Origin of the sequence: Brevundimonas sp. (assembly GCF_046295075.1) — a bacterium.
GTDB lineage: Bacteria > Pseudomonadota > Alphaproteobacteria > Caulobacterales > Caulobacteraceae > Brevundimonas.
Genome location: NZ_JBKBOC010000007.1, coordinates 1 through 108,945 on the forward strand (window position 1 = coordinate 1; position 108,945 = coordinate 108,945).

113 protein-coding genes, 1 tRNA gene, 1 other RNA gene and 1 pseudogene (1 of these 116 only partly in view) are annotated in these 108,945 nt (G+C 67.4%); 52 read left to right on the top strand and 64 right to left on the bottom strand.

The annotated features are described in order from the left end of the window. A pseudogene (gene groEL, locus ACK4MH_RS07515) lies at nt 1-266 on the top strand (chaperonin GroEL); the annotation flags it as partial. Between the two features lie 250 nt (nt 267-516). Here groEL and ACK4MH_RS07520 read toward each other — a convergent pair. Next, nucleotides 517-1,245 (bottom strand): glycosyltransferase family 2 protein, encoded by a 729-nt coding sequence (locus ACK4MH_RS07520; RefSeq protein ID WP_409716688.1) that lies wholly within the window; start codon nt 1,243-1,245, stop codon nt 517-519. A 76-nt stretch (nt 1,246-1,321) separates the two neighbouring features. Here ACK4MH_RS07520 and ACK4MH_RS07525 point away from each other — a divergent pair, with 76 nt between their 5' ends. From ACK4MH_RS07525 to ACK4MH_RS07535, 3 genes are all read left to right on the top strand, one after another. Further along, a complete protein-coding gene (locus tag ACK4MH_RS07525; RefSeq protein WP_409716690.1) occupies nt 1,322-3,001 on the top strand; it encodes an ArnT family glycosyltransferase in 1,680 nt (559 codons plus the stop codon). After that, the gene (locus tag ACK4MH_RS07530) at nt 3,001-3,915 is read left to right on the top strand and encodes a hydroxymethylglutaryl-CoA lyase (RefSeq protein WP_409716692.1); all 915 of its coding nucleotides are present in this window, start codon (nt 3,001-3,003) and stop codon (nt 3,913-3,915) included. The genes ACK4MH_RS07525 and ACK4MH_RS07530 overlap by 1 nt, the downstream gene beginning before the upstream one ends. 84 nt (nt 3,916-3,999) lie before the next feature. Then, the gene (locus tag ACK4MH_RS07535) at nt 4,000-4,422 is read left to right on the top strand and encodes a hypothetical protein (RefSeq protein WP_135195569.1); all 423 of its coding nucleotides are present in this window, start codon (nt 4,000-4,002) and stop codon (nt 4,420-4,422) included. A gap of 322 nt (nt 4,423-4,744) precedes the next feature. On the opposite strand, the gene ACK4MH_RS07540 is transcribed toward ACK4MH_RS07535, so the two are convergent. From ACK4MH_RS07540 to trhA, 3 genes are all read right to left on the bottom strand, one after another. Continuing rightward, nucleotides 4,745-5,098: a hypothetical protein gene (locus ACK4MH_RS07540; RefSeq protein WP_409716694.1), complete on the bottom strand. Its 354-nt coding sequence runs from the start codon at nt 5,096-5,098 to the stop codon at nt 4,745-4,747. Then, nucleotides 5,095-5,721, bottom strand: a complete 627-nt coding sequence (gene phaR, locus ACK4MH_RS07545; protein WP_409716696.1) for a polyhydroxyalkanoate synthesis repressor PhaR — start codon at nt 5,719-5,721, stop codon at nt 5,095-5,097. Before phaR ends, ACK4MH_RS07540 begins: the two co-directional genes overlap by 4 nt. 111 nt (nt 5,722-5,832) lie before the next feature. Continuing rightward, a complete protein-coding gene (gene trhA / locus ACK4MH_RS07550; RefSeq protein WP_409716698.1) occupies nt 5,833-6,549 on the bottom strand; it encodes a PAQR family membrane homeostasis protein TrhA in 717 nt (238 codons plus the stop codon). Between the two features lie 160 nt (nt 6,550-6,709). On the opposite strand from trhA, the gene ACK4MH_RS07555 reads away from it, so the two are divergent. Further along, a complete protein-coding gene (locus ACK4MH_RS07555; RefSeq protein ID WP_409716700.1) occupies nt 6,710-7,885 on the top strand; it encodes an acetyl-CoA C-acetyltransferase in 1,176 nt (391 codons plus the stop codon). Nucleotides 7,886-8,059: 174 nt separating this feature from the next. On the opposite strand, the gene ACK4MH_RS07560 is transcribed toward ACK4MH_RS07555, so the two are convergent. Continuing rightward, nucleotides 8,060-9,664 (bottom strand): M20/M25/M40 family metallo-hydrolase, encoded by a 1,605-nt coding sequence (locus tag ACK4MH_RS07560; RefSeq protein ID WP_409716702.1) that lies wholly within the window; start codon nt 9,662-9,664, stop codon nt 8,060-8,062. Nucleotides 9,665-9,760: 96 nt separating this feature from the next. Further along, the gene (gene htpX, locus ACK4MH_RS07565) at nt 9,761-10,735 is read right to left on the bottom strand and encodes a zinc metalloprotease HtpX (protein ID WP_409716704.1); all 975 of its coding nucleotides are present in this window, start codon (nt 10,733-10,735) and stop codon (nt 9,761-9,763) included. 96 nt (nt 10,736-10,831) lie between these two features. Here htpX and ACK4MH_RS07570 point away from each other — a divergent pair, with 96 nt between their 5' ends. Continuing rightward, nucleotides 10,832-11,089 (top strand): DUF1674 domain-containing protein, encoded by a 258-nt coding sequence (locus ACK4MH_RS07570; RefSeq protein ID WP_409716706.1) that lies wholly within the window; start codon nt 10,832-10,834, stop codon nt 11,087-11,089. A gap of 98 nt (nt 11,090-11,187) precedes the next feature. Next, nucleotides 11,188-12,393 (top strand): hypothetical protein, encoded by a 1,206-nt coding sequence (locus ACK4MH_RS07575; protein ID WP_409716708.1) that lies wholly within the window; start codon nt 11,188-11,190, stop codon nt 12,391-12,393. A gap of 48 nt (nt 12,394-12,441) precedes the next feature. Here ACK4MH_RS07575 and pyrF read toward each other — a convergent pair whose 3' ends face one another. After that, nucleotides 12,442-13,173: an orotidine-5'-phosphate decarboxylase gene (pyrF, locus tag ACK4MH_RS07580; protein ID WP_409716710.1), complete on the bottom strand. Its 732-nt coding sequence runs from the start codon at nt 13,171-13,173 to the stop codon at nt 12,442-12,444. A gap of 83 nt (nt 13,174-13,256) precedes the next feature. Here pyrF and ACK4MH_RS07585 point away from each other — a divergent pair, with 83 nt between their 5' ends. Beyond that, complete coding sequence (locus ACK4MH_RS07585) at nt 13,257-13,952, top strand: MarC family protein (protein WP_135194479.1); 696 nt, start codon at nt 13,257-13,259, stop codon at nt 13,950-13,952. 3 nt (nt 13,953-13,955) lie between these two features. Here ACK4MH_RS07585 and ACK4MH_RS07590 read toward each other — a convergent pair whose 3' ends face one another. Beyond that, entirely contained in the window at nt 13,956-14,354 is a 399-nt protein-coding gene (locus ACK4MH_RS07590) for a metallopeptidase family protein (protein WP_409716712.1), read from the bottom strand. 130 nt (nt 14,355-14,484) lie between these two features. Between ACK4MH_RS07590 and ACK4MH_RS07595 the strand changes: the two genes are divergently transcribed. Then, nucleotides 14,485-16,806, top strand: a complete 2,322-nt coding sequence (locus tag ACK4MH_RS07595; protein WP_409716714.1) for an ATP-binding protein — start codon at nt 14,485-14,487, stop codon at nt 16,804-16,806. 1 nt (nt 16,807) lies between these two features. On the opposite strand, the gene ACK4MH_RS07600 is transcribed toward ACK4MH_RS07595, so the two are convergent. Both ACK4MH_RS07600 and ACK4MH_RS07605 read right to left on the bottom strand, forming a co-directional pair. After that, entirely contained in the window at nt 16,808-18,454 is a 1,647-nt protein-coding gene (locus ACK4MH_RS07600) for a M28 family metallopeptidase (protein ID WP_409716716.1), read from the bottom strand. Between the two features lie 37 nt (nt 18,455-18,491). Beyond that, nucleotides 18,492-19,721: an NAD(P)/FAD-dependent oxidoreductase gene (locus tag ACK4MH_RS07605; protein ID WP_409716718.1), complete on the bottom strand. Its 1,230-nt coding sequence runs from the start codon at nt 19,719-19,721 to the stop codon at nt 18,492-18,494. Between the two features lie 64 nt (nt 19,722-19,785). Here ACK4MH_RS07605 and greA point away from each other — a divergent pair, with 64 nt between their 5' ends. Beyond that, nucleotides 19,786-20,265 (top strand): transcription elongation factor GreA, encoded by a 480-nt coding sequence (gene greA / locus ACK4MH_RS07610; protein ID WP_409716720.1) that lies wholly within the window; start codon nt 19,786-19,788, stop codon nt 20,263-20,265. On the opposite strand, the gene ACK4MH_RS07615 is transcribed toward greA, so the two are convergent. Genes ACK4MH_RS07615 through ACK4MH_RS07670 form a run of 12 tightly spaced genes read right to left on the bottom strand, consistent with a single transcriptional unit; the run spans nt 20,262 to nt 30,152 of the window. Then, the gene (locus ACK4MH_RS07615) at nt 20,262-20,666 is read right to left on the bottom strand and encodes a helix-turn-helix domain-containing protein (RefSeq protein ID WP_409716722.1); all 405 of its coding nucleotides are present in this window, start codon (nt 20,664-20,666) and stop codon (nt 20,262-20,264) included. The two genes, greA and ACK4MH_RS07615, sit on opposite strands and share 4 nt — an antisense overlap. A gap of 15 nt (nt 20,667-20,681) precedes the next feature. Beyond that, a complete protein-coding gene (gene lnt / locus ACK4MH_RS07620) occupies nt 20,682-22,271 on the bottom strand; it encodes an apolipoprotein N-acyltransferase (RefSeq protein WP_409716941.1) in 1,590 nt (529 codons plus the stop codon). A 52-nt stretch (nt 22,272-22,323) separates the two neighbouring features. After that, nucleotides 22,324-22,773 carry an rRNA maturation RNase YbeY gene (gene ybeY, locus ACK4MH_RS07625; RefSeq protein ID WP_409716724.1) on the bottom strand — a complete coding sequence of 150 codons (450 nt, stop codon included), beginning with the start codon at nt 22,771-22,773 and terminating at the stop codon, nt 22,324-22,326. Beyond that, on the bottom strand, nt 22,770-23,756 hold the full coding sequence (locus ACK4MH_RS07630) for a PhoH family protein (RefSeq protein WP_409716726.1): 987 nt from the start codon (nt 23,754-23,756) through the stop codon (nt 22,770-22,772). The genes ybeY and ACK4MH_RS07630 overlap by 4 nt, the downstream gene beginning before the upstream one ends. After that, entirely contained in the window at nt 23,756-25,192 is a 1,437-nt protein-coding gene (miaB, locus tag ACK4MH_RS07635) for a tRNA (N6-isopentenyl adenosine(37)-C2)-methylthiotransferase MiaB (RefSeq protein ID WP_409716728.1), read from the bottom strand. The genes ACK4MH_RS07630 and miaB overlap by 1 nt, the downstream gene beginning before the upstream one ends. A 44-nt stretch (nt 25,193-25,236) precedes the next feature. Further along, nucleotides 25,237-25,722: a Fur family transcriptional regulator gene (locus tag ACK4MH_RS07640; protein ID WP_159847368.1), complete on the bottom strand. Its 486-nt coding sequence runs from the start codon at nt 25,720-25,722 to the stop codon at nt 25,237-25,239. 27 nt (nt 25,723-25,749) lie between these two features. Next, nucleotides 25,750-26,193 carry a ribosomal protein S18-alanine N-acetyltransferase gene (gene rimI, locus ACK4MH_RS07645; RefSeq protein WP_409716730.1) on the bottom strand — a complete coding sequence of 148 codons (444 nt, stop codon included), beginning with the start codon at nt 26,191-26,193 and terminating at the stop codon, nt 25,750-25,752. Beyond that, nucleotides 26,190-26,870, bottom strand: coding sequence for a tRNA (adenosine(37)-N6)-threonylcarbamoyltransferase complex dimerization subunit type 1 TsaB (gene tsaB, locus ACK4MH_RS07650; protein WP_409716732.1), 681 nt, complete (start codon nt 26,868-26,870; stop codon nt 26,190-26,192). The genes rimI and tsaB overlap by 4 nt, the downstream gene beginning before the upstream one ends. 10 nt (nt 26,871-26,880) lie before the next feature. After that, a complete protein-coding gene (locus ACK4MH_RS07655; protein WP_409716734.1) occupies nt 26,881-27,288 on the bottom strand; it encodes a helix-turn-helix domain-containing protein in 408 nt (135 codons plus the stop codon). A gap of 45 nt (nt 27,289-27,333) precedes the next feature. Next, nucleotides 27,334-27,918: a helix-turn-helix domain-containing protein gene (locus ACK4MH_RS07660; RefSeq protein ID WP_409716736.1), complete on the bottom strand. Its 585-nt coding sequence runs from the start codon at nt 27,916-27,918 to the stop codon at nt 27,334-27,336. 55 nt (nt 27,919-27,973) lie between these two features. After that, entirely contained in the window at nt 27,974-28,534 is a 561-nt protein-coding gene (locus ACK4MH_RS07665) for a NifU family protein (protein WP_409716738.1), read from the bottom strand. A 49-nt stretch (nt 28,535-28,583) separates the two neighbouring features. Next, nucleotides 28,584-30,152, bottom strand: a complete 1,569-nt coding sequence (locus ACK4MH_RS07670) for a helicase HerA-like domain-containing protein (RefSeq protein WP_409716740.1) — start codon at nt 30,150-30,152, stop codon at nt 28,584-28,586. A 98-nt stretch (nt 30,153-30,250) separates the two neighbouring features. On the opposite strand from ACK4MH_RS07670, the gene ACK4MH_RS07675 reads away from it, so the two are divergent. Continuing rightward, complete coding sequence (locus ACK4MH_RS07675) at nt 30,251-31,390, top strand: AI-2E family transporter (RefSeq protein WP_409716742.1); 1,140 nt, start codon at nt 30,251-30,253, stop codon at nt 31,388-31,390. Here ACK4MH_RS07675 and obgE read toward each other — a convergent pair whose 3' ends face one another. The 6 genes from obgE to ACK4MH_RS07705 all read right to left on the bottom strand — a co-directional run bounded on the left by obgE (nt 31,391) and on the right by ACK4MH_RS07705 (nt 36,798). Then, nucleotides 31,391-32,437 carry a GTPase ObgE gene (gene obgE / locus ACK4MH_RS07680; protein ID WP_409716744.1) on the bottom strand — a complete coding sequence of 349 codons (1,047 nt, stop codon included), beginning with the start codon at nt 32,435-32,437 and terminating at the stop codon, nt 31,391-31,393. A gap of 52 nt (nt 32,438-32,489) precedes the next feature. Beyond that, entirely contained in the window at nt 32,490-33,944 is a 1,455-nt protein-coding gene (locus ACK4MH_RS07685; RefSeq protein ID WP_409716746.1) for an NAD-dependent succinate-semialdehyde dehydrogenase, read from the bottom strand. A gap of 93 nt (nt 33,945-34,037) precedes the next feature. Further along, nucleotides 34,038-34,175 (bottom strand): entericidin A/B family lipoprotein, encoded by a 138-nt coding sequence (locus tag ACK4MH_RS07690; protein WP_184279633.1) that lies wholly within the window; start codon nt 34,173-34,175, stop codon nt 34,038-34,040. Nucleotides 34,176-34,225: 50 nt separating this feature from the next. Next, on the bottom strand, nt 34,226-35,926 hold the full coding sequence (locus tag ACK4MH_RS07695) for a sensor histidine kinase (protein WP_409716749.1): 1,701 nt from the start codon (nt 35,924-35,926) through the stop codon (nt 34,226-34,228). A 102-nt stretch (nt 35,927-36,028) separates the two neighbouring features. Continuing rightward, nucleotides 36,029-36,640 carry a sigma-70 family RNA polymerase sigma factor gene (locus ACK4MH_RS07700; protein ID WP_135194501.1) on the bottom strand — a complete coding sequence of 204 codons (612 nt, stop codon included), beginning with the start codon at nt 36,638-36,640 and terminating at the stop codon, nt 36,029-36,031. Continuing rightward, complete coding sequence (locus ACK4MH_RS07705; RefSeq protein ID WP_409716943.1) at nt 36,637-36,798, bottom strand: NepR family anti-sigma factor; 162 nt, start codon at nt 36,796-36,798, stop codon at nt 36,637-36,639. The genes ACK4MH_RS07700 and ACK4MH_RS07705 overlap by 4 nt, the downstream gene beginning before the upstream one ends. Before the next feature lie 240 nt (nt 36,799-37,038). Here ACK4MH_RS07705 and ACK4MH_RS07710 point away from each other — a divergent pair, with 240 nt between their 5' ends. The 3 genes from ACK4MH_RS07710 (at nt 37,039) to ACK4MH_RS07720 (ending at nt 39,605) form a co-directional block, all read left to right on the top strand. Next, nucleotides 37,039-37,833: a response regulator gene (locus tag ACK4MH_RS07710; RefSeq protein ID WP_135194503.1), complete on the top strand. Its 795-nt coding sequence runs from the start codon at nt 37,039-37,041 to the stop codon at nt 37,831-37,833. A gap of 309 nt (nt 37,834-38,142) precedes the next feature. Continuing rightward, nucleotides 38,143-39,174: an NADP-dependent oxidoreductase gene (locus ACK4MH_RS07715; RefSeq protein WP_409716751.1), complete on the top strand. Its 1,032-nt coding sequence runs from the start codon at nt 38,143-38,145 to the stop codon at nt 39,172-39,174. Nucleotides 39,175-39,197: 23 nt separating this feature from the next. Further along, nucleotides 39,198-39,605 carry an acyl dehydratase gene (locus ACK4MH_RS07720; RefSeq protein ID WP_135194505.1) on the top strand — a complete coding sequence of 136 codons (408 nt, stop codon included), beginning with the start codon at nt 39,198-39,200 and terminating at the stop codon, nt 39,603-39,605. Nucleotides 39,606-39,664: 59 nt separating this feature from the next. On the opposite strand, the gene ACK4MH_RS07725 is transcribed toward ACK4MH_RS07720, so the two are convergent. Continuing rightward, nucleotides 39,665-40,447 carry a SapC family protein gene (locus ACK4MH_RS07725; protein ID WP_409716753.1) on the bottom strand — a complete coding sequence of 261 codons (783 nt, stop codon included), beginning with the start codon at nt 40,445-40,447 and terminating at the stop codon, nt 39,665-39,667. Between the two features lie 116 nt (nt 40,448-40,563). On the opposite strand from ACK4MH_RS07725, the gene ACK4MH_RS07730 reads away from it, so the two are divergent. From ACK4MH_RS07730 to ACK4MH_RS07760, 7 genes are all read left to right on the top strand, one after another. Beyond that, the gene (locus ACK4MH_RS07730; RefSeq protein ID WP_135194507.1) at nt 40,564-41,052 is read left to right on the top strand and encodes a Fur family transcriptional regulator; all 489 of its coding nucleotides are present in this window, start codon (nt 40,564-40,566) and stop codon (nt 41,050-41,052) included. A 17-nt stretch (nt 41,053-41,069) separates the two neighbouring features. Then, entirely contained in the window at nt 41,070-41,957 is an 888-nt protein-coding gene (locus ACK4MH_RS07735; protein ID WP_409716756.1) for an alpha/beta fold hydrolase, read from the top strand. An 80-nt stretch (nt 41,958-42,037) separates the two neighbouring features. Beyond that, nucleotides 42,038-42,703: a nicotinate-nucleotide adenylyltransferase gene (locus ACK4MH_RS07740; protein WP_409716758.1), complete on the top strand. Its 666-nt coding sequence runs from the start codon at nt 42,038-42,040 to the stop codon at nt 42,701-42,703. 144 nt (nt 42,704-42,847) lie between these two features. Then, nucleotides 42,848-43,282, top strand: a complete 435-nt coding sequence (gene rsfS, locus ACK4MH_RS07745) for a ribosome silencing factor (RefSeq protein ID WP_409716760.1) — start codon at nt 42,848-42,850, stop codon at nt 43,280-43,282. Between the two features lie 4 nt (nt 43,283-43,286). Continuing rightward, a complete protein-coding gene (gene rlmH, locus ACK4MH_RS07750; protein WP_409716762.1) occupies nt 43,287-43,751 on the top strand; it encodes a 23S rRNA (pseudouridine(1915)-N(3))-methyltransferase RlmH in 465 nt (154 codons plus the stop codon). Nucleotide 43,752: 1 nt separating this feature from the next. Next, nucleotides 43,753-44,832 (top strand): murein hydrolase activator EnvC family protein, encoded by a 1,080-nt coding sequence (locus ACK4MH_RS07755; protein ID WP_409716764.1) that lies wholly within the window; start codon nt 43,753-43,755, stop codon nt 44,830-44,832. A 139-nt stretch (nt 44,833-44,971) separates the two neighbouring features. Beyond that, nucleotides 44,972-46,348, top strand: a complete 1,377-nt coding sequence (locus ACK4MH_RS07760) for a S41 family peptidase (protein WP_409716766.1) — start codon at nt 44,972-44,974, stop codon at nt 46,346-46,348. A gap of 37 nt (nt 46,349-46,385) precedes the next feature. Here the strand turns inward: ACK4MH_RS07760 and ACK4MH_RS07765 are convergent, their stop codons facing one another. Then, on the bottom strand, nt 46,386-47,564 hold the full coding sequence (locus tag ACK4MH_RS07765; RefSeq protein WP_409716768.1) for a carboxynorspermidine decarboxylase: 1,179 nt from the start codon (nt 47,562-47,564) through the stop codon (nt 46,386-46,388). 10 nt (nt 47,565-47,574) lie between these two features. Continuing rightward, entirely contained in the window at nt 47,575-48,780 is a 1,206-nt protein-coding gene (locus ACK4MH_RS07770; protein ID WP_409716770.1) for a saccharopine dehydrogenase family protein, read from the bottom strand. 195 nt (nt 48,781-48,975) lie between these two features. Here ACK4MH_RS07770 and ACK4MH_RS07775 point away from each other — a divergent pair, with 195 nt between their 5' ends. The 6 genes from ACK4MH_RS07775 to ACK4MH_RS07800 all read left to right on the top strand — a co-directional run bounded on the left by ACK4MH_RS07775 (nt 48,976) and on the right by ACK4MH_RS07800 (nt 53,514). Then, entirely contained in the window at nt 48,976-49,377 is a 402-nt protein-coding gene (locus ACK4MH_RS07775) for a hypothetical protein (RefSeq protein ID WP_409716772.1), read from the top strand. A gap of 189 nt (nt 49,378-49,566) precedes the next feature. Then, nucleotides 49,567-51,120 carry a signal recognition particle protein gene (gene ffh / locus ACK4MH_RS07780; RefSeq protein WP_409716774.1) on the top strand — a complete coding sequence of 518 codons (1,554 nt, stop codon included), beginning with the start codon at nt 49,567-49,569 and terminating at the stop codon, nt 51,118-51,120. A 24-nt stretch (nt 51,121-51,144) separates the two neighbouring features. Further along, entirely contained in the window at nt 51,145-51,693 is a 549-nt protein-coding gene (rpsP, locus tag ACK4MH_RS07785; protein WP_409716776.1) for a 30S ribosomal protein S16, read from the top strand. A gap of 69 nt (nt 51,694-51,762) precedes the next feature. Next, nucleotides 51,763-52,293: a ribosome maturation factor RimM gene (rimM, locus tag ACK4MH_RS07790; RefSeq protein ID WP_409716778.1), complete on the top strand. Its 531-nt coding sequence runs from the start codon at nt 51,763-51,765 to the stop codon at nt 52,291-52,293. A 72-nt stretch (nt 52,294-52,365) separates the two neighbouring features. Beyond that, nucleotides 52,366-53,067 carry a glutathione S-transferase N-terminal domain-containing protein gene (locus ACK4MH_RS07795; protein ID WP_409716780.1) on the top strand — a complete coding sequence of 234 codons (702 nt, stop codon included), beginning with the start codon at nt 52,366-52,368 and terminating at the stop codon, nt 53,065-53,067. 51 nt (nt 53,068-53,118) lie between these two features. After that, entirely contained in the window at nt 53,119-53,514 is a 396-nt protein-coding gene (locus tag ACK4MH_RS07800; RefSeq protein ID WP_409716782.1) for a DUF3597 family protein, read from the top strand. Between the two features lie 48 nt (nt 53,515-53,562). Here the strand turns inward: ACK4MH_RS07800 and ACK4MH_RS07805 are convergent, their stop codons facing one another. The 8 genes from ACK4MH_RS07805 to ACK4MH_RS07840 all read right to left on the bottom strand — a co-directional run bounded on the left by ACK4MH_RS07805 (nt 53,563) and on the right by ACK4MH_RS07840 (nt 61,778). Further along, nucleotides 53,563-54,747: a benzoate/H(+) symporter BenE family transporter gene (locus ACK4MH_RS07805; RefSeq protein WP_409716784.1), complete on the bottom strand. Its 1,185-nt coding sequence runs from the start codon at nt 54,745-54,747 to the stop codon at nt 53,563-53,565. Nucleotides 54,748-54,804: 57 nt separating this feature from the next. Next, a complete protein-coding gene (locus tag ACK4MH_RS07810; RefSeq protein ID WP_409716945.1) occupies nt 54,805-55,602 on the bottom strand; it encodes an enoyl-ACP reductase in 798 nt (265 codons plus the stop codon). A 100-nt stretch (nt 55,603-55,702) separates the two neighbouring features. Then, nucleotides 55,703-56,581, bottom strand: a complete 879-nt coding sequence (gene galU, locus ACK4MH_RS07815; protein ID WP_409716786.1) for a UTP--glucose-1-phosphate uridylyltransferase GalU — start codon at nt 56,579-56,581, stop codon at nt 55,703-55,705. Nucleotides 56,582-56,664: 83 nt separating this feature from the next. Further along, nucleotides 56,665-57,735, bottom strand: coding sequence for a substrate-binding domain-containing protein (locus tag ACK4MH_RS07820; RefSeq protein WP_409716788.1), 1,071 nt, complete (start codon nt 57,733-57,735; stop codon nt 56,665-56,667). Nucleotides 57,736-57,812: 77 nt separating this feature from the next. Continuing rightward, on the bottom strand, nt 57,813-58,625 hold the full coding sequence (phnE, locus tag ACK4MH_RS07825) for a phosphonate ABC transporter, permease protein PhnE (protein WP_409716790.1): 813 nt from the start codon (nt 58,623-58,625) through the stop codon (nt 57,813-57,815). Further along, nucleotides 58,622-59,635: a phosphate/phosphite/phosphonate ABC transporter substrate-binding protein gene (gene phnD / locus ACK4MH_RS07830; protein WP_409716792.1), complete on the bottom strand. Its 1,014-nt coding sequence runs from the start codon at nt 59,633-59,635 to the stop codon at nt 58,622-58,624. The genes phnE and phnD overlap by 4 nt, the downstream gene beginning before the upstream one ends. Further along, on the bottom strand, nt 59,632-60,441 hold the full coding sequence (gene phnC, locus ACK4MH_RS07835; protein WP_409716794.1) for a phosphonate ABC transporter ATP-binding protein: 810 nt from the start codon (nt 60,439-60,441) through the stop codon (nt 59,632-59,634). Before phnC ends, phnD begins: the two co-directional genes overlap by 4 nt. A 107-nt stretch (nt 60,442-60,548) precedes the next feature. Continuing rightward, entirely contained in the window at nt 60,549-61,778 is a 1,230-nt protein-coding gene (locus ACK4MH_RS07840) for a DUF2254 domain-containing protein (protein ID WP_409716796.1), read from the bottom strand. 240 nt (nt 61,779-62,018) lie between these two features. Here ACK4MH_RS07840 and ACK4MH_RS07845 point away from each other — a divergent pair, with 240 nt between their 5' ends. Beyond that, nucleotides 62,019-63,284 carry a type III PLP-dependent enzyme gene (locus ACK4MH_RS07845; RefSeq protein WP_409716798.1) on the top strand — a complete coding sequence of 422 codons (1,266 nt, stop codon included), beginning with the start codon at nt 62,019-62,021 and terminating at the stop codon, nt 63,282-63,284. A gap of 190 nt (nt 63,285-63,474) precedes the next feature. Further along, nucleotides 63,475-64,527: a 1,9-bis(guanidino)-5-aza-nonane synthase gene (locus ACK4MH_RS07850; RefSeq protein WP_159846940.1), complete on the top strand. Its 1,053-nt coding sequence runs from the start codon at nt 63,475-63,477 to the stop codon at nt 64,525-64,527. Here the strand turns inward: ACK4MH_RS07850 and ACK4MH_RS07855 are convergent, their stop codons facing one another. The 6 genes from ACK4MH_RS07855 to ACK4MH_RS07880 all read right to left on the bottom strand — a co-directional run bounded on the left by ACK4MH_RS07855 (nt 64,528) and on the right by ACK4MH_RS07880 (nt 69,627). Then, nucleotides 64,528-64,944 carry an endonuclease domain-containing protein gene (locus ACK4MH_RS07855; RefSeq protein WP_409716800.1) on the bottom strand — a complete coding sequence of 139 codons (417 nt, stop codon included), beginning with the start codon at nt 64,942-64,944 and terminating at the stop codon, nt 64,528-64,530. Nucleotides 64,945-65,006: 62 nt separating this feature from the next. Continuing rightward, entirely contained in the window at nt 65,007-66,125 is a 1,119-nt protein-coding gene (locus ACK4MH_RS07860) for a CobW family GTP-binding protein (RefSeq protein WP_409716802.1), read from the bottom strand. A gap of 61 nt (nt 66,126-66,186) precedes the next feature. Then, the gene (locus ACK4MH_RS07865; RefSeq protein WP_008263608.1) at nt 66,187-66,411 is read right to left on the bottom strand and encodes an alkylphosphonate utilization protein; all 225 of its coding nucleotides are present in this window, start codon (nt 66,409-66,411) and stop codon (nt 66,187-66,189) included. A 91-nt stretch (nt 66,412-66,502) separates the two neighbouring features. After that, nucleotides 66,503-68,545, bottom strand: coding sequence for an NAD(+) synthase (locus ACK4MH_RS07870; RefSeq protein ID WP_409716805.1), 2,043 nt, complete (start codon nt 68,543-68,545; stop codon nt 66,503-66,505). Nucleotides 68,546-68,635: 90 nt separating this feature from the next. Continuing rightward, nucleotides 68,636-69,403, bottom strand: coding sequence for a type I methionyl aminopeptidase (gene map, locus ACK4MH_RS07875; RefSeq protein ID WP_409716807.1), 768 nt, complete (start codon nt 69,401-69,403; stop codon nt 68,636-68,638). Then, the gene (locus ACK4MH_RS07880) at nt 69,400-69,627 is read right to left on the bottom strand and encodes a ParD-like family protein (protein WP_409716809.1); all 228 of its coding nucleotides are present in this window, start codon (nt 69,625-69,627) and stop codon (nt 69,400-69,402) included. Before ACK4MH_RS07880 ends, map begins: the two co-directional genes overlap by 4 nt. A 124-nt stretch (nt 69,628-69,751) precedes the next feature. Here ACK4MH_RS07880 and ACK4MH_RS07885 point away from each other — a divergent pair, with 124 nt between their 5' ends. Then, on the top strand, nt 69,752-70,873 hold the full coding sequence (locus ACK4MH_RS07885) for a Rieske 2Fe-2S domain-containing protein (protein WP_409716811.1): 1,122 nt from the start codon (nt 69,752-69,754) through the stop codon (nt 70,871-70,873). Nucleotides 70,874-71,038: 165 nt separating this feature from the next. Here the strand turns inward: ACK4MH_RS07885 and ACK4MH_RS07890 are convergent, their stop codons facing one another. Further along, the gene (locus ACK4MH_RS07890) at nt 71,039-72,055 is read right to left on the bottom strand and encodes an adenosine kinase (protein ID WP_409716813.1); all 1,017 of its coding nucleotides are present in this window, start codon (nt 72,053-72,055) and stop codon (nt 71,039-71,041) included. Nucleotides 72,056-72,147: 92 nt separating this feature from the next. Here ACK4MH_RS07890 and ACK4MH_RS07895 point away from each other — a divergent pair, with 92 nt between their 5' ends. Beyond that, a complete protein-coding gene (locus ACK4MH_RS07895) occupies nt 72,148-73,020 on the top strand; it encodes a RimK family alpha-L-glutamate ligase (protein ID WP_409716815.1) in 873 nt (290 codons plus the stop codon). On the opposite strand, the gene ACK4MH_RS07900 is transcribed toward ACK4MH_RS07895, so the two are convergent. Then, nucleotides 73,017-74,507, bottom strand: coding sequence for a methyl-accepting chemotaxis protein (locus ACK4MH_RS07900; RefSeq protein WP_409716817.1), 1,491 nt, complete (start codon nt 74,505-74,507; stop codon nt 73,017-73,019). The two genes, ACK4MH_RS07895 and ACK4MH_RS07900, sit on opposite strands and share 4 nt — an antisense overlap. A gap of 147 nt (nt 74,508-74,654) precedes the next feature. Here ACK4MH_RS07900 and ACK4MH_RS07905 point away from each other — a divergent pair, with 147 nt between their 5' ends. Beyond that, nucleotides 74,655-75,164: a MarR family winged helix-turn-helix transcriptional regulator gene (locus ACK4MH_RS07905; protein ID WP_409716819.1), complete on the top strand. Its 510-nt coding sequence runs from the start codon at nt 74,655-74,657 to the stop codon at nt 75,162-75,164. Here the strand turns inward: ACK4MH_RS07905 and nth are convergent. Then, on the bottom strand, nt 75,161-75,907 hold the full coding sequence (gene nth, locus ACK4MH_RS07910; protein WP_409716821.1) for an endonuclease III: 747 nt from the start codon (nt 75,905-75,907) through the stop codon (nt 75,161-75,163). The genes ACK4MH_RS07905 and nth overlap by 4 nt on opposite strands. Further along, nucleotides 75,904-77,205, bottom strand: coding sequence for a flavin monoamine oxidase family protein (locus tag ACK4MH_RS07915; RefSeq protein ID WP_409716823.1), 1,302 nt, complete (start codon nt 77,203-77,205; stop codon nt 75,904-75,906). Before ACK4MH_RS07915 ends, nth begins: the two co-directional genes overlap by 4 nt. Before the next feature lie 121 nt (nt 77,206-77,326). Here ACK4MH_RS07915 and ACK4MH_RS07920 point away from each other — a divergent pair, with 121 nt between their 5' ends. From ACK4MH_RS07920 to ACK4MH_RS07945, 6 genes are all read left to right on the top strand, one after another. Continuing rightward, nucleotides 77,327-78,433, top strand: coding sequence for an HlyD family secretion protein (locus ACK4MH_RS07920; protein ID WP_409716825.1), 1,107 nt, complete (start codon nt 77,327-77,329; stop codon nt 78,431-78,433). After that, nucleotides 78,430-80,040, top strand: coding sequence for a DHA2 family efflux MFS transporter permease subunit (locus ACK4MH_RS07925; RefSeq protein ID WP_409716827.1), 1,611 nt, complete (start codon nt 78,430-78,432; stop codon nt 80,038-80,040). Before ACK4MH_RS07920 ends, ACK4MH_RS07925 begins: the two co-directional genes overlap by 4 nt. Beyond that, a complete protein-coding gene (locus tag ACK4MH_RS07930; protein WP_409716829.1) occupies nt 80,040-80,660 on the top strand; it encodes a TetR/AcrR family transcriptional regulator in 621 nt (206 codons plus the stop codon). The genes ACK4MH_RS07925 and ACK4MH_RS07930 overlap by 1 nt, the downstream gene beginning before the upstream one ends. Nucleotides 80,661-80,708: 48 nt before the next feature. After that, the gene (locus tag ACK4MH_RS07935; protein ID WP_409716831.1) at nt 80,709-81,482 is read left to right on the top strand and encodes a creatininase family protein; all 774 of its coding nucleotides are present in this window, start codon (nt 80,709-80,711) and stop codon (nt 81,480-81,482) included. A gap of 68 nt (nt 81,483-81,550) precedes the next feature. Continuing rightward, nucleotides 81,551-81,949 (top strand): phasin family protein, encoded by a 399-nt coding sequence (locus ACK4MH_RS07940; RefSeq protein WP_409716833.1) that lies wholly within the window; start codon nt 81,551-81,553, stop codon nt 81,947-81,949. Between the two features lie 284 nt (nt 81,950-82,233). Further along, on the top strand, nt 82,234-83,529 hold the full coding sequence (locus ACK4MH_RS07945) for a cation:proton antiporter (protein WP_409716835.1): 1,296 nt from the start codon (nt 82,234-82,236) through the stop codon (nt 83,527-83,529). Nucleotides 83,530-83,687: 158 nt separating this feature from the next. On the opposite strand, the gene ACK4MH_RS07950 is transcribed toward ACK4MH_RS07945, so the two are convergent. From ACK4MH_RS07950 to ftsY, 3 genes are all read right to left on the bottom strand, one after another. Next, nucleotides 83,688-84,302 (bottom strand): MarR family winged helix-turn-helix transcriptional regulator, encoded by a 615-nt coding sequence (locus tag ACK4MH_RS07950; protein WP_409716837.1) that lies wholly within the window; start codon nt 84,300-84,302, stop codon nt 83,688-83,690. A 95-nt stretch (nt 84,303-84,397) separates the two neighbouring features. Then, nucleotides 84,398-85,018: an inner membrane-spanning protein YciB gene (locus tag ACK4MH_RS07955; RefSeq protein ID WP_409716839.1), complete on the bottom strand. Its 621-nt coding sequence runs from the start codon at nt 85,016-85,018 to the stop codon at nt 84,398-84,400. A gap of 1 nt (nt 85,019) precedes the next feature. Then, nucleotides 85,020-85,955 (bottom strand): signal recognition particle-docking protein FtsY, encoded by a 936-nt coding sequence (gene ftsY / locus ACK4MH_RS07960; RefSeq protein WP_409716841.1) that lies wholly within the window; start codon nt 85,953-85,955, stop codon nt 85,020-85,022. A gap of 191 nt (nt 85,956-86,146) precedes the next feature. Here ftsY and ACK4MH_RS07965 point away from each other — a divergent pair, with 191 nt between their 5' ends. From ACK4MH_RS07965 to ACK4MH_RS07975, 3 genes are all read left to right on the top strand, one after another. Continuing rightward, on the top strand, nt 86,147-87,094 hold the full coding sequence (locus tag ACK4MH_RS07965; protein ID WP_409716844.1) for an alpha/beta fold hydrolase: 948 nt from the start codon (nt 86,147-86,149) through the stop codon (nt 87,092-87,094). A 9-nt stretch (nt 87,095-87,103) separates the two neighbouring features. Further along, nucleotides 87,104-87,745 (top strand): class I SAM-dependent methyltransferase, encoded by a 642-nt coding sequence (locus ACK4MH_RS07970; protein WP_409716846.1) that lies wholly within the window; start codon nt 87,104-87,106, stop codon nt 87,743-87,745. Between the two features lie 88 nt (nt 87,746-87,833). After that, on the top strand, nt 87,834-89,930 hold the full coding sequence (locus tag ACK4MH_RS07975; RefSeq protein ID WP_409716848.1) for a PBP1A family penicillin-binding protein: 2,097 nt from the start codon (nt 87,834-87,836) through the stop codon (nt 89,928-89,930). 51 nt (nt 89,931-89,981) lie between these two features. Here ACK4MH_RS07975 and ACK4MH_RS07980 read toward each other — a convergent pair whose 3' ends face one another. The 3 genes from ACK4MH_RS07980 to ACK4MH_RS07990 form a co-directional block, all read right to left on the bottom strand. After that, nucleotides 89,982-90,704 carry a M48 family metallopeptidase gene (locus ACK4MH_RS07980; protein ID WP_409716850.1) on the bottom strand — a complete coding sequence of 241 codons (723 nt, stop codon included), beginning with the start codon at nt 90,702-90,704 and terminating at the stop codon, nt 89,982-89,984. Continuing rightward, on the bottom strand, nt 90,670-91,950 hold the full coding sequence (locus tag ACK4MH_RS07985) for a polyhydroxyalkanoate depolymerase (protein WP_409716852.1): 1,281 nt from the start codon (nt 91,948-91,950) through the stop codon (nt 90,670-90,672). The genes ACK4MH_RS07980 and ACK4MH_RS07985 overlap by 35 nt, the downstream gene beginning before the upstream one ends. 98 nt (nt 91,951-92,048) lie before the next feature. Then, nucleotides 92,049-92,672 (bottom strand): SCO family protein, encoded by a 624-nt coding sequence (locus tag ACK4MH_RS07990; protein WP_409716855.1) that lies wholly within the window; start codon nt 92,670-92,672, stop codon nt 92,049-92,051. Nucleotides 92,673-92,716: 44 nt separating this feature from the next. Here ACK4MH_RS07990 and ACK4MH_RS07995 point away from each other — a divergent pair, with 44 nt between their 5' ends. Further along, entirely contained in the window at nt 92,717-94,198 is a 1,482-nt protein-coding gene (locus ACK4MH_RS07995) for an ActS/PrrB/RegB family redox-sensitive histidine kinase (protein WP_409716857.1), read from the top strand. Between the two features lie 87 nt (nt 94,199-94,285). Then, nucleotides 94,286-94,840 carry an ActR/PrrA/RegA family redox response regulator transcription factor gene (locus tag ACK4MH_RS08000; RefSeq protein WP_135194551.1) on the top strand — a complete coding sequence of 185 codons (555 nt, stop codon included), beginning with the start codon at nt 94,286-94,288 and terminating at the stop codon, nt 94,838-94,840. 8 nt (nt 94,841-94,848) lie between these two features. Here ACK4MH_RS08000 and ACK4MH_RS08005 read toward each other — a convergent pair whose 3' ends face one another. Continuing rightward, nucleotides 94,849-96,699 carry a DNA polymerase III subunit gamma/tau gene (locus ACK4MH_RS08005; RefSeq protein WP_409716859.1) on the bottom strand — a complete coding sequence of 617 codons (1,851 nt, stop codon included), beginning with the start codon at nt 96,697-96,699 and terminating at the stop codon, nt 94,849-94,851. A 306-nt stretch (nt 96,700-97,005) separates the two neighbouring features. Next, nucleotides 97,006-97,101: signal recognition particle sRNA small type (gene ffs / locus ACK4MH_RS08010), an RNA gene on the bottom strand. Nucleotides 97,102-97,149: 48 nt separating this feature from the next. Between ffs and nudC the strand changes: the two genes are divergently transcribed. Continuing rightward, entirely contained in the window at nt 97,150-98,070 is a 921-nt protein-coding gene (nudC, locus tag ACK4MH_RS08015; RefSeq protein WP_409716861.1) for an NAD(+) diphosphatase, read from the top strand. A gap of 33 nt (nt 98,071-98,103) precedes the next feature. On the opposite strand, the gene ACK4MH_RS08020 is transcribed toward nudC, so the two are convergent. Then, nucleotides 98,104-98,826 carry a 3-deoxy-manno-octulosonate cytidylyltransferase gene (locus ACK4MH_RS08020; protein ID WP_409716863.1) on the bottom strand — a complete coding sequence of 241 codons (723 nt, stop codon included), beginning with the start codon at nt 98,824-98,826 and terminating at the stop codon, nt 98,104-98,106. Between the two features lie 141 nt (nt 98,827-98,967). On the opposite strand from ACK4MH_RS08020, the gene ACK4MH_RS08025 reads away from it, so the two are divergent. Further along, nucleotides 98,968-99,690 (top strand): c-type cytochrome, encoded by a 723-nt coding sequence (locus ACK4MH_RS08025; RefSeq protein ID WP_409716865.1) that lies wholly within the window; start codon nt 98,968-98,970, stop codon nt 99,688-99,690. Between the two features lie 76 nt (nt 99,691-99,766). Here ACK4MH_RS08025 and ACK4MH_RS08030 read toward each other — a convergent pair whose 3' ends face one another. Then, nucleotides 99,767-100,381 carry a malonic semialdehyde reductase gene (locus tag ACK4MH_RS08030; RefSeq protein WP_409716867.1) on the bottom strand — a complete coding sequence of 205 codons (615 nt, stop codon included), beginning with the start codon at nt 100,379-100,381 and terminating at the stop codon, nt 99,767-99,769. 156 nt (nt 100,382-100,537) lie between these two features. Here ACK4MH_RS08030 and ACK4MH_RS08035 point away from each other — a divergent pair, with 156 nt between their 5' ends. Both ACK4MH_RS08035 and recR read left to right on the top strand, forming a co-directional pair. Continuing rightward, nucleotides 100,538-100,867: a YbaB/EbfC family nucleoid-associated protein gene (locus ACK4MH_RS08035; protein ID WP_409716869.1), complete on the top strand. Its 330-nt coding sequence runs from the start codon at nt 100,538-100,540 to the stop codon at nt 100,865-100,867. Beyond that, complete coding sequence (recR, locus tag ACK4MH_RS08040) at nt 100,867-101,469, top strand: recombination mediator RecR (protein WP_346494499.1); 603 nt, start codon at nt 100,867-100,869, stop codon at nt 101,467-101,469. Before ACK4MH_RS08035 ends, recR begins: the two co-directional genes overlap by 1 nt. A 6-nt stretch (nt 101,470-101,475) precedes the next feature. On the opposite strand, the gene ACK4MH_RS08045 is transcribed toward recR, so the two are convergent. Then, nucleotides 101,476-101,832, bottom strand: coding sequence for a hypothetical protein (locus tag ACK4MH_RS08045; protein ID WP_409716872.1), 357 nt, complete (start codon nt 101,830-101,832; stop codon nt 101,476-101,478). A 112-nt stretch (nt 101,833-101,944) separates the two neighbouring features. Between ACK4MH_RS08045 and ACK4MH_RS08050 the strand changes: the two genes are divergently transcribed. From ACK4MH_RS08050 to ACK4MH_RS08070, 5 genes are all read left to right on the top strand, one after another. Further along, nucleotides 101,945-103,162, top strand: a complete 1,218-nt coding sequence (locus tag ACK4MH_RS08050; protein ID WP_409716874.1) for a DNA recombination protein RmuC — start codon at nt 101,945-101,947, stop codon at nt 103,160-103,162. A gap of 99 nt (nt 103,163-103,261) precedes the next feature. Beyond that, nucleotides 103,262-103,705, top strand: coding sequence for a hypothetical protein (locus ACK4MH_RS08055; RefSeq protein ID WP_409716876.1), 444 nt, complete (start codon nt 103,262-103,264; stop codon nt 103,703-103,705). Nucleotides 103,706-103,708: 3 nt separating this feature from the next. Continuing rightward, nucleotides 103,709-103,915 carry a helix-turn-helix transcriptional regulator gene (locus tag ACK4MH_RS08060; protein WP_135194562.1) on the top strand — a complete coding sequence of 69 codons (207 nt, stop codon included), beginning with the start codon at nt 103,709-103,711 and terminating at the stop codon, nt 103,913-103,915. Next, nucleotides 103,912-104,562: a hypothetical protein gene (locus tag ACK4MH_RS08065; RefSeq protein WP_409716878.1), complete on the top strand. Its 651-nt coding sequence runs from the start codon at nt 103,912-103,914 to the stop codon at nt 104,560-104,562. The genes ACK4MH_RS08060 and ACK4MH_RS08065 overlap by 4 nt, the downstream gene beginning before the upstream one ends. Before the next feature lie 45 nt (nt 104,563-104,607). Continuing rightward, on the top strand, nt 104,608-105,570 hold the full coding sequence (locus ACK4MH_RS08070) for a TraB/GumN family protein (protein WP_409716880.1): 963 nt from the start codon (nt 104,608-104,610) through the stop codon (nt 105,568-105,570). Nucleotides 105,571-105,620: 50 nt separating this feature from the next. Here ACK4MH_RS08070 and ACK4MH_RS08075 read toward each other — a convergent pair. The 4 genes from ACK4MH_RS08075 to ACK4MH_RS08090 all read right to left on the bottom strand — a co-directional run. Continuing rightward, a tRNA-Gly gene (locus ACK4MH_RS08075) sits at nt 105,621-105,694 on the bottom strand. 22 nt (nt 105,695-105,716) lie between these two features. Further along, nucleotides 105,717-106,712 carry a bile acid:sodium symporter family protein gene (locus ACK4MH_RS08080; protein WP_409716882.1) on the bottom strand — a complete coding sequence of 332 codons (996 nt, stop codon included), beginning with the start codon at nt 106,710-106,712 and terminating at the stop codon, nt 105,717-105,719. An 83-nt stretch (nt 106,713-106,795) separates the two neighbouring features. After that, nucleotides 106,796-108,754, bottom strand: a complete 1,959-nt coding sequence (acs, locus tag ACK4MH_RS08085) for an acetate--CoA ligase (RefSeq protein ID WP_409716884.1) — start codon at nt 108,752-108,754, stop codon at nt 106,796-106,798. Nucleotides 108,755-108,757: 3 nt separating this feature from the next. Beyond that, nucleotides 108,758-108,945: the final stretch of a DcaP family trimeric outer membrane transporter gene (locus tag ACK4MH_RS08090; protein WP_409716886.1), read on the bottom strand. It continues 1,159 nt past the right edge of the window; the window shows 188 of its 1,347 coding nt (coding positions 1,160-1,347); the start codon falls outside the window, past its right edge — the gene reads right to left on this strand; it ends in the stop codon at nt 108,758-108,760.

The window sequence follows — 108,945 nt, forward strand, 5'->3', positions numbered from 1 at the left end:
AAGGCTCGATCGTCGTGGGCAAGGTGCTGGAAAACAGCTCCGCCACCTACGGCTTCAACGCCCAGACGGAAGAGTACGGCGACCTGGTCGCCATGGGCGTGATCGACCCGGCCAAGGTGGTTCGCACCGCCCTGACCGACGCCGCCTCGGTGGCCTCGATCCTGATCACGACCGAAGCGGCCGTCGCCGACGCCCCCAAGAAGGGCGGCTCCGGCGGCGCCCCCGACATGGGTGGAATGGGCGGCATGGGCGGCATGGACTTCTAAGTCCAAGTCCTCCGACGCTGAGAATGCAGAAGGGCGGGGTCGCGAGACCCCGCCCTTTTTGTTTGGCTCACTTCCCTGTTCGCGAAGGCGAAAGGGGAGGGCAGGCGGTCGCGTCAGCGAGCGCCAGGAGGGGGCGACCGGGTGTCAGAAGCGGGCAGGGCCATCACCATAGTCCGCGTCGCCCCCTCCTGATCGCTACGCGATCTGTCTCCCCATCGGCCTGCGCCGATGGGGAGGTGAGGTTATTGTCTCAGAACTCCGAAATCGCACCCGGCCGGCGCGAACGGGTCTTCAGCCACATGACGCCCAGCAGGTCCGAGAAGGACGCCCGAAGCCGGCCCCAGTTGGTGTATTTCGAACGGCCGACCTCGCGGTGACGGTGGTCCACGTCCAGATACTGGTTCCTGAACCCCTCGCGGATCATCAGGGCCGGCAGGTAGCGGTGGATGTGATCGAAGTAGGGCAGGCGCAGGAAGACGTCGCGGCGGAAGGCCTTCAGTCCGCAGCCGGTGTCGTCGGCGTCGTCGCCCAGTAATTTGCGGCGGATGCGGTTGGCCCAGATCGAGGCCTGGCGCTTGGCCTCGGTGTCCTGACGCTTGGCGCGACGGCCGCCGACCAGACCCACGTCGGCGGGGGCGGCCAGCAGGGCGTCGACCAGGCGCGGCGCGTCGGCCGGCGGGTTCTGGCCGTCGCCGTCCATGGTCACGACGACCGGCGCACGAGCGGCGAGGACGCCGGTGCGGACCGCGCGGCTCTGGCCCGCATTGGTCCCGTGGGCCAGGACGCGTAGCGCCGGCAGTTCGGCCATGGCGGCCTTCAGCTCGGCCAGGGTCGCGTCTTTGGAGGCGTCGTCCACGAAGATCATCTCATAGGATCGTCCGTCGAAGGCGGCGGCGATCTCGCGCGCCAGGGGCACGGCGGCGCCGGCCTCGTCATGGACGGGAACGACGACGGAAATCTCGGGTGTCTCGACGGTCATCGCCGCTCCATAGAGGATAACGACGGCTTAGGGGAGACGGCTGACGACGGCGCGGTCGCCGTGTAAGGAGTCTGGAATGAAGACTTTTGATCTGGATGGCCGCATCGCCGGCTGGCGAGGCCCGCTCCTCGCGGCCCTGCTGACGCTGATCGCGGGCTTGCCTGGCCTGTTGCTCCTGCCGCCGCTGGACCGCGACGAGAGCCGTTTCGCCCAGGCCACGTCCCAGATGCTGGAAAGCGGCGACTATGTCGACATCCGCTATCAGGACGAGCCGCGCTGGAAGAAGCCGGTCGGCATCTACTGGATGCAGGCCGTCGCCGTCGGCCTGACCTCGGACGTCGAGGACCGCGAAATCGCGCCCTATCGCATCCCGTCCCTGCTGGGGGCGATGCTGGCGGCCTGGGCCGTGGCCTGGGCCGGGTCGGCCATGCTGGGCAGCCGCGTCGGCTTCTTCGGCGGGGCCATCATGGGGGCCACCTTCCTGCTGTCGACCGAGGCGGGGATCGCCAAGACCGACGCCATGCTGTGCGGGGCGACGACCCTGGCCATGGCGGCGCTGGCGCGCATCTATATGGCGACCAAGGCGGGCGAACGAACGATCCGGCTGCACAAGCTGCTGTTCTGGATCGGCATCGGCCTGTCGATCCTGATCAAGGGGCCGATCGGGTTTCTGGTCGTGGCCCTGGCCATCATCGCCCTGTCGATCTGGGACCGGAACATAAAATGGCTCTATCGTCTCGGCTGGGGCTGGGGGCTGCCGCTGGTCGCCCTGATGGTCGGGCCGTGGGCCATCGCCATCACCATCGCCACCGACGGCGGTTTCTGGCGCGAGGCCATCGGCGGGGATTTAGCGCCCAAGATCGCAGGCGCGCACGAAAGCCATTCGGGCTTCCCCGGCATGTATCTGCTGCTGGCGCCCCTGCTGTTCTTCCCCTCCACCCTGCTGCTGCCCGCTGCGGTCTCGACCGGCTGGAGGCGGCGGGCCGAGCCGGCGATCCGGTTCCTGGTCTGCTGGCTGGTGCCCGGCTGGCTGATGTTCGAACTGGCCCCGACCAAGCTGTGGCACTACACCCTGCCGACCTTCGGGGCGCTGGCCCTGCTGGCGGCGGCCGCCCTGGCCCAGCCCATCGGCAAGGCCTCACGCATCACCGGCGCGGTGCTGGCGGCGTTTGCGGCCCTGCTGGTCATCGGCATCACCGTCTATGGGCTGACGGTCTATGGCACGTCGACGGCCCAGACCTGGGCGGCGCTGACGGTGGTCATGGCGCTGGCGGCGGGGGCGATGGGGGGCTTCCTGTTGCTGAACCGGGCGCCGGTCGCGGCGCTGGTCGCCTCGCTGGCCTTCGGCATCGTGGCCCATGCGGCCCTGGCCGGCACGATCCGGCAACTTCGGCCGCTGGCTGTCGCGCCCCAGCTTGAAAAGGCGCTGGAGGCGGCTGACCTGCATCCGCGCCAGGGCCGCACGCCGGGGCCGGTGGCGATCACGGGTTTCCATGAACCCAGCTTCGTCTTCCTGACCGGGCGCGACACCGATCTGACCGACGCGCAAGGCGCCGCTCAGGCCCTGGCCGAGGGACGTCCGGCTATCGTCGAGGGGCGGGACGCCGACGCCTTTCGCGCTGCGGCCGCGCGCCTGGGCGTCTCTGGCCGTGCGGTCGGGACGGTCAACGGCTTCAACTATTCGGGCGGGGACGAGGTCAGCCTGACCGTCTATGCGCCGCCGCCCCGGAACGGGTCGGGCGCAGGAGGCTCGTGATGGGCCGGTTCATCCAGATCGTCGAGGTCGGTCCGCGCGACGGGCTGCAGAACGAGAAGGCCGTGCTGGAGCCCGCCGTCCGCGCTGATCTGGTGCGGCGGCTGGAAGGGGCGGGGGCGAAGCGGATCGAGGCCGTCTCCTTCGTCCATCCCAAATATGTGCCGCAGATGGCCGGCGCCGAAGAGGTCATGGCCGCCCTGCCGCATGAGGCGGGCCGCAGCCGCATCGGCCTGGTTCTGAACGGCAAGGGTTATGACCGGGCGCTGGCGACCGGGGTGGACGAGGTCAATGTCTCCGTCGCCGCCACCGACGGCTTCGGCCTGAAGAACCAGGGGCTGGCGGTGAAGGATCAGCTGGCCATACTGGGCGACATCGTCGCCCGGCGGCACAATGCGGAGGCGTCAGAGGGCGCGCCGTCCCTGTCGGCCATGATCTCCTGCGTCTGGGGCTGTCCATTCGACGGCGAGGTGTCGGTGGATCAGGTCGCAGACATGGTCGGGGCCATCGCCGAGATGGGCGTAGGCGAGATCGGCCTGGCCGACACCATCGGCGCGGGCGATCCCTGGGCGGTGACGCGCAAGGTCGAGGCGGCGAAGGTCGCAGCGCCGGACGCGACCCTGCGCCTGCATTTCCACGACACCCGCAACACCGGCCTGGCCAACGCCTATGCGGGGGTCGAGGCGGGGATCGACGTGCTGGACGCCTCGGTCGGCGGCATCGGCGGCTGTCCGTTTGCGCCGGGCGCCACGGGCAATATCGCCACCGAGGACCTGGTCTATATGCTGACGCGGGGCGGGTTCGAGACGGGCTATGATCTGGACGCCCTGATCGCTGCGGCGCGCTGGATCGGCGAGGCCATCGGCCGGCCGGCGCCGTCGGCGCTCAGCCGTGCGGGCGGTTTTCCTAGGGATTGAGCCGGCGATGGCGGGCGACGAAGAACGGCGCTATTCATGATGAACAAGCGTGGCCGTCAGGTCGGGCGCGAAGAGGGACCGACCATGCTGATCGCCATTCCGCTGCTGCTGATCCCCGTGGTGCTCTATAATATCGTGGTGCTGTTCGGCGGATCGGGCGGCGGCGCGGTCGTTCAGGCGGACGCCTTGCTGCGCGATCCATTGTTCTCGATCACCATGACTTCGGGCGCGCAATGGACCATTGGGTCGGGCGACCTGATCCTGTTTTTGGGCCTGATCCTGCTGTTCTTCGAGCTGGTGAAGTCGACGTCCAGCCAGCGGGTCGCCATCATCAATCACGCCCTGTCGATGATCCTGTTCATCGCCGTGTTGGTGGAGTTCCTGCTGCTGCCCGGCTTTGCGACCTCGACCTTCTTCCTGATCGTGATCATGATCCTGCTGGACGTGCTGGCCGGCTTCATCGTGACGATCATCTCGTCACGCAAGGATTTCGATTTCGGAACCTGATTCATGCCCGTCACCCTCGGGCTTGTCCCGAGGGCCCACGGCGGCGCTTACCGGACGGACGCGCATTGAGGCTTGTGAGCCCCATTTATCCGTCGCGTCCTGCCTAAACGTAGGCCCTCGGGACAGGCCCGAGGGTGACGGACTTGGGTGGCTTGTTTGCCTCAAGTAGCGCGAAGCGCGGTAGGCCCTACGAAAAAGCCGTGAAGATCAGGGCGACCACGGCGACGTCGAATAATTTGGCGGTGAGGGCGAAGACGGCGGGCATGGGCGGGTCCGGCTGAGGGCGATCTGCCGCGCCTCCAGCAAACCTCGTGCCGCCGGATCAGATTTCGGTCTTGGCCGCCTTGCCCGCAACCGGACGACGCTCGGCCGCGCCGGAATATTCGGTTGCGAGATAGGCGGAGCGCGCCGCATCCAGCACCGGCGGGCCGCCGCGCAGGCCGCGCTTCTGTCCGCTCTGGCCCATCTGCTGGGCGACGAAGGCGGCGGCGCCCGGCTCGATCGCCGGGAGGACGGCAGCTCTTGCCGGGGCAGGCTGGGGCTCGACGACCTCGGGCGCATCGACCGGCACCAGGGCGCGTGAGGCCGAAAGGGCGCGCCGCTCGCGTTCGCGGCGGTCGCCTTCGCGACGATCCACGCGCTCCGGCCCGCCCACAGCCTGGATCCGGTCGGTCATTTGGGCTTGCCGCCCGCCAGCTTGTCGATCTGGCGGCGCATCTCGTCCATCTGGCGGCGCATTTCGTCCAGGGCGTCGGGCGCCTCGGCGGGCGGGGCCGCGTCCGGCTTGGTCTCGGGCGTCGCCGTCGGTTCGGCGCGCGGATAGCCGAAGGCCGGGAACATCTGCATGGCGCGCTCGAACATCGCCATGTTCGCCTTGGCCGTCTCCTCGATCAGGGTCGCGCCCGAGCCTGTGCCGAAGGCGCGGCCGATCTGGCTGGCGAACTGTTCCTGCTGGCGGCCGAAGTTGGCCAGCGACATCTCCAGATAGGAGGGCAGGACGCCCTGCATCGACCCGCCGTAAAAGCCGATCAGCTGGCGCAGGAACTGAACCGGCAGCAGGGCCTCGCCCCGGCTCTCTTCCTCGAAGATGATCTGGGTCAGAATCTGGCGGGTCAGGTCGTCGTTGGTCTTGGCGTCATAGACGACGAAATCAACGCCCTCACGCACCATGGCGGCTAAGTCTTCCAGCGTCACATAGGTGCTGGTCCGCGTATTGTAGAGACGGCGGTTCGCATACTTCTTGATGACGACCGCATTCGCCTCGTTCTTGTTTCCACCCTTGGTTTTTTCGTCAGCCACGCTTGTTCTCGCGATGTTGCAACGCGTCACTATCCCCCCTTGCGCGCCGAAGCGCCAGAGGCAGCCGCCAAAGCGGGGCGCCGCTGCGTCAATGCGCCGGGTGCAGACCGATCAGCCGTGGCTCATGGCCGGGGCCAGGACGACGCCGACCAGAACCGCCGTCCAATGCACCGTCGCGCCGGTGACGACGAACCCGTGCCAGATGGCGCGGCGGAACTTCACGCGCGGGCTGACGAAGACGAAGACGCCGGCCGTGTAAATCAGGCCGCCGATGACCAGCAGGGCCAAGGCGACGGGATGCACCGTCTCGACCATCGGCTTCAGGGCGGCGACCGCGAGCCAGCCGAAGACGACATAGACGCCGCTCCAGAACTTGTCCGAGATGCGCGGCGCGAACAGCTTCACCCCGGCGCCCATGAAGGCCAGGGTCCAGATCAGGGTGGTGAAGCCGACGGACCAGAGGCCCTCGAACCGCTGGGTCGTGAAGGGGGTGTAGCTGCCCGCGATCATCAGGAAGATGGCCGCCTCGTCCAGCCGCCGCAGCACGGGCCGCGCGGCGCAGGGGTTGGTCCAGTTATAGATGGTCGAGGCCGTCAACATGCCGACCAGGCACAGCGCATAGATGGCCGTCGCCATGACGCCGCCGATGCCGGTATAGACGCCCGCCAGACCCGCCAGGATGATGCCGCCGACCGCCGCCAGCATCAGGCCGACGACATGGACCCACAGGTCCGCCAGTTTCTCGGCGCGGGTCGGATAGTGCTCGATCATGTCCAGCTCGTCCGGCGTGCAGACGTGGGTGACGAGACGTTTCAGCGTGCGAAGCATGGCCCTTCCAATCCGTGGAACGCGTCTATCGTTCCCGGATAATGCGCCGACAGGATGACGATTGGCTGAATCCGGCCGGGCTCCTATCGTCGCAGGTGACGAACACGCTGCGATGCGGCAAAACGGCCACGCAGACCTATTCAGCAAAGAGTGAAATCCCATGACCGACGTCGTCATCGTTTCCGCCGCGCGCACGCCGGTCGGTTCTTTCCTGGGCGCCCTGTCGTCCCTGCCGGCCTCGAAACTGGGCGAGATCGCCATCAAGGCGGCGCTGGAGCGGGCCGGCGTCTCGGGCGACGAGGTGGACGAGGTGATCCTGGGTCACGTCCTTCAGGCCGCCGCCGGCCAGGGGCCCGCGCGCCAGGCCGCCGTTGGCGCCGGGGTGCGCAAGGAAGCCGCCGCCTGGAGCCTGAACCAGATTTGCGGCTCGGGCCTGCGCGCCGTCGCCATCGCCGCCCAACAGATTGCGCTCGGTGACGCCAAGATCGTCGTCGCCGGCGGTCAGGAGAGCATGAGCCAGGCGCCGCACGCGCAAGCCCTGCGCAACGGTCAAAAGATGGGCGACGTCGCCCTGATCGACACCATGGTCAAGGACGGGCTGTGGGACGCCTTCAACGGCTATCACATGGGCCAGACGGCCGAGAACATCGCCGACAAATGGTCGATCAGCCGCGAGGCCCAGGACGAATTCGGCCTGGCCAGCCAGCACAAGGCCGAGGCGGCCCAGAACGCCGGCAAGTTCGACGCCGAGATCGTTCCCGTCGTCATTCCCGGCCGCAAGGGCGACGTGACGGTCGACAAGGATGAATACATCCGCCACGGCGCGACGCTGGAGCTGATGCAGAAGCTGAAGCCCGCCTTCGCCAAGGACGGCAGCGTCACCGCCGCCAATGCGTCGGGCCTGAACGACGGCGCGGCCGCCCTGGTGTTGATGAGCGCGGATGAGGCCAAGGCGCGCGGGCTGGAGCCCTTGGCGCGCATCGCCTCCTACGCCACGGCCGGCGTCGATCCGTCGATCATGGGCACGGGGCCGATCCCGGCGTCGAAGAAGGCGCTGGAGAAGGCGGGCTGGAGCGTCGCCGATCTGGATCTGGTCGAATCCAACGAGGCCTTTGCGGCCCAAAGCCTGTGCGTGGTCAAGGAGCTGGGTCTCGATCCGGCCAAGGTCAACGTCAACGGCGGCGCCATCGCCATCGGCCATCCCATCGGCGCCTCGGGCGCGCGCATCCTGACCACGCTGCTGTTCGAGATGAAGCGGTCGGGCGCCAAGAAGGGCCTGGCGACCCTATGCATCGGCGGCGGCATGGGCGTGGCGATGTGCGTCGAGCGGGGGTGAGCCGATAAACGAAGTCCTTCTTCCAGAGGTAGAAGGTGGCCCGAGAGGCCGGATGAGGGGTGACTGTGCCGATCGCGTCGCACAGCGTAACCCCTCACCCTTTCGCACCAAGACCGATCGCTACGCTCTCGGGTGCTCAAGCCCTCTCCCAATGGGAGAGGGTAGGGCGATCTTTTAGTCCGCCGGGTATTCGAACGGATCGCTCGGCGTCGGCTGGGTCGGCAGCGGCATGCGCGGCAGGGGCTCGTCGCGGTTGGCGGCGTTCAGCAGGAAGCTGGCCAGGATGACGGCCGCCTGACGCAGGTCTTCGGCCTTCAGGTGGTCGTAGCTGTCGATGCTGGTGTGGTGCAGGCGGCTGGAATAGTCGAGCGGGTCCTGGATGAACTGATAGCCCGGCACGCCGACGGTCTGCATATAGACGTGATCGGTGCCGCCCGAGTTGCGCAGGGACACCGTCGTCGCGCCCATGCTGGCGAAGGGCGCCAGCCATTCCTGGAAGATCGGGGCGGCGGCGACATTGCCCTCGGCGTTGATGCCGCGGATCTTGCCAGAACCATTGTCCAGGTTGAAATAGGCGACCAGGTCGCGATAGCCCGCGCGCGGCTCGACGGGCCAGCGGCTGCGCCAGGTGCGGTTGTTCGACAGGCCCGCCAGCGTCGGATCGTTCGACGGCGCCCGCGTCGCCAGATGCTGATCGACATAGGCCAGCGAGCCCAGGATGCCTTGTTCCTCGCCGTTCCACAGGGCGAAACGGATGGTGCGCTTGGGTCGCACGTTCAGGGTTTTCAGGATGCGCGCCGCCTCCATGACGACCGCGCTTCCGGCCGCGTTGTCCACGGCGCCGTCCGAGGCGACCCAGCTGTCCAGGTGGGCGCCGGCCATGACGTATTCGGTCCCGCGCGCCGTGCCGGGGATGTCGGCCAGGATGTTGTAGGCGTTGACGTCCTCGTCGTGAAACCGGACCTCGCTGTTCAGCTCCAGCGTCGGCGGCGCATCGGTCAGGGCCAGGCGCGCCAGGCGCCGATAGTCCTCGGCCGCCAGCTCCATGCCCGCCAGCTTCGGGGTCGCGCCCACCTGATAGGTATAGCCCGTGCCGTGCAGAAGACCGCCGTCGCGCTGGGAAATCCGTACCCAGGCCAGGGCCCCCTGTTCGACCAGAAAGGCGTCCAGTTCATTGGCGAAGTTGACGGTCTTCAGCGAGCGTTCGATGGCGGCCGGCGAATGCTGCGGCTGGTTATAGACGTTGCGCTCGGCCAGCTCGGCGCTGGTCCATCGGCGGAAGGCCGGCTCGGTCGGCTCTGACCCCGTCCCCGGCTGGGACAGCATGACGATCTTGCCCGACAGCTTGCCGCGCCATTTGTCGAAGTCCTCGACCTTGGAGATCGGGGCCACGATCACGCCGCCGCTGATCGTTCCATTGGTCGAGGGCGTCCAGGCCACGGGAATGGCGCGCAGGTCCAGCGGACGCGGTGCGGTCATGCGGGCGCTGGAGCGGACGATGGACCAACCCCGGCCGAACTCGAACCCTTCGGCCCGGACATTGGACAGGCCGTAGTCGGTAAACTGCGCTTGAGCCCACCGTTCGGCCTCGCGCATCTGGGGCGAGTTGGTCATCCGCCCGCCGATCCGGTCGGTCAGATAAGCGGCGGTCTGCATCACCTGGCTGTGGTTCAGCCCCTGGTCGATGATGCCGTTGACGGCGACGCGGTCCACCGACTGGGCGGCGACGGGCGTGGCGAGAAGGGCGGCGGCGGATACGAAGGCGAGCAGACGTGACATGAGTTCCCCTGAACTGAACAGGGGCGCATCTGAGGCGATCCGCGTGCGCAGTGCAAACCGCAAAGACGACTCAGGCCGCGACGATCAGCCCCATGTTCAGCTCCAGGGGCCGCGCGGCTCGGTCGGCGTGGCGGGAACGCCGGTGGTCGAGGTCGTGAAGCCGGCGGCGGGGCGAGGCTGGGCCAGGTCCGGCGTTCGCGGGCGCAGCTGCATCCCCATCTTGGCGCCCAACTCCATCAGCGCCTTGACGCGATTGAGCGTCGCCGGGTGGGTCGAGAACAGGTTGTCGGCCCCGCGTCCCGCCAGGGGATTGATGATGAACATCTGGCCCGAGGCCGGATTGCGCTCGGCCGTTTGATTGGTGATCCGCTTGGCGTAGGCGTCGATCTTCTGCAGGGCGCTGGCCAGGGCCTGGGGGTCGCCCGCGATCTCGGCGCCGACGCGGTCGGCCTCGTACTCGCGGCCCCGGCTGATCGCCATCTGCACCAGACCGGCCGCCATGGGCGCCAGGATCATCAGGGCCAGGGTGCCGATGATCCCGCCCGGCCGTTCGCGGTCGTCTCCGCCGCCGAAGAACAGGGCGAAGTTGGCCAGGGCCGCGATGGCGCCGGCGATGGTCGCCGTCACCGTCATGATCAGGGTGTCGCGGTTCTTCACATGGGCCAGTTCGTGCGCCATCACCCCGCGCACCTCTTCGCGCGTCAGCATGTCGAGCAGGCCGGTGGTGGCGCAGACGGCCGCGTTCTCGGGATTGCGGCCGGTGGCGAAGGCGTTGGGCTGGTCGTTGGGAATGATGGCGACCTGGGGTTGGGGCAGGCCGGCGTCGCGGGCCATCTGGCGCACATCGGCGACGTAGTTTCGGACCACGGCGTTGGGGTGCTGCTCGTCGACCGGCTGGGCCCGGTACATCTTCAGCACGATCTTGTCGGCGTTCCAGTAGCTGAACAGGTTCATCCCGCCTGCAAACAACAGGGCGATCGCCATGCCGGTCGCGCCGCCGATCAGGCAGCCGACCCCTGCGAAAAGGGCCGTCATCGCCGCCAGCAGGATGAAGGTCTTCAGGTGATTCATCGCGGTTCCGTCACCCGATCCGGCCGCTGTGTCTGGCGTCACGGGTTTGATCCTCTATTTGAGAGAAGGCGCATCAAGCCTCAAGGGAGCCGCCCTGTGACCGAACATCCCACCCCCGGCCCGGACAAGGACGCCGAAACGGCTCCGACGACCCCGGTGTTCAACGCCGACGTGCCCCACGCCACGTCCGAACGGCCCGTCAGCGAGGCCGCCCGTCGCGCCCTTCAGGAGGCGGCCGATCGTCGCGCGGGCCAAGCGGCGGTTCAGCCGGACACGGAATACGGCGGCCCGTCCGGTCCCGAACCGACCCGTTTCGGCGACTGGGAAAAGAAGGGGTTGGCGGTCGATTTCTGACCCGCTGGTCCTGTAGGCGCGGGGAAAACGGTTAACCACGGCTTAAGAAACAGGCGCCGGATTTGCCAGTGCAGGGACAACTCAGAGGAGTCTGTCCCGTGACGATACAGTCGATACTTACTGCCGCATCGGCGGCTCTGCTGCTCTCGGCAGCGCCCGCTCTCGCCGGAGGGCCCGGAGGCCACGGCGGCGGATATGGCGGCGGCCATGGCGGTCAACCCGGCGGCTGCGGCGGCGGGTGCGGTGGCGGCGGCTACCAAGGCGGCGGCGGCTACCAAGGCGGTGGGGGCCACTACGGCGGCGGCAACTACAACGCCAACCACAACGTCAATGTGAACGTGAACGGCGGGGCCTACGCCAACGCCAATGCGAACGCTTATGCGGGCGCCTCCAGCTATTCGGCGATCAACGCCCGGTCCTATTCCAGCTCGTCCAGCTTCCAGCGCGGCTATGTCGGCGGCGGCACGACCTATGTCGGCAGCGGCGGCTATTCGGACGGCTATTACGTCGGTGGATACGGCGGCGGCGTGAGCACGACCTCGGTCCTGGTCGGACGGCCCCCTGTCAGCGCCCCGGTCGGCTATCCGGTCTATGGCTTTGGCCGCGACTATATCGGCTGGCGTCCCTATCAGCAGGGCCGCCCGGCCGACTGCAACTGCCGCCCGCCCGTTCGCCCGCCGGTGCGTTACGAGCAGCGCTATGAGCAGCGTTACGAGCAGAGCTACGTCGATCAGCCGCCGGTCTATGTCCAGGGCCCGCCGGTGCAGGTCGCGCCGCAGCGCATCTATGTCGCTCCGTCGCAGGTGAACTTCGCGCCGCCCCAGATCGAAATGGGACCGCCCACCTATATCGAGCAACCGCCCATCTATGTGCAGGCGCCGCCGGTCAACATCGGGCCTCAGCGCGTCCAGGTCGCCGCCTCTCAGGTGAACATGGCCCCGCCGCAGATCGAGACGGGCGGTCCCGTCTATGTGGATCAGGCCCCGGTCTATCTGCAGTCGGCCCCGGTCAACATCGGCCCGCAACGCATCCAGGTCGCCCCCGGCCAGGTGAACATGGCCCCGCCGCAGATCGAGACCGGCGGTCCGGTCTATGTCGATCAGTCGCCCGTCTATGTGCAGTCCGCGCCGGTCAACATCGCCCCTGCCCAGATCTACGTCGCCCCGCCGGAGGTGAACACCATGCCGCCTCCCCCTCCGCCGCCGCCTTCGGGCTACTACGGCGACCTGCCGCCGCCCGAAGCGCCCGCGCCCCACGCGCCGCCGCGCCACGGCTATGCCCAGGAGCCGGGCGAGCGGGGCTGATCGCCCTGCGGTAAATAATCGAAGACGAAAAGGTCGCCCTGGTCTGTCTCAGATCAGGGCGATCTGCTGTGCGATCTCCTGCGCCGCCGCGCGCGGATCGGCCGAGGCCGTGATCGGCCGGCCGATGACCAGATGGGTCGCGCCGGCTTCAAGCGCCGCCTGCGGTGTCGCCGCCCGCGCCTGGTCGTCCAGCGCGGCGCCGACCGGCCGCACGCCCGGCGTCACGATCAGGAAGTCCGGCCGTCCCGCCGCGATGGCCAGGGCGCGGGCGCGGGCCGCCTCGTGCGGGCTGGAGACGACGCCGTGGATCCCTGCGTCCAGCGCCTGACGCACGCGCATCTCGACCAGTCCGCCCGGCGACAGGCTGTGGTCGTCGGCCGACAGATCCTCGGCCGTCAGGCTGGTCAGGACCGTGACGCCCAGCACCTTCATGTTCGACCCGGCCGCGCCGCGCGCCGCCGCCGCCATCACCTGCGGTCGCGCATGGACGGTCAGCAGATCGCAGTCGGCATCCGCCAGGTTGGCCGTCGCCTTCTCCACCGTCGCGCCGATGTCGTGCAGCTTCCAGTCCAGGAAGATCTTGCGCCCCTGCGCCTTCAGCTCGCGCGCCAGGTCCATTCCGCCCACCGCGAACAGCTGGAGTCCGATCTTGTAGAAGCCCACCGCATCCTCGACCCGCGACACCAGGGCGGCGGCTTCGGCCGTCGTCGGCACGTCCAGGGCGCAGATGATCCGTTCGTCAGGTGCGCGATTCGGCGTCGCTGTGTTGGTCTGGGTCATCGACGGACTCGCGCTTAGCGGCTATGCCGGACATGAGGGCGCGTCGGCAGGGCGGCGTGATGGATTGAGGGCGAGGGCAGGCGATGAACGCAGTCGATTTGGGTGTCAACCTGTTCGTGACCCTGTTCGCCCTGCTGGACCCGATCGGCAATCTGCCGATCTTCGCCGCCGCGACGGCCGGGGCGACCCTGCGTCAGCGGATTTCGGTCTCGGCCCTGATCTGCGCCTTCGCCGCCGTCTTCCTGGCCTTCTTCCTGTTCACGGGCCTGGGCCTGCTGCAGTTCTTCGGCATTTCGCTGGCGGCGTTCCGGATCGCCGGGGGCATTCTGCTGCTTTTCCTGGGGCTGGACATGGCGCGCGGCGACTTCCTGGCCATGTTCGCCGACAAGGACGCGCTGGCCGACACCAAGGACGTGCGCGGCTATGCCCGCCGCCGGTTCCAGCGCCTGGTCGTGCCCTTCGCCATTCCGCTGATGATCGGCCCCGGCGCCATATCCGCCGTCATCATCCAGGCGGGCGAGGCGGCAAAGCTGGGTTATGCCGGGACCATGGGGTCGCTTGCCGCCATCACGGCCGCCTGCGCCGTCTCCTTCGTCTGTTTCGCCCTGACCGGGTCGCTCAGCCGCCTTCTGGGCGAGGTGGGCATGGCCATCATCGTGCGCGTGCTGGGCCTGATCCTGTGCGCCCTGGCGATCCAATTCATCCTGCTGGGCCTGGGCGAGGCCATTCCCGGCATGATCTCCGGCGCGGTGACCACCCCCTATCCGGCGGCGAAGTAGGCTTCAGTCCTCGTCGTCCTCGATGGCGTGGATGTCGTCATCGGTCAGGCCCAGGTGGTGGCCGATCTCGTGGATCAGGACGTGGGCGATCAGTTCGCCGATCCCCACGTCGCCGCGCTCGCACCATTCGTCCAGAATCGGCCGGCGATAGAGAAAGACCCGCGACGGCTCGGCCGCCGGCCCCAGGCTGTCGCGCCGACCGATATCGACGCCGTGATACAGGCCCGTCAGCTCGAACGGATCCTCGATCTCCATCTCCGCCAGCGTCGCCTCGTCGGCGAAGTCGTCGATGCGGATGACCACCTCGCCCGCCGCCTGTTTGAAAGGCCCCGGCAGGGCATCGAACGCCTCTTGCGCCAGCCTGGCGAAGTCGTCGAGGGAGGGGGCGATCGCGTCGGTCATGACAGCGATATCGCGGTCCCGAGGGGGCGGCGCAACAGGGCGCGATGACGCGATCACGAGACTGCCGCTTTTTCGCGCGCTTGGGGTATGGTTGCCGAATCGGGGCGCAGACCTTTCTCCAGGGACACGAATGGCCGAGGCCGACATCGCCTATGTCGCCACAGCGGGCGCAGCCGGACTGGCCATGGCCGTCAGCGCCTGGGCCTTGCTGTTGCGTGGACGGCTGAACGAGACGGCGGTCCAGGCCGAGCGCGAGCGGGTCGAGGCCCTGGCGGATCTCAGCCGTCACGACGCCATGCTGCGGGCCTTCGACGATGTCAGCCTGGCCCTGACGCCGGAGGGTCAGGCGGCCGGGGCGCCCATCGGTTCGGCCGAACTGATCGCGCGCCTGGCGGGCGACAGCGACGACGTCGGCGCCGCCGTCCTGGCCAAGCTCAAGATCACCCACGACGCCCTGATCGAGGCCCTGGTGCAGTCCGGCCAGGCCTTCGAGGGGCTGGTCGCGCTGGACGATGTCGAGCCGTGGCGGATCGAGGGGCGGGTCGCCGGCGGTTCGGCCTGGCTGCGGTTGTCGCCCGCGTCGCGTTTCACCCTGACCGGCGCCGATGCAATCGAAAGCGGCCTGGCCATGCTGGGCGACGCCTCGCCCATGCCGACCTGGGTCGTGGACGGGACCGGCAAACTGGCCTGGGCCAACCGCGCCTGGCTGGCCGAGATCAACGCCGAAACCATTGAAGCCGCCATCGAGGAAGGCCTGTCGTTCGACCGCGGGGCGGACGCTCTGGTCGCCGAGGCCGCGCGCCTGGGCGTGCGTCAGGAAGGCTTCCGCTGGACGACCGGCGGGGGGGCGCGCCGCGCCTGGCGCATCATCGCCGAACCGGCGGGCGGGGGCGCCGTCACAGCCTTCGCCATCGAGGTGACCGAGGCGGAAGAGACGCGCGACACCCTGCGCCGCCACGTCGAAGCCCATGACGAGACGCTGAACCATTTGGCCGACGCCGTCGCCATCTTCGGCCCGCAAAAGCGGCTGGCCTTCCACAACACCGCCTTCCAGACCCTGTTCGACATCGACGCGGCCTGGCTGGACGAACGCCCGACCCATGCCGAGCTTCTGGACCGCCTGCGCCAGCGTCGCAGCCTGCCCGAGGTCGTGGATTACGCCGGCTGGAAGGCGCGCGAGCTGGAATTCTATGGCGCGTCCGAGGCCTCGCCGGACGACAGCTGGTCCCTGCCGGATGGCCGCACCCTGCGTGTCGTGCGCCAGCCGCACCCGCTGGGCGGCATATTGCTGATCTTCTCGGACATCACCGACGAGCTGAAGCTGCGCAGCCGGTTCAACGCCCAGATCCAGGTCCAGCGCGCGACCCTGGACAAGCTGAACGACGCGGTCGCCGTGTTCGGCTCGGACGGGCGGCTGAGGCTGCACAACGAGGCGTTCGAGATCTTCTGGAACCTGTCGGTCGACCGGATCGCGGCGGCGTCGGACTTCGACGCCCTGGCCGAACTGTGCAAGGCGGTGCTGCCCGATCCGGCCCTGTGGCTGGGGCTGAAGGCGCGGGTCGCCGATCCCGATCCCGAAAGCCGCGTGGCGATTTCAGGCGAGGGCCGCACCGTCGATGGCCGCGTCGCCGCCTGGCAGACCCGGCCGCTGCCGGATGGTGCCACCCTAGTCGCCTTCTCGGACGTGACCGCCCGGCGCGGGCTGGAACAGGCCCTGGTCCAGCGCGAACAGGCCCTGGCCGAAAGCCAGGCGCTGAAACGCGAGTTCGTCGGCAGCGTCTCCTACGAGCTGCGCACCCCCCTGACGACCATCGTCGGCTATTCCGAACTGCTGGAGACCATGGGCGACCTGCCCGAACGCAGCCGCCAGCACGCCGGCGCCATCCGCATCGCCGCCAGCCAGCTGGCCCGCTCCATCGACGACGTGCTGGACATGGCCCAGATCGACGCAGGCGAGATGGAGCTGTCTCTGGGCGATATGCGCGTCAGCGACCTGCTGAGCCAGGCGGCCGAGAAGGTTCGTGCGCGGGTCGAGGGACGCGGCGCGACCCTGACCGTCTCCTGTCCCGCCGACCTCAAGCCGATCCGCGCCGACGAACACCGCATCGGCCAGGCGCTGGATCATCTGCTGGAAAACGCCGCCCGCGCCGTGTCCGAGGGAGGGGCGGTGGAGCTGAAGGCCGAGACCGGCGCAGCCGAGGTCCGCCTGACCGTGTCCGACACCGGGCGCGGCATCCCCTATCACCTGCAGGCCCACGTCTTCGACCGCTTCGTACGACGTGAACGCGGCGGCCCCGGCGTGGGCCTGGCCCTCGTCAAGGCTCTGGTCGAGCTGCACGGCGGCTGGGCCGAGGTCGAGAGCGAGCCGGGCAAGGGCGCCGCCTTCATCCTGCACCTGCCGCTGGGCGCATCGACGACCGCCGCCGCGCCCGAGCTTCAGCTGGAACTCTGAGCTAGCGCCGCGACGCCTTGGACGCATCGCGCGCCGGGCCGAACTCGGCGCCCGCGTTCCATTCCGGCCATTGATCGCTGTCCGCCAGTTCACGTCCAACGGCGTAGATCAGGGCTGTGTCGGCGGCTGCGGCGTCCATCTTCCAGGTCGCATCCCATTCGTCCGTAGGCTGATGATAGCGGTTCTGGACATAGTCGCGGCTGGCGGCGCTGGCGCCGGTGAAGCCCGCGGCCGGGAACAGGGCCGGCACGCCCCTCAACGCCAGGGGGAAGTGGTCCGAGCGATAGAAGGCTCCGGCCTGGGGCGCCGGATCGGCGATCAGGGTGCGGCCGGCCTGGGTCGCGTGGCGGGCCAAGACATCGTCCAGCTGGTTCTTGCCCTTGCCGATGACGACGACGTTGGGGTCGATCTCGGTCCCCGGCAGCAGGCTGTCGACGTTGATGTTGGCGACCGTGGTCTCCAGCGGCCAGACCGGATTGGCGGCGTAATAGGTCGAGCCCAAGAGGCCCGCCTCCTCGCCCGACCAGGCGGCGAAGACGACCGACCGTTTGGGGCGCGGACCGTCGGCGAAGGCGTGGGCCAGTTCCAGCAGGGCGGCGACGCCGGTCGCATTGTCCACCGCCGCATTATATATCTTGTCGCCCTCGGCGTTCGGGGTGCCGACGCCGTAGCCGTCCCAGTGGGCCCCGTACATCACGGTCTCGTCCGGGCGTTCGGCGCCGGGGATGCGGGCGATGACGTTCTTGGTCTCCACCTTGTCGGCGATCTGGCCGAAATCCACGCTCATGGTCAGGCCGGGCAGGACGACGGGCTTGAAGTCGGCGCTGCGGGCGCTGTCCTTCAGGGCGGCGAAGTCTAGGCCGGCGGCGGTGAACAGTTCCTCGGCCTTGGCCCGCTGGATCCAGCCCTGGAAGGGCGCGCGCTCGGCGTCGGGATCGGCGCGGACGATGTCGAACTTGGGCGCGGCCGACGAATTCTGCAGCACCGACCAACCATAGCCGGCGCCGTCAGTCTCGTGGACCACCAGCACGCCCGCGGCGCCGCGACGGCCCGCCTCCTGGAACTTGTAGGTCCAGCGGCCATAGAAGGTCATGGCGGCGCCGTCGAACTTGCCCGCCACCGGATCGCCCTCGGGCGCCTGGAAGTCGGGATCGTTGACCAGGACGACGATGACCTTGCCGCGCACGTCCACGTCCTTGAAGTCGTCCCACTGACGCTCCGGCGCGGTCGCGCCATAGCCGACGAAGACCACGGGCGCGTCGGTCACGGTGATGTGGTCGGTGGGCCTGTCGCTGGAGACAAGCACGTCCGGTCCGCGCTCCAGGCTGATCGTTCTGCCGCCGACGGTCGCGGCGACGGTCGCCGGGCCGTCCTGGCGCGTGCGCGACAGATGGGCGATCTGGACGAATGCCCCGTCCGGCCCGCCGCCCTCGGCGCCCGCAGCGCGGAACTGTTCGACCAGCCAGGCGACGGTCTTCTCCTCGCCCGGCGAGGCGGGGGCGCGGCCCTCGAATTCGTCCGAGGCCAGCACCCGCACCGATTCGTTCATCCGCGCGGCGTCGATGTTCGGCGCGGCCTCCTGCGCCAGGGCGGGAGAACAGGCCATGATCAGGGCGAGGGTGGAAACGGCATGCATGGTGTGGCGCATCGGAAACTCCTAATCGAACCGCCCGACCCTGCCTTTCTCAGTCCCGGCTGTCGAGCCAGTCGATGACGCCGGATGCGGCGACCACGCCTGAGGCGAAGCTGGCCTGAAGCAGATAACCGCCGGTCGGCGCCTCCCAGTCCAGCATTTCTCCGGCGACGAAAACGCCCGGTCGCGCCTTCAGCATCAGCCGTTCGTCCACGCCGTCCAGCGCCACGCCGCCCGCCGACGAAATGGCCCGTTCCAGCCCCTGTACGCCCGTCAGGGTCAGCGGCATGGCCTTGATCCGTTCGGCGATGGCGCGGGGCGACGCGGGCAGGGGGCCGGCTTCGTACAGCAGGGCGACGGCGGCGGGATCAAGCCCGACCGCCTTGCGCAGATGGTTCGACAGGCTGGCCTTGCCGCGCGGCTGGGACAGACGTTCGGTCAGCCGCCCGGTCGCCACGTCGGGCTTCAGGTCGATCCGAATCTGCGTCATTCCATCCGCCTCGACCGCCGCGCGCAGCACGGCCGACAGGGCGTAGACGGCGCCGCCTTCGATGCCGTAGCGGGCGATCATCGCCTCGCCGCGCGCCGTTCTGTCGCCGTGGGTGATGGCGACGCCCTTCAGCGGTTGGCCGGCGAACCGGCCGCGCAAAAGCCCAGACCAGGCGACGTCGAACCCGACGTTCGCGGGCCGGAACGGCGCGACGGCTGCGCCGGCTGCTTCGAGCCACGGCGCCCAGGCCCCATCGGAGCCGAGACGCGGCCAGCTGGCGCCACCCACGGCAAGGATCACGGCGTCGGGCGTCTCCAGTCGTTCGCCGTCCGGCGTCTCGAACGCCAGCGCCCCGTCGCGCCAGCCGGTCCAGCGCGAGCGGGTGCGGATCTCGACGCCCAACCCCTCCAGCCGCGCCAGCCAGGCCCGCAATAGCGGAGAGGTCTTCATCGCCTTGGGAAACACCCGGCCGCTGGACCCGACGAAGGTCTCCTGTCCCAGGGCCTCGACCCAGGCGGTCAGGTCGGCAGGCGTAAACCGGTCGATCCAGGCGGCGGCCGTCGGCTGGGCCGAGCCATAACGGGTGGTGAACCGATCCAGCGGTTCTGAATGGGTCAGGTTGAGCCCGCCGCGCCCGGCCATCAGCATCTTGCGGGCGACCGACGGCATCCGCTCGTGCACCACCACGGCCGTTCCCGCTTGCGCCAGCCGCTCAGCGGCCATCAGTCCGGCGGGACCGGCGCCGATCACATCGACAGTTCGGGAGGGCGTCGGGCGAGGGGACTGTTGCATGGCGTCGCTTTGCGCGCTTGCGGCGGCGCTGGCTATAGGCGGCAGCGTCGCTATGTTCCGTACCATGAGCGTTGCATTCACCCGCGAAGAAGATCTTGAGGCCACCGCCGCCGACCTGGCGGACCGCCCGATCTCGCCCCATCCCAATCTGGTCACGCCGCAGGGTCTGGCGATGATCGAGGTCGAACTGGCGTCCGCGCGCGCCGCCTATACCGCCGCCCAGGTGAAGGGTTCCATCGAGAGTGACCGGACGGCGATGGCGCGCGCGACGCGCGATCTTCGCTACTGGTCCGCCAGGCGGGCCTCGGCCCAGCTGGTAGAGCCGACGCAGGACGAGGGGGCCGTGCGGTTCGGCGGCTCGGTCTCGATCGAACGCGAGGACGGTCGTGCCCAGACCTGGCGCATCGTCGGCGAGGACGAGGCCGATCCGGCCGCCGGCTCGGTCAGCCATGTCTCGCCCCTGGCCCGAGCCGTCGTAGGCAAGCGGGTCGGCGACGAGGTGATCGTTGCGGGTCAGTCGGCCGAGATCGTCGCGGTCGGCTAGGCTTCTTCGTCGCCCAGCATCTCGCGCATCATGTCCAGGATCAGCTTCTGCTTGCGCGGCGGCAGGCGTGGCGCGAGGCGGCTGATCTCGACGCTATTCTTGGTCGGCTTGTGCTCATGGTCGAAGGCGGGCGCCGCCTCTTCGGCCATGCCCGGCTGGGCGCCGGCGTAGCCTTCGAAGAAGAAGGGGATGCCGACCTTCATGAAATCGGCCATTTCGAACAGTTTCGAGGCCGAGACGCGGTTGGTGCCCTTCTCGTACTTCTGGACCTGCTGGAAGCTGACGCCGACGGCCTTGGCGAGGGCGGTCTGGGTCAGGCCCAGGTCCAGACGCTTTTCCTGAACGCGACGGCCGACATGGCGATCGACGGGATGCGTATCCTCGTCCTTCTCACGCGCCATCCGGGTTCCCCTGCTTCAGATCGCCAACCGATTCGAGCGAACCCTAGATCGTAAAATCAACGGCCACAAGGATAGGAGGAACGCCGCTAGAGCAGCCAAGAAGAACGGCCAGTCGCCGAACCGGCCATAGGGCGTGATGCCGGTCGGGCGCGGCAGCGGCGCGTCGATCACCCCCATGACGCCGGGGTCCAGCCGTTGGCCGTCCACGATCCGGCCCCAGGGGTCGATCATGGCCGAAATCCCCGTCGGCGTGGCCCGCGCGATGGGCAGGCCGGTCTCGATGGCGCGATAGCTGGCCAGGTTCAGATGCTGGCGCGGACCAGACGTCGCGCCGAACCAGGCGTCGTTGGACGCATTGACGATCCACTCGGGCCGCCCCGCCGCGCCGGGCGTGAAACCGGGATACAGGCTCTCGTAGCAGATCAGCACTTGGGCCGGCGGCGCGCCGGGGAAAGAGATCGGCGCCGGCGTCGGTCCGGCGGAAAAGTCGCTGGGCATATGCACCAGGCTGCGCAGGCCGATGGACGTCATGATCGAGCCCAGCGGCAGATATTCCCCGAACGGCACCAGTCGGTGCTTGTCATAGACGGCCGCGACCCTCAGGCCCGCCCCGCCTTCATCGGCCAGGGCGAACAGGCTGTTGTAGTAACGGCCGCCCTCCGGCGCCGTCGGGTCCGCTTCGCCGCGCGCCAGACCCATCAGCAGGGTCTGTCCGGGCCGCAAGGCGCCGGCGATGGCCTGGGCGTCGGCCGAAGCGAAGACATCGTTGGCCGAGGCGGGCAGGGCGCCCTCAGGCCAGACCACGACATCGGGTGTGCGCGCCGCCGCCTGACCCGTCAGGGCGACATAGCGATCGACGATGGAGCGATAGGCCTCGGGCGACCATTTGGTCTCCTGCTTCACATCGGCCTGGACCAGACGGACGACCGTATCGGTGAACTGCAGGTTCGACTGCGCCAGCCTGACGGCGCCGAACGTCCCGACGGCGATCAGGGCCAGCGCCCCAAGGCCGGCGGAAATCAGTCGGCTGCGCTTGGCGCCCGGTCCAATCAGCGGGGCGAAGGCTGCCGTCGCGGCGACCGTCACGAGGCTCAATCCATAGACGCCGACGACCGAGGCGAACTGGGACATGCCGCCGCCCGCGCGCCAGGTCGCGCCGGCCGGGTTCCACGGAAAGCCGGTCAGCACATGGCCGCGCAGCCATTCGGCGGCGCAGAACAGGGCCGCGAACAACAGCACCCGAACCGCGCCCAGCGGCGCCCAGCGACGATACAGGGCCATCGCCGTCCCCCAGAACAGCCCCAGGCCAGCGGGCAACAGGCTGGCGGCGAAGGGCGCCATCCACGCCTGTTCGGGATTGACGAAGAAGGCCTCGGCCACCCACCAGCAGCCGATGAAGAAGTAGGCGAAGCCCGCCAGCCACCCCATCCAGAAGGCGCCGCGCACCGTGTCGGACCGTTCCGACAGGATCATCAGCAGCGGATAGCCCAGCAAGCCGATCAACACCCCGAACGGCGGATGGGCCAAGGCCGTCCCGGCGCCGGCCAGCAGCGCCAGGGCGATGCGGATCAGACGCCAGGTCAGGGCGCGTTTCTTGTCGGGCATGGCCCGGATCGGGGCGGCGAAACGGTCGAGCAGGGCGTCGGGAAACATAGAGTCAGTCCTGCTGCTCGGAGGCGTAGGGGTCGGCGACGCCGATCTGGGCCAGGATTTCGCGCTCCTCGGCCTCCATCTCCTCGGCCTCGGCGTCGTCCTCGTGGTCGCGACCCAGCAGGTGCAGCACGCCGTGAACGACCAGATGGCTCAGATGGTCGGCCAGGGTCTTGCCCTGGGTTTGGGCTTCAGTCGCGCAGACGCCGTAGGCCAGGACGATGTCGCCCAGATGCGGCGCGGCGTTGTCCGGCGCGGGGAAGGACAGGACGTTGGTCGGCCTGTCCTTGTCGCGAAACCGGGCGTTCAGCTCGCGAACGCTTTCGTCGTCGGTCAGCAGGACGACGATGTCGCCCTCGACGGCGCTCAGGGCCGCCTTGGCCGCCCTGTCCACCACGGCCTCGGCGTCCGGTACGGCGCCGGTCCAGGCCTCGGCCTCGAATTCAATCTCGATCATGCGGGGTCTTCGATATCCGGGGCGGGACGGCCCTTCGCCGCGTCGGCGTCATAGGCGCGCACGATCCGCTCGACCATGGCGTGGCGCACGACGTCCGAGGCCTCGAACTTCAGGATGCCGACGCCCTTCACCCCGTCGAGGATGCGGAGGGCGTGGGCCAGGCCGCTGTCGCGCGGGTTCAGCAGGTCGATCTGCGACGGGTCGCCGGTGACCACCATGCGCGCGCCCTCGCCCAGGCGCGTCAGCACCATCTTCATCTGCAGACGCGAGGTGTTCTGGGCCTCGTCGACGATGACGAAGGCGTGGCTGAGGGTACGGCCGCGCATGAAGGCGATGGGCGCCGCCTCGATCTCGCCCTTGTCACGGCGGCGCTGCACGTCCTCGGCGCCCAGAATGTCGTTCAGCGCCTCCCAGATCGGGGCCAGATAGGGATCGACTTTTTCGTTCAGGTCGCCGGGCAGGAAGCCCAGTTTCTCGCCCGCCTCGACCGCAGGGCGGGTGATGACCAGACGGTCCACCTGCCCACGCCGCAGAAGCGAGGCGCCATAGGCGGCGGCCAGGAAGGTCTTGCCGGTGCCGGCCGGGCCGACGCCGAAGCTGAGTTCGCACCGCCCCAGCATGTCCAGATAAGCGGCCTGGGCCTTGGTCTTTGGCACGATGGACCCGCGCTTGCCGCCCGGAAGCGACACGCCCGCCGCTGCCATGCCCGGCGTACCCTTGCCGCCCCGCGCCTGACCCAGGGCCGCGCGCACGTCGGCCTCTGTGACCTCGGCGCCCAGGGCGGCACGCTTGGCCAGGTCTTCGATCACCTGGCGCGCATCGGTGCGGTCGCGCGTGCCGCCGTTGACCGAAACCCCGCCGCCCGGCGCCTCGACCAGCACCTTGAAGGCGTCCTCGATCAGGGCGACGTGACGACTGTTCGGCCCGACGACCGCACGCAGTTCGGCGTCATTCAACGGGACGAATTCGGACTCACGCGCCACTAGGCCGCCTTTTCTTTTTGGGCTATCGCCTCGCGCGCGGCGCTCGGCTGCATGAGCCCATTCGGGATTAACCGGCCCATCAGACTGTTCTGCTGGCCCGCAACGATCTCGACCGGAACGATCTGTCCGATCAGATGATCCGCGTCATCGACGTGGACCGATTGCAGATATGGGGATCGACCGATCGCTTGGCGACGGTGGCCGTGTCGGCCGGGCTTGTCGAACAGCACATTCAGGGTCCGGCCCGCCTGGGCGAGGTTGAAGGCGGTTTGCTGTTCGGTCAGCAAAGCGATCAGCCGGTGCAGCCGTTCCTTGGCGACTTCCGGCTCGACCTGTTTGCCCATGCCGGCGGCGGGCGTGCCCGGACGCGGCGAATAGGCGAAGGCGAACGCCCCCGCGTAGTTCACGCGATGCACCAGATCCAAGGTGTCCTCGAACTCCTTGTCCGTCTCGCCGGGGAAGCCGACGATGAAGTCGCCCGCGATGGCGATGTCCGGCCGTGCGGCGCGAATCCGGTCGATCAGGTCGAAATACTTCTGGCGGCCGTGCTTCCTGTTCATCAGCCGCAGGATTCGGTCCGAACCCGCCTGCACCGGCAGGTGCAGATAGGGCATCAGGGCGTCCAGATCGCCATGCGCGGAGATCAGTTCGTCGGCCATGTCGTTGGGATGGCTGGTCGTATAGCGGATGCGGTCCAGGCCGGGGATGTCGGCCAGGGCATAGGCCAGTTCGGCCAGGGTCGCCTTCTTCCCATCCGGCCGCTCGCCGTCATAGGCGTTGACGTTCTGGCCCAGCAGGGTGACCTCGCGCACGCCGCGCCCGGCCAATTGCCGCGCCTCTTCCAGCACCGAGGCCATCGGCCGCGACCATTCGGCGCCGCGCGTATAGGGCACGACGCAGAAGGTGCAGAACTTGTCGCAGCCCTCTTGCACCGTCAGGAAGGCGGTCGGGCCTTCGGTAAAGCGGGCGGCCGGCAAGGCGTCGAACTTGTCGTCGGGGGCGAAGTCGGCGCCGATCCGTTCGCCGCGCGCCCGCGCCGTGCGGGTCAGCAGTTCGGGCAGCTGGTGATAGGCCTGGGGGCCGACGACGATGTCCACGGCGGGCTGGCGACGCATGATCTCCTCGCCCTCGGCCTGGGCGACGCAGCCGGCGACGGCGATGGTCAGGTCCCCGCCGGTCTCGCGTCGGACGTCGCGCATCTCGCGCAGCTTGCCCAGCTCGGAGTAGATTTTCTCGGCCGCCTTCTCGCGGATGTGGCAGGTGTTCAGGATGACGAAGTCGGCGGCCTTCACATCGTCGGTGACGGCATAGCCCAGCGGGCGCAGCACATCGGCCATGCGCTCGGAGTCATAGACGTTCATCTGACAGCCGTAGGTCTTGATGAACAGACGCTTCTCGGGCGTCGTCTCGACTTGGGGAGCCAGGGTCTCGGTCATTGCGGGCTTATGATCGCCCGCACGCGCCCCGACAAGACGGGCGTTCAGCCTGCATCCACATCGGCGGGATCGACCCGGGCGGCGTGGCGGGTGAAAATCAGGCCTTCGCGCTTGGACGGCTCGGCGCCCTCGATCGCAACGCCGTAAAGCTCCAGCTTGTGGCCGATCAGCTGGAAGCCCAGCCGTTCCGCGATCTCGGACTTCAGGCGTTCGATCTCGGCGTCGAAGAATTCGATCACCTCGCCCGACTTGGTGTCGATCAGGTGGTCGTGGTGATCGTCGCCCGCCTCTTCATAGCGGCTGCGGCCGTCGCCGAAGTCATGCTTCTCGACCACGCCCGCCTCTTCGAACAGGCGCACGGTGCGATAGACGGTGGCGATCGAGATGTGGGGGTCGATGGCCGAGGCGCGGCGGTACAGCTCCTCGACATCGGGGTGGTCTTCGGCGTTCGACAGCACGCGGGCGATCACCCGACGCTGTTCGGTCATACGCATGCCGCGGTCGGCGCAGAGTTTTTCGATCCGGTCCATGGTCCTAGAATAGGGGCTAGGATCGCATCAGGGAAGCGGCACGTTGGCCTGATCCGCATAGAGATCGTGGCTCATCACCACAGCGTCCGTCCGAGACCCGTCGGCGGCCGCATAATAGGCCTTTCGACGGCCGATCTGACTGAATCCCGCGCGGTCATAAAGGGCGCGGGCGGGGGCGTTGTCCTCTGCGACTTCCAGGAACAACCGTGCGGCGCCGCCCTTCGTCGCGGCGACGGCCGCCTCTTCGACCAGGCGGCGGCCGAGGCCCTGACGGCGGGCCTTTGGAAGGACCGCCAGGGTCAGGATTTCAGCCTCGTCCAGCACGATGCGGATCAGGATGAAGCCGTCGGTTTCCGCGATCGCAACGACGCCAGGCTGGGACATCAGGTCGGCGAACTCGCGCGCGCTCCAGGGCGCCGCAAAGGCCTGGGCGTGAAGGGCGGCGAGGGCGGCCGGGTCCGATGCGGTCATGACGCCGGTTGGCGGGGCTGACCCGGCAGGCGGCTGGGCGGGGTGGCGTCGGGCGCGCGTAGGTAGAGCGGGCGGGGGGGATGCATCGCCGGATCTGCGGCGGCGGCGAGACGAGCCAAGGCTTCCGGCGACGGGGCGACGCGGTCGTCGATACGGGCGAGCTTCAGGTTGGGGAAGGCCTCCGCCAGCACCGCTGCGCCATTGCCGACCAGGGCGACGTTTGGACGGATTTCGGCGACCCGTTGCGCTGCTTCCTCCAGCGAAAGGGCTTCGTCCGGTCCAAGCGCTGAGCCGTTCGTGAACAGTCGGGCGTAAACCTGACCCCGTCGCGCGTCGATCAGGGCTGCGACCGGCCCTGTCGCCTCCTCCAGCGAGGCGGCGAGGGCGTCCAGCGCGGAAATGCCGACAACGGGCCGATCCAGCGCCGCGCCCAGACCCTGAGCGAAGGCCAGGCCGACACGCAGGCCTGTGAACGACCCTGGTCCGACCGTGACGCCGATCCGGTCTAGGCTGTCGAAGCCGCCGCCCGCTTGCGCCATCACATCGCGAACCAGGCCGCCCAGCCGTTCCTGATGGCCCTTGGTCATCGGTTCGAACCGCACGGCCAGGGGACGGTCGTTCTCGAACACCGACGCCATGCAGGCGCCGAGCGCCGTATCGATCACCAGAAGTCTCATGAACGGCCTTCTAGGCCGCTCTGGCGAGAACCTCCACCAGTCGCGTCAGGGCCTGGCGTACAGCGTGGTCGTCGATGCGGGAAAATCCGTCCGCCATGGCGCGCCCCTCGGCCGTCGCGGCCAGGGACCGGATCACTACAAGCTCAGGCGTGGCGCTCTCCTCCGGCCGATCTGGAAAGAAGGCTTCGACGGGAAGTCCCAGGGCCAGGGCCAGGCGATGCAGACGCGCCGCCGAAATACGATTTTTCCCGCCTTCGTATTTCTGAAGTTGCTGGCAACTGACGCCGACCATCTCGCCAAGAGCCGTTTGGGACAGTCCGAGCGCCGTGCGCCGCGCCATGATCCGCGCCCCGACCAGAACGTCCAGAGGCTCGACCGCGCGTGCCGTCTTGCGTGTTGTAGCGTCCGTCTTGTCCATAAGAGGACAGTTTCACAACCTTACCGAGAGTGCAACGTTTTCGTTTCATCGCTCCAGTCTGGCGATGACGGCCGATGTTCTAAGGATCAGGCGGCGCTCGATCGTCTCGACCTGGTCCAGCCCGCCCGCGCCCCGCACATGCATATGTTGGGCGTCCGCCTGCTCGAACAGCCGCACCCGCGTCGTCCCGTCCCTCATTTCGATCACGCAGCCCTGACCCTGGCGGGGCCACAGACCCGGTTCGCACTCCAGCACGACGCCCGGCTCGGCCCAGGGCGAAAGATCGGCGTTCAGAACCTCGATCCGGGTCCGGCGGGGGGAGCGGCCTTCGAAGGCGCGTCCCCGGCCTTCCACGCCCATGGGGTCGGAGGCGGCCGTCGGACGTTCGGTTTGGCCCGACACAAGCAAGGCCAGGGCGTCGGGACTGGAGTCGAGCGCGCCGGTCAGGCGGCGTTGCACGTCGGGCCGGAACAGGCCGGGACGACGGCCGGATTCGTACAGGCCCCAGCCCTGGCTGGTCATGTTGAGCCGCGCGCCCGCCTCGGCCTGCGACAGGCCGCGCTCGCGACGCAGGGCGGCGAGCGCCTCGCCGAGGCGGAGAACTTCAGGATCAGGAACGAAGCGTGACACCAACTTAAGATGGCGCCCGACGGCGAGTCTGGCGAGGACGAAACCGTTCTGTCGATCAGATCGTCTGCTCGACCCGCGTCACTTCCGGCACATAGTGGCGCATCATCTGTTCGACGCCGGCTTTCAGCGTCGCCGACGAGGACGGACAGCCCGCGCAGGCGCCGCGCATCCGAAGGTTCAGCACTCCGGTCGATTCGTCGAAGGAATCGAACAGGATGTCGCCGCCGTCCTGGGCTACGGCCGGGCGGATGCGGCTGTCCAGCAGGGCCTTGATCTCGGCGACGATCTCGCTGTCGTCCTCGGCATGGCCGTCGGCCTCGGCGCTGGCGCCGCGCGTCAGCGGCTGGCCCGAGACGAAATGATCCATGACGACGCCCAGGATGGGCGCCTTCATCTCCGACCACTCCGGCCCCTGGGGCTGGCGAGTGACCGACACATAGTCGGCGCCGAAGAAAACGCCGTCGACGCCTTCCAGCTCGAACAGGGCCTCAGCCAGAGGAGAGGCCGTCGCCTCGTCGATGGTGCGGTATTCCAGCGCGGCGGCCGGCGACACGTCGCGGCCGGGCAGGAACTTCAGCACGTTCGGATTGGGCGTGGGTTCGGTCTGGATGAACATGGGCGGGAGATGCGCTCGCCCCCGCCCCGTTGCAAGACCCGCTCCGAACCTAGCGCCGTTTCAGCCCACCCAGGATGCCGCGCATCAGCTCGCGGGTCAGGGTCGATCCGGCGGTGCGCAGGACCGACTTGGTCAGGGCCTCCATCGGGGTCTGACGGTTGGAGGCGCGCGCGCGCGGGGCGGGTGCAGGACGTGGCGCGACGCGGGCCTGCTCCCTGGCACGTTCCTTTTCCGCCTTCTCGTCGGCCTTCGCCTGGATGTCCGCGGCCTTGGCGGCGTCGGCCTGGGCCTTTGCCTGAGCCTGGGCTTGCGCCTCTGCCTGATCGGCGGCGCTGTGACGGTTGGCCAGGATTTCGGCGGCGGATTCGCGGTTCAGAACCTGGTCGTACAGACCGCGCACCGGGCTGGCGGCCATGATCGCCGCGCGTTCGGCGTCGGTGGCGGGGCCCAGGCGTGAGGCGGGCGGGCGGATCTTTGTGCGGGCCACGATGGTCGGCGCGCCCTTTTCGTCCAGAACCGAGACCAAGGCCTCGCCCACGCCCAGGCCCTGGATGGCCTCGGCCGTGTCGAAGGCGGCGTTGACGCGGAAGCTCTGCGAGGCGGCCTTCAGCCCCTTCTGTTCGGACGGGGTATAGGCGCGCAGCGCGTGCTGGATGCGGTTGCCTAGCTGGGCCAGGACGCTGTCGGGAATGTCGGCCGGGTTCTGGGTGACGAAATAGACGCCCACACCCTTGGACCGGATCAGGCGGACGACCTGTTCGACCTTTTCCAGCAGGGCGCGCGGCGCGTCGTTGAACAACAGGTGGGCCTCGTCGAAGAAGAAGACCAGGCGCGGCTTTTCCGGGTCGCCCACCTCGGGAAGTTGCTCGAACAGCTCCGACAGCAGCCACAGCAGGAAGGCCGCATACAGGCGCGGACTGTTCATCAGCCGGGTCGAATCCAGCACATTAACCTGGCCACGGCCGTCCAGGCCGACGCGGATCATGTCCTCCAGCTTCAGCGCCGGTTCGCCGAAGAATGCGGCCCCGCCCTGTTGCTCGACCTGCAACAGGGCGCGCTGGATCGAGGCGATGGAGGCGGGGGCGACATTGCCGACCTCGCGCCCGATCCGCTCGGCGTTCTCGCCGACATAGACCAAGAGGCTGCGCAGATCGTCGAGGTCCAGCAGCAGCAGGCCCTCCTTGTCCGCCACATGGAAGACGACGGTCAGCACCCCCTCCTGCACGTCATTCAGGTTCAGCATCCGCGCCATCAGCACGGGTCCGATCTCGGACACGGTGGTGCGGATCGGATGGCCCTTCTGGCCGTATAGGTCCCAAAAGACTGTCGGGGCGGCGCGGGGCGTCAGGGTCAGGCCCATTTCGGTCGCGCGGGCGATCAATTTCTCGTTCGGGGTTCCGACTTGGGAAATACCCGATAGGTCGCCCTTCACGTCGGCGCAGAAGACCGGCACCCCCGCGTCGGAAAACCCCTGCGCCATGATCTGCAGCGTGACCGTCTTGCCCGTTCCGGTCGCGCCGGCGACGACGCCGTGGCGGTTGGCGCGGTTGAACAGCAGGCTTTCCGGCTGGTCGGCGTCGGACTGGCCGAGGAACAGGCCGGGCAGGGCGTCAGGCATGAGGGTCTCCGATGGCGTCTCGACGAAAGGTCTAGCGCGTTCCAAACGCGGTCGGAACAGCGATTGACGCCGAAGCCGAGCGGTTCGACAACACAGACATGAAAAGCCCCGTCGCCATGCCGTCCTCGGCCGTGTCCCGCAACGCCCTGGGCGTCATCGCCACGGTGGCGGCGGGGGCGGCCGTCTATTGGCTACGGGACATCCTGACCCCGCTGGCCATGGCCATCTTCCTGCTGATCATGATCGACGGGGTGAAGCGCTCGGTCGAAGCGCGCACGCCGCTGAACAGCCGCATGGCTGGCATCGCGGCCTTGACCCTGGTGGTGCTGGCCTTCTTCGCCTCGATCGCCATCATCGTGAACGGCGCGGCCAGCTTCTTCGGCGAAGCGTCGGGCGTGTCCCAGAACATCGGCCCGCGCATCGATCAGATCATTCGCGACGTCTATGGCGTGGTGCGGCTGGCCAATCCGCCGACGGCCCAGGATCTGATCAACGGTGTCGATGTGCGCGGTTACCTGACGTCGATGGCCTTCCAGGTGCAGGGCATCGCTTCGGGCGCCTTTTTCGTCCTGATCTATCTGGGCTTTCTCCTGGCTTCCCAGATCGGGTTCCGTCGCAAGATCATCGCCATGTTCCCGTCCGAGGCCCAGCGCGACGAGGCCGTGGCGGTGTTCCAGCGTGTGCGCGGCGGGGTCGAGGGCTATATCTGGGTGCAGTCGGTGACCGGGGCGATGATCTGCGTCGTCGCCTGGATCCTGATGCGGGCCGTGGGGCTTCAGAACGCCGAGTTCTGGACCTTCGTCATCTTCATCGTCGGCTTCATCCCCGTGCTGGGCGGGGCGGTCGCCGGCCTGGCGCCGCCGCTGTTCGCCCTGGTCCAGTTCGAAAGCTACTGGCCGGCGGCGGTGCTGCTGGTCGGCCTGCAGGTCATTCTGTTCGTCGTCGGCAACTTCATCCAGCCGCGCATGCAGGGCGACAACCAGAACATCGACCCGGTCGTGGTGCTGCTGGCCCTGGCCTTCTGGGGCAAGATGTGGGGCGTGGTCGGCATGTTCCTGTCCACGCCGCTGGCGGTCATGGCCATGGCGATCCTGGCCGAGTTCAAGGGCTCGCGCTGGATGGCGATCCTGCTGTCCGGCGACGGCGAACCCTATGCGGATGAGACCAAGACGACCGACGCGCCGAAACCGAGCCGTCGCAAGCCCCGGCCCAAGCCGGAACCTGCGCCGGAGGCCTGATCAGGGCTGCCAGCCGCTGGTCTGGTCCGCGTCGCTGTCGCCGGCCATGGCGCCGCGCGTCTTCTTCACCTCGGCCCAGGCGGCGCGGAGCAGGGCGGGGACGCCTTCGCCCGACACGCCGGACACCAACATGGGACGGCGACCGGCGACGGATTCCAGCTCGGCGGCCTTCTCCTCGCGCGCCTCGGGCGTCAGGGCGTCGATCTTGTTCAGGGCCAGGATCTCGGCCTTGTCGGCCAGACCTTCGCCGTAAGCCTCCAGTTCGCCGCGGATGATCCGGTAAGCCTCGGCCACGTCGTCCTGCGTGCCGTCGATCAGGTGGATCAGGCTGGCCGAGCGCTCGACGTGACCCAGGAAGCGCGTGCCTAGGCCGGCGCCCTCGCTGGCGCCCTCGATCAGGCCGGGGATGTCGGCGATGACGAACCGCTCGGACGGCGACAGGTCCACCATGCCCAGGTTCGGCGCCAGGGTGGTGAAGGGATAGTCGGCGATCTTGGGCTTGGCAGCGCTGGCTGCCGACAGGAAGGTGGACTTGCCCGCATTGGGCAGGCCCGCCAGACCGATGTCGGCGATCAGCTTCAGCCGCAGCCAGATCCAGCGTTCCTGGCCCTCCTGGCCGGGGTTGGCGTAGGTCGGCGCCTGGTTGGTCGGCCCCTTGAAGCGCACATTGCCCCAGCCGCCGTTGCCGCCCTTCAGCAGCAGTTCCATCTTGCCGGGCGTGTCCATGTCCAGCAGGACGGTTTCCTTGTCCTCATCCAGCACCTGGGTGCCGACCGGCACCTTCAGATGCACGTCCTCGCCCTTGCCGCCGTGCATCTGCCGACCTTGGCCGTGGTGGCCGGTCTGGGCCTTGAAATGCTGCTGGTAGCGATAGTCGATCAGGGTGTTCAGCCCGTCGACCGACTCGATCCAGACGTCGCCCCCACGCCCGCCGTCGCCGCCGTCGGGGCCGCCGTTGGGAATGAATTTCTCGCGTCGAAACGACACGGAACCGCCGCCGCCGTTGCCGGAGCGGATGTAGATCTTGGCCTGGTCGAGGAACTTCATCGCGGGCTTATGCCGCAGAAGCGCGGCAAATTACAGACCTGCGCGCCTGGCGTTATTTCAGCGCCAGCGTCACCGTCTTGATGTCCACATATTCGTCGATGCCGTGGATCGAGCCTTCGCGGCCGTAGCCCGACTGTTTGACCCCGCCGAACGGGGCGACGGCGGTCGAGATCAGGCCGGTGTTGACCCCGCACATCCCCGCCTCGATCCGACGGGAAAAGCGCATGGCGCGGTCTAGGTCGCGGGTGAACAGATAGGAGGCCAGGCCGTAATCGCTGGCGTTGGCCTTACCCAGCACCTCGTCCTCGGTGTCGAAGGCGAAGACAGGGATCATTGGGCCGAAGGTCTCTTCCTCGCGGAAAAGGGCGTCGTCGCCGCCCAGGGTCACGGTCGGCTGGAAGAAGCGGCCGCCCAGTTCATGGCGCGAGCCGCCGGTCAGCACCTTGCCGCCGTCGGCCTTGACCGCCGCGACGTGTTTCTCGACCTTGTCGATGGCCTTGTCCTCGATCAGCGGCCCGACCTTGACGCCGTCTTCGAATGCGGGACCGACCTTGATCTTCGCCACTTCCGCCGCCAGCTTTTCGGCAAAGGCCTCTGAGACCGACCGTTCCACATAGACGCGGTTGGGGCAGACGCAGGTCTGGCCCGAGTTCCTGAACTTGCCCTTGATGGTCTCGGCCACGGCCAAATCCAGGTCCGCGTCGGCGAAGACGATCAGGGGGGCGGCGCCGCCCAACTCCATCGACACCCGCTTCAACGTCGGGGCGCACTGCTCCGCCAGTTTGCGGCCCACGCCGGTCGAGCCGGTGAAGGACAGTTTGCGGATTTCGGGACTGTCGGTCAGCACCTTGCCGATGGTCGCGGCGTCGCCCGTCACGATGGACAGGGCGCCCTTGGGCAGACCGGCCTGATAGGCCAGTTCGGCCAAAGCGATGGCGGTGAAGGGGGTCTGGCTGGCCGGCTTGACTACAGCGGTGCAGCCGGCGGCGAATGCGGGGCCCAGCTTCCTGGTCAGCATGGCGGCAGGGAAGTTCCACGGCGTGATCAGGGCGCACGGGCCGACCGCCTCGCGATAGGTCAGGATCAAATGGCCCAGCGGACTGTCCTGGGTCTCGCCGATCAGTCGCTCGGCCTGGCCCGCGAACCATTTCAGGAAACCGTTGGCGTAGGTCACCTCGCCCTTGGCCTCCTCGAACGGCTTGCCGTTCTCAAACGCCATCAGCGCGCCCAGCCCCTCGACGTTGTCGTCGATCAGCGCGGCCCATTTGCGCAGGAAGGCGGCGCGCTCATGCGGATCGGAGCGGGACCAGGTTGTGAACGTCTCGGCCGCCGCCGCGATCGCCTGCTCGGTCTCGGCGGCGCCCAGGTCGGGGACATGGCCGATGATCTCGCCCGTCGCCGGATCATCGACAGCGATCCCGGCGCCGTTCGCAGGGACGGGCTCTCCGGCGATCAGCGCGTGCTGGCTTAGCAGCGCAAGGCCGGCGTCGCGGGCGGTCTGGTTCACGGGAAACTCCTGTCGCGGTCCTGAAACGAACAAGGCCCCGGCGATGCGGGGCCTTGCAAGTCCGACAATGCAGCCGAGCTGCGGTCGCCGATATTAGTTCTTGGCGTCTTGGGCGGCGCCGGTCACGGCCGAGCCGGCGGCTTGGGTGTCACGGCCAACGCCTTCAACAGTGTTGCAGGCGGCGGTGGTCAGGGCGGCGGCGGCGGCGACCAGAACGAAAATCTTGCGCATGAGGAAAGCTCCGAGGTTAGCCGGGGTGAAACTCCGCCGGTCTTAGGACATCAACGCGACGCCACGGCTCCGGTTCCGTTGCCGGACGCCTTGTCCGCCGGATCGACCGGCGCCAGGGCCTCGGGCGTGGCGAAGGTCATGCGGGCGATGGTGCCGCCGCTGGGGGGCGTGTCGAATTCGGTCTCGCCGCGAAGCTGTTTGGCGAAGGCGCTCATCAGGGTGCGGCCGACCCCGACTTCAGCGCCGGCCTGGGCGCCCGGTCCGTCATCCTCGACTTCCAGCACCGACTTCTCGCCGTGAACGCGGAAGCGGACCTTCAGCTCGCCGCCGCTGCCGGCGAAGGCGTGCTTTTGGGCGTTCGTCACCGCCTCGACCAGCCACAGCGCCAGGGGCGCCAGCTTGTCGGGATCGACGTGCAGGGAATCGGCGTCCACCGAACTGATGACGACCGGTCCGCGTCCCGCCTCGCTGGCGACCAGTTGGCCCACCAGCTCGTTCAGGAACTCGCGCGCATCGGCGTGGCGGATGTCGTTGCTCTGGTAGAGGGTGCGATAGATCAGGGCCAGGGCCGAGATGCGCTGACGCGTATCACCCAGCGCCGCCTTGGCCGGGGCGTCGGTCAGGGCGCGCTGCTGCATCGACAACAGTGACGAGATGATCTGAAGATTGTTCTTCACCCGGTGGTGGATCTCGCGCATCAGCGCGTCCTTCTCCGCCAGGGCGTCGGTCAGCTCGCGATCTCGAACCGTGATGGCCTCGGCCATCTCGTCCAGAGTGCGCGCCATGGTGCGGATTTCGGCTGGCGCATTCATGGCCTGCAGGGGCCGCACCGAGAACCGCCCGCGCGCATAGATGGCGGCGACCCGCTCCAGATAGTCCAGCCAGCGGATGAAGATGCGTTCGGACAGCAGCATCACCGCCGCGAAAGCCGTCAGCCAGGCCCCCAGCGGCAGCAGCAGCGTCCCGATCGGATTGAGCCGCGCCCAGGACAGCAGACCGGGCGCCGGAGCCGACAGCAGGGCGTAGAGGTCGCCGCCCGCAAGGGCCGCGCCAGCATAGTCCCGGCGATGGTTCTGAGCGTCCTTGGCCTCAAACACGGCCGAGCCCTGCTCGCGCGCACGGCCGACCCATCCGGCGATGTCGTCGCCGTCGGCCAGATTGAAGACATCGGGATCGCTGGCGGTCAGGATGCGGCCGGCGCCATCGGTTAGGGCGGCATGCGAGCCCGAGGGCAGGGCGGGGTCCGTGATATCGGGTTGCAGCTCAGACAGGGGAATGACGGCGACCATGGCCCCGTCGAACCGGCCCATCGGCCGTTCGGCGCGTGTGGCGACAATCAGTGCGCTCTGATAGCCGGCGCCGTCAGGGGCGCGCACGACGACCAGTTCCTCGCCATTGCGCAGCCGCTGAAACCATGGGGCCTGTGCGGCGGGCGCGACGCCGGAACGCAGACCGTCCGTGCGGCCGGAAGCGCAGACCGCTTCCCCGGTCGGGCTGATGCGATAGAGGCCTTCATAGCCTTCCAGCCGTCCGACGAGGGCAGTCAGGCGCGGGGCGCAATAGGGGCCGAGCGCATCGGGGCTGAGCGCGCGCAGCAGAACCTGGGCGCTGTCCAGCTGGGCCTTGGCGCTCGAGGCGCTGCGTTCGGCCGCCAGTTGCAGATCGACCTGTCGATCCTCGGCTTGTCGGCGGAAATCCGCCTGGGTCTGGATCAGGCTGAGGACGAAAATCGGCAGCAGTGCCATGGCCATGGCCGCGCCCAGGCGAAAGCGGATGCCCTGAAACCGGTCCGTATTCCACGTGCGACCGAGGCGCGGCCTTGAGGCGTCTCTGGTCGTCTCATTCACCGCAGGTCAGCTCCGGGCGCCGGCCAGCCTGTCGGCCTCGCCCAGGATGGAGCGCATGGCATCGCCCGCCGCCTTGCCGTCGCGGCCGTAGCCGCCTTTTTCCAGCGTGGCCGCAAGCGCGCGGCGCGCCCGGCTGACCCGGCTCTTCACCGTGCCGACCGCGCAGCCGCAGATTTCGGCTGCTTCTTCGTAAGCGAAGCCGCCGGCGCCGACCAGGATCAGCGCTTCACGCTGTTCTTCCGGTAGGGTCTTCAAGGCCTGGCGCAGTTCGTCCAGGGCGACGGGCGCCTCAGGATCGTCGACGGCGACCAAGGTCCGCTCGGCGGCTTCCTGATCCAGCTGCGACTGACGCCACGAGCGGCGCTTCTCGGAATAGAACTGGTTGCGCAGGATCATAAAGGTCCAGGCCTTCATGTTCGTGCCCATCTGATAGGAGGCGCGAGCGTCCCACGCCTTCATCATGGCGTCCTGCGCTAGGTCGTCGGCGGCGGTCGGGTCGCCGGTCAGGGTACGTGCGAAGGCGCGCAGATGCGGGATCAGCACCACCAGTTCGCGCTTGAAGCCTTCGTCGTCAGCCGACGCGGGCTTGGGGGCGGCCCCCAGGCGAGACGTACTCATGCAGCGCCATCCGCAGCCTTCGCATCGGCGCGTTTCAGGATATCCAGAAACTCGTCGGGCACCGGTTCGTTGACGACCTCGTCGAACATGTGCCGCAGCTTCACGCCGATGGCCTGCTGGCGAAGCCGAGCTTCTTCAAGCCCCGCCTCCCCCTTCATATCGGCGCCTTTCGGGCGCGAGGAGTCGGTAGAATCAATCATAGACAGAGTACGCCCACCCAACGTTCATCGCGGAGATGCCCGCCGATAACGTCATCCCTCCGGGAGGGTTCCTAGGCCGCATCAATTTTAAGCTCAAGCTTCGTCGAAACTGCGGAACCGTGGTGCGTATGATACGTTGAGACCCGCTGTATCGCTTTCCCTTGCCGGGACGGCGAAGATTTGTCGGGGACTATCTGAATGAGCCTTCTGGCCAGACTTGCGCCGCACCTGCCTTATGTGCGCCGTTACGCCCGTGCGTTGACTGGCGACCAATCCACCGGGGACAACTACGTCCGCGTCGCGCTGGAAGCGCTGGCTGCCGGCGAACAGCAGCTGTCTGCCGATATGACGCCACGCGTGGCCCTGTATCATGTCTTCCACGCCATCTGGTCCTCGACCGGCGCCCAGCTTGAGACCGGCACGCTGGAGACGACGGGAACCGACGCGTCGCAGCGTCTGCTGCGTATCGCCCCGCGCTCCCGTCAGGCCTTCCTGCTGACCGCTCTGGAAGGCTTCACGCCTTCGGAAGCCGCCCAGATCCTTTCCGCCGATCCGCGCGACGTCGAACGCCTGATCGCCGACGCCCAGTCCGACATCGACGCCGAACTGGCGACCGACGTGCTGGTGATCGAGGACGAGGCCATCATCTCGGCCGACATCCAGAGCCTGGTCAAGGAACTGGGTCACCGCGTCACCGGCACCGCCACGACGCATGACGAAGCCATCGACGCCGTCGCCCGTCACAAGCCGGGTCTGGTGCTGGCCGACATCCAGCTGGCCGACGGTTCGTCGGGCATCGACGCGGTCAAGGATATCCTAAAGACCATGGACGTGCCGGTGATCTTCATCACCGCCTTCCCGGAACGCCTGCTGACCGGCGAGCGGCCCGAGCCGACCTTCCTGATCACCAAGCCGTTCCAGCCGGAAACGGTGAAGGCGGCGATCAGCCAGGCCCTGTTCTTCCACCCTTCGCGTCAGAAGGAAGCGGCGTAAGGCCGCAGCCCGTCTTTCAAACGACAGAGGCCCCGTTCGCATCCGCGACGGGGCCTTTTCTTTTTGCGCCGACAGAAAAGTCGCAACCCTCGGGAACCGGTGTTCCGCATCGTCGTTACAGGCATGCGGAGGCGGCGACGCCCCCCGACTTGATCAGCGATAGCCGATCATGCCGCCTCCGCGCCTCATTCTCGATGATGCCACTTCAAAGCGGTCCGCAAGGGCCGCTTTTTTCTTTGCCATGGCTCGACCGCTGCACTCGGCGGGGGCAAGATGGTGGTCAAAGAAAACCCACAAGGAGAGATGCGCATGGCCTCGACGAACGGCAAGACGAACCGTCAATGGGTGCTGCGACAGCGCCCCAAGGGCCTGATCCAGCAGGGCGACCTCGAACTGGTCGAGACGCCGATACCCGACCTGAAGGAAAACGAGGTGCTGGTCCGCACCGTCTATCTGTCGCTGGACCCGACCAACCGGACCTGGATGAACGATTCCGAAGGCTATCTGCCGCCGGTGGGCCTGGGCGAGGTCATGCGCGGCCTGACGCTGGGCGTGGTCGAGGCGTCGCGGTCCAGCCGCTTCAAGTCCGGCGACGTGGTCATGCCGACCTCGGGCGGCTGGGCCGACTACGCCGTCGTGCCTGAAGGCGGCCTGCGCCCCGTCCACCGCGCGCCCGGCCTGCCGCTGACAGCAAACATGTCGGTGCTCGGCATGACCGGCCTGACCGCCTATTTCGGCGTTACCGATGTGCTGAAGGCCAAGGAAGGCGAGACCATCGTCATTTCGGCGGCGGCCGGCGCCGTCGGCTCGATCGCCGGACAGATCGCCAAGCAGCGCGGCTGTCGCGTCATCGGCATCGCCGGCGGGCCCGAGAAATGCGCCTGGCTGACCGATGAACTCGGGTTCGACGCCGCAATCGACTACAAGAACGAGGATGTCGGCGAGGCGCTGGACCGTCTGGCCCCCAACGGCGTCGATCTGAACTTCGAAAACGTCGGCGGCGACATCATGATCGCCGTGTTCAACCGGCTGAAGGTCCACGGCCGCATGGCGGTCTGCGGCCTGGTGTCCTCCTACAATGCGACCAAGGCGCCGCCGTCGCCGAACTTTGCGCGCATCATCACCCACCGTCTTCAGGTCCAGGGCTTCCTCGTCCTCGACTATGCCCCTCGCGCCCGCGAGATGGTCGCCGAGATGGGGCCGTGGCTGGCGGACGGCCGGGTGAAGTGGAAGGTTCACGTCGATGACGGCCTGGACGGCGCGGTGGATTCGCTGAACCGCTTGTTCACCGGCGATCACGACGGCAAGCTGCTGGTTCGCGTTTCCGAAGAACCCGCCTGAAGCCGATACGGAAAGTCCCGCCCATGAGCGATCCGCTGCACGTCCATTTCGAAGACCTGGAAGTAGGTCAGGTCGTGCCGCTGGGCGCTTGCGCCGTCGATCAGGCGGCGCTGGACGTCTTCATCGAACGGTTCTCGCCCGGTTGGGACGTGGCCTACGGCGCGCCGGACGCCATGGTCTATGTGCTGTGGAGCCGGCTGGCGGCCGACAAGTCCGGCGGCTGGGCCCAGACCAAGGTCCTGGCCGTCGACGGCCTGCGGTACATGCGCAATCCGCCCGCCGGCGAACTGCTGCGCGGGCGGATGACGGTGATGGGCAAGGATCCGGTCGGCGACGAAAAAGGCATCGTCATCGCCTCGCACGACCTGCTGGACGAGTCCGGTCGGCTGGTCTTCTCCTGCCTGACGCGGGCCCTGTTCTCGCGTCGCTAAAACGAAAAACGCCCCGTCGGCGAACCGGCGGGGCGTCTGTCAGTCTGTAAAGGCCGGGCTTAGTTGACCGAAGTCGGAGCCTGCGCTTGGCGCATGACGGCCAGGGCGATCAGGCGATCCCAACCGACCAGCGACACCAGGTGGGCGTAGATCTGGCCCAGGGCGCCGTTGTCGCGCAGTTCGGCCAGCTTGTCGGCGGGCAGGGCGCGCAGCTTGTCTTCCGACACGGCGTAGTATTCGGCCAGCTTCTGGGGCTGACCCGGCGTGCCGTCGGGGTTGCGCGGCGTGAAGTGGGCCTCGCGGATGTCCAGCAGGTCCAGCTCGTTGATCAGCGTCATGAAGCCTTCGGTGCGCAGGCGCTCCTGCTCGAAGTTGTTGCAGAACTCCATCGCCATGTTCGTGTAGTCGCTGGGCTGGCCATCGACGAACAGCGGGTTCTGGCCGCCCTCGGCGACGATCGAGGCGCCGCGGTCGATGCACAGGATCAGGCGCTGGTTCTGCTTGTCGTCGGCGAAGACGAACGGATAGCGGCGCACATAGGCGGGCACATAGGCGTCGGCGCGGAACTCGCCGTCGTCGGCGACGAACAGGTTCTCGTTCGCGCGCAGGCCCATCACGGCCACCGGCTGGCGGTTCTCGCCAGTGAAGATGATCGGATAGGACAGGGCGGCGGCCGAGAATTCGGTCACCGTCAGCGGCACGACATTGGTTTGAGCCACGAAGGCGTAGGGCTTGTCGGTCGGGTTGACGCCCAGCCCGCCGTGGATGCCCTGATCGAGCGGCTCGGGGTTGACGTAGAAGAGGACGTTGCCTTCGAGCGGCGAGTTGTTCGTGTCGGTCATGAAGCGAGGACGCTCTGGTTGAGATAGGAGGCGCGCCTTCTAGCCCAACCCCGTCTCAGCGGCAAACCCGCGATGCTTCAGTTGCGATGGAGGCCGCCAGCCATTAGCTGTGGCGCATGGGTTCCGCCTGCGATCACGATCACGACCATTCCGGCCTGAACGGCGGCGCGCTGGATCGCGCCCTGGCGGCGGCCGAGGCGCGCGCGGTTCAGCGGGGCGAGCGGATGACCGCCCAGCGGCGCCGGGTTCTGGCCCTGCTGCTGGAAACGGGCGAGCCGGTGAAGGCCTATGACCTGATCGCGCGCTTCGGCGAGGACGGCCAGGCCGCCAAACCCCCGACCGTCTATCGCGCGCTGGAGTTTCTGGAACGATTGGGCATGGCCCACCGCATCGCCTCGATAAGCGCTTATGTCGCCTGCACCGACGACGGCGACGCCGCCCATGCCGCCGCCTTTCTGATCTGCGACTGCTGCGGCGCGACGCGCGAGGTCAGCGGCCCGGATCAGAGCGCCATGAACGCCGCCGCCGCCGCCGCCGGATACGCCATCGCCCGCACGACCATTGAGGCGCACGGCCGTTGCGCCGCGTGCCGCGAGGCGGCTTGAGCATGGATGCGGCGCTGATGTCTCCTCCTCGGCGTCTGTCCGTCCCCATCGACAACCGTTGGGGCGCCGGCGAGATGGCGGTGCTGGACTTCGGCGATCCCAAGCGTCCGGTCGATCTGGTGTTTTCCCACGCCAACGGCTTCAACGCCGCCACCTATCGCAGCCTGCTGTCGCCTCTGTCGGCGTCGTTGCGAATTTGGGCGCCCGATCTGCGCGGGCACGGCCGTTCGACCCTGCCGGTCTTCACGCGACCCAAGACCAGCTGGCTGGATCACCGCGACGATCTTCTGGCCCTGCTGAAATCCATCGACGGTCCGCCGGTGGTGATGGCCGGCCATTCGATGGGCGGCACGTCCTCGCTGATGGCGGCGGCCGTACAGCCGGACCGCGTGTCCAGCCTGGTGTTGTTCGATCCGGTGATCTGGAAACGCTCGGCCGTCTTCGCCTTCAACCTGCCCTTCGCCCACCGGCTGATGGGCGCGATCCCGATCGCCAAGGCGACCCTGCGTCGCCGCAGCCTGTTCGACAGTCGCGAGCAGGCCATGGCCGCCTATCGCGGGCGCGGCGCCTTCAAGGGTTGGCCCGACATGGTTCTGGCCGACTATTTGTCGGAAGGCCTGAGTGAGAAAAAGGGCGAGGGGGAGGGCGGCTTCAACCTGACCGCCACGCCGGCCTGGGAGGCGGCCAACTATTCGGCCCAGGCGCATGATCCCTGGCGGGCGCTGCGGCGCTATCCGGGGCCGGTCCGCATTCTGAAGGCCGAACACGGCGCCCTGACCCATGTGCCGGTCGCGCCTCGCGGTCTGCCCAACGTCACGGTGGAGGTCGTGTCCGGCGGCGGACACCTGTTCCCCATGACCCACGCCGACATCGCCCGCGACGCCCTGTTCGACGCCGCCGTCTGAAACGATTTCTGTAGGCTGAACAAACACCCGCGCTATAAGGGCGCCGCTGAGCAAAACTCCCTCGCCGCCCGAGACGCCGCTTGTCCTTCTTCCACGCCGGTCCCGCGCCCAAAGGCGCCGGCCCCCGATCCGGGGCGCTGCGCGATGGCCTGACCTTGGCGCCGGGCATGAAAGTCGGTCTGTTCGGCGGCTCCTTCAATCCCGCCCACGAGGGCCACGCCCATGTCGCGGAGACCGCCATGCGTCGCCTGGACCTGGATCGTGTCGTCTGGCTGGTCTCGCCGCAGAATCCTCTGAAGGACGCGCGCCACAGCGCGCCGCTGGACGAGCGTATGGCCTCGGCCCGCCGGCACGCGCGTGGTCCCTCGATGATCGTCTCGGACTTCGAGACCCGCGCCGGCGTCGCCTGGACCGTGGACACCCTGCGCCTGCTGGTCGCGCGGCATCCCGGCGTGCATTTCGTCTGGCTGATGGGATCGGACAATCTGGCCAGCTTCCATCGCTGGAGAGGCTGGACCGACATCATGCGGCTGATGCCCGTGGCGGTGATCGCCCGGCCCGGTTCGCTGCTGGACAGCCGCACGGCGCCGGCCGCCGCCCGTTTCGCCGGTTTCCGCATTCCGGCCCAGCAGGCCGGCCTGCTGCCGACGCTCCAAGCGCCCGCCTGGACCTATCTGACCGCGCCCCTCAATCCCCTGTCCTCGACCGCGATCAGGACCTCGACAGGGCGACGCGCGGTCTCGTGATCGCCCGATGATTCGGGCGCCGGTTCACGTTGCGGCCCATCCGTGCTAGAGGGCTTCTTTAGTCATCGCTCCCGGAGCTCTCCGCTGACCCCCTCGCCCGCGTATGATACGCAAGACGCCGCCGTTTCGAATACGGCGCACGAGATGGACCCTATCGAACCTCTCCATACCGAAGATGAATCTGATTTCGACGCCGCGCCGCGCGGTTTCGACGATTCCGCTCCCCGTCCCGTCGGCTCCACGCCGCTCGAAGAAGCCATTCTGAGCCGCCTCGACGAGGACAAGGCCCAGGACATGGTTCTGATCGACCTGAAGGGCAAAAGCGCCATGGCCGACACCATGATCGTCGCCTCCGGCCGTTCGCACCGTCACGTGGGCGCCATCGCCGACCACCTGTTGCGCACCCTGAAGGAACAGGGTCTTGGCAAGGCCAAGGTCGAGGGCCTGCCGCATTGCGACTGGGTCCTGATCGACGCCGGCGACGTGATCGTCCACCTGTTCCGTCCGGAAGTGCGCACCTTCTACAATATCGAGAAGATCTGGGCGGTCGATTCCGCCCACCGCATGGTCCGCGACTGAGACCATGAAGCTGAGCATCGTCGCCATCGGCCGACCGGGCCGGGGGCCTGAGGCGACGCTCGCCGACGACTACGCCAAGCGCGCCACCCTCGCGGGACGTGCGCTTGGCCTCGGTCCCCTCGAACTGATCGATCTGGAGGCCCGCAAACCGGGCAAGGCGCCGGAGGCTGAGCTGATCCTCGCGGCCGCGGAAGGCTCGCATCTGATCGCCTGCGACGAACGCGGCAGGACCTATTCCTCGCGCGCCTTCGCCGACCACATCGCCAAGCTGCGCGACCAGGGCGAACGCCGCCTGGTCTTCGCCATCGGCGGGGCGGATGGGTTGGACGAGAGCGTGCGCGCCGCCGCGTCCTCGACCCTGGCCTTCGGCCCCCAGACCTGGCCTCACGCCCTGGCTCGCGCCATGCTGGCGGAACAACTGTATCGGGCCGTGACCATCCTGGCCGGATCGCCCTATCATCGCGACTGAAATGCGTCGCGCCATCACTCTTTCCCTCGCCCTGCTGACGGGTTTCGTCTGCGCCGCGCCCGCCGTCGGCAGACAGGCGCCCGAGAGCGAGCTGTCGCGCATTCAGGCCGAATATCGCGACGAGACGGTGCGCGCGCGCCGCCTGCGCGCCGACGCCGACGCCGCCAAGTCCGAACTGGCCCAGCTGGAGCGCCGTCTGGCCTCCCTGCGCGCCGACGAACAGACGGACGACCGCCAGATCGACGACCAGCGCGCCCGCTTGCAGCAACTGACCGAGCGCGAGGCCGAACTGGTCACCGACCTGGCCCGCGAACGCGGCGCCCAGGGCCGTCTGCTCAGCGCGCTTCAGATGATGAGCCGCCGCCCGCCTCCGCCGCTGCTGGTGCCGGCCGACAAGGCCATCGACACGGTGCGCGCCTCCATCCTGCTCAAGGCCATGACGCCGGACCTGGAAAGCCGCGCCAAGGCCCTGGGCGCGCGTCAGGCCGAGATCATGCGCATCCGCCGTCTCGCCGTCCTGTCCTCCGAGCGGCTGCTGACGACTGAGAGCGAACAGGGCGACCGACGGGGCGAGATCGAGGGACTGACGTCGCGCAAGACCGCCCTGACCGCCGTCCTGAACGCCGAGGCCCGCGCCGCCGAACGCGCCTCCGCCGTGCTGGAACGCCGTATCCGCGAACTGGGCGGGGCCGTGCCCGCGACCCAGGCGGCGGAAACCCCCACGGCCCGCCTGCCCGCCGGCCGCGCGCGCCTCAGCTCGCCCATTTCCGGCGCGCCCAGCCAGACCTGGGGCGCGGGAACCTCCGGCTGGCGCTGGCGCGCCGACCGGGCGGCCGTGACGGCCCCCGCCGACGCCAAGATCGCCTATGCCGGGCCTCTGACGGGATGGGGCAATGTGGTGGTGCTGGACCTCGGCCCCGGCTGGCGCGCGGTCATCGCCGGGCTGGACAGCGTGGATGTGGGGTCGGACGCCCGCGTGTCGGACGGCCAGACCCTGGGCCGCAGCGGCCCGGACGGCGATATCTATTTCGAGCTGCGACGCGACGAACGGCCCATCGATCCGGGGCCGTGGTTGCAGTGAACCTGCAATAGTCCTTTGCATTCTCGTCTGACGCTGATTTTATCGGCGGAACGCTGCGTCGCCACGATTTGGTCGTGTCTGCACCGCCCTACCCTTCCCACGGGCGCCTTGAATGATCGGCCCGACCGAAAGAGACCGAATGCGTAAACTGCTCCTCGTCGGCTGCGCCGCTCTGGTGCTCGGCGGATCCGCCGCTGCTGTCAGCAGCCAGACCCCCCGCAACGAAACCTTCCGCATGCTGGAGCTGTTCGGCGACGTCGTGGGCATCGTCGAGCAGGCCTATGTCGTGCCGGTCGACAACAAGAAGCTGATCGAGGCCGCGCTGGCCGGAATGATGACGGCGCTGGATCCGCACTCCAACTATCTGCCGCCCTCCAACTACGACGAGCTGCGTGAGCGGACCGAGGGCCAGTATTCGGGCGTCGGCCTGACCATCAGCGCCGACGGCGGCATGGTGAAGGTCATCTCGCCGATGGACGACAGTCCCGCCGCCAAGGCCGGCGTTCAGGCAGGCGACGTCATTTCGTCGATCGAGGGCCAGAACGCGGCCGGCCTGACCGTCAGCCAGGTGTCGGAAAAGCTGCGCGGCGAGGTCGGCACCAGCGTCAAGGTCACCTTCCTGCGCGACGGTGAGGACCCGCTGGAGGTCGTCCTGACCCGCGAGGTCATCAAGGTCCAGTCGGTGACCGGCCGGGTCGAGGGCGACTTCGGCTATCTGCGCGTCTCGACCTTCAACGAAAACACCGGCCGCGAGCTGAACGAGGCCATCGCCAAGATCAAGGCCGAGAAGCCGGGTGTGAAGGGCTATGTGCTGGATCTGCGCAACAATGGCGGTGGTTTGCTGAACGCCGCCATCGACGTATCCGACGCCTTCCTGGAACGTGGCGAGATCGTCAGCCAGCGTGGCCGCAAGCCCGAGCAGATCCAGCGCTATTCGGCCAAGCCCGGCGACATCACCGGCGGCCTGCCGCTGGTGGTGCTGGTCAACTATGGCTCGGCCTCGGCGTCCGAGATCGTCGCCGGCGCCCTGAAGGATCATCAACGCGCGACCGTCGTCGGCCTGACCAGCTTCGGCAAGGGGTCGGTCCAGACGGTGATTCCGCTGCGTCAGGGCCAGGACGGCGCCCTGTCGATCACGACCGCGCGCTACTACACGCCCTCGGGCGCCTCGATCCAGAAGATCGGCATCGAGCCGGACCTGGAGGTGGCGCGTTCGGAAGCCGAGGCGCGCATCGTCTCACGCTCCAGCTTCATCTATTCCGAAGCCGCCTACGCCACGGCGCTGGACGCCTCCATCGGCGCCGAGCGCAAGGGGCCGCACACGCCGCGCGAAGCCCCCGGCGAGAGCTTCGACAAGGAAAAGGACTATCAGCTGGAACGGGCCCTGGACGTGCTGCGCGCCGGCGGCGACCTGACGAAACTGTCGGCTGCGCCCGAAGGCATCGTCGTCACCGAGCCGGGCTCCGAGCCCAAGCCCCACGCCGAGCCGGCGGCGGACGAGCCGAAGGAAGAATAGGCCTGGAAAGGGCGGCGAGAGCCGCCCTTTTTTGCGATCAGGACAGGCGGTCGCGGAATTCCGAATAGTCGAATTCGCGCACCAGCGTCAGCGCGTCCGTCTCGCTGTTCCACAGGGCGATGGCCGGCAGCGGCACGCCGTTGAAGGTGTTGGTCTTCACCATCGAATAGTGGGCCTGGTCCAGAAACGCGATGCGCGTTCCCGCCGTCGGCGCCGTCTCGAAGACGTAATCGCCGATGATGTCGCCCGCCAGGCACGACGGCCCGCCCAGGCGATAGGTCACGCCTGTCTCGCCTTCGTTCAGCATGGCCGGGCGATAGGGCGCCTCGATCACATCGGGCATGTGGCAGGTCGCGGAGATGTCTGTGATGGCGACCGCGATGCCGTTGTCGAAGGTGTCCAGCACCTCGCCGACCAGTATGCCGGCGTCCAGCGCCACGGCCTCGCCGGGCTCGATATAGACCTCAAGCCCATGCGTCTCGCCCAGCCGGCGCAGGAAGGCCGCCAGATCGTCGCGCCTGTAATCGGCCCGCGTGACATGGTGCCCGCCGCCTAGGTTGATCCATTTCAGGTCGGCCAGCAGGGGCACCAGCGTCGGTTCGACCGCCGTCCAGATCCGCTCCAGCGGCTCGAACCCCTGTTCGCACAAGGCATGGATGTGCAGACCGTCGACGCTGTACAGATGTTCCGGCTTCAGTTGCGAAACCGGGAACCCCAGGCGAGAGCCGAACTGGCACGGATCATATTTGGCGACCTCGGCCTCGGAATGTTCGGGGTTCAGCCTCAGGCCGATGTCGAACGTCTCGCCCTCGCCGCGCGCCGTCGCGATCATGTCGGCGAACCGGGCGATCTGGTCGGGGGCGTTGAAGATCACCGTGTCCGACAGACGCAGGATCTCGGGCAGGTCCGCCGGCTTGTAGGCCGGCGAATAGGTGGTCAGGTGCCCCTTGTAGAACTCCCGCGCCAGCCGCGCCTCCCACAGACCCGAGGCGCAGACGCCGTCGAGGTATTCCCCGACGACGTCGGCCAGAGACCACATGGAAAAGGCCTTCAGGGCCAGCAGGACCCGCGCGTTTCCGCGCGCGCCTACGTCCTTCAGGACCGACAGGTTGCGACGCACCGCAGCCTCGTCGACCACGAAGGCGGGCGACGGGACGCGGTTCAGATCGAACCGGGCGAAGGCGCCCGGTCCGCCGGCTTGGGTCTGCATGGCCATGGTCTGAGCCTTAGAAGTCGAGAGGGGCGTCCAGGTCCTGAACCTTCCATGGCAGGCCGTGCTTGTTCAGCATGTCCATGAAGGGATCGGGGTCCAGCTGTTCCATGTTGAACACGCCCGCGCCCTTCCACTGGCCGGTCAGCATCAGGGCCGCGCCGATCATGGCGGGCACGCCGGTGGTGTAGCTGACGGCCTGGTTGCCGGTCTCGGCATAGGCTTCCTGGTGGTCGCAGATGTTGTTGACGTAGACCGTCTTCTTGACCCCGTCCTTCACGCCCGTGGCGATGGTGCCGATGTTGGTCTTGCCCTTGGTGATCGGACCCAGCGAAGACGGTTCCGGCAGCAGGGCCTTCAGGAACTCGATCGGAATGATCTCGCGGCCCTGGAACATCATCGGCTCGATCGAGGTCATGCCGATGTTTTCCAGCACTTCCAGGTGCTTCAGGTAACTGTCGCCGAAGGTCATCCAGAAGCGGATGCGTTTGATCTCGGGGTAGAATTTGGCCAGCGATTCCAGCTCCTCATGGTACATGAGGTACATGTTCTTCTGACCCACGCCCTCGAAGTCGAAGACCTGCTTGTGGCTCAGCGCCGGGCCCTCGACCCATTGGCCGTCTTCCCAGTGACGCGATGGGGCGGTCACTTCGCGCAGGTTGATCTCGGGGTTGAAGTTGGTCGCGAACGGCAGGCCCGTGTCGCCGCCGTTGCAGTCCAGGATGTCGAGCGTCTCGATCGAATCCAGCAAGTGCTTCTTCGTATAGGTAGTGAAGACCGAGGTCACGCCGGGGTCGAAGCCCGAGCCCAGCAGGGCCATCAGCCCGGCTTCCTTGAAGCGGTACTGATAGGCCCACTGCCACTTGTATTCGAACTTGGCCTCGTCGCGCGGCTCGTAGTTGGCGGTGTCGAGATAGTTGACCCCGGCGGCCAAGCAGGCGTCCATGATGGCCAGGTCCTGGTACGGCAGGGCCAGGTTGACGACCAGGGCCGGCTTGACCGCCTGGATCAGGGCCGTGGTCGCCGCCACGTCGTCGGCGTCGATCTTGGCCGTGTCGATGGTGACGCCAAAACGCGACTTCACGGATTCGGCGATGGCGTCGCACTTGGACTTGGTGCGGCTCGCCAGGGTGATATGCGAGAAGATGTCCGCATTCATCGCCATCTTGTGGACGGCCACCGAACTGACGCCGCCCGCGCCGATAACCAGCACCTTGCTCATGCGTGCTTCTCCTGAAGTCAAAAACGTTGGCGACATCGCCGCCCCTATAAAGGGCGGGGCTCTTAGCACGATGATGACAATCCGCTAAATCCCAAGGCGAACATCGGGATTAAAGCGTGACCGACAAGTCCTCTGGCTACGGGACGGTAACGCGTTTGTTCGGCATAGGGGTTGCATCAGTCTGGCTCAAGGATTGTGTCGTCGCGCCTTGAAGCAGGGATTTTCATGTCGATTTCGTCGGTTAGCGCCTTCATCGGCGCCGTTGGCTCGGTCGGTTCCTCTCTGTCCGCCGGGCAGAATCAGCCCAGTTCCACCCTTGATCGTGACCTGGACCAGATTCGCGAGAAAGGACTGAGCGCCTGGGCGCACGATCAGCAGATGGAGAAGCTGAAGGAAAAGCTTCGCGCCCAAGTTCTGTCGGACAAGAAGCTGAGCGAAGATGATCTTGCCGCCATGCCCACCGAACAGAGAAGTTCGGTCGAGACTGAAATCCAGAAGATGATCGAGGACATGATCCGGGAGGCGATGAAGACCGCGATGGAAGAGGCGGCTACCAAGGGCAAGACGCAGGCGGTGCTTTTGAACATATCGGTTTGACGCCCATCGGTTGCCTTCTCGCCTGTTTTCCTCCATAAGCCGCCGCTTCCGACGCAAGTGAACCTGCGTCTCCACCATCACGACCCCATCTCCGGATGGACGAGGATGGCGAGAACCCTCTGCCGACGTGATCGTCGCCAGAGGCCGTTGTCGTATGGAGCCGCTTCACCCGTCGCCATGAGGTAGTGAATGTTCGAGGCTCTGAACGAGCGGCTGACAGGCGTCTTTGACCGGATCACCGGCCGCGGCGCCCTGTCCGAAAAGGACGTCGCCGAGGCGATGCGCGAAGTGCGCGTGGCCCTGCTTGAGGCCGACGTCGCCCTGCCGGTCGTCAAGGAATTCATCGCCTTCGCCACCGAACGCGCGACCGGTGAAGAGGTCATCCGTTCGGTCCGCCCCGCCGACCAGGTGGTCAAGATCGTCTATGACGGCCTGATCGAGATGCTGGGCGGCGAAGAGCCGGTCCCCCTCAACACCAACGCCAGTCCGCCCGCCGTCGTGCTGATGGCCGGCCTGCAGGGCTCGGGCAAGACTACGACCTCGGCCAAGCTGGCGCTGCGTCTGACCAAGTTCGATCGCAAGAAGGTCATGATGGCCTCGCTGGACACGCGTCGTCCGGCCGCGATGGAACAGCTGGCCCAGCTGGGCAAGCAGATCGACGTCGCCGTCCTGCCGATCGTGGCGGGCGAGAGCGCGGTCCAGATCACGCGCAGGGCGCTGCAATCGGCCAAGCTTCAGGGTTTCGACGTCCTGATCCTCGACACCGCCGGCCGCATCACCCTGGACGAAGGGCTGATGAACGAGGTGGCCGAGGTCGCCGAGATCTCCAAGCCTATCGAAACCCTGCTGGTCGCCGACAGCCTGACCGGCCAGGACGCGGTGCGCACCGCCGCCGCCTTCCACGCCCGCCTGCCCCTGACCGGCCTGGTCCTGACCCGCGCCGACGGCGACGGTCGCGGCGGCGCCATGCTGTCGATGCGGGCCGTCACCGGTCTGCCGATCAAATATCTGGGGGCCGGCGAAAAGGTCGATGCGCTGGACGTGTTCGACGCCCGTCGCGTCGCCGGCCGCATTCTGGGCCAGGGCGATATCGTCGCCCTGGTCGAGAAGGCGTCGCAGGACCTGGACCAGGCCAAGGCCGAGAAGATGGCCCGCAAACTGGCCAAGGGTCAGTTCGACCTAGACGACCTGGCCGGCCAGCTGCAGCAGATGAAGCGGATGGGCGGGCTTCAGGGCATCATGGGCATGCTGCCCGGCGTGGCCAAGATGAAGGGCCAGATGGCCGAAAGCGGCATCGACGACCGCATGATCCTGCGCCAGGAAGCCATCATCTCCTCGATGACCAAGGCCGAGCGCAAGAAGCCGGACCTGCTGAACGCCAGCCGCAAGAAGCGCATCGCCGCCGGCGCCGGCGTGGATGTGCAGGACGTGAACCGGGTCCTGAAGCAGCACCGCCAGATGGCCGACGTGGTCAAGTCGATGGCGCGCGGCGGACCCAAGAAGATGCAGCAGATGGCCGCCATGCTGGGCGGCCTCGGCGGCGGCGGCATCCCCGGCATGGGGGGCGGCGGCCCTGATCTGAACCGATTGAAGGCCCTGGGCGGCGGCAAGACGCCGGAAGCCAGCGCCGACGAACTGAAAGCCATCCAGGACCGGCTCGCCGGCCTTGGAAACCCTCTCGGGGGTGGCGGACAACTTCCGGGAGGCCTGCCTGGCCTTCCGGGCTTCCCTCCCAAGAAATAACGACTTCCTAGAAAGAGACTGAAAATGCTGAAGATTCGTCTGGCCCGCGGCGGCGCCAAGAAGCGCCCCTACTATCACATCGTCGTCGCCGACTCGCACTCGCCCCGCGACGGCAAGTTCATCGAGAAGGTCGGCAGCTACAACCCGATGCTGCCCAAGGACGGCGCCACCCCGCGCGTCGCCCTGAAGGTCGAGCGTATCGCTGAATGGCTCGGCAAGGGCGCTCAGCCGACCGACCGCGTCGCTCGCTTCCTGTCGCAAGACGAGACCCTGGGCCAGAAGGTCAAGTGGACCCAGTCGAACAACCCCAACAAGGCCCAGCCCGGCAAGAAGGCGCAAGAGCGCGCCGCTGAACGCGCCCAGCGCGAAGCCGACCGCCTGGAAGCCGAAGCCGCCGCCAAGGTCGAAGCCGCCGAAGCCGCTGCGCGCGCCAAGGAAGAAGCCGCCGCTGCCGCTTCTGCCCCCGCTCCGGCTGCTGAAGAAGCTCCGGCTGAAGAGGCCCCTGCTGCTGAAGCCGCCGCCGAAGAAACTCCGGCTGCTGAAGAAACGACCGAAGAAAAGACCGAAGCCTAAGCCTTTCGGTTTCGACACGATCAAGGCGGCGTCTTTCGACGCCGCCTTTTTCATGCGTTAAGGACCAGTATGACCACGGACAGCAGATTGATCCTCGTCGGCCAGATCGGCGGCGGTTTCGGGGTGCGGGGCGAGGTGCGGGTGACCGCCTTCACCGCCGATCCCCTGGCCCTGACCGCATACGGCCCGCTGCTGCGCGCCGACGGCACGGTCGCCCTGACCCTGACCTCGACGCGGCCTGACAAAGCCGGGGTCGTCGGCCGGGCCAAGGAGATCACGACCAAGGAAGAGGCCGACGCCCTGCGCGGCCTCAAGCTGCACGTCCCCCGAGACCGTTTCCCGGAGCCGGACGAGGACGAATTCTACCTTGCCGATCTGCTGGGCGTTGAGGTGCGCGATACCGCAGGCGCGGTTTTGGGCAAGGTCAAGTCGGTCCAGAACTTCGGCGCCGACGACATGCTGGAGATCGACCCCGCGATCGGCGGTCCGACCTGGTATCTGCCCTTCACCAAGGAGGCGACGCCTGAGCTTCATCTGGCCGACGGCTGGCTGCTGGCCGCGCCGCCGACCGAGGTGGGCGAGCGCGAGCCGGAATCCTGACACCGCGCCTGTAGGTGTTGCGGATCGGGCGGACGGCGCCGACATAGGCCTATCGCAAGCCGAGGCTCCCGCATGACCGACCTGTCCGCCTTCCCGATCACCCAGCGCTGGCCGGCCCAGCATCCCGACCGCATCCAGCTCTATTCCCTGCCGACGCCCAACGGGGTGAAGGTGTCGATCATGCTGGAGGAGGTCGGTCTCGCCTATGAGCCGCACCTGATCGACATCACCAAGAACGAGACCTGGGGCCCGGAATTCCTGTCGCTGAACCCCAACGGCAAGATCCCCGCCATACTCGACCCGAACGGCCCCGGCGGTCAGCCGCTGGCCCTGTTCGAATCCGGCGCCATCCTGATCTATCTGGCCGAAAAGACCGGCAAGCTGCTCTCGGCCGATCCGGCGACCCGCTACGAAACGCTCCAGTGGGTCATGTTCCAGATGGGCGCCATCGGCCCGATGTTCGGACAACTGGGCTTCTTCCACAAGTTCGCGGGCAAGGAGTACGAGGACAAGCGTCCCCGCGACCGCTACGTCGCCGAAAGCCGCCGCCTGCTGGGCGTTCTGGAGACGAGGCTTGAGGGCCGGGACTGGATCGTCGGGGACTACTCCATCGCCGATGTCGCCACATTGGGTTGGGTTCGCAACCTGATCGGCTTTTACGAGGCTGGCGAGATCGTCGGCTTTGCGGACTTTCCCCGCGTCGCCGCCTGGCTGGAGCGGGGTCTGACGCGCCCCGCCGTGCAGCGCGGACTGGAGATTCCGGCGCGTCACTGAACCGTCGTGCCCGGTGGGCATTATCTGACGACACAAACAGGAGCGCGACGGATGGGTATCTTCTCTTCGATCTGGAACAAGATCACGGGTCACAAGCCCAAGGCGGCCCCCGCACCGGCGCCCACGCCGACCGCCAGTGTCACGCCGACACCGGGCGCGGCGGCTCCGACCGCCGCTCCGGCCCTGCCGCCCGTCGATGTCGAGGCGGTGCTCAGCGATCTGGCGGCGTCCAAGGGCGGCGGCGGCAACTGGCGTACCTCGATCGTCGATCTGCTGAAGCTGCTGGACCTGGATTCCAGCCTGTCCGCCCGCAAGGAACTGGCGGAAGAGCTGAATGTCCACGCCGGCGAGCACGGCTCGGCCGAACAGAATATCGCCCTGTCCAAGGCGGTGTGGACCAAGCTGGCCGAAAACGGCGGTCACGTCCCGGCTTCGCTGCGCGACTAACGCGCCTTAAGCAGCGCGAAGCGCGATAGGCTAAAACGATGCGCTGGATCAGGCCTGCGGTCTGATCCAGCGTCCGGCAGCCAGAGCCGCAAAGCCGACGACCAGGCCCCAGAAGGCCGATCCTACCCCGAACAAAGCTAGTCCCGAGGCCGTAGCGGCGACCGTCAGTACAGCCGCCTCACGTTGCGCCGTTTCGGCCATCATACCCTGAAGGGCGCCCGTCAACGGCGCCATCAGCGCCAGCCCCGTCACGGCCGCCAAAACGGCCGGCGGCATGGCGATGAACAGCCCGGCCAGCGGTGCGGCGAAAAGGGCCACCATCAGATAGAAGCCGCCATAGATCACGCCCACGACCCAGCGCCGCGCGGGGTCGGGATGGGCGTCCGGCCCGGTGCAGATCGCCGCCGTGATCGCCGCCAGATTGACCCCGTGCCCGCCGAACGGGGCGATCAGCAGGCTGGCGACGCCGGTGGACAGGATCAGACGGTTGGCAGGCGGCGGATAGCCGGCGCTCTGCAACACGACCAGCCCCGGCAGGTTTTGCGCCGCCAGGGTCACCAAGAATAACGGAAAGCCCAGGCTGACCGCCGCCTTCCAGTCGAACACGGGCGCAACGGGATCCAGATGGCCGAACAGGCTGGTCCCTGCCGGCAGGGTCAACTGCCCCCGTATCGCCAGGACGGCAAAGGCGGCCGCCAGCACGGCCGGCAGCGCCCAGGTCGGCCACAGGCGTCGCGATACCAGAAACAGCGCGAACAGTCCGACGACCAGAACCGTCTCGTCCGGCACGACTTTGAACAGTCTCAACACGAAGGGCAGCAGCACGCCCGCTAGCATGGCCGAAGCGATGGCTGCCGGTATCCGCGCCGCCAACCGCCCCAGGGCCGGGATCAGCCCGGTCAGGATCATCAGCAGCGCGGCGAAGACGAAGGCGCCGATGGCTGTCGGCCATGACAGGCCCAGGGTCGAGGCCGCCAGCAGGGCCGCCCCCGGCGTCGACCAGGCCAGGACGACGGGGATTCTCAGCCGCCAGCTCAGCAGGGCGCCCGGCACGCCGATAGCCAGGCAAAGCGCCGTCACCATCGACCCGATCTGACCGGCGTCCGCGCCCAGCGCCTGTCCCGCCTGCACCACCAGAGCCACGGTCCCGCCGAACCCGATCACCGTCGCCACGGCGGGGGACGAAAAGGCGGAGTCGGGCAGGGTGCGCATGGAAAAGGCCGGAGCAGTCATGCCCCGGCCTTAAACCGTCACCGTGAAGGCCGAAAGAGCCTGATCAGGCCTCGTCGATCAACCTTCCATGTCGTCCGGCAGGCCCACGGCGTGGAAGCCTGCGTCCACGTGAACCACCTCGCCCGTGGTCGAACGCCCCAGGTCCGAGCACAGCCACAGGGCCGCGCCGGCGACGCCCTCCATCGAGGTCTCTTCCTTGATCAGGGAGAACTGGGCCGACTTGGAGTGCAGGCCGCGCCCGCCCGAGATGCCGGCCAGCGAAAGAGTGCGCATGGCCCCGGCCGAGATGGCGTTGACGCGGATATTCTTGGGGCCCAGGTCGCGCGCGATGTAGCGGGTCGCCGCCTCCAGCGCGGCCTTGGCCACGCCCATGGTGTTATAGTTCGGAATGACCCGTTCGGAGCCGAGGTAGGTGAGGGTGATCATCGACCCGCCGTTCGGCATCAGCTTCGATGCGCGCTTGGCCACGTCCACGAAGCTGAAGGCCGAGATGTTCATGGCCAGCAAGAAACTGTCGCGCGTGGTGTTGTCCACGAAGCTGCCCTTCAGCTCGTCCTTGTTGGCGAAGGCCACCGAATGGACGACGAAGTCGATCGTGCCGAAGGTCTTTTCCAGCTCGGCGAAGGCGGCGTCCATCGAGGCGTCGTCAGTGACGTCGGCGGGGATCAGCAGCTTGGCGCCGACGCTTTCGGCCAGCGGCCGCACGCGGCGCTCAAGGCTCTCGCCCATATAGGTGAAAGCCAGTTCCGCGCCCTGCGCCGCCAGCTGAGAGGCGATGCCCCAGGCGATGGAGCTGGAGTTCGCCACGCCCATGATCAGGCCCTTCTTGCCCTTCATGAGGTCGCCGGTCGGCATGTCCCAGCCTTCGGAAGTGGCCATGGTTCGTCTCCTGATGATTTGGCGGAGGGTTAGCAGGGGCGGGCGTAAACCGGAACCCCCGCTGCCTTACCTAGCGTCAGAGCAGGCCCGAGATCGCCGCGCGGGCGGCGTCGCCCAGGTCGGGGCGTTTCAGCGCCAAGGCGACGTTGGCTTTCAGCAGGCCGATCTTGTCGCCGCAATCGTGGGTCACGCCGGCGTATTCGACGGCGGTGAAGCTTTGGTCCGCCATCAACCGCGCCATGGCGTCGGTCAGCTGGATCTCGCCGCCCGCGCCCTTTTCCTGCGTCGCCAGCAGGTCGAAGATTTCGGGTTGCAGAATATAGCGGCCCGAGATCGACAGGTTGGACGGCGCGGTTCCGGCAGCGGGCTTTTCGACCATCCCCTTCATCACGATGCGGGAGCCGTCGCGGCTGACGGGATCGACGATGCCGTATTTGTGGGTCTGGTCCTCGGGCACGGATTCCACGCCGATAATGTTGCCGCCGGTCTCGGCATAGACCTCGGCCAGCTGCTTCAGGGCGCCGGGCTGCGAATCCACGATCACGTCGGGCAGGATGACGGCGAATGGCTCATGGCCGATGATGTCGCGCGCGCACCAGACGGCGTGGCCCAGGCCCTTGGGCTGCATCTGCCGGGTGAAGCTCATCTCGCCGGCGGACGCCAGTTCCGCGTTCATCATTTCAAGGATTTCGATCTTGCCCTTGGCCAGGAGCTGGGCTTCCAGCTCGATCTGGTGATCGAAATAGTCCTCGATGGCGCCCTTGGAGCGGCCCGTGACGAAGACGATGTGCTCGATCCCGGCTTCGCGCGCCTCTTCGACGATGTAGGACAGGATCGGCCGATCGACGACGTTCAGCAGTTCCTTGGGCGTGGTCTTGGTGCCGGGAAGAACGCGGGTGCCGAGGCCCGCGACGGGCAATACGGCCTTGCGCAGGCGCGCGGGCGTGGTGGTCATAAATATATCCTGACAGCTATCCCGCCCCTTCTACCCGGTGCGGACCGGCGAAAGAAGGGGCGGGACGGCGGTCGGGTTCCGCCTTACTTGGCGGGACGCGTCATCGGGGTCATGGCGGCGATGGTCGCGCGCTGGGCCAGCAGTTGATCTTCCGGCAGGGGGATCAGGCCGCGGTCGGCCAGATAGCCGCCCTTGCCTGCGGCGCCTTCCGACAGGAACTCCTGCACATATTGCTGCAGGCCGGGGATGACGCCGATGTGGGCCTTCTTCACATAGATGAAGAGGCTGCGCGACAGCGGATAGGCGCCGCTGGCGATGGTGTCTGCATTGGGCGTGACGCCGTCGATGGTCTCGGCCTTCACCGTGTCGAGGTTCTGTTCCAGGAAGGAATAGCCGAACACGCCCAGCGAGCCCGGCGTGCGGGTCAGGGTCTGGACGATGGCGTTGTCGTTCTCGCCGGAATCGATCCAGGCGCCGTCCTCACGCAGGGTGTGAGCCAGGGCTTCGAAACGATCCGCGTCGGAGGCTTCGACCGCAGCAGCGGCCGGAACCAGCTTAGCGCCCGGCGTCATGCCCAGCTCCAGGAAGGCGTCGCGCGTGCCCGAGGTGGGCGGCGGGCCATAGACCTGGATGCGCAGGTTCGGCAGGCCGGCGTTGACCTGGTTCCAGGTCGTGGCGGGGTTGGCGACGAAGGTCCCGTTCGGGCCCGGCACTTCCTTGGCCAGGCCTTCGTACAGGTCGTTCAATTCGAAGTTGAAGCCGTTGCCGTTACGGGCCGTGGCGATGACGATGCCGTCGAAGCCGATCTTGATCTCGACGATCTCGGTGACGCCGTTCTTGGCGCACAGGTCGAACTCGGACTGTTTCATCTGACGCGAGGCGTTGGCGATGTCCGGGGTGGTCGGGCCGATGCCTTGGCAGAAGGCCTGGATGCCGCCGCCGGTGCCCAGCGATTCGACGCGGGGCGCTGCGCCGTTGGAAGCGCGGGCGAAGGTCTCGGCCACGCGGGTGGCGAAGGGGAAGACGGTGGACGAACCGGCCGACCAGATGCCGGCGCGCGTGCCGGAGGCAGAGCCGCCCCCGCCGTTGTCGCCACAGGCCGCCAGGGCCAGAAGGGCGGCGGCCGAAGCCGCCAGTTTCAGTGTGCGGATCATCCTGAGCTCTCCCTGAGCATCGATTTCGCGATGCTTAGAGCAGAGGATTGTGACAGTCCGACGAAGGGCCGCCTTCGCTACAGCAGGCGGCGGCGCATGACCTGCGACAGGGTGTCGATCAAGGTCACCGCGACGACCACGACGATCACGATGGCCGACACGGCCCGGAAGTCGAAGGCGTTCATGCTGTCGAACAGCACCTGACCGATGCCGCCGGCGCCGATCAGACCCAGAACCGTCGCCGAACGGCTGTTCGATTCGAAGCGATACAGGGCGAACGAGGTCCACAGCGGCGCGACCTGCGGCAACACGCCCCAGACGATCTCGTGCAGCTTGCCGGCGCCAGTGGCGCGCACGCCCTCGACCGGCCCCTTGTCGATCGATTCGACGGCTTCGGAAAACAGCTTGGCCAGGACCCCGGCCGTATTCAGAGTGATGGCAAGGACGCCTGCGAGAGGCCCCAGGCCCACGGCGGTGACGAACAGCAGGCCGATCACAAGGTCGGGCACCGAACGCAGCAGGTTCATCACCCACCGCACGGGCGTCACGACCCAGACAGGGGCGATGTTGCGCGCCGCCGCCAGACCCAGCGGAATCCCCAGCAGAACGGCCAGGAAGGTGCCCCACAGAGCAATCTGAACCGTCTCCCACATCTTGGCGACGAACATCTTCCAGTCGCTGAAGTCGGGACGCAGCAGGTCGTGCACGAACAGCTGGGTGCTGTCGTTGCCGGCGAACAGGCGCGGCAGATTGCCCAGATCGACGGCGTCGATGCTGTAGAGCAGGACGGCGGCGACGCCGCCCCACACCAGAATGTCGGCGACCCACGCCAGGGTGGATTTCTTGGGCGCCGCCGGGATGGAGACGGCGGGGGACGCGACTGCGGTCAAGGCCGGACCTCACGCAGGCTGCGCAGGCGTTGAAGCTCGCGCTCGGCGGCGGCGACGGCGGCGGTGTCACCCTTGGCGCGCGCATCGCCCAGTTTCTGGTCGGCGATCATTTCGCGGATCGGATCCAGATAGGTGTCGTCGGCGGCGGTGAAGCGGGAATATTCCAGGTCCGCCAGAACCGCGCGCTGACGCTCGGCCTCGGCGCCTTCGCCCTGGCCATAGGTCAGGAAGAAGCTGCGGATCTTTTCCTTCAGCGCCGGGTCCAGGTCCTCGCGCACGACGATGCCGCTCTCGGGGATGGGGGGCGAGGTCCAGATTTCCTCAATCTGCCCGGCCAGCTGCGGGTTTTCCTTGCGCATGAAGATGGTGTTGACGCTGTTGGAGGTCGCCACGTCGATCACGCCGGTGGCCACGCCGAAGGCGTTGGCCTGGTGGTTGGCCGAGCGCACCGTCTTGAAGCACTGTGACGGCACCACGCCGCGCGGATTGAACAGGAAGGTCAGCGGGGCCAAGGTGCCCGACGTCGACTGGGCGTCGCCGATGCCGAAGTTGTACTGCTTGCCGCAGGCCATGACCTTGTCCAGCGTGATGCCCGAACCCTTCTTGACGATCAGGGTCGATTGATAGCTGTCCAGGCCTTCGCGGTTGACGGTGCGGGCGATGACCTCGGCCTTGGCGCGGTCGATGGCCTCGACCTCGGGCTTTGCCGAGAACCAGCCGACCTGGGTGTGGTTGCCGCGCATAGCCTCGACCAGAACCGTATAGTTCGAGCCGAAATAGGGTTTGACCGGCACGCCGATGGCCTTGGACATGTCGTCCAGCAGCGGCTGCCACAGCGGACCGGCGGAGGCCTGGCCTTCGGCCGACAGGATCGAGAAGGTGATCTCGGTCGGCACGCCGCCGGCCTTCTGGTCCTCACCGCCGCCACAGGCCGCCAGGCCCAGGATCATCACGGCTGCGCCCGCCGCTGCGAGCAGGCGGCGAGTAGAGGAAATACGGGACAGGCTCATGCCTTGGTCTCCCAGAACGCGTCCTCGAACTCGGGACCGTAGATTTCGATCAGACGCTGTTGGTCCAGCGCCGTTGACGGACCGTCATAGACGATCTTGCCGCCTTGCAGGGCGATGACACGGTCGCAATAGCGGATGGCGTAGTCGACCTGGTGCAGGGTGACGATCACGCCCATGCCGTCGCGCCTGTTCAGCTCGACCAGCAGTTCCATCACCTTGCGGGCGGACACCGGGTCCAGCGAGGCGACGGGTTCGTCGGCCAAGATGGCCTTGGCGCCCTGCACGATGGCGCGGGCGATGGCGCCGCGCTGCTGCTGACCGCCCGACAGGGTGTTGGCGCGCTGGGCCGCATAGTCGGACACGCCGACGCGGTGCAGGGCCGCCATGGCCTTGTCCTTGTCCGCCTGGGGCCAGGCGCCCAGCAGGCCCTTCCATGCGGGCAGGCGCCCGAGCGCGCCCAGCATGACGTTGGAGAACAGGCTGAGGCGGCCGACCAGGTTGAACTGCTGGAAGATCATGCCCAGCTTGCCGCGCGCCTTGCGCACAGAACCGGTGACCCGACCGTCCTTCTGCACGGTCTCGCCGAACACCTGGATCGTGCCTTTGCCCGCGTCGATCGACTGCAGGCCGGTGATGGAGCGGAGCAGGGTGGACTTGCCTGAACCGGACGGACCGATCAGGGCGACCATTTCGCCGGAGGCGACGGAAATCGAGACGCCGTCCAGCGCCTTTCGCGATCCGAAGGTCTTCGACACGTCGCGCGCCAGGACGAGCCCGGGGGAGACGGCGGCTGCGGATGAACTCATGAACTCGCTAGGAGGCTGTGGCGAAGGGGCGCCGCATGACGCGACGAAGGCGTCTAGGCAAGGCCTTAATCGCACACGGCGTGCGACCTCGTCCATAGCCGACCCATTTAGCGGCCTTCCGCCGCGGCCTCGACCCTTGCGACATCGGCGGCGATCGGCAAGGCGGCGCGGGAGCGTTCCAGCGCTTCGCGCGCGAGGGGCTCTATCACGGACGCCAGTGCCGGTGTCGTCGCAAGCGCCCTGAGGCTCTTTTGCAATCGGACCGAAACCGCCACGTCGCCGGCTCCGTAACGCGCTATGGGGCCGAAAACGTCGTCCAAAAGGTCCGCATCGGCAATGTCCGGTACGAACAGCCGGTCGCGCAGGGGCCCATCCTTGTCTGTCGCGACATCGTTCGCCCATATGTCGATCAGGCGTACGCCGCTTGATAGGACCTGAATCGCGGTTCCAGGATCGTTCACGCCGGGCGACAGGGCTTTTGCTGCGATTTCGCCCAGCACGATCAGGCCGAAGCGCGGATCCTGATCGTATGAGCGCGAATTCCCGATCGCGAACGCTGATCGAAAATCATCCTGAGCACTGTCGTCGCAGGCCGGCAGGCTGATCCGGGCCAGCACGCCCCCACGCCGAACGAGTGCGCCCGGCGCGGCGATCACCTCGACTTCGCAGTCGCGCGCCTCGGCCATCGCCTGAAGACGTGCGGGATCGACGTTCTGGACGTAGCCGGTGGCGTGGGCCTTGACCTCGGCTCCACCTGAAAGGTGTCCCCGCCTGCCCCCAAGAAGCGGAAGGTCTCGGCGCTGAGTCAGGGCGTCGAGCGCATAACCCTCCACCAGATCGATCATGTGACCAACCCGGGCCAGGCTCGACAGGCGGTTGATCCAGGCCAGCAGGCGAAACGCCACCAGCCCCACCATGGCCAGGCTGACCAGGAACAGGATGGCTCGGCCGTTCTGGCCATAATAATGGGCGTTGATCGCCGTCACCGCGACGATGGCGTAGAGAAAGGCCCCCACGAAGGTGGCCAGGGACTTCTGCGTTTCCTCGTCGCTGGTCACCAGGGCGGCGACCCGCGGACTGGCCGCTGACGAGACGGAGGTATAGGCCGTGACCATGGCGCCGACCGAAAACGTCGCCACGCCCAGCAGGCTGGACGCCAGGATCGTCAGTATGGATTCCACTGACTGGCCGCCCAGTCGCTCGGCCATCTGAGCGGGAACCCATGGCGCCAGGAAGACCGCCAGCAGCGCCGCGGCCACCCCTACGCCCGCATAGGCCGTCGCGCGCACCCAAAGCTGGCGTTTCAACTTGCGCCACAAGAATATCCACCGGTTCATTCACGCCTCCCGGCTGCTCAACGAGGTGGAACGGCCCAGGTTGCCCTCACGACGGCGTTTCATGGGGTGCGCGGACATTTGTGACAGTCCAGTCTTGGCCAAACCCAAGCCCTGCCACGAAAAAACCCCTTTACATGACAGTTCGAAGTCCCCATATCGCGGCTTCCGGCGGACCCCGTAGGTCCTGTCTGCGCCGCTAACGCCGGTCTGGGTTTAACAATTAGCAGGGGGTTACGTGAATTGCGCACGTATCAGCTTCCCCTGGACCTGGTCCGTGAGCGGTCCCCTGAACGTCCCGTCGCCCTCGTGCGACCGCGTTCGGTTTCCGTAGCGGCACGCTGGTTCCAGGATAATCTAAAAGCCGACGTCTTCTATGCGGTGAAGGCGAACCCGTCGCGTTGGGTCGTCGAGACCCTGATCGAGGCCGGCGTTCGTGGCTTCGACGTGGCGTCCATCGCCGAGATCGAGCTTGTTCGCTCGGTCAGCCATGACGTTCGCCTGGCCTTCATGCACCCGGTCAAGAGCCGGTCTGCGATCACCAAGGCCTATTTCGATCACGGCGTGCGGACCTTCTCGCTCGACTGCGTCGATGAGCTGAACAAGATCCTCGACGCCACCGGCGGCGCGGACGACCTGAATCTGATCGTGCGCATGGCCGTCTCGGCCGACGGCGCGGCCTATACGCTTTCGGGCAAGTTCGGCGTCTCTGCGGATCAGGCTCCGGCCCTGTTGATGGAGACGCGTCAGGCGGTCAAGGAAGGCCTGATGGGCGTTTCGTTCCACGTCGGCAGCCAGTGCATGCGCCCGACCGCCTATCAGGCCGCCATGGCCCAGGTCGGGCGTTCGATCAGCCGTGCAGGCGTCATCGTGGACATCGTCGATGTCGGCGGCGGCTTCCCCTCGGTCTATCCCGGCATGGTCCCGCCGGACATGAGCGAATACGCCGACGCCATCCATCGCGGCTTCAACGAGATGCCGGTGTCGGAAACGACCGAGCTGTGGTGCGAACCCGGCCGGGCTCTGGTCGCCGAATCCTCGTCGATCCTGGCCCGCGTCGATCTGCGCAAGGGCGACGCCCTGTATCTGAACGACGGCTCGTACGGCTCGCTGTTCGACGCGACCCACTCGCGCTGGCCCTTCCCGACCAAGCTGGTTCGGGACGGCGAGGCGGCAAGCGACCTGAAGGCGTTCCAGTTCTACGGCCCGACCTGCGATTCCATCGATCATATGCCGGGACCTTTCTGGCTGCCGGCCGATGTGCGCGAAGGCGACTTCATCGAGATCGGCATGCTGGGCGCCTATGGCGTTGCGATGTCGACCGGCTTCAACGGCTATGGCGAGCACGATCTCGCCGTGGTCGAGGACGCCCCGATGGCCTCGCTCTATGGTCTGGCCCCGCGCTCCATCCCCACCGTGCGCACCACGGCGGAAGAGAACGCCCGCAAGATCGTGCGCCTGTCACGTCCCAAGGGTAAGGCCGGTCAGCGCAAGTCGCGCAGGAAGTAACTTGACTGCGTCACCCTCGGGCTTGTCCCGAGGGCCCACGGTGCTGCACCCCGCTGCCGGGATCGTGCGGCCGATCAATGGGCCCTCGGAACAAGTCCGAGGGTGACGGTCTATTCAGGGTCATCGGTCGCTCCGTCCCGATGCTCCTTGAGGTTATGACGGGCGCTCAAATCAAAGGGAAACCTCCGAAATGAACGCTCCCGTTCAAGCCAACACCAAGGCCCAGCTGCTGCAGAACGTGGTCGAGCATGTCGACATCACCAGCTTCGACGCGCGCCCGATCATCGACAGCATGCGCAAGATGTCCTTCAGCTCGCGCGACACCGCCCGCGCCGCCGACATCTTCTCCATGGCCATCGAGGACAAGGACTGCTCGCCGTGGCTGATCCTGGCCGGTTCGACCTCGGCCGGCGGCTGCATGCACGTGTACCGCGACATGGTGAAGTTCGGCATGGTGGACGCCGTCGTCGCCACCGGCGCCTCGATCGTGGACATGGATTTCTTCGAGGCCCTGGGCTTCAAACACTATCAGGCCGCCGGCGAGGTGGACGACAACGTCCTGCGCGAGAACTACATCGACCGGATCTACGACACCTATATCGACGAGGAAGAACTCCAGGCCTGCGACCACACCATCCTGGAGATCGCCAACCGGCTGGAGCCGCGCGGCTATTCCAGCCGTGAGTTCATCTGGGAGATGGGCAAGTGGCTGTCGGAGGGCAACGCCAAGAAGCCCGGCTCGCTGATTCAGACCGCCTATGAAGAGGGCGTGCCGATCTTCTGCCCGGCCTTCGTCGATAGCTCGGCCGGCTTTGGTTTGGTCAAGCACCAGAAAGAGCGCGCCGCCGCCGGCCAGCCCTATCTGATGCTGGACGCCATCGCCGACTTCCGCGAACTGACCGACATCAAGATCGCCGCCGGCGTCACCGGCCTGTTCATGGTCGGCGGCGGCGTGCCCAAGAACTTCGCCCAGGACACCGTCGTCTGCGCCGAAATCCTGGGCGTCGAGGCCGAGATGCACCGCTATGCGGTCCAGATCACCGTCGCCGACGTCCGCGACGGCGCGTGCTCGTCCTCGACGCTGAAAGAAGCCGCCTCCTGGGGCAAGGTCCAGACCACCCACGAACAGATGGTCTTCGCCGAGGCCACCACGGTCGTGCCACTGATCGGCTCCGACGCCTATCACCGCGGCGCCTGGAAGGCCCGCGACAAGCGCCGCTGGAACAAGCTGTTCGGCAAATAATCAGTCGTCGATTTCCTTCTCCCCTCGGGGGAGAAGGTGGCCGGCGGAGCCGGTCGGATGAGGGGGCTGTGTCCGCATCGCGGCATGTCGCCGTATGGCCTCGGTCACGACCGCCGGATTCTTCGAAAACTCCGCGTTCCTGAATCTCAAGACGGTATATCCCGCCGCCTCTATCCGGGCATCCCGCGCCGCGTCGCGCGCCTCGTGCAGATCATGCACGCCCCCATCCAGTTCGACGATCAGCCTGATCTCATGGCAGGCGAAGTCGGCGATCGCGCCCGCGACAGGGGCCTGTCGCCGAAACTTCAAACCACCCAGCTGTCGGTTCCGCAGCATGGACCAAAGGATCGCTTCTGCGCCTGTCATCTCGGCGCGAAAGCGGCGTGACTGTCCGGTGCTTTTCGGCGACTGCCACATCTGTTTCCGGCAGCCCCCTCATCCGGCCCTACGGGCCACCTTCTCCCCCGAGGGGAGAAGGATCAAGAGGCCGCGCAACCCTCAAAGCCAGCCTTCAGCGCCGCTTCATCTAGATCGCGGCCGATGAAGACCGCCCGGCTCCAGCGGCGTTCGGCGACGCCCCATTCGCGTTGCAGGTCGCCTTCCAGGATCATGTGAACGGCCTGGAAGACCAGGCGGCGGTCCTCGCCCTGAACGTCGATGATGCCCTTGGCGCGCAGGATGTTCTGGCCCTGCTCGCCCAGAAGCTTGTCCAGCCAGGCGGTGAACTTGGCGCCGTCCAGCGGGCGGTCCAGCGACAGCGAAATGCCCTTGATGTCGTCCTGGTGGGCGTGACCGCGCGCGCCGTGTGAGTGATCATGGTGATGATGGTCGTGCCCATGATCGTGGTCATGGTGATCGTGACCGCAGGCCTCGTCATGCACATGGCCGTCCGCGCCGTGCGGCGGGTTCACGAAGTCCGGCCGAACCTCTAGGATCCGGTCCAGGTCGAAGGCGTGCAGGCCCAGCACCTGGTCCAGCGGCACGTTGGACCGCTCGGCGCGCACGATGGGCGCCAGCGGGTTCAGCGCCCGCAGGCGGGCCTCGACCGCGTCCAGCTCTTCCGGCGTCGCCAGATCGACCTTGTTCAGGATGATCCGGTCGGCGAAGGCCACCTGTTCGCGCGCCTCCTTGGAGTCGTCCAGCCGCGCCATCACATGTTTGGCGTCGACCAGGGTGGTGACGCTGTCCAGCTGGGTCTTGGCCTTGACGTCCTCGTCGACGAAGAAGGTCTGGGCCACCGGACCGGGGTCGGCTAGGCCCGTGGTCTCGACGATGATGGCGTCGAAGGCCGGCTTGCCGGGACGCTGGCGCTTCATCAGGCCGGCGACGACGCGGATCAGGTCGCCGCGCACCGTGCAGCAGACGCAGCCGTTGTTCATTTCGAACACGTCCTCGTCGGCGCCGACCACCAGGTCGTTGTCGATGCCGATCTCGCCGAACTCGTTGACGATGACGGCGTAACGCTTGCCGTGATCCTCGGTGAGGATGCGGTTCAATAGGGTGGTCTTGCCGGCGCCGAGGTAGCCGGTGAGGACGGTGACGGGGATCTTGCCGTTGGATGCGGCGGTCGAGGTTGGGGCGGCGAGGGTGTCGGTCATGGCCGCTAGATGGCGGCTGACGTCCCAATTGGGAAGAGGGCCATTTGGGAAGAGGGGGCGGTTAAGCCTTCTTCACGAACTCGACGCGCAGGACCAGGCCGCGCACCTTATCGACATTGGCCTCGATCTCGTCGGTGTCGCCGGTCAGACGGATATTCTTGACCAGGGTTCCCCGCTTCAGCGTCACCCCGCCCGACCCCTTGACCTTCAGATCCTTGATCAGGGTCACGCTGTCGCCATCGGCCAGGATGTTGCCGTTCGAGTCTTTGGTCACGTCTTCGGTCATGGCGAAGCTTCTACCGAGGGGATCGCCGAATATCCACACTCCAGATGCGGGATTTTTGCGCGCTTCTCACCGCAAAGCTGGGAGGAGACGGTCAATCCGGGACGTTCGCGTCCAGTTCGTCCAGCCACACTCGCGCATTGCCGTCCGACGGGGCGCGCCAGTCGCCGCGCGGGGACAGGGAGCCGCCGGTGACGACCTTGGGGCCGTTCGGCAGGGCCGAGCGTTTGAACTGGGCGGTCTGGAAGAAGCGGATCAGGAATTTCCGCAGCCAGGCCTTGATGGTCGCCAGGTCGTATTCGACCTTTTCGTCGTCGGGGGTGTTCGCGGGCCAATGCCCGGCGCCGGCGTCGCTCCAGGCCTGGTGCGCCAGGAAGGCGACCTTGGACGGCTTCAGGCCGAAGCGGCTGATGTAGAACAGGAAGAAGTCGTTCAGCGCATAGGGGCCGACCGTTCCCTCGGTGGACTGGATCGCGCCGTCCTTGGCCGGGACCAGTTCGGGTGAGATCTCGGTGTCCAAGATGGCGTGCAGGGTCGGGGTCGCCTCGGCGCCGACCAGTTCGCGCGCGGCCACCCAGCGAATCAGATGGCGGATCAGGGTCTTCGCCACCCCGCCGTTGACGTTGTAGTGGCTCATATGGTCGCCGACGCCATAGGTGGCCCAGCCCAGGGCCAGTTCCGACAGGTCGCCCGTGCCCAGGACGAATGCCCGGTTCTGGTTGGCCAGGCGGAACAGATAGTCGGTCCGCAACCCCGCCTGGACGTTCTCGAAGGTGATGTCGTGAACCGGCTGACCCTCGGCATAGGGGTGGCCGATGTCCTTGAACATCTGTTCGGCGGCGGGGCGGATGTCGATCTCGGCGCCCGTGACACCCAGCGCGGTCATCAGGGCCCAGGCGTTGGACTTGGTCCCGTCCGACGTCGCAAAGCCCGGCATCGTATAGGCCAAGATATGAGTCCGCGGCAGGTCCAGTCGGTCGAAGGCGCGGCAGGCGACCAGCAGGGCCTGGGTCGAATCCAGTCCGCCCGAGACCCCGATCACCAGCCGTTCGGCCTTGGTCGCCGTCATCCGGCGCATCAGCCCCTGGACCTGGATGTTGAAGGCCTCGTAGCAGTCCTGGTCCAGCCGCCCGGCGTCGTCGGGCACGAACGGAAACCGGTCCAGCGGCCGGATCAGCTCGCTCTCGACCGCATCCTCACGCGCCATGAAGGGCACGACGGTCGCCGGCTCGCCTTCGTTTCTCGCGCATTCGGAGAAGGTGCCGTTCCGAAGGCGATCCAGCCCGATCCGGTCCACGTCCACGTCGGCTAGCGTCAGGTGGCTGTCCAGGGCGAACCGCTCGCCCTCGGCCAGCTTAGAGCCCAGCTCATGGATCGTCGCCTGACCGTCCCAGGCCAGGTCGGTGGTGCTCTCGCCCCAGCCCGAGGCGGTGAAGACATAGGCCGACAGGGTGCGGGCCGAATGGCTGGCGCTGAGCATGGCGCGTTCGTCGGCCTTGCCGATGACGATGTTGGACGCCGACAGATTCAGCAGGATCCGGGCGCCCGCCAGGGCCGCGCGGGTCGAGGGGGGCAGGGGCGCCCAATAGTCCTCGCAGATCTCGACCGCGAAGACGAAGCCCGGCTGGTTGACCGCCTCGAACACCAGGCCCGGGGCGAAGTCCACCGTCTCGCCGTTCAGCCGGATCACGTCCTCGGCGCGGGCCGTGGCCGGAGCGAACCAGCGTTTCTCGTAATATTCCCGGTAGTTGGGCAGATAGGTCTTGGGCACGACGCCCAGCACCTCGCCTGCGCCCATCACCACGGCGCAATTATACAGGGCGTCGCCGTTGCGGATCGGGGCGCCGACCACGGCGACCAGATCGCTGTCGCCCGTCGCCTGGGCGATGACCGCGATCTGACGCTCGACCTCGTCCAACAAAGCCGCCTGCATATGCAGATCGTCGATGGCATAGGCCGACAGGGACAGCTCGGGAAACACCATCAGGTCCACGCCCTGATCGGCCGCCTGACGGATCAGGGCCAGGTGCTCCTCTGCATTGGCCTTGGGATCGCCGACATGGCTGATCGGCGTCGCCGCCGCCACGCGCACGAAGCCGTGGGTCTTGGGCGAGAAGAAGGAGGTGGCTTCTACCATCGGATCGTCCGCTGCATCCGGCGCGCGCCGGTCGTCATCCTTCATATAGGCTGTAAAGATGAAGGGACGGAATCACCTTCGCCGCTCGTCTCACCCCGCCCGCTTCTCGTCCGGCCTCAGGGTCAACACCCGCACGCCGTCCTTGGTCACCGCCACGGTGTGTTCGAACTGGGCCGACAGTTTTCCGTCGTCGGTGACCACGGTCCAGCCGTCGTCCTCGGTGTGGACCGTGCGGACGCCCTGGTTCAGCATCGGTTCGATGGTGAAGGTCATGCCTTCACGCAGGGTCGCGCCGGTCCCCGCCTTGCCGAAATGCAGCACCTGCGGGTCTTCGTGCATCTCGCGCCCGATGCCGTGGCCGCAATAGTCGCGCACGACGGAATAGCCGCCCTTGCGGGCGTGTTTCTCGATGGCGAAACCGATGTCGCCCAGCCTGGCGCCCGGCCGAACAGCCTGGATGCCCTTCCACATCGCCTCATAGGTGGTGCGGACCAGCCGTCGCGCCTGCGGCCCGACCGACCCGATCAGATAGGTCTTGGAGGAATCGGCAATGAAGCCGTTCTTTTCCAGGGTGATGTCCAGATTGACGATGTCGCCGTCCCTCAGCACCTCGTCCGCCGAGGGCACGCCGTGGCAGACGACCTGGTTCCTAGAACTGTTCAGCACGAAGCCGTAGCCGTACTGGCCCTTGCTGGCCGGTCGCGCCTTCAGCTCGTCCACGATGAAGGCCTCGACCCGGTCGTTGATCTCAAGCGTGCTCAGCCCCTCCAGCGTCATCGCGTCCAGATGGGTGAAGACGCAGGCCAGCAGTCGTCCCGCTTCGGCCATCAGCTCGATCTCGGCCGGCGTCTTGATCACGCGGCGGCGTCCGTCGGCATTGGAGTTTTCTGGGCAGGCGCATCCACGCCCGCCGCCCTCAGCTCGCGCGCCACCAGCTCCTGAAACGTCACGCCCGGATGGGTCTCGCACAGCATGCCGATCCTGATCCAGAACGCCGCCTGAGCGTTGATCGAGCGATAGGACGCCTTTGCGGCCCGACGCAGCTGCTCGTGCAGTTCGTCCTCTATGCTGACGATGCCCACCCTCTGGCCCCAAAATATATGAAACGAGTATGTTTCGTATATTATATCGCTCGAACGACAAGCTGTTTTATTGAGGCTGTCTCGCATGATGGCCTCGCCTCTCAGCCGCTGTTAAACAGCTCGAATGACCGTCGCTCCCGTTCTATCGCCTCAAGCCGAAGCTGCTCCGTCCAAGACGGGCGTCAGTCCGTTCGGCAAGGGGTTCGTCACCGACGCCTGGTATTTCGTCGCCCTGGGCCGCGACGTCGCGGTCGCCAGCCTGAAACGCTACGAGATCATGGGCGAGCCGGTGCTGGTCGGCCGCACCCGCGCGGGCCAGGTCTATGCGATGCGCGACATCTGTCCCCATCGCGCGGCGCCCCTGTCGGCGGGCAAGCTGGTGGACAAGCCCGGCGAAGGCGAGACGGTCGAATGCCCTTATCACGGCTGGCGTTTCCGCACCGACGGGGTCTGCGCCGCCATCCCTTCGCTGGTCGAGGATCAGGCGTTCGAGGCGAACCGTATCCGCGTGCGGTCCTATCCGGTGCGCGAGAGCCAGGGGATCGTCTTCGTCTGGATGGCGTCGGACGCGCGCAATCCGATGGAGCCCGACCACGAGCCGCCGGTCTTCCCCGGCGTGGTCGGCGGCGAGGCCAAGCTGGTCGAGGCCATGGATTTCGACAGCCATATCGACCACGCCGTCGTCGGTCTTATGGACCCCGCCCACGGGCCCTACGTTCACCAGCAATGGTGGTGGCGGTCAGAGCATTCGATGCACGAAAAAGCCAAGGCGTTCGCGCCGACCGAGTTCGGTTGGGCCATGGTCCGCCACGCGCCGTCGTCTAACAGCCGGCTCTACAAGATCCTGGGCGGGGCGCCCGCTACGGAGATTAGTTTCCGCCTGCCCGGCTTCCGCTGGGAGCATATTCAGGTCGGCGAAAAACAGGTGCTGGCCCTGACCTGCCTGACCCCGATCACCGACACGAAAACCCGCATCACCCAGATCTTCTGGTCCGACCACTGGGTCTTCGACCTGGCCAAACCCTTCCTGCGGATGGGGGTGGTCGCCTTCCTGAAACAGGACGGCGGCATGGTGAACCTGCAGAACGAGGGCCTGCGCTACGACCCCGCCCTGATCTGGATCGACGACGCCGACAGACAGGCGAAATGGTATCAGCAGCTGAAGCGCGAATGGGCCAAGAGCCGCGCCGAGGACCGGGCGTTCGTCAACCCGATCCAGCCGGTGACGCTGAGGTGGAAGAGCTGAATCCATCGTCTCCTCGCCACTTGTGGGGAGGGGGACCGCGAAGCGGTGGAGGGGCTCTCAATGCCCTCACGGAAGGTTGTTTCTTCGCGTCGAAGAACCCCTCCGTCTCGGCGCTGAAGAAGCGCCGCGCCACCTCCCCACGCAGCGGGGAGGAGACAATGGATTCTATAGCCTCAGCCCGGCTTCACCGGCCAGATCGACCAGTTTCACCATCGGGCGCGGGCCCCAGTGGGCGATGACTTCGGAGGCGGCCAGCGAGCCCAGTTTGCCGGCTTCTTCCAACGACAAACCGCGCGCGACGCCCAGCAGGAAACCGGCGGCGTACTGGTCGCCGGCGCCCGTGGTGTCGATCACCTTGGCGACGGGATAGGCGGCGACGACGACGCGCTCGTCGCCGGCGATGACGACCGAACCGTGCTCACCGCGGGTTACGGCTGCGATCTCGACGATGGCGGCCAGTTGGGCGGCGGCGGCGTCGAAGTCTTCGGTCTCGAACAGAGCGCCCAGTTCGGCCTCGTTGGCCAGGACGATGTCGGCCGACTGTTCGATGAAGCTCAGCAGTTCGGCGCGCCAGCGGGCGACGACGAAGGTGTCGGACAGGGTGATGGCGACCTTGCGGCCGGCCTTGTGCGCGGCGGCGGCGGCGCGTTCGAAGGCGGCGCGGGCCGGCGCCGGGTCGAACAGATAGCCTTCCAGATAGACGATCTCGCTGGACGCGATCAGGGCCTCGTCGATGTCGTCGGCGTACAGTTGGTTGGCGGCGCCCAGGAAGGTGGCCATAGTGCGCGCGCCGTCCGAAAGGACGTTGATCAGGCAACGGCCGGTGCCGAAGCCGCGCTCGGCCCCGCCGGTCAGGACCGGAGTGGCGAAGTGGACGCCGGCGGCGCGGATGTCGTGGCTGAACACCTCGCCCAGAGTGTCGTCGGCGATCTTGCCGATATAGGCCGCGCGACCGCCGAACGAGCCGACGCCCGCTACGGTGTTGCCGGCCGAACCGCCTGAGGCCTCAACGCCGGGCGCCATGGCGTCATACAGGGCGGCGCTGCGTTCGGCGTCGACCAGCTGCATGGAGTTGGGTGCCAGGTCCTGGGCCGTCAGGAAGGCGGCGTCGCAGGGGCTGAGCACGTCGACGATGGCGTTGCCGACGGCGCAGACGTCATATTGGGCGGTGTTCTGGGTCATGATCGCGCCTTAGCGGTTGAAGACCCGAACGTCACCCGAAAACATATAAGGAAGCCCTTATATGCGTCGGCGGGTTGCGATAGGCAGGCGTCATGACCCAGATCGCCGTCCTGACCCCCGATCCGACCGACAAATCCTACATCGGCCGCTGGCCCGAGGTGCTGACGCGGCTGACGGCGACGCTGGAAGGGACCGGCGCGACGGTTTCGCCTACGCCCTGGACCGATCACACGGAGGACGCCTCGGGTCTGGCGGCCTATGATCTGATCCTGCCGGTCATCACCTGGGGCTATCACCGCGATCATGGCCGCTGGCTGAAGGCCTGTGCGACCTGGACCGAGGCGGGCCTGCCGGTGGCCAATTCGGCCTCGGTGCTGGGCTGGAATTCGGACAAGGCCTATTTGGCGCGGCTGGCCGATAAGGGCGTGCCGATACCTCCGACGCGATGGAGCGACGGCGTGACCCAGGCCGAGCTGGACGCCGCCTTCGCCGAGACCGGGTCGCCGGTGCTGATCGTCAAACCGACCGTGTCGGCCGGGGCGTTTCGAACCCTGCGTCTTTCTCGCGGCGACGCTCTGATCGACGCGCCCGAGGGGGCGGCGATGATCCAGCCCTATCTGAAATCCATCGAAACCGAGGGCGAGACCTCGCTGCTGTTCTTCGGCGGCCGGTTCAGCCACGCCGTCAACAAGCGGCCGGTCCCCGGCGACTTCCGCATCCAGATGCAGTTCGGCGGCCTCTATACGGCCGTGACGCCGGATGCGCAGGCCATGGCCCTGGCGCAACAGGTGCTGGCGGCCATCGACGAGCCACTGCTTTACGCCCGCATCGACCTGGCCCGCGACGACGTGGGCGCCTGGGTGTTGATGGAGGCCGAACTGATCGAGCCGGACTTCTACCTGGATCACGACCCGGCGAACGGCGCCGGCTTCGCCGAGGCCGTGAAGGCGCGGCTGGAGGCTTAGAAGCTCTGCCAGTCGCCGCCGGCGACCAGACGCGGCCTGGCGGGCGCGGACTTGGTCGGAGCGGATTGGGCGGCGAAGGCTTCGATCCGGGCGTGGGCCCGGCGGATCGGGGCGGGCGCCTGGTCGGCGCCGCCGTCGCTGACCTGGAACCGACCCACCAGCTGCGCCATGTCGGCCGCCTCGCGATTCAGGTTCAAGCTGGCGGCGGTCGATTGCTCGACCATCGCCGCGTTCTGCTGTGTGACCTGGTCCATCTCGTTGACGGCGGTATTGACCTCGGCCAGGGCAAGCGCCTGCTCCTGGGTCGAGGCGCGGATTTCGCCCATCAGATGGGTGATGTCGTTGATGCGCTGGGCGATTCCGGAAAGGGCTTCACCGGACTGGCGCACCAGGGTGACCCCGTCCATGACCTGCGCCCCGCTGGCCGAAATCAGGGTCTTGATCTCACGCGCCGAGTCCGCCGAGCGCTGGGCCAGGGCTCGCACTTCCGAGGCCACGACCGCGAAACCGCGACCGGCCTCCCCGGCTCGGGCCGCTTCGACGCCCGCGTTCAGGGCCAGCAGGTTGGTCTGGAAGGCGATCTCGTCGATGACGCCGATGATCTGGCTGATCTGGGTCGAGGACGCCTCGATCTCGCCCATGGCCGTAATGGCGCGCTGGACGACGACACCGCCGGTTTCGGCCTGGGCGCGTGTCTGGGTCACGACCGTGTCGGCGGCCAGGGCGTTCTCGGCCGCCTTGCGGACGGTGGCGGTGATCTGATCGAGAGCGGCGGCGGTCTCTTCCAGACCGGCCGCCTGGCGTTCGGTGCGGCGCGACAGGTCTTCGGCGGCGCTGCTGATCTCGCCGGCGCCGGACTGCATCGAACCCGCGTTGCTGCGAATGACGGCGACGGCCTGGTCCAGGGAGCCCATGGCGCGATTGAAGTCTTCGCGCAGCACGGCGTAATCGCCGGGAAAGGCCTCGTCGATGCGATAGGACAGGTCGCCCGCCGCCAGGGCCGACAGGCCTTGGCCGGTGGCCTTGACGACCAGGGTCTGCACCTGAGCCGCCATCTGGTCCGCCTCGATGCGACGCTGGCGTTCCGCCTCGACCGCTGTCACGTCAATGGCGAACTTGACGACCTTGTAGGGTTTTCCATCGACGCCCAGGATCGGATTATAGCTGGCCTCGATCACCGCGCGGGCGCCGCCCTTGCCGTAGCGGACGAACTTGCCGGCGACGAACTCGCCGGCGTTCAGCCTGCGCCACAGGTCCGCGTAGTCCGGCGAGGCTGCCTCGGCAGGATCGACGAATATCCGGTGGTGCCGACCCTGAACCTCGTCAAGGCTATAGCCGACAACGGCCAGGAAGTTGGGATTGGCCGTGACGATCGTGCCGTCCAGTTCGAATTCGATCACCGCCTGGACGCGTCCAAGGGCCGCGACCATCTCGCGCATTTCCTGAAGCTCTTCCGCGTCGCGGCGTCTTTGGCTGTTGCCGAACATCTGCAGGTTCCTTCTGAACAAGGTCGTCGGCAGTAGGGGTATCTAACTAACAAATGATTATATCAGATCTGATATATTTTTGAGCTTTGATGGAACCGATTGCTTCGGTTCTTTTTGGCCCGTGCGAAGCGTGTTCTAAAGACCCTCATGGCTTCCCAATCACGCACCGAGGAACGTATTCCCGACCTGGAGATCGACGCCCAACTGTGTCTGGCGCTCCAGACGAGCAGCAGTCTGGTGACGCGCCTTTATCGGCGTTTGCTGGACCCCTTGGGCCTGACCCATCCGCAGTACCTCATCCTTCTCGCCCTGTGGGAGACGCAAGGCCCCGTGACCATGGGCGAGGTCGGCCGCCGCACCCATATGGAGACGGGCGCCCTGACCCCACAGGTTAAGAAGATGGAGGCCGCCGGTCTGCTTGATCGTCGGCGCGACGAAAAGGACGAACGCAAGGTCTGGGTCCAGCCCACGGCCAAGGCCTGGGGCCTGCGGCGACAGGTTCTGGACGTTCGGCGCGAGGTCGTGGACCGTCTGCCGCTCTCCGACCCGCAGATCGCCCAGTTGCGTGACCTGCTTCAGAAGATGATCGCCGATCTGGAAGCCAAAGAGAGCTTGAGCGGGACGCCTTCGGAACTCCCGCCGGACGCCGGCTCCTAGCCCGCCTCGCCCAAGGCCAGCAGCCCGGCGCGCGAGGGACACAGGTCGGCGATGAGGCAGGACAGGCATTTAGGCCTCCTCGCCGTGCAGGTGTAGCGGCCGTGCAGGATCAGCCAGTGGTGCGCCTTGGGCAGCCATTCCTCCGGCACGACCTTGAACAGCTGGGCCTCGACCTTGTCGGGCGTCGCGGCGTTGGCCAAGCCCAGCCGGTGCGAGACGCGGAACACATGGGTGTCTACGGCGATGGCGGCCTCGATCCCAAGCTCGTTCAGCACCACCGAGGCCGTCTTGCGCCCCACCCCGGGCAGGGCCTGCAGATCGGCGCGGTTCAAAGGGACCTCGCCGCCATGCTGCTCCAGCACGATGCGGCTCAGGGCGATGACGTTCCTGGCCTTGCCGCGATAAAGGCCGATGGAGGCGATGTAGGGGATCAGGCCCTCTTCGCCCAAGGCCAGCATCTTTGCCGGCGTGTCCGCGACCTTGAACAGCGCGTCGGTCGCCTTGTTCACCGACACGTCCGTCGCCTGGGCCGACAGGGCGACAGCGACGACCAGGGTGTAGGGATTGGAGAAGTTCAGCTCGGTCTTGGGGTCGGGCATGACGCCGGCAAGGTGTTCGAAGATGGTCCCGACACGATCCTCGTCCGGCGGCCAGCGCAGCACGGGGATGGATGCGCCGGTCATGATGGACGGGCGTTTGGCGGCCTGTTTCGCGGCGGGTTTTCGGGCCTTGGCGGGCTTCATCCCTCGCTGTCGCCGTCGTCGCGACGCGGGTCAAGACCCAGCGCGATGAGGGCCGTATCGGCCGCCCGACGACCCTCCATCCAGGCTCCGTGCGCCGTCCCGTAATAGACGGGGGCCGTGGCCTCGCCGGCCAGGAAGATCCGATCCTCGACCGAGGTGCGGAGCTTCGCCCGGTCCACCGCATGACCCGGCAGGGCGTGGGAATAGGCGCCGCGCGACCAGGGATCGACGCCCCATCCGCTGACCGCGACCGCCTCCAGCCGTCTGCGCATGTCCGAACCCAGGGCCGCGACCAGTTCGGACTGGGCGAAGTCGAACAGGGCGGGCGGCCCTTGCGCCTCCAGCCCCCAGGCCAGGTCGGCGCCGAAATAGGCCTCGATCATCGGCCGCCCGAACGGCCGCAGATGATAGCCGCCGGTCTCGGCCGTGTCGGTGCGGGTCCACAGCTGGGTATCGGGCTGGAAGTCGCCGGCGCCGCGCACCGTCATATGCACCTTGGACGCCAGGCCCAGCGGCACGCCCGCCGTCGCCTCAAGCAGGGCTGGAACGGGCGGATCGATGCGGATGGTCTCGCTGGCGATCAGACTGTTGGGCACGGTCATGATCACGATCCGTGCTGTCAGTTCGCCCCGGTTGGTTTCCAGCCGCAGCAAGGGGCCGGACCGGTCGATCCGCCGCACGGCGCAGTCCGTCACCGTGCCCGGCGAGACAGCCTCGCCAAGGCGCGCGATCAACCGGCCATAACCCTCGCGCACCCGCCAGTTCACGCCGGTGTCGCCATACGCGTCGTAATCCAGGCTGGAGACCTCGGCGAAACGCGCGCCGTTCAGGGCGCCGGAGATGGCATCCATCCGGGCGTTCCAGCGGCTGTCGGGATCGAAGAAGTCCGAAGCCGGGCGATCCTCACCGCGCGCGGCCGCCTCTGTCACCCGTTGGTCGAAGGCGGCGAAGGCCTCGCCGAACGCGGCCTGGTCGGCGCGGGTCATCTCGTGATCGAAGGCCTGGGTGCGCCAGGGCGGCGGGGTCTGATCCAGCGTCAGCCCCTCGGCCTCGACCCGGCCGGCCAGGACATTGTCGTCGGCCGAGTGCAGCCAGCCGCAGCCCATGTCCAGACCCTCGCCCTGGGTCCAGAGCGTCCAGGCGCGGCCGCCGATCCGGTCGCGGGCCTCAAGGACCAACAGGGACAAGCCGGGCCGCGTCAGGCGGCGCGCGGCGGCGATCCCGGCCGCGCCGGCGCCGATCACCACGACATCGACCTGGGACGGCAGGGGATTGGAGGCTCGGGCGCGGTCGTTCATGCGGCGAGGACATACACGAAAACGCGTCGTGATCGGGTTCTGCGCGATTGGACATTGATTTTTGGACGGCGGGGTCCATTTTAGCGCCGCTTCAAAACGTCGCACCCTCGCCGGATGTCCAATGTCGCCTGAACTCAAGAAACGCCTGCCGCTGATCGCGGCGGTCATCGTCGGCCTCGCCCTGATCGTGGGCGGCGTCATCTGGTGGGTGAACGGCCAGCGGTGGGAGACCACCGACAACGCCTTCGTCCAGGCGGACACGACCCTGGTCAGCCCGCAACTGTCCGGCCGGGTGACCGAGGTTCTGGTCGGCGACAACCAGCGGGTCGAGGCCGGGCAGATTCTCGTCAAGCTGGACGATTCCGACCAGAAGGCCGAACTGGCCCAGGCCGAGGCCAATCTGGCCGCCGCCATCGCGGCCGTCGGCCATGTCGACGCCCAGGCCGAACAGGAACAGGCGACCATCGCCGCCCGCGCCGCCTCCGTCGCCCAGGCGAACGCCCAGGCCGGCCTGGCCCGCGCCGAGGTCGATCGCTACGGCAAGCTGGCCGAACAGGGCTGGGTGTCGCAGCAGCGCATCCAGACCGAGCGCGCCTCGGCCGCCACCGCCACCGCCGGGGTGCAGCAGGCCCAGGCCGCCCTGGTTGCCGAACAGCGCACCGCCGGCGTGCTGGGCTCGACCCGCCAGCAGAGCGTCGCCGCCGTCGATCAGGCCCGCGCCGTCGTCGATCAGGCCCGCATCGCCCTGGAGCGCACCGTGATCCGCGCGCCCGCCGCCGGCGTCGTCGGCGCCCGCAGCGTGCGCGCCGGACAGTACGTCAACGCCGGGACCCAGCTGCTGTCGATCGTGCCCCTGACCCAGACCTATATCATCGCCAACTTCAAGGAGACGCAGCTGGACAAGGTGCGTCTGGGCCAGACCGTCGAGATTTCGGCTGACGCCTTCCCCGGCCGCAAGATCGAGGGGCGCGTCGACAGCTTCGCCCCCGCCACCGGCTCGGAGTTTGCCCTGATCCCGGTCGAGAACGCCACCGGCAACTTCACCAAGATCACCCAGCGCGTGCCCGTGCGGATCGTGGTCAGCGGCGACGACCGGAGCCTAGCTCTGCGTCCCGGCCTGTCCGTGGACGTCAAGATCGACCTGAAGAGCCAGGGCGGCCAGAGCTTCGGCGAAGCCGCGATCGGGGCCGCCCCCTCCTCCACCGCTCCGGGAGCCGCAGGCCAGTGACCGCCGCCGTCCCCGCCGCAGACGGCGGGGCCCCTGCCGCGCCCAAGGGCCCCGTCGCCGGCCATCCCGAGATCAACTGGACCATGCTGCTGCTCGGCTTCGCCGGAATGGTGGTGGGTCAGTTCATGGCCATCCTGGACATCCAGATAGTCGCCGCCTCACTGCCCCAGATCCAGGCCGGGGTCGGCGCCTCGGCCGACGAGATCAGCTGGATCCAGACGGCCTATCTGATCCCCGAGGTGGTGATGATCCCGCTGTCGGGCTTCCTGTCCCGGCTATGGGGCACCCAGCGGCTGTTCCTGGCGTCGTGCGCCGGCTTCGTGCTGATGAGCATCGCCACCGGCCTGTCGACCTCCATCGACATGATGATCCTGTTCCGGGCCATCCAGGGCTTCGTCGGCGGGGCCATGATCCCGACCGTCTTCGCCGTCGCCTTCACCGCCTTTCCGCCGGACAAGCGGGTCACGGCCAGCGTGGTCATGGGCCTGATCGTCACCCTGGCGCCGACCGTCGGCCCCACCCTGGGCGGGCACCTGACAGAGTGGCTGAGCTGGCGGTGGTTGTTCTTCATCAATGTGGGCCCAGGGCTTCTGGTGCTGTTCCTGGTCGGCCGCTACGGGAACTTCGACAAGGGCGACCCGTCCCTGGCCAAGGGGTTCGACTGGTGGGGCCTGGGCTTCATGGCGACCTTCCTGATGAGCATGCAATATGTGCTGGAGGAAGGCTCCAAGAACGACTGGTTCGACGACACCCACATCCTGTTGCTGTCGGTGGTCGCAGCCGTGGCGGGGCCGGTCTTCATCTGGCGCTCCCTGGCCTACCGCCAGCCGATCGTCGAGCTGCGCGCCTTCGCCAACCGCAACTTCCTGGTCGGCTTCATCATGACCTTCATCGTCGGCTTCGCCCTGTATGGCGGCACCTTCCTGTTGCCGTTGTTCCTGGGCCGGGTGCTGGATTATTCGTCGTCCCAGGTGGGCACCACCATGGTCGTGTCCGGTCTGGCCATGTTCGCCACCGCCCCGTTCGCCGGGCGACTGGTGCGCAAGATGGACGCGCGCATCCTGATGTTCGGCGGCTTCATGCTGTGCGCCTGGGGCATGTGGGAGGCGCGGGTCGTCACCCAGAACTGGGGCTTTTGGGAATTCGCCTCGGTCCAGGCCTTCCGCGGCGTGGGCGTCATGCTGGCCATGATCGCCTCGCAACAGGTGACGATGGCGACCCTGCCGCCGCATATGGTCAAGAACGCCTCGGGCCTGGTCAATCTGGCGCGCAACGTCGGCGGCGCCTTCGGCCTGGCGATCCTGAACACCAGTCTGACCACCAACACCGCTCTGCACATGGCCGAACTGACCAGCGGCATCACCCAGGGCGACCAGGCGATGCGGCAGATGCTGGCGGGAATGGCGTTGCGCTTCTCCGGCTCCATCGACCCGGCCGCCTCGGCGATGAAGGCCGTCTATGGGATTCTGCAACGGCAGGCGACGACGATGGCCTTCGGCGACGCCTTCGCCCTGTTGGGCATTCTCTGCGCGGGCGCGGCGTTCGTCACCCTGGCGGCGCAACCGGTGAAGGCCCAGGCGGGCGCGCCGCCCTCGGACGTCCACTGATGGCGCGCCGTCGCGGGCAGGTCGATGAAAAGAAGAGCGAGGCGATCCTGGACGCCGCGGCGACCCTGTTCGCCGACAAGGGGCTGCAGGCCAAGATGGACGAGATCGCCAAACTGGCCGGCGTCTCCAAACAGACGGTCTACAACCGCTTCGCCTCCAAGCTGGAGATCGCCCAGGCCCTGGCGTCGAAGCGGGTGGAGGACATCATCGCGCCCCTGCGCGGGACCGGCGATCCGCAGACCGTGCTGGAGACCCTGGCCCTGACCCTGCTGGACCGGGTGTGCAGCGCCGACAAGGTCGGCTCGATGCGCGGCGTGGCCCTGGTGTCCGTCGAGGCGCCCGAGATCGCCCACGCCATCTATGAGGCTGGCCCGCGTCGCAGCCTGAAGGAAGTGGCGCTTTGGCTGGCGGAACAGTCTAGGCTGGGCCGTCTGACCGTCGCCGATCCCGACGAGGCGGCCGAGATGTTCGCCGGCCTGGTGCTTGGCCACGGCCATCTGCGCGCCATGCTGGACGTGCCCCAACTGGCGCCCGAGAAGCGCGCGGCGCGAGCCAGGGAGGCGGCCCGCATCTTCGTCGTCGCCCACGCTCCGCGTCCGTCCATGGCGAAGACTTCTTGACCCCGCCGCGCTAGAAGCGCTGGTGTTTTGTAGCCTGAGAGTGTCGCCATGCTGATCCATCTGTCGTCCTGGCCCGAGATCGACGCCCGGCTGAACGACGGCGGTCCGCTGTCGAAGACGGTCGTCGTGCCCATCGGCTCCAACGAACAGCACGGACCGACGGGGCTTCTGGGCACCGACTGGCTGTGCCCCGAGATCATCGCCCATGCGGCCGAAAAGACCGACGGCGGTCTGATCGTGGCCCCGACGTTCAACATCGGCATGGCCCAGCACCATCTGGCCTTCGCCGGCACCATCAGCTTGCGCCCCTCGACCTTCATGGCCGCGATCACGGACTGGGTGTCGTCGCTGAGCCGGCACGGGTTCGAGCGAATCTATTTCCTGAACGGGCACGGCGGCAACGTCGCCACCATCGAGGCGACCATCTCGGAAATCTACGCCGAGTGGAGCTTCGTCGAGGATCAGCCGCCGTTTATTCTGAAGCTGAAGAACTGGTGGGATCTGCCGGGCGTTCACGGCCTGTGCAATCGCCTGTTTCCGACCGGCCATGGGATGCACGCCACCCCGTCCGAGATCGCGGTGACGCAGGCCGCCTATCCCGAGCGGATCAAGACGGCCGACTACAGCCCGCAGATCGCGCCCAACGGCCCCATCCGTGACGCCCTGGACTATCGCGCCCGCTTCCCCGACGGCCGGATCGGCTCGGATCCGGCGCAGGCCAGCCCCGAAAAGGGGCAGCAGATCATCGACGCGGCGATCCCCGCCCTGTTGAGCGACATCGCGGCCTTCGCCGCAGAGACCCAACCTGGAGGTCCTCACTGACCCGCAAGTCCCCCACCGCCGCCAACGCAGCCATCGTCGGCGCCGAGATTCTGGCCGCCTCGGCCGAGGTGATCGCGGTCCGCACCGGCCTGATGGCTCAGGGGCTGACCAGCGCCAAGGGTCAGGACCTGAAGGAACTGTCGCTGATGAGTTCGGAGAAAACCGAGGCCCTGTCCGCCTCGGCCGACGCCATGGCCGCCAGCGCCGGGGCCATCGGCCAGCGGCTGGGACGCGCGGCGATGGACGAGGGCGCGCATGCCCTGCGGGCTGCGGCGGCGGTCACCCAGGCGCGCACCCCCGCAAAGGCGGCCGAAGCCCAGTTCAGCTATGCAATGGGCTGGTGGAGCCGGGCGGCGGCCCAGGCCATGACCCTCAACGGCGAACTGATGAAGGCCCAGGCCGAGGCTTTGGCCCCGATCCACAAGACGGCGACGGCCAACGCGAAGCGACTTCGCAAGAAGAGCTAGACCCTTCTTTAAGCCGTCATTCTCGCCCTGAAATGACGAGGATAGACCTTTACCGGCAAGGCGTAGCGCGGGCGCTGCAAACGGACATGCCTATGGTCGGGATGGAAAGCAGACGAGGCTGTGGAGCCCTGCGGCGGCCGCTTTAGGCAGCGCAGAAGGGTCGTTTGCATCGGCGGTGGAGGATTGGCGGCCTCTCTCTGATGACGCTATTGCGCGGCGTCAGCGACCTTCTGGGCGCTGTCGCATTAGGCAAGCGCGGTCTTGTCGACGGCCCCCGGAGAGCCATGCCCGATCCCTATATCCTGATGCTGTTCGTGGTGGGGGCTCTGGTCGCTCTGGTGGCGTGGTTGCCGCTGGTGTTCCGGCGTGCGCCACTGTCGCTGCCGATCGTTTGCGTGATCCTCGGGGCCGTGATCTTCGCCCTGCCGCAGGTGGGGTTCGATCCGCTGCCCCAGACCTATCCCGACATCACCGAGCGTCTGACCGAGTTCGTGGTGATCATCGCCCTGATGGGCGCCGGTCTGAAGATCGACAGGATTTTCAACCTGCGGCGCTGGGGGGTGACCTGGCGACTGCTGGGCGTGACCATGATGCTGTCGGTCGCGGCGATCGTGATCCTGGGCTGGACGGTGCTGGGGCTTGGGCTGGCCGGGGCGATCCTGCTCGCCGGGACGTTGGCCCCGACCGATCCGGTGCTGGCCTCCGACATCCAGGTGGGCGCGCCGCGCGAAGGGCGAGAAGACGAGGTTCGTTTCGGCCTGACGTCCGAGGCGGGGCTGAACGACGGGTTGGCGTTTCCGTTCGTCAACCTGGCCATCGCCCTGGCGCTGGTGGCGTCGGGCCAGAAAACCGAATGGTTCGTGGAATGGCTGACCGTCAGCGTGCTGTGGGAAATCGGCGCGGGGCTGGGTATCGGCTGGGCGATCGGCTGGCTGTTCGGGTGGCTGACCTTTGCAATCCCGGTCCGCTCGCGACTGGCCGCGACGCGCGACGGCTTCATCGTGTTGGCGGCGACCTTCATCTCCTATTCGGTGACGGAGATGCTGCACTGCTACGGGTTTCTGGCGGTCTTCATCACGGCGCTGGCGTTCCGGCATGCCGATCGGGACCACGATTTCCACGCCCAGATGCACGACTTCATCGAGCAGATCGAACGGATGGCGATGATGGTGGTGCTGGTCCTCTTTGGCGGAGCGCTGGTGTCAGGTCTGCTGGCGCCGTTGAGGCCGGTCGATGCGGCGGTGGCCGCTGTGATCGTGCTGGTCGTGCGCCCCCTGACCGGAATGATCGGTCTGATCGGTTGGAAGCGACCTCTGCGCGAGAAGCTGATCCTGGCCTTCTTCGGCATCCGCGGCGTGGGGTCGTTCTACTATCTGGCCTATGGGCTGAACGCCGCGCCGTTCGAGGGCGGCGACCGCCTATGGGCCATCGTGGGTCTGATCTGCCTGATGTCGATCCTGCTGCATGGGATCACCGTCACGCCGGTCATGCGGTGGTTCGACCGCAGCCAGGGTCGCGATCCGGATGCCGAGGCGGATGGCCCAGAGGCCGAGACGTCAGGGCGCGGCGCATCAGCGTAAGGCCCAAACCCAGCTTCCGCCGGCCCGAGACACGATTATCGCAATGGCAGGCCTTGACCCTTAAGGCCTGCAAACGTCCTGAATATCTTCAAGATCGCGCCGACAACCGAACCTTCAAAAGCACCACTGCGGGAAAGGTCTGGGTGAAACGGCCAGTCTCACGCGGTCTCGACGATCTTGAGCTTGGGCTTCTTGACCTTGGCGGGTTTGGCCGGGCGGTCGGCCTTCTTGGCGGCTTTCTCGGCCTTCTTGGCTTCTTTCTCGACCGCCTTCAGCGCCTTCTTGGCGGCCTTGGCCTCGGCCTTGGCGGCGTCGGGGGCGGCGTCGGCGGCGGCGGCCAGCTCGGCCAGCTGAGCCAGGAAGGTTTCGCGTTGGCCCTTGGGCAGCAGGGCCATGATCCGCTTGTCGGCGGCCTCGACCAGCGGGCGGGCGGCCTCCAGGCGGGAGGCCCCTTCCGTGGACAGACGGACAGCCTTGGCGCGGGCGTCCAGCGTCGAACGCTCCCGCTCCAGCAGGCCCTTGGCCGTCATGCGGGTGACCAGGTCGGCCAGGGTCGAGCGGTCGATGCCGGTCATGCGCACCAGTTCGGTCTGGGTCAGACCGGCCTTGATCGACACCGCCTCTAGCACAGCGAACTGGCGCTGGGTCAGGCCGTCGGCGCCGGTCTCCTCGGCATAGATGTCGAGCGCCAGTTGCAGCGCGCGGTGCATCAGGTGACTGGGCGAGGTCGCCAACGGCCCGACCTTCCGTATCGCTTTTCCAGCCTTCACCATCGCACCGCTCCCCTTAAGTTTCGTCCGAACACGTATCAGCTATGCTTTACGATTTGACGGGAAAAGCGCGTCGGTTCCGTGACAGTTCGCCAGAACTACAGCCCCGTATCGGGCGAGACGGGCGCGGGTTCCTCGTCCTTGATCATATGCTTCATGATGAAGAAGACCTGCCAGACGCCGAAGACGGCCGAGGCGATCCACAGGCCGCCGCGGAAGGCGACCCATGTGTCGTCCGACTGGGTGCGCCAGACGATCTCGTTGACGATGCAGACGGCCGCGAAATAGAGGCCGTAGCGCAGGGTCAGGCCGCGCCAGCCCAGGTCGGTGATCTTGATCGCGTCGCCCAGCAGATATTTGAACGGGTATCGACCCATCGGCAGCGAACCCAGCAGCACGACCGCCAGCAGACCGTTCTGGATCGACAGCTTGATCTTCAACAGGTTCGGGTCGTGGAACACGATGGTCAGAACGCCGAAGATCAGGGCGAAGCCGCCCGTCAGCAGGGGCAGGGGCGCCAGTCGCCGTTCCACCGCATAGCCGACGATCAGCGCGATGGCTGAGGCGCCCACCAGCACCCAGGTCGCCTGAACCAGCGCCTCCTGCCCGTCCAAGCCGCGCGCGAAGCGGTTGACGGCGTAGGCGGCCATGAAGGCGACCAGGGCGCCGAAATCGACGGCCTGGCGGATGTTGGAGGCCTTGCGCGGTGTCTCGGTCATGTCAGTCTTCCAGTCCCACCAGCGAGCGGGAGAAGGCGCGCGCATCGAACGGTTGCAGGTCCTCGACGCTTTCGCCCACGCCGATCAGCATCAGGGGGGCGTCGGACGCCTGGGCCACGGGGACCAGAACGCCGCCCCGCGCCGTGCCGTCCAGCTTGGTCATGACGATGCCGGTGACGAAGGCGGTGCGGCCGAAGATCTGTTCCTGGGCCAGGGCGTTGCGGCCCACCGTGGCGTCCAGCACCAGCAGGGTGTCGTGCGGCGCCTCGGGATCGATTTTCTTGAGCACCCGCACGATCTTGAGCAGTTCGTCCATCAGGGCGGACTTGTTCTGCAATCGCCCGGCCGTGTCGATCAGGACGACGTCGAACCCTTCCGCCTTGGCCTTGGTATAGGCGTCGAAGGCTAGGCCGGCGGCGTCGGCGCCGTCGCGGCGGCTCTCGAAATGGGCGCCGGCGCGTTCGGACCAGACCTTGAGCTGTTCGCGGGCGGCGGCGCGGAAGGTGTCGCCGGCGACGATCATCACCTTAGCCCCCTTGGCCGTCAGGTCGGCGGCGATCTTGCCCAGGGTCGTGGTCTTGCCCGAGCCGTTCACCCCGACGAACAGGACGACATAGGGTTTGGGTCCGTTCAGCGGATCGAAGGTCGCCTGGCGCGGCGACAGCTCGGCGGCGACGGCCTCGGCCAACGCCTCCTTGACCTCATGTTCCTGGGCGTCCTTGCCGAACTTGAGCGTGCGGAAGCGTTCGACGATGCGGGCGGAGGCGGCCGGGCCGAGATCGCTTTCCAGCAGATGCTCTTCCAGCTGCTCCAGCGAGGCCTCGGACAAGGGTTCCTTGACGAAGGTGGCGACGACCTGATCGGTCATCTGTTTGGAGGAGCGCGAGAGCCCAGCGGACAGGCGCTGGAACCAGCCCTTTTTCGGCGTGTCGGTCATGAGATGGCTTTAGCCGGGGCGAAGGCGAACGTCATCCGCATTCGCAAGATCGAGCAGAGTGAAAAGACGTTTAGGCCCCGAGACAAAAAAAGAGGAGCGCGCAAGGCCGCCGTCGCCTTCCCCTGTCTGTCTCGGCGGGGTTATGTCTTGTTCGAAGAACGCCGCTCAGGTCGTCCAAGGGAAGTTTCGCCATGTTCCGCATCCTCGCCATCGCCGCCGCCATGTTGGGCGCGCCGGCTATCGTCTCGGCCCAGGACGGGCACGGGACACATCCCGAACACGGCCACAGCCACGCCGCCTTCGTCTCCGACCGGATACATGTCCGTGTCGATGGCGACACCGACGGGCGCGACATCATCCTGATCCCCGGCCTCAGCTCCTCGCCTGAAATCTGGCAGGGCACGGTCGACCATCTGACGGCCCAGGACGGCGTGGGCTGGCGCGTTCACCGCATCCACGTCCAGGGCTTCTCCGGCGCGCCGGCCGAGGGCAACGCCCAGGGCGTGACGCCCAGCCCCGTGGCGGCGCCAGTCGCCGAGGAGATCGCCCGCTACATTCGCGAGCAGGGGCTGATCAAGCCGGCCGTGGTCGGACATTCGATGGGCGGGACCATCGGCATGATGCTGGCCGCGCGCCATCCCGACAGCGTGGGCCGGCTGATGGTCGTGGACATGATCCCGTTCATGGGGGCGATGTTCGGCGCGCCAGGCGCGACGGCCGAGAGCGTGACCCCCGTCGCCGACCAGATCTGGACCGCCCAATCCACCAGCCCGCGCGAGGTCTATGTCGCCCAGGCCACGACCAGCATCAACGGCATGATCAACACCGAAAGCCGCCGCGCCCAAGCGTTGGAGGACATGCGCGAGAGCGACCAGAAGGTCTCCGCCGCCGCCTTCCGCGAACTGGTCACCACCGACCTGCGTCCAGAACTGTCGCGCATCACCGCCCCGACCGAGGTGCTGTACGTCAAGTTCAACGATGCGCGCATGACGCCCCAGATCACCGACGCCATCTATCAGGCCTCGTTCGCCAATCTGAAAGGCGTCGAACTGAAGCGCATCGACGACAGCGCCCACTTCATCATGTTCGACCAGCCCCAGGCCTTCTACGCCGACCTGGACGCCTTCCTGGCCCAGTGAGGTCAGTCGATGACCCATCCGGCCGCGAAACGGATCGTCGGCCTTTATCAGGACAGGGCCGACGACTGGATCACAGACCGGGGCGCGGTCCTGCATCCCGGCGAGGGCGGGCTGGACGAGGCCGCTTGGCTTGACCGTTTCGTCGAAGGACTGCCCAAGGCGGCTTCCATCCTGGACGTGGGATGCGGATCGGGCTGGCCTATCGGCGCCGCATTGCTGGAGCGCGGCTTCGAAGTCATGGGGCTGGATGCGTCGCCGGCTCTGGTCGCCCACGCCCAGACCACCCTGCCGACAGGCGTATGGGCGACGGCGGATATGCGAGAGCCTCTGCCGGATCGTCGGTTCGACGGCGTTCTGGCCTGGCACAGCCTGTTTCACCTCAGCCCTGAAGAGCAGCAGCGCGTGCTGCCGGAACTGGCGCGCTGCGTCGCCGACGGCGGGCGGCTGATGTTCACCTCGGGACCGGCGCATGGCGAGACGATCGGCGCCTGGCGGGGCGAGCCGCTGTATCACGCCAGCCTGGACCCCGAGGCCTATCGCGCCCTGCTGATCGACGCCGGTTTGACCATCGACGGCGACGGGGCGAAAACGGGTGTCTGGCTGGCCCGACGCGCCTTTCTTTCGGCGAAATGGCCGCTCACGATCCCGTGAAGTCGGTGGGACCGTTTCGGCGGTCGTTCATACGCGATACACAGCCTCTGAACGAAAACCCGCCCAGGGCGGCATCTGAAGGATAGTCATGGCGGGTCCAGTTAACGCGGGCGGACAACAGGCCCAGGGCAGGCCTCGCCGGTCGGCCTGGCAACGGCTGTTCTACTGGAGCGCGGTTCTGGCGGTCTGGGGGCTGATCTTCCTGGTCGTTTTCTTCGCCGTCTTCGCGCGCGGCCTGCCGGACACGTCGAGCCTGTACCAGGTCGATCGCCAGCCCTCGATCACCTATCTGGACCGTAACGGCGCCCTGATCGCGACCCGAGGCACGCAGATGGCGCCGCCCGCCGATCTCGACAGCCTGCCCGACTATGTGCCGGCGGCCTTCATCGCCATCGAGGACCGCCGCTTCTACAACCACCCCGGTTTCGACCCGATCGGCATGGCCCGCGCCATGGTGACGAACATGCGCGCCGGCCGCGTGGTTCAGGGCGGTTCCACCCTGACGCAGCAACTGGCCAAGAACCTGTTCCTGACGCCCGACCAGAACATGCGCCGCAAGGTGCAGGAGCTGATGCTGGCCGTCTGGCTGGAGATGAAATTCTCCAAGAAGGAGATCCTGGCCCTTTATCTGAACCGGGTCTATTTCGGCGCCGGCGCCTATGGGATCGAGGCTGCGTCTCAGCGGTATTTCGACAAGTCGGCCAAGAACCTGACCGTGGGCGAGGCCGCGCTGCTGGCCGGCCTGCTAAAGGCGCCGTCGCGCTATTCGCCTGTGTCCGAGAGCGAGCGCGCCGCCGCCCGCGCCACCGTCGTGCTTAACGAGATGGAAGAGGCCGGCGTCATCACCGCCGCCCAGCGCGAACAGGCCGTGACCCAGCCGGTCATCGTTTCGCGGACGCTTGCGACCCAGCACGCCCAGTATTTCATCGACTGGCTGGACAAGTCGATCCGCAGCCTGGTCGGCGAACCGACCGAGGACATGGTGGTCGAGACCACCCTGGACCTGACGCTGCAGACCTCGGCCGAGCGGTCGGTGCGTCGCATCCTGGATCGCGACGAAGGCAAGGGCGTGCAGCAGGCGGCGCTGGTCGCGCTGGACGGCGACGGCCGGGTGCGCGCCATGATCGGCGGCGCCTCCTATGCCGACAGCCAGTTCAACCGCGCCGTTGATGCGAAACGCCAGGCGGGTTCGGCCTTCAAGCCCTTCGTCTATCTGGCGGCGGTCGAGGCCGGCTATACGCCCCAGACCCCGGTGGTCGATCAGCCGATCACCATCGGCAACTGGTCGCCCCGCAACTATTCAGGCACCTTCAGCGGCAATATGACCTTGGCCCAGGCCGTGGCCCAGTCGACCAATACGGTCGCGGCCTATGTCGCCGATCAGGTCGGTCGCGACAGCGTGGCCCGCGCCGCGCGCCGCCTGGGCATCGAAAGCCGCATCGGCCTGGAGCCGGCCATGGCCCTGGGCGCGGTTGAGGTCTCGCCGCTGGAGATGGCCACCGCCTATGACGCCTTCGCCAACGGCGGCCGTCGGGTGGACGCCTATGGCATCAGCCGCATCCGCACGCCCCAGGGCCGCGTCATCTATCAGCGCCAGTCGGGCCAGAGCGGCCAGGCGATCAACAATCCGTCGCTGTATTACATGAACCAGATGCTGCGCGGGGTCATGACCTCGGGCACCGGGCGCAGCGCGGCCATCGCCGGGCGCGACCTGGCGGGCAAGTCGGGCACGACCTCGGACTACAAGGACGCCTGGTTCGTCGGCTACACCGGCGGCTTCGTCACCGCCGTCTGGGTGGGCAAGGACGACAATACCGCCATGCGCGGCGTGACCGGCGGCTCTTCGCCCGCCGCCATCTGGAAAGGCTTCATGGAGGCGGCCCTGCCGCGCCTGAACGCCCCCCGCATCCCCGACGGTCCGGCCATGCCCGAGGGCTGGGTCGCGCCCGATCCGGTCGGCGACCTGATGAGCGGCCTGGACCAGAACGGCCTGCCGGTGGAACCCGTCGATCCTCTGCTGGGCCAACCCTATGTCGAAGACCCGGAGGCGCCGGTCCAGCAGCCGTCCTCCAACCAGCCGATGATGCGTCCAAATGCGCCTCAGCCGGCGCCGCGCGACACGCCGGACCAGCAGCCGGAAGGCCGCCAGCCGCCTGAACGCAGGGGCGACGCCCTGTTCTTCTGATTGCTTCCTTCTCTCCATTGCTTTGTGATGGGGAGAAGGCTGTTGAAGATCCTACCGCCCCACGGCGTGCAGGGCGCCGCCGTAGTCCTTCAGCCATTTGCGCCATGGCTTGTGATCCCCGACCAGACGTTCGACCACGGACCAGTAGGCCGGGCTGTGGTCGGCGTGGACCAGGTGGGCGACCTCGTGGGCGGCCAGGTAGTCGATGACCGGGGGCGGGGCCATGATGACGCGCCAGGAATAGCGGATGGTGCGGTTGTGCGGACTGCACGAGCCCCAGCGCGACCGGGTGTCGGCAATCGACATCTTCACCGGCTTCTGACCCAGGGCGCGCAGGTGGTGGTCGGTGCGTTCCAGCAGGGTGTCGCGCGCCTCGCGCTTCAGCAGGTTCTCGACCCGTCTCGCATAGGCCTCGCCCTCGCCGCCCGAGCGGATGACCGCGCCCTCCTCGACCAGCCGCGCCGCGCCGGCGCCGGGCACGGCTTCCAGCCGCACGGGACGGCCGCGCAGGGAAATGACCTGACCGGGCTCCAGCGGCCGACCCTTGGGCCGCACCGCCAGCCGTTGGCTGATCCAGACGGCCTTGGTGCGGGCGAAGGCGACAGCCTGTATGAGGCCGCGCTCGGTCGGAGCGATGACCACAGCCTCGCCCGCCCGCGCATCGATCCGCACCGACAGGCGCCGGGCGCGCGGATTGACGGACAGTCTCAGGACGGGGCCGGAGCCGACCCCGCTTTCGTCAAGCGGCAGCCGCTGATCGTTGCGGTACGCCACCGACGGCCTCGTTCTTGGCGATGAAATCGCGGACGCGGGGATAGATCTCGTCACGGAAGCGACGCCCGTTGAACACGCCGTAATGGCCCACGCCCGGCTGGACATAGAGCACGCGGCGATCCTCGGGGATATTGGGGCACAGGCCATGGGCGGCCTGGGTCTGGCCGACGCCCGAGATGTCGTCCTTCTCGCCCTCGACGGTCATCAGGCCGATGTCGGTGATCTTGGACAGATCGACCTTGCGCCCGCGATGTTCCAAGAGGCCGCGCGCCAGCAGATGTTGCTGGAAGACGATGTCGATGGTCTGGAGATAGAACTCCTCGGTCAGGTCCAGCACCGACAGATATTCGTCGTAGAATTCCTCGTGCTTGTCGACCCCGTCGCCGTCGCCGTCGATCAGGCTATTGAAATAGTCCCAGTGGGCGTCGCGGTGGCGCGCCTCATTCATCGACATGAAGCTGTAGAGCTGGACGAAGCCCGGATAGACGCGCCGCCCAAACCCGGAATAGGGCAGGGGCACGGTGTGGATCATGTTCGACCTGAACCAGGTGAAGGGCTTTTCCTCCGCCAGCTGGTTGGTCACGGTCGGCGACAGGCGCGCATCGATGGGCGAACCCATGAAGGTCATGGACAGGGGCCGGTTCTCGTCGCCGTCCTCGGCCATCACCGCGCCGGCGGCCAGGACCGGCGGGCCGGGCTGGCACACGCCGACGACATGGGCGCGCCCGCCGATCTCGGCCAGCATCATGCGGACGTGGTCGATATAGTCGAAGAAGTCGAACCGGCCCTCCAGCATCGGCACCTGCCGCGCATTGACCCAGTCGGTGACATAGACGTCGTGGTCCTGAAGGAAGGCCTCGACCGTGCCGCGCAACAGGGTGGCGTAGTGGCCCGACAGCGGGGCCACGATCAGGACGGCAGGCGCGGCCACGGGTTTGCCCGCACGTTTCAGGTCGCCGATATTGCGCGCGAACCGGACCAGGCGGCACCAGGGGCTTTGCCAGATCACCTGTTCGGTTGTGCGGACGGTCTTGCCGCCGACATCAATGGTTTCCAGCTTCCAGTCCGGCTTGCCGTATCGCCGCGTGACGCTCTCGAACAGTTCGGCCGAGGCGTAGGCCGTGCGCCCGATGGCGGTGTCCGAAGCCAGGTTGAATGGGGAGGTCCAGAAGCGCCGGGCCATCTGTGCGCCGACCCGGAACGGCAGGGCCGATTGGTAGGCGAGTTCATGAAATGCGTAGAGCATGACGATCCGTTACGGCCCATCGCCGTTTGTGCAGGGCAACATATAATGCATCACCCTGCAAAAGGATTATGGGATCGTCCTTATCCGGCGCGTTTCCTTCAGCCCCGCGCGATGGCGTCCTCAATGATCTTGGTCGTCTTGTCCGGCCCCATCCCATAGGCGACGGCGGTGCGGAACTTGCCGTCCGGCCCCATCAGATAGACCGTCAGCGAGTGGTTCATCGTATAGGCCTCGCCCTCACCGACCTTCTCGTAGAAGGCGCGATAAGCCTTGGCCGCCGTCGCCACCTGTTCCGGCGTGCCGGTCAGACCAATGGTCCCCTTGGGAAAGCCGTCGGACGACAGATAGTCCTTCAGCGCCTGGGGCGTGTCGCGCTGGGGATCGACGCTGACGAAGACGATCTGCAGATCCTTGGCCTTTTCGCCCAACCGCTGCTGCACGACGGCCATTTCCGCTAGAGTCGTGGGGCAGAACTCGGGGCAGTAGGTGAAGCCGAAGAAGACTAGGCTCCACTTGCCGTTCATCATCGTCTGATCGACCGGCTGTCCGTCCTGATTGACCAGCTCGAAATCGCCGCCAACCAGGGGCTGGCCGGTCGATGTGATCTCAGCGCCGTTCGGCGTGGCGCTGCGTCCGCTCACCACAACCACGGTGATGATGGCCAGGGCCACGGCGATGGCGATACAGGCGCCCGCGAACAGCAGGATAGAACGACGCGGCATGACGGTCTCTCACGAAACGGATGTGATCGGTCTATAGAAGCGGTGTGACCTCGACAGAAGCCCGCATGGCGCCGCACGGCGCATCATCCCCCCAACGTCTGGCTTCCGAGCCGCTGGACGGGTGGACCGACGCGCCGCGTCGGGGGCGGGGCTTTTCGCTGCGAACCCTGATCGTGCTGCGCTGGCTGACCATCGTGGGGCAAAGTGCGGCGATCCTGACGGCGCATCAGGGTCTGCACTTCCCCCTGCCGCTCTGGCCTTGTCTGATCGTCATCGCCATCAGCGCGGCGGTGAACGTGGGCGCCATGGCGCGGGTGCGGCGGCTGGAGGCCAGCCTGCCCGACGGGCGCCTGACGGCGATCCACCTGGGCTTCGACATTTTCCAACTGGGGATTCTGTTGGGTTTGACCGGCGGTCTGGAGAACCCCTTCTGCCTGCTGCTGGTCGCGCCCGTGACCATCGCGGCGGCGGCCCTGCCGGGGCGCCAGGCCCTGATGCTGGGTCTGCTAGCCCTGATCGCGGTCGGGGTGCTGTTCTTCTGGTCCGAGCCGCTGCCGTGGCGCCCGCACGAAAACTTCCACCTGCCGACCCTTTATCGGCTGGGCATGGCGATGGCCCTAGTGACCGGGGTGGTCTTCACCGCCGGATACGCCTGGCGGGTGGCGGCCGATGCGGAGAAGCTGGAACTGGCCCTGGCCACGACCCAGGACGTGTTGCAACGCGAACAACGGCTGGCGGCCTTGGGCGGGCTGGCGGCGGCGGCGGCGCACGAGCTGGGCACGCCGCTGGCGACCATTCAGGTCGTCGCCAAGGAGCTTCAGCGCGCCTCGCCCCCTGACAGCGACGCGGCCGAGGACGCCGCCCTGATCCTGCAGCAGGCCGAGCGGTGCCGGGGCATACTGACCCAGCTGTCGCAACAGCCCGAGGGCGACGACGCCCTCTATGCCGACGTGTCGTTGAAGGCCCTGCTGGAAGAGGTGGTGGAGCCCCACCGCGGCTTCGACCTGGCGTTCGAGGTGCTGGTGAAAACCCCGCCCGGCCAGCCCGCGCCGCGCGTGCGACGCCTGCCCGAGGTGGTCCACGGCCTGTCCACCCTGGTCGAGAACGCCGCCGACTTCGCCGCGACCACCGTGCGGGTCCAGGCCGTGGTCGACGCCGGCTGGATCGAGATCGACATTCTCGACGACGGTCCTGGCTTCGCCAGCGACATCCTGCCCCGCCTGGGCGAGCCCTATGTGACCAGCCGGCCCCAAGGCAAGGCGCGCCAGGCCTTGGCCGCCCAGATCGCCGCCGCCGCCCGCCCGTCGAAGCGCCGGCCGCCCATGGCTGGAGTAGCCGAAACGCCCATCGCCCCCAGCCAGGGCGGCATGGGCCTGGGCTTCTTCATCGCCCGCACCCTGCTGGAACGCACCGGCGGCTCGGTCAGCGTGGGCCAGGGGCTTACTCAGTCCGAGGGCAAGGGGGCGTCACGCGGCGCCCGGGTGGCCGTGCGGTGGGCGCGACCGGCGCTGGAGGTCGCGGCATGACCGGATTAGGTCTTAGCGTCGCAGGCGGAACCTTGGCCTTGACCCACACGCTACCCGTCCCGACTTGAAACGGCAGGAGAGAAACGCATGTCCGAACTAGAAGCCCGCATCGCCGCCCTGCCCGACAAGTCCCTGCTGCTGCTGGACGACGACCAGGCCCTGCGCACCCGCATGGGTCGCGCGCTGGAGGCGCGCGGCTTTCAGGTGACGACCGCCGAGTCCGTCGCTGAGGCGACGCAGTTGCTGCGCGACAAGGCCCCGGCCTTCGCCGTGCTCGACATGCGGCTTGAGGACGGCAACGGCCTGAAGGTCGTCGAGGCCGTGCGCGAAAAGCGCGAGGACGCCCGCATCGTCATGCTGACCGGTTACGGCGCCATCGCCACAGCGGTCGCGGCGGTCAAGGCCGGCGCCGTCGATTATCTGTCCAAACCCGCCGACGCCGACGACGTGGTCAAGGCCTTACTGGCGACCGGCGATTCGCCCGAGCCGCCCGAAAATCCCATGAGCGCCGACCGGGTCCGCTGGGAACATATCCAGCGTGTCTACGAGCTGTGCGACCACAATGTCTCGGAAACCGCCCGCCGCCTGGGCATGCACCGCCGCACCCTGCAACGCATCCTCGCCAAGCGCGCGCCGCGATAACGCCCCGCCTAATCCTCGTCGTCGTCCTCGACCACGTCGGGGATTTCGGGGGTGACGACGGTAGGGGCGATGGTCTTGATCTCGCCCAGCTTGGCGCCGGGGAAGGCCAGCATCACCGCCTTGATGAAGGGGTTGGCCTCGACCTCGGCGCGTTCGGCGGCGCGATCCTTTTTCTGGCGTTCTATCACCGTCTCGGCGCCGCCCTGCCCATTCGCTGCGATCAGCCAGGTGCGCCCAGTCCATTCGCGCAGGCGGGCGGACAGTTTGCGCGCCAGTTCGATCGGCGCGCCCTGGACGCTTTCATAGACGATGGCGCCGGGCTTGAACGAGACCGGCTTCACATACCGTTCCACATCCATCTGAAGCCCGACCTCGCGTTTCTCGCCGATCAGGGCGACGACCTGTTCGAAGGTCTGAGGATCGGGCAGGGCGGGGGCCATGACGGGGCGAGCGGCCAGTTGCGCCGATGTTCCGCCGCCGCCCCCGCTACCCCGAGGCGCCGAGCCGCCGCCCAGCGGTTCGCCCGACTGCAGCCGCTTCAACGCTTCTTCCGGACCTGGAAGGTCGGCAGCGTAGGCCAAGCGGACGATGGCCATCTCCACGGCGTCGGCGGGATTGGGCGCACGCCGCACCTCGTCCAGCGCCTTCAGCAGCATCTGCCACGTCCGCGACAGGGTCGCCGCCGGAATGGCCGCGCCCAGCGCCGCGAGCTTCTGCGCCTGATCATTCGGCAACCGCGTCGCGTTCGAACCCAGCATCTTGGCGACCGACGCCGCATGGCAATGTTCCAGCAGGTCGTTCGTCACCTGCACCGGATCGGCGCCGAAGCCGTACAGGGTGCGGAAACTCTCCAGCGCCTCCGGCGTGCGGCCGGCCATGACGCTCTCGAACAGGGCGATGGTCTGGGTCCGGTCGGCCAGCCCCAGCATGTCTCGCACGGTCTCGGTCCTGACCGTCTCGCCCCGCTCGGCCTGGACCAGGGCCTGGTCCAGCAAGCTCAACCCGTCGCGCACCGACCCCTCGGCCGCGCGAGAGATCAGGGCCAGGGCGTCGGTCTCGATCTTCATGCCTTCACGGTCGGCGATCCGGCCCAGATGCTCGACCAGGATCTCGGGCTCGACCCGACGCAGGTCGAACCTCTGGCAGCGGCTCAGGATCGTCACCGGCACCTTGCGGATCTCGGTGGTGGCGAAGATGAATTTGGCGTGGGGCGGCGGCTCTTCCAGCGTTTTCAGCAGGGCGTTGAACGCCTGCGTCGACAACATGTGGACCTCGTCCAGCACATAGACCTTGTAGCGCGCCTCGACCGGCGCATAACGGACGCTCTCCAGGATGTCGCGGATGTCGTTGACGCCGGTGTGGGACGCGGCGTCCATCTCCATCACGTCCATATGCTGGCCGGCCATAATGGCGGCGTCGTGCCGGCCGTGGGCGGTCAGGGTCAGGGACGGCCGGTCGATGACGTCGGTCTCGTTGTTCAGGGCGCGGGCCAGGAGGCGGGCGGTGGTCGTCTTGCCGACGCCCCGCACCCCGGTCAGCATGAAGGCGTGGGCGATGCGGCCGGTGGCGAAGGCGTTGGTCAGGGTGCGCACCATCGCCTCCTGACCGATCAGGTCTTCGAACGTGCGCGGCCGGTATTTGCGCGCCAGCACCTGATAGGCGGACCCGTCGTCGGCGTGGGATTGGACATCGGCATGTGCGGGGGCGGGCTTGGCGACGACGGGCGCAGCAATGGGCGCCGCGACCGGCTCAGGCGCCGGAGCGGGCGCGCCGAACATGTCGTCGGTGTTCTCGTCGCGCTGGACGACCTCGTCCTCTTCCCAAGGCGGGCCGTCGAGATTCGTGTCGCTGTCCGTCATGGATGGCAGTCTTACAGCGGGTCAGGGGCGGGTAGAAGTGATTCAATCTCCCTTCTCCCCTTGGGGGAGAAGGTGGGCCCGAAGGGCTCGGATGAGGGGGTTCTGTCCGCCTCGCTGACGGTGAGTGGGGTCCTGCGTCTGGCAGCCCCCTCATCCGTCTCGCTCCGCGAGCCACCTTCTCCCCCGAGGGGAGAAGGGAGGCGAACCAGACGCGCTCAAGCAGCAAAGCGGCCCATCGCGATGCGTTAGCGCACAACCGCGCTCAAGCAGCGAGCCGCCGCGCGGCGAGCGTTAGCGCAAAAAAGAGAGAAGTAGAGACCGCGACCCGAAGGGGAATTCGTTGTGGCTGCTGCCTTCCGGCCCTGACCAAGTTGGCGAAACCTTCGCCCGCGATCTCCAAGCGGAGATATGACGGGTGCGGCCGTCGGAATCAAGAGCTACAAAACCCGCATGGCCCATCAGAACACCTTCGCCGGCAATCCGCTCGATCGCGCCGGCGACCTGCGCAACGATCCCGAATGGCTGGCCCGGCAGGAGGCCAATCCCGAGGCCCAGGCCATGGTCCTGTGGGAAGGGCGTCCCCTGATCGAAGAGACGGCCGACGGGCCGCGCCTGGCCTGGCTGTCGCTGAAACACGCGCGCGACATCGTGCCGGATCGCGATGTCTTTCTGGGCCTGTGGGATGCGGCGCCCGTCTTCGCCATCGAGTTCGAAGGCTCCATCGACCCCACCGACGGGCCGCTGGCCGGCGTCGGCGCCTTTCATGAGTTGCGCTCGGCGGCGGCGATCCTGCCGTCGGCGGACGCGGCCATGGCGGGCGGGGCCAAGAGCCTGTTCGACTGGCGGCGCAAACACGGCTTCTGCGCCAACTGCGGCACGCTGAGCGAAACGGCCTCGGGCGGATGGAAACGCCGTTGCCCGGCCTGTGGGACCGAGCATTTCCCGCGCGTCGATCCGGTTACCATCATGCTGCCGGTCTACAAGGGCGGCGCCGAACCCATCTGCCTGCTGGGCCGTCAGGCGGCCTGGCCCGAGGGGCGGATGTCGGCTCTGGCCGGTTTTCTGGAGCCCGGTGAATCCATCGAGGAGGCCTGCGCCCGCGAGGTCAAGGAAGAGGCCGGCCTGACCGTGATCGCCACCGCCTACCACTCCAGCCAGCCCTGGCCCTTCCCGTCGCAATTGATGATCGGCCTGATCGCCGAGGTCTCTGACGACCAGGCTCGGCCAGACCAGACCGAGCTGGAGTCCGTCGCCTGGCTGACGCGAGCCGAGGCGCGAGCGGTGCTGGCCGGCGAGCACCCGACCATTCAGGCCCCGCCGCCTTTCGCCATCGCCCACAGCCTGATCAAGGCCTGGGTCGAGGAAGCGTAATCTCGTTCCCCTTCATGGGGAGGGAGATTCTTGTCACGCCAAACGCCGCGCCGCTTCCAGGTCCGCCGGATTGTCGACCGACAGGGGGGCTTCGTCGATGACGGCGGCCCAGATCTGCATGCCCATTTCCAGGGCGCGCAGCTGTTCCAGCTTTTCGCGCGTCTCCAGCGGCGACGGCGGGGCGGCGCAGAAACGGTTCAGGGCCTCGCGGCGATAGCCATAGACGCCGATGTGCCGCCAGATAGGCGCATCGCCATACAGGGTCGAGCGGGTGAAGTAGAGGGCGCGGCCCTGGCGTTCATTTTCTCCCAACGCCAGCACCGCCTTGACCACGTCGGGGTTGGTCCGGTCCGACAGGTCGGCTTCCGCCGCGACCAGAGTGGCGATGTCGCAGGTCGGCTCGCCATGCAGGATGGCGGCGCAGGCGACGGCCAGACCGGGGCTGGCGAAGGGCATGTCGCCCTGAACGTTGATAACCGCGTCGAAATCGCCTTGCGGGTCGATGGCGTCCACGGCGGCGCGGATGCGGTCGGACCCCGAGGGCAAGGCGGGGTCGGTCAGTATGGCCCGACCTCCCGCCGCCTCGACCGCATCGACGATCTCGGGATCGCCGGCGGCGACCACCACCGGCAGGCCCGAGGCTTCGGCCTGGCGATAGGCGCGCACGATCATGGGCACATCGCCGATCAGGGCAAGCGGCTTGTTCGGCAGGCGGGTCGCCGCCATGCGAGCGGGTATCATTATCAACGGATTCATCGACTTCCCTGACGTCTGTCTGACCCGTCGCATGTTGGGCCGGTTGCGAAGGCGGCGCTACCGTGCCAGAGACGCCAACGCAAGATTATGTCCGGGGCGTGTTTTCGAAGGCCCGGCCGGCAGAGGGATTCGACCAGGCGCATGAGCGGCGATCTTAAGTGGAACAAGATTTTCGGTGCGGCTCTGGGGACGGCCTTCGTCATCCTGGTCGTCCAGCAGGCCTCCGGCCTGATCTATCATTCCGAGCCCCCTGAAAAGATGGGCTATTTCGTCGATGCGCCTGAAGAGGTCGCAGGCGGCGAGGCGGCCGAACTGGCGCCCGACTGGGGCACGGTCCTGCCGACTGCCGACCTGGCCGCCGGCGAGGCTGCCTTCGCGCGCTGCCAGGCCTGCCACACTGTGACGCAAGGGGGCGCGGACGGCATCGGTCCGAACCTGTATGGCGTGGTCGGCGGACCGGTGATGCACCGTCCAGGCTTCGCCTATTCGGACGCCATGGCCAAGCACAAGGCCGAGGCTCCGGCCTGGGGCTATGATCAGCTGGACAGCTTCATCACGGCGCCGGCACGCTATGTGCCGGGCACCAAGATGTCCTTCGCCGGCATCCGCGACACCCAGACGCGCATCAACCTGATCGCCTGGCTGCGCACGCAAGGCTCGGGCGGCTTCGCCGTCCCGGCGCCGGACCCGACCCGCCAGCCCGGCGCGGCCGCTCCGGCCGAAGGGGCTGAAGCGCCCGTGACCGAAGGCGCCGCCGCCACCGAAGCGACGGGCACGACCCCGGCCGAAGGCGCGCCCGCAGCGGCCCAGACCACACCGGCGGCTCCGCCCGCCGCGACGGCCTCGGCCCCGCCGAACACCTGATCGACTTCGGTCCAGAGACGACAAAAGGGCGGCCCCGACGGGCCGCCCTTCTTCGTTTTAAACCGGCGCAGCCGCCTCAGAGAATCTGCGCCGCCTCGTCGAACGACAGGCGCGGCGAGCGCGGGAACAGGTTCTCGTCCGAGCCATAGCCTAGGTTGAGGATATAGTTCGGCTCGACATTGCTGTCGGGGAAGAACTCGGCCTTCACCCCCGCCGCATCGAAACCGGACATCGGCCCGACGTCCAGACCCAGCGCCCGCGCGGCGATGGTCAGATAGCCGCCCTGCAGCGAGGCGTTGCGGAAGGCGCTTTCGCGACGGCCGGCCTCGTCGGCGAACCAGGCCTTGGCCCCCGGCGCATGCGGGAACAGGGCGTCCAGATGCTCGTGGAAGTCGATGTCCTGACCGATGATCAGGGTCACCGGCGCCTGCTGCGTCTTGGCCTGGTTACCCTCGCTCATCAGCGGGACCAGGCGCGCCTTGGCCTTAGGCGAGGTCACGAAGACGAAGCGGGCGGGCGATCCGTTGACCGCCGTTGGCCCGAACTTGGTCAGCTCATAGAGCTTGTGCAGCAGCTCGGGCGCGACGGGGCGATCGGTCCAGCCGTTGCGCGTGCGCGCCTCGGTGAAAAGTTGCGACAGGGCGGCGTCCGACAGCGGGGCGTCGCGTTGAGTGAGGGCGTCATAGGCCATGGAATGCCTTCCTGATTAGAACAGCAACGAGTGCAGGTGCTAATTAGGTTGTTTCGCAACGGTCGCAAGTGCGAATGCGGCGCCTCAGCGTTTCCGATTTCGCGATGATGCGCAAAACCCCTGTCGCACCGGCCCTCTTGCCCCTATCTAGAGAGCATGAAAGACCTCACACAACTGATGCAGCAGGCCCAGGCGATGCAGCAAAAGCTGCAGGACGCCCAGGCCAAGATGGCCGAAACGTCCGCCGAGGGCTCCTCGGGCGGCGGCCTTGTCTCGGTGTCCCTCAAGGGGGCGGGCGAGATCACGGCGATCAGGATCGACGACAGCCTGCTGACGCCCGGCGAGGGCGAGATCCTGGCAGACCTGATCGTCGCCGCCCACGCCGACGCCAAGCGCAAGCTGGACGAACAGAACAACGCCCTGATGCGCGAAGCCGCCGGGCCGATGGCCGGGATGAACATTCCCGGAATGCCGAAACTGTTCTGATGGCCGCCTCCGCCGGGCCGGAGATCGAACGGCTGATCTCCCTTCTCGCCAAACTGCCGGGCCTGGGTCCACGCTCCGCCCGGCGCGCGGCCCTGGCCCTGCTGAAGCGTCGCGAGCAGCTGCTGGTGCCGCTGGCGGCGTCTCTGGCCGAGACGGCGGAAAAGGTCGTGTCCTGTTCGGTGTGCGGCACGCCCGATACCCGCGACCCCTGCGCCATTTGTTCAGACGGATCGCGCGACAACGGCCTGATCTGCGTGGTCGAGGAGGCCGGCGCCCTGTGGGCGATGGAGCGATCCGGCGCTTTCCGCGGTAAATACCATGTGCTGGGGGGGCTGCTGTCCGCCCTGGACGGCGTCGGGCCCGAGCATCTGCGCATCACCGAATTGGTTGGGCGGGTGCGGGGCGGCGGCGTGCGCGAGGTCGTGCTGGCCCTGCCCGCCACCGTGGACGGCCAAACCACCGCCCACTATGTCGCCGAGCGGATCGGCGGCCCGGAGGTCGAGGTCACGTCCCTGGCGCGCGGCGTGCCGGTCGGCGGGGATCTGGACTGGCTGGACGACGGCACCATCGTCCAGGCGCTGAAGGCCCGCCGCCCCGCCTGACGCCGATCAGTTCGACGGCGTCGTCGGCGCGTTGACGTTCGGCGCTTCGCCGGTCGGAACCGGCTCAGCCCGGCCCGTCGCGTCCGTGGGCGCGTCGGCCGCAGGCGGCGTCTGGCTGTCGCCCGCAAAGTCCCGGGTATCCGCTGCGGTCGGCCCCGTTTCGTCGTTCTGGGCATTGAAGCCGCCGTTCGAAATCATCCAGATCCCCAACAGCAGAACCGCCGCCGCCAGCGTCGAGATGACCAGCAACACCAGGATGCGCGGCCCCTTGCGTCCGCTGCGCACCAGTTCGGCGTCGACCGGACGGCCTTCGTGGACGGCGTCGGCGGCCTTGTCGTGACGTTCGGGCTCTTGCGGGATCATGGCGTGTCTTCTCCGAGGACAGGTTCAGCCAAACCAACGTCATCGGAACGGCTACGTTCCTGCGAGGCTTGGCGCGCTTCTCATGGGCTGCGACTCCCGCTAGGAACGGAGCATGAACATGATGGTGCCCATCCTCGCCCTTCTCGCCGCCGCCTTCGCGGGCGCCTTCCTTTGGGCCTACATGGGCTGGCAGAGGACGCAAGGCGCGCTGGCGGCCGCCGAGGCGCGCATCGACCTGGTCGAGGAAAGCCGCGTCACCATGGGCGAACTGCTGAAGGCCCAGGCGGCTCAATCCGCCCAGGTGGTGGCGGATCAGATGGTCAGCCGCGCGACCGAGACTTTCCGCGCCCAGGACCAGTTGGCGCGCGAGCGGATGGCGGCCCAGCTGAAGCCCGTCGCCGACACCCTGACCAAGTTCCAGGAACATGTGGCCGCGCTGGAGAAGACCCGCTCCGAAGAAACCGGGGGCCTGCGCGAACAGCTGACCCAGCTGATGGCGGCGTCCTCGGCGACGCGTGACGAAGCCCGAAAGCTGACCGAGGCCTTGCGCGGCAACACCGGTCGGCGCGGGCGCTGGGGCGAGCAGACCTGCCGCAATGTGCTGGAGGCCGCCGGCATGGCCGGCCGGTTCGACTTCACTGAACAGACCTCCAGCGCTGACGACGAAGGTCGCCAGAACCGGCCCGACTTCATCGTCCGCCTGCCCGGCGGCGGCATGTTCGTGATCGACGCCAAGGTGCCCCTGGCCTTCGACGAGGGCGACGGCGACGAGGAGGCGCGCGCCCGTTCTGTCGCCCTGCGCACCGCCGCCAGCCTGAAGACCCACGTGCGCCAGCTGTCGTCCAAGGCCTATCAGGACCAGTTCAAGCCCAGCCCGGATTTCGTCGTCCTGTTCGTGCCCGGCGACGCCTTCCTGGTCACCGCCCTGGACCACGAGCCGGACCTGATGACCCAGGCGATGGCGTCGCGCGTCGTCATCGTCACCCCCTCGACCCTGTTCGCCCTGTGCAAGGCCGTCGCCTATGGCTGGCGGGCGGAAGAACAGGCGGCCAACGCCGACAAGGTCGCCGCCCTGGGGCGCGAGCTCTACAAGCGGCTGTCGGTCATGGGCGGCCACGCCTCGGCCGTCGGCCGCGCCCTGGATCAGGCCGTGGGCAAATACAACCAGTTTGTCGGCTCGCTGGAGAGCCAAGTCATGGTTTCGGCCCGCCGCTTTGAAGATCTGCAGGTGGATCACGAGGGCAAGACCCTGCCGGACCTGACGCCGGTGGAGACGGCGCCGCGCGTCATCGCTCGTCCGGAGCTGATCGCTTCACAGACGGAGGATTGAACCGCTCCACTGGAATCAGTGGAAAGGGTATTTGACATCGCTGGTCACTGATGTAAAAGACGCTTGTCTAAACATTCGGCAACTCGGCGAGGCCCTTCGATGAAAACCGTCAAACCACTCGGCGCGGCCGGCTTCGTCGGCATGGTCGTTGTTTTGTTCGTGCTGGGGCTGGTCGGCGGTATCGGCTCGGGCTTTCTGTCAGACCAGCCGGGCCTCGGCGGACTGATCGGTTCTGGCCTGTTTCTGGTCGCCGTGATGGCCGCCACCCTGGCGGTCACGGTCTGGTGGTGGCGTCGGCTCGACGAAGCCGCCCGTGAGGCGCACAAGTGGGCTTGGTACTGGGGCGGCAGCGCCGGGATGATGCTGGGGTTGGCCCTGGTCCTCACCTTGGCCACGCGCGACGTCGATCTGGCCCGTTTCTTACCGGCAGACGCCAGCTCCGGCGACCTGGTCGTCGGGGGGATGCTGAGCATCCTGCTGTTCCAGTTGGCTGGCTATACCCTGGCTTGGGGCTGGTGGTGGCTGGCGCGGATGCGGGGCTGAGCCATGAACAATCGTCTCAAGGTCCTGCGCGCCGAGCGCGACTGGAGCCAGGCGCAGCTGGCCGAACATCTGGGCGTGTCGCGCCAGACAGTGAATGCGCTGGAAACCGGCCGTTACGACCCGTCCCTGCCGCTGGCCTTCAAGATCGCGCGCATCTTCGGCCAACCCATCGAATCCATCTTTTCGGACGACCAGGAGCCGACGAAATGAAGTCTCCCTCCCTCTCTCCCGGCTCGTGGCCCCGATGGGTCCGCGCCTTCGCCTTCGGCGCCCTGTTCGGCGTGATCGGCTACGGCGTCGGCGCCTGGCTGGCCAAGGTCGCACCGGGCGGGTTTGGCCTGACGGACAAGGCCATACGCTGGTCGGACGTGCTGGCCCTGCTGGTCGGGTTCGCCCTGGTCGTGGGCGCGCTGTGGGCGCTCTACGTCAGCCTGGACGCCAAACGATTGGGCAAGATGTACAATCTGGAAGGCGACGCCTCGCCCGAGGAAGCCGCCGTGGCGCGGTTCCAGGCGGCGGTCATGGGCTTTTCCGGCGTCATCCTGACCCTGCCGATCGCATTCAGCCTGATGGGCGTCAGCCCCGTGCTCGGCCTCGGCGCCATCGGCCTGCTGCTGGTGCTGCACACGGTGATGAATGTGCGCGTCTATCGCCAGGCCGACGAACTGCTGCGCCGCGCCGTGATGGAGGCGGCCGCCGTCACCTTCTTCTTGGGCCAACTGATCCTGTTCCTGTGGGCCGCCGCCGAACGCCTGGGCGCCGCGCCGGCGATCACCGCCTGGGACATCTACGCCGTGCTGATGACGCTCTATCTCGGCGCCTCCATCTGGATCAGCGCCCGTCGCGGCCTGGCCTGACCTCTTTCCCCTTTTCCCGCCTTTTTCAAAAACTGGAGTGACCTCATGACCCTCTCTGCCCGCCTCCGATCCTCCGTTTCCACCCTCGCGCGCGGCGCCCTCGGCGTCGCCGGCGGCCTGGCCCTGTTCGTCGCCATCGCCGGGGTTCCGGCCGACGCCCTGGCCCAGACGACGGCGCCCGCCGCCGCTGCGCCCATCCAGGGCGAAGGCCCCGCCCTGTGGGTGATCAAGGATGCGGATTCGACCCTGTATCTGTTCGGCTCGGTCCACGTGCTGCGCCCCACAACCGGCTGGGCCAGCCCCCGCGTCGAGGCCGCCTTCGACAGCGCCTCGGACATCTGGTTCGAGATCAGCAATCCCGACGACCAGGCTGCCGTCATGCCGCTGATCCAGCAGCACGGCCTGTCGCTGGACACGCCCCTGTCCAGCCGCCTGACGCCCGAAGAGAATGTCGAACTGGAAGCCGCCGCCCAGGCCATGGGTTCGTCCGCCGCCCAGCTTCAACCGATGAAGCCCTGGCTGGCGGCGCTCAGCCTGTCGGTCGCCCCTCTGGTCAAGGCCGGCTATGATCCCAAGTCCGGCGTCGAACTGGTGCTGAAGGCGCGCGCCGAGGCGGTGGGCAAGCCGATCCACGCCTTCGAAACCATCGACAAGCAGATCGGCATCCTGGCCAACCTGCCCGAAGACGTGCAGATGGCCTTCCTGCGCGAGACGCTGAAGGATTACGAGAACGCCGTCACGCTTCTGGACACCATGGTCGAGGCCTGGGCCAAGGGCGACGTCGCCACCCTGGACCGCGTCATGGTCGAGGAGATGAAGGCGGCTTCGCCGGCCCTGTATCAGGCCCTGCTGGTCGACCGGAACACCGACTGGGCCAACCAGATTCAGACCCTGCTCGAAGGCTCTGGCACCGCCTTCATCGCCGTGGGCGCCGGCCACCTGACCGGCGACGACAGCGTCCAGGCCATCCTGCAACAACGCGGCGTCACCGTCGAAGCCGCGAACTGAGAACGGGAAGGAGGCGCGGCGGCACGATCGTCGCGCCTTCACCAATAGGCTGGAGCGGGCAGCGGGAATCGAACCCGCACGAGCAGCATGGGAAGCTGCCAGGCTACCACTACATCATGCCCGCGATGGCCTGAGGGCGGTCTATCTTAAGGTAAGACGGGGCTCAAGGCGCGTGCTTCATTCTCTCGCGCATAGCGCTGGGCGATGATGGTGCAGGCGAACAGCTGGATCTGGTGGAACAGCATGATCGGCAGGACGATCAGCGGCACCGCGTGACCGGCGAACAGGATGCCGGCCATGGGGATGCCCGTGGCCATGCTCTTCTTGGAACCGCAGAACAGGATGACGATCCGGTCGGGCTTGTCGAACTTGAGAAGCCGCCCCGCCATCAGGGTCAGGCCCAGGACGATGGCCAGCAGCACGATGTTCAGGCCGATGACCTTGGCCAGGTCCATAGGCGCGACCTGGGACCAGACGCCGGCGACGACGCCCTCGCTGAAGGCGGCGTAGACGATCAGCAGGATGGAGCCGCGGTCCACCAGGCCCGTCAGTTTGGCGTGACGGGCCAGCCAGTCCTTCAGCAGCGGGCGACACAGCTGGCCCACGGCGAACGGGGCCAGGATCTGCAGGCCGATGTCGAGGATGGACTGCAGGTGGATTCCGCCGCCTGCTCCACCGATCGTCAGGGCGACCAGCAGCGGCGTCACGATCACGCCCAGCAGGTTCGACAGACTGGCGCTGGTCAGAGCGCCCGCGACATTGCCGCCGGCGATGGAGGTGAAGGCGATGGACGACTGCACCGTGGACGGCAACAGGCACAGATAGAGCATCCCCGTCAGCAGGTCGGGCTGAAGTGATCCCCGCATCAGGAGGACCAGACCCAGCCCCAGCAGCGGAAACAGCAGGAAGGTCGACAGGAAGACCGTGCCCTGAAGCCGCCAATGCATCAGGCCGGCGCCGATGGCCGCCGGCGACATCCGCGCGCCATACAGGAAGAACAGCAGGGCGATGGCCGCCTTGACCACCCAGTCCATGACCACGGCGGCCTGTCCGCTGGCGGGCAGCAGCGCCGCCAGGATCACCATCCCGATCAGGGCCAGAAGATAGCCGTCGATGGGCAGGCGGGACAGGAAACGGGGCATGGACGGCTCAGGCTGCGGCAGGCTGACGCACAGATAGGCTCAGCCGGCGCCGCATTGAACCCCGCGCCGCTATTGCGCCCTGTCTATTCCGCCCCGGCGCGATTCTTGACCAGGTCGTCCACCACCGACGGATCGGCCAGGGTCGAGGTGTCGCCCAGCGACCCGATCTCGTTCTCGGCGATCTTGCGCAGGATGCGCCGCATGATCTTGCCCGAGCGGGTCTTGGGCAGGCCCGGCGCCCACTGGATCACGTCGGGCGCCGCGATGGGGCCGATCTCGTGGCGGACGTGGGCGACCAGGGCCTTGCGCAGCTCTTCGGTCCCCTCGACCCCGTTGTTCAGGGTGACATAGGCGTAGATGCCTTGGCCCTTGATGTCGTGGGGATAGCCGACGACCGCCGCCTCGGCGACATCGTCGTGCAGCACCAGGGCGCTCTCGACCTCGGCCGTGCCCATCCGGTGGCCAGACACGTTGATGACGTCGTCCACCCGGCCGGTGATCCAGTAATAGCCGTCTTCGTCGCGACGGCAGCCGTCGCCGGTGAAATAGCGGCCCGGATAGGTCGAGAAATAGGTGTCGAAGAAGCGCTGGTCGTCGCCATAGACGGTGCGCATCTGGCCCGGCCAGCTGTCGGTGATGCACAGGTTGCCGGACGCCGCGCCCTGCAGCGGCTGGCCCTCGGCGTCCACGATCTCAAGCTCGACGCCTGGCAGGGGCAGGGTGGCCGATCCGGGTTTCAGGTCGGTGGCGCCGGGCAGGGGGGTGATCAAATGGCCGCCCGTCTCGGTCTGCCACCAGGTGTCCACGATGGGGCAGCGGCTGTCGCCGACGACCTCGTGATACCAGCGCCAGGCCTCGGGATTGATCGGCTCGCCGACGGTGCCCAGGAGGCGCAGCGAGGCGCGCGACGAGGCCTTCACGGGCGCATCGCCTTCGCGCATCAGGGCGCGCAGGGCCGTGGGGGCGGTGTAGAAGATCTCCACCTTGTGCTTGTCCACCACCTGCCAGAACCGGCCAGCGTCGGGATAGTTGGGCACGCCCTCGAACATCAGGGTCGTCGCCGCATTCGCGAGAGGCCCATAGATCATGTACGAATGGCCGGTGACCCAGCCCACGTCGGCGGTGCACCAGAAGACCTCGCCGGGGCGATAGTCGAAGACGATCTCGTGTGTCCAGGCGGCCCAGAACAGATAGCCGCCCGTGGTGTGCAGCACGCCCTTGGGCTTTCCGGTCGAACCCGAGGTGTAGAGGATGAACAGCGGATCCTCGGCGTTCATCGGCTCGGGCGGGCTGTCGGCGTCGACCTTGGCGGCTTCCAGGGCGTAATCGAAGTCGCGGCCCTCGATCATCGGCACGTCGCGGCCGGTGCGACGCACGACCAGGACGGTGTCGACCTTCACCTTCGTCAGGGCCTCGTCCACATTGGCTTTCAGCGGCACATGTTTGCCGCCGCGCAGACCCTCGTCGGCGGTGATGACCAGATTGGACCCGCAATCCTCGATCCGGCCGCACAGGCTGTCGGGCGAGAAGCCGCCGAACACGACCGAGTGGACGGCGCCGATGCGCGCGCAGGCCAGCATGGCGTAGGCGGCCTCGGGGATCATCGGCAGATACAGGGTGATCCGGTCGCCCTTCTTGGCCCCGTGCGCCTTCAGCACATTGGCCATGCGGCACACCTCGGCGTGCAGTTCGCCGAAGGTGATGTGGCGGCTGTCGGCGGGATCGTCGCCTTCCCAGATGATCGCCGTCTCGTCCTTGCGATGAGGCAGGTGGCGGTCGATGCAGTTGGCCGAGACGTTCAGGACGCCGTCCTCGAACCAGCGGATGCGGAAGTCTTCCTTCTTGAAGGAGACGTCCTTGATCTTGGTCGGGGCCGTGATCCAGTCCAGACGCTTGGCCTGTTCGGCCCAATAGGCGTCGGGCGTCTCGCGCGCCGCGATCCGCGCCGCCTCATAGGTCTCCCGGTTCAAGTGGGCCTTTTCGGCCCAGTCGGCAGGGACGGGATAGAGGTCGGGATCAGGCACGCGAGACGTCTCCGGCATCAATCAGAATCCGTATTTGGCGAACAGGATCAGACGGGTCATGTCGCCGCTGGCGCCGGTCTCGATCTCACGATCCGCGAACATCAACTCGGCCCCGACATCAAACGCCGTAACCGGCGACCAGATCAAATTCGCATGGATGCTCTGGGCGGAACGGTTGACGGCCAGGCCGGTGAAGCCGGTCTCGTTAT

What these genes read in the sequence shown, in the direction of transcription:
- ACK4MH_RS07520 (WP_409716688.1), bottom strand. Translation starts at nt 1,245, where the DNA reads ATGACCGTCGAGACACCCGAGATTTCCGTCGTCGTTCCCGTCCATGAC.
- ACK4MH_RS07525 (WP_409716690.1), top strand. Translation starts at nt 1,322, where the DNA reads ATGAAGACTTTTGATCTGGATGGCCGCATCGCCGGCTGGCGAGGCCCG.
- ACK4MH_RS07530 (WP_409716692.1), top strand. Translation starts at nt 3,001, where the DNA reads ATGGGCCGGTTCATCCAGATCGTCGAGGTCGGTCCGCGCGACGGGCTG.
- ACK4MH_RS07535 (WP_135195569.1), top strand. Translation starts at nt 4,000, where the DNA reads ATGCTGATCGCCATTCCGCTGCTGCTGATCCCCGTGGTGCTCTATAAT.
- ACK4MH_RS07540 (WP_409716694.1), bottom strand. Translation starts at nt 5,098, where the DNA reads ATGACCGACCGGATCCAGGCTGTGGGCGGGCCGGAGCGCGTGGATCGT.
- trhA (WP_409716698.1), bottom strand. Translation starts at nt 6,549, where the DNA reads ATGCTTCGCACGCTGAAACGTCTCGTCACCCACGTCTGCACGCCGGAC.
- ACK4MH_RS07555 (WP_409716700.1), top strand. Translation starts at nt 6,710, where the DNA reads ATGACCGACGTCGTCATCGTTTCCGCCGCGCGCACGCCGGTCGGTTCT.
- ACK4MH_RS07560 (WP_409716702.1), bottom strand. Translation starts at nt 9,664, where the DNA reads ATGTCACGTCTGCTCGCCTTCGTATCCGCCGCCGCCCTTCTCGCCACG.
- htpX (WP_409716704.1), bottom strand. Translation starts at nt 10,735, where the DNA reads ATGAATCACCTGAAGACCTTCATCCTGCTGGCGGCGATGACGGCCCTT.
- pyrF (WP_409716710.1), bottom strand. Translation starts at nt 13,173, where the DNA reads ATGACCCAGACCAACACAGCGACGCCGAATCGCGCACCTGACGAACGG.
- ACK4MH_RS07585 (WP_135194479.1), top strand. Translation starts at nt 13,257, where the DNA reads ATGAACGCAGTCGATTTGGGTGTCAACCTGTTCGTGACCCTGTTCGCC.
- ACK4MH_RS07590 (WP_409716712.1), bottom strand. Translation starts at nt 14,354, where the DNA reads ATGACCGACGCGATCGCCCCCTCCCTCGACGACTTCGCCAGGCTGGCG.
- ACK4MH_RS07595 (WP_409716714.1), top strand. Translation starts at nt 14,485, where the DNA reads ATGGCCGAGGCCGACATCGCCTATGTCGCCACAGCGGGCGCAGCCGGA.
- ACK4MH_RS07600 (WP_409716716.1), bottom strand. Translation starts at nt 18,454, where the DNA reads ATGCGCCACACCATGCATGCCGTTTCCACCCTCGCCCTGATCATGGCC.
- ACK4MH_RS07605 (WP_409716718.1), bottom strand. Translation starts at nt 19,721, where the DNA reads ATGCAACAGTCCCCTCGCCCGACGCCCTCCCGAACTGTCGATGTGATC.
- greA (WP_409716720.1), top strand. Translation starts at nt 19,786, where the DNA reads ATGAGCGTTGCATTCACCCGCGAAGAAGATCTTGAGGCCACCGCCGCC.
- ACK4MH_RS07615 (WP_409716722.1), bottom strand. Translation starts at nt 20,666, where the DNA reads ATGGCGCGTGAGAAGGACGAGGATACGCATCCCGTCGATCGCCATGTC.
- lnt (WP_409716941.1), bottom strand. Translation starts at nt 22,271, where the DNA reads ATGCCCGACAAGAAACGCGCCCTGACCTGGCGTCTGATCCGCATCGCC.
- ybeY (WP_409716724.1), bottom strand. Translation starts at nt 22,773, where the DNA reads ATGATCGAGATTGAATTCGAGGCCGAGGCCTGGACCGGCGCCGTACCG.
- miaB (WP_409716728.1), bottom strand. Translation starts at nt 25,192, where the DNA reads ATGACCGAGACCCTGGCTCCCCAAGTCGAGACGACGCCCGAGAAGCGT.
- ACK4MH_RS07640 (WP_159847368.1), bottom strand. Translation starts at nt 25,722, where the DNA reads ATGGACCGGATCGAAAAACTCTGCGCCGACCGCGGCATGCGTATGACC.
- rimI (WP_409716730.1), bottom strand. Translation starts at nt 26,193, where the DNA reads ATGACCGCATCGGACCCGGCCGCCCTCGCCGCCCTTCACGCCCAGGCC.
- tsaB (WP_409716732.1), bottom strand. Translation starts at nt 26,870, where the DNA reads ATGAGACTTCTGGTGATCGATACGGCGCTCGGCGCCTGCATGGCGTCG.
- ACK4MH_RS07655 (WP_409716734.1), bottom strand. Translation starts at nt 27,288, where the DNA reads ATGGACAAGACGGACGCTACAACACGCAAGACGGCACGCGCGGTCGAG.
- ACK4MH_RS07665 (WP_409716738.1), bottom strand. Translation starts at nt 28,534, where the DNA reads ATGTTCATCCAGACCGAACCCACGCCCAATCCGAACGTGCTGAAGTTC.
- ACK4MH_RS07670 (WP_409716740.1), bottom strand. Translation starts at nt 30,152, where the DNA reads ATGCCTGACGCCCTGCCCGGCCTGTTCCTCGGCCAGTCCGACGCCGAC.
- ACK4MH_RS07675 (WP_409716742.1), top strand. Translation starts at nt 30,251, where the DNA reads ATGAAAAGCCCCGTCGCCATGCCGTCCTCGGCCGTGTCCCGCAACGCC.
- obgE (WP_409716744.1), bottom strand. Translation starts at nt 32,437, where the DNA reads ATGAAGTTCCTCGACCAGGCCAAGATCTACATCCGCTCCGGCAACGGC.
- ACK4MH_RS07690 (WP_184279633.1), bottom strand. Translation starts at nt 34,175, where the DNA reads ATGCGCAAGATTTTCGTTCTGGTCGCCGCCGCCGCCGCCCTGACCACC.
- ACK4MH_RS07695 (WP_409716749.1), bottom strand. Translation starts at nt 35,926, where the DNA reads ATGGCCATGGCACTGCTGCCGATTTTCGTCCTCAGCCTGATCCAGACC.
- ACK4MH_RS07700 (WP_135194501.1), bottom strand. Translation starts at nt 36,640, where the DNA reads ATGAGTACGTCTCGCCTGGGGGCCGCCCCCAAGCCCGCGTCGGCTGAC.
- ACK4MH_RS07705 (WP_409716943.1), bottom strand. Translation starts at nt 36,798, where the DNA reads ATGAAGGGGGAGGCGGGGCTTGAAGAAGCTCGGCTTCGCCAGCAGGCC.
- ACK4MH_RS07710 (WP_135194503.1), top strand. Translation starts at nt 37,039, where the DNA reads ATGAGCCTTCTGGCCAGACTTGCGCCGCACCTGCCTTATGTGCGCCGT.
- ACK4MH_RS07715 (WP_409716751.1), top strand. Translation starts at nt 38,143, where the DNA reads ATGGCCTCGACGAACGGCAAGACGAACCGTCAATGGGTGCTGCGACAG.
- ACK4MH_RS07720 (WP_135194505.1), top strand. Translation starts at nt 39,198, where the DNA reads ATGAGCGATCCGCTGCACGTCCATTTCGAAGACCTGGAAGTAGGTCAG.
- ACK4MH_RS07725 (WP_409716753.1), bottom strand. Translation starts at nt 40,447, where the DNA reads ATGACCGACACGAACAACTCGCCGCTCGAAGGCAACGTCCTCTTCTAC.
- ACK4MH_RS07730 (WP_135194507.1), top strand. Translation starts at nt 40,564, where the DNA reads ATGGGTTCCGCCTGCGATCACGATCACGACCATTCCGGCCTGAACGGC.
- ACK4MH_RS07735 (WP_409716756.1), top strand. Translation starts at nt 41,070, where the DNA reads ATGTCTCCTCCTCGGCGTCTGTCCGTCCCCATCGACAACCGTTGGGGC.
- rsfS (WP_409716760.1), top strand. Translation starts at nt 42,848, where the DNA reads ATGGACCCTATCGAACCTCTCCATACCGAAGATGAATCTGATTTCGAC.
- rlmH (WP_409716762.1), top strand. Translation starts at nt 43,287, where the DNA reads ATGAAGCTGAGCATCGTCGCCATCGGCCGACCGGGCCGGGGGCCTGAG.
- ACK4MH_RS07755 (WP_409716764.1), top strand. Translation starts at nt 43,753, where the DNA reads ATGCGTCGCGCCATCACTCTTTCCCTCGCCCTGCTGACGGGTTTCGTC.
- ACK4MH_RS07760 (WP_409716766.1), top strand. Translation starts at nt 44,972, where the DNA reads ATGCGTAAACTGCTCCTCGTCGGCTGCGCCGCTCTGGTGCTCGGCGGA.
- ACK4MH_RS07765 (WP_409716768.1), bottom strand. Translation starts at nt 47,564, where the DNA reads ATGGCCATGCAGACCCAAGCCGGCGGACCGGGCGCCTTCGCCCGGTTC.
- ACK4MH_RS07770 (WP_409716770.1), bottom strand. Translation starts at nt 48,780, where the DNA reads ATGAGCAAGGTGCTGGTTATCGGCGCGGGCGGCGTCAGTTCGGTGGCC.
- ffh (WP_409716774.1), top strand. Translation starts at nt 49,567, where the DNA reads ATGTTCGAGGCTCTGAACGAGCGGCTGACAGGCGTCTTTGACCGGATC.
- rpsP (WP_409716776.1), top strand. Translation starts at nt 51,145, where the DNA reads ATGCTGAAGATTCGTCTGGCCCGCGGCGGCGCCAAGAAGCGCCCCTAC.
- rimM (WP_409716778.1), top strand. Translation starts at nt 51,763, where the DNA reads ATGACCACGGACAGCAGATTGATCCTCGTCGGCCAGATCGGCGGCGGT.
- ACK4MH_RS07795 (WP_409716780.1), top strand. Translation starts at nt 52,366, where the DNA reads ATGACCGACCTGTCCGCCTTCCCGATCACCCAGCGCTGGCCGGCCCAG.
- ACK4MH_RS07800 (WP_409716782.1), top strand. Translation starts at nt 53,119, where the DNA reads ATGGGTATCTTCTCTTCGATCTGGAACAAGATCACGGGTCACAAGCCC.
- ACK4MH_RS07805 (WP_409716784.1), bottom strand. Translation starts at nt 54,747, where the DNA reads ATGACTGCTCCGGCCTTTTCCATGCGCACCCTGCCCGACTCCGCCTTT.
- ACK4MH_RS07810 (WP_409716945.1), bottom strand. Translation starts at nt 55,602, where the DNA reads ATGCCGACCGGCGACCTCATGAAGGGCAAGAAGGGCCTGATCATGGGC.
- galU (WP_409716786.1), bottom strand. Translation starts at nt 56,581, where the DNA reads ATGACCACCACGCCCGCGCGCCTGCGCAAGGCCGTATTGCCCGTCGCG.
- ACK4MH_RS07820 (WP_409716788.1), bottom strand. Translation starts at nt 57,735, where the DNA reads ATGATCCGCACACTGAAACTGGCGGCTTCGGCCGCCGCCCTTCTGGCC.
- phnD (WP_409716792.1), bottom strand. Translation starts at nt 59,635, where the DNA reads ATGAGCCTGTCCCGTATTTCCTCTACTCGCCGCCTGCTCGCAGCGGCG.
- phnC (WP_409716794.1), bottom strand. Translation starts at nt 60,441, where the DNA reads ATGAGTTCATCCGCAGCCGCCGTCTCCCCCGGGCTCGTCCTGGCGCGC.
- ACK4MH_RS07840 (WP_409716796.1), bottom strand. Translation starts at nt 61,778, where the DNA reads ATGAACCGGTGGATATTCTTGTGGCGCAAGTTGAAACGCCAGCTTTGG.
- ACK4MH_RS07850 (WP_159846940.1), top strand. Translation starts at nt 63,475, where the DNA reads ATGAACGCTCCCGTTCAAGCCAACACCAAGGCCCAGCTGCTGCAGAAC.
- ACK4MH_RS07855 (WP_409716800.1), bottom strand. Translation starts at nt 64,944, where the DNA reads ATGTGGCAGTCGCCGAAAAGCACCGGACAGTCACGCCGCTTTCGCGCC.
- ACK4MH_RS07860 (WP_409716802.1), bottom strand. Translation starts at nt 66,125, where the DNA reads ATGACCGACACCCTCGCCGCCCCAACCTCGACCGCCGCATCCAACGGC.
- ACK4MH_RS07865 (WP_008263608.1), bottom strand. Translation starts at nt 66,411, where the DNA reads ATGACCGAAGACGTGACCAAAGACTCGAACGGCAACATCCTGGCCGAT.
- ACK4MH_RS07870 (WP_409716805.1), bottom strand. Translation starts at nt 68,545, where the DNA reads ATGGTAGAAGCCACCTCCTTCTTCTCGCCCAAGACCCACGGCTTCGTG.
- ACK4MH_RS07885 (WP_409716811.1), top strand. Translation starts at nt 69,752, where the DNA reads ATGACCGTCGCTCCCGTTCTATCGCCTCAAGCCGAAGCTGCTCCGTCC.
- ACK4MH_RS07890 (WP_409716813.1), bottom strand. Translation starts at nt 72,055, where the DNA reads ATGACCCAGAACACCGCCCAATATGACGTCTGCGCCGTCGGCAACGCC.
- ACK4MH_RS07895 (WP_409716815.1), top strand. Translation starts at nt 72,148, where the DNA reads ATGACCCAGATCGCCGTCCTGACCCCCGATCCGACCGACAAATCCTAC.
- ACK4MH_RS07900 (WP_409716817.1), bottom strand. Translation starts at nt 74,507, where the DNA reads ATGTTCGGCAACAGCCAAAGACGCCGCGACGCGGAAGAGCTTCAGGAA.
- ACK4MH_RS07905 (WP_409716819.1), top strand. Translation starts at nt 74,655, where the DNA reads ATGGCTTCCCAATCACGCACCGAGGAACGTATTCCCGACCTGGAGATC.
- nth (WP_409716821.1), bottom strand. Translation starts at nt 75,907, where the DNA reads ATGAAGCCCGCCAAGGCCCGAAAACCCGCCGCGAAACAGGCCGCCAAA.
- ACK4MH_RS07915 (WP_409716823.1), bottom strand. Translation starts at nt 77,205, where the DNA reads ATGAACGACCGCGCCCGAGCCTCCAATCCCCTGCCGTCCCAGGTCGAT.
- ACK4MH_RS07920 (WP_409716825.1), top strand. Translation starts at nt 77,327, where the DNA reads ATGTCGCCTGAACTCAAGAAACGCCTGCCGCTGATCGCGGCGGTCATC.
- ACK4MH_RS07930 (WP_409716829.1), top strand. Translation starts at nt 80,040, where the DNA reads ATGGCGCGCCGTCGCGGGCAGGTCGATGAAAAGAAGAGCGAGGCGATC.
- ACK4MH_RS07935 (WP_409716831.1), top strand. Translation starts at nt 80,709, where the DNA reads ATGCTGATCCATCTGTCGTCCTGGCCCGAGATCGACGCCCGGCTGAAC.
- ACK4MH_RS07945 (WP_409716835.1), top strand. Translation starts at nt 82,234, where the DNA reads ATGCCCGATCCCTATATCCTGATGCTGTTCGTGGTGGGGGCTCTGGTC.
- ACK4MH_RS07950 (WP_409716837.1), bottom strand. Translation starts at nt 84,302, where the DNA reads ATGGTGAAGGCTGGAAAAGCGATACGGAAGGTCGGGCCGTTGGCGACC.
- ACK4MH_RS07955 (WP_409716839.1), bottom strand. Translation starts at nt 85,018, where the DNA reads ATGACCGAGACACCGCGCAAGGCCTCCAACATCCGCCAGGCCGTCGAT.
- ftsY (WP_409716841.1), bottom strand. Translation starts at nt 85,955, where the DNA reads ATGACCGACACGCCGAAAAAGGGCTGGTTCCAGCGCCTGTCCGCTGGG.
- ACK4MH_RS07965 (WP_409716844.1), top strand. Translation starts at nt 86,147, where the DNA reads ATGTTCCGCATCCTCGCCATCGCCGCCGCCATGTTGGGCGCGCCGGCT.
- ACK4MH_RS07970 (WP_409716846.1), top strand. Translation starts at nt 87,104, where the DNA reads ATGACCCATCCGGCCGCGAAACGGATCGTCGGCCTTTATCAGGACAGG.
- ACK4MH_RS07975 (WP_409716848.1), top strand. Translation starts at nt 87,834, where the DNA reads ATGGCGGGTCCAGTTAACGCGGGCGGACAACAGGCCCAGGGCAGGCCT.
- ACK4MH_RS07985 (WP_409716852.1), bottom strand. Translation starts at nt 91,950, where the DNA reads ATGCTCTACGCATTTCATGAACTCGCCTACCAATCGGCCCTGCCGTTC.
- ACK4MH_RS07990 (WP_409716855.1), bottom strand. Translation starts at nt 92,672, where the DNA reads ATGCCGCGTCGTTCTATCCTGCTGTTCGCGGGCGCCTGTATCGCCATC.
- ACK4MH_RS08000 (WP_135194551.1), top strand. Translation starts at nt 94,286, where the DNA reads ATGTCCGAACTAGAAGCCCGCATCGCCGCCCTGCCCGACAAGTCCCTG.
- ACK4MH_RS08005 (WP_409716859.1), bottom strand. Translation starts at nt 96,699, where the DNA reads ATGACGGACAGCGACACGAATCTCGACGGCCCGCCTTGGGAAGAGGAC.
- nudC (WP_409716861.1), top strand. Translation starts at nt 97,150, where the DNA reads ATGGCCCATCAGAACACCTTCGCCGGCAATCCGCTCGATCGCGCCGGC.
- ACK4MH_RS08020 (WP_409716863.1), bottom strand. Translation starts at nt 98,826, where the DNA reads ATGAATCCGTTGATAATGATACCCGCTCGCATGGCGGCGACCCGCCTG.
- ACK4MH_RS08025 (WP_409716865.1), top strand. Translation starts at nt 98,968, where the DNA reads ATGAGCGGCGATCTTAAGTGGAACAAGATTTTCGGTGCGGCTCTGGGG.
- ACK4MH_RS08030 (WP_409716867.1), bottom strand. Translation starts at nt 100,381, where the DNA reads ATGGCCTATGACGCCCTCACTCAACGCGACGCCCCGCTGTCGGACGCC.
- ACK4MH_RS08035 (WP_409716869.1), top strand. Translation starts at nt 100,538, where the DNA reads ATGAAAGACCTCACACAACTGATGCAGCAGGCCCAGGCGATGCAGCAA.
- recR (WP_346494499.1), top strand. Translation starts at nt 100,867, where the DNA reads ATGGCCGCCTCCGCCGGGCCGGAGATCGAACGGCTGATCTCCCTTCTC.
- ACK4MH_RS08045 (WP_409716872.1), bottom strand. Translation starts at nt 101,832, where the DNA reads ATGATCCCGCAAGAGCCCGAACGTCACGACAAGGCCGCCGACGCCGTC.
- ACK4MH_RS08050 (WP_409716874.1), top strand. Translation starts at nt 101,945, where the DNA reads ATGAACATGATGGTGCCCATCCTCGCCCTTCTCGCCGCCGCCTTCGCG.
- ACK4MH_RS08055 (WP_409716876.1), top strand. Translation starts at nt 103,262, where the DNA reads ATGAAAACCGTCAAACCACTCGGCGCGGCCGGCTTCGTCGGCATGGTC.
- ACK4MH_RS08060 (WP_135194562.1), top strand. Translation starts at nt 103,709, where the DNA reads ATGAACAATCGTCTCAAGGTCCTGCGCGCCGAGCGCGACTGGAGCCAG.
- ACK4MH_RS08065 (WP_409716878.1), top strand. Translation starts at nt 103,912, where the DNA reads ATGAAGTCTCCCTCCCTCTCTCCCGGCTCGTGGCCCCGATGGGTCCGC.
- ACK4MH_RS08070 (WP_409716880.1), top strand. Translation starts at nt 104,608, where the DNA reads ATGACCCTCTCTGCCCGCCTCCGATCCTCCGTTTCCACCCTCGCGCGC.
- ACK4MH_RS08080 (WP_409716882.1), bottom strand. Translation starts at nt 106,712, where the DNA reads ATGCCCCGTTTCCTGTCCCGCCTGCCCATCGACGGCTATCTTCTGGCC.
- acs (WP_409716884.1), bottom strand. Translation starts at nt 108,754, where the DNA reads ATGCCGGAGACGTCTCGCGTGCCTGATCCCGACCTCTATCCCGTCCCT.